Origin of the sequence: Nocardioides sp. URHA0020, assembly GCF_000620705.1 — a bacterium.
Taxonomy (GTDB): Bacteria; Actinomycetota; Actinomycetes; order Propionibacteriales; family Nocardioidaceae; genus Nocardioides.
Genome location: NZ_KK211170.1, coordinates 132,836 through 247,264, shown reverse-complemented (window position 1 = coordinate 247,264; position 114,429 = coordinate 132,836). Strand labels below are relative to the sequence as shown.

The following is a 114,429-nucleotide window of genomic DNA, read 5'->3' as shown; positions in this document are numbered from 1 at the left end:
CGGGCGATCAGGACGTCCTCGTAGTGGGACCGGTCGAAGACGCCGAGGTAGCCGGGTGCCGGTGTCACGTTGCGGATGCGCCACAGGAAGTCGTGGGCGAGCTCGTCCTCGGTCGGTGCCTTGAACGACGAGATGCGGACGCCCTGCGGGTCGACCAGCCCCACCGTGTGCTTGAGCACGCCGCCCTTGCCCGAGGTGTCCATGCCCTGCAGCACCAGCAGCACCCGTCGTCGGGAGCCGGTGGCGCGGCCTTCGGCGAACAGCCGCTCCTGGAGGTCGGCGAGGTCGGGTCCGAGCGCGGACAGCGCCGCCCTGCCCTTCTTCTTCCCCCCGTCGAAGCCCGGCGTCGCATCGGTGGGGAGCGCGTCGAGGTCGACGGGGCCGGACGGGAGGCGGAGCAGGTGGGTGGTCACCTGGTGATCATCCCAGGACGCGGGCCACATCGAGGGAGCAGCCGACGACCGTGTCGACGCTGCCGTCCTCCTGCACCTCGTCGAACCACAGGCCGGAGGTGAAGCCGGCCTTGGCCAGCATCCGCAGCGACGCGACGTTGCGGTGGTCGGGCGCCGCGAAGTACGTCGTCGCCTCGGGGAACCGGTGCCGGGTCCGGACCATCCACGTCCACAGCACGCGTGCGCCCAGACCGCGGCCGCTCCACTCCTCGGCCAGGGCGTAGTCGACCCCGATCGCCTCCGGGTCGGGAGCCAGCAGCGCGTAGTCGGGGTAGTCGGCGATCCGGTAGTCCTGCAGGAAGCCCACCGAGCGTCCGTTGACCTCCGCGACCCACATCCGGGTGGGGCTCATCCCGTCGATGCGCGGGCCGTAGCGGGCGCCGAGCCCATCGGCCGTCGGCTCGCCCTCGGCGGCCCACCACCGGCGTACGTGCTCGGACCGGCGCCAGCGCAGCACGTCGGCCAGGTCACCCCGCGTCATCGCCCGCACGGTGAGGCGCTCGTCGTGGTCGACGTCGAACTCCTTGACCTCGCCGGAGAGGTCGCGCGGCACCGGCTCGGCGTGCACGCTGGCGCAGGTGCGACGAGCAGCGACCGCCCACGCCTCCCCGGGGCGGACGACGCCGGACAGGTCGCGACCTCGGTCGTGGACGACCACCCGGACCGCCTCGTCGCTCACGACCCCGGCTTCGCCCGCTGCACCAGCGGCGGCGCCGCCGACCACGGGAAGTCGATCCACGCCTCGGTGTGCCGCCAGACGTACTCCGGGCGGATCACCGTCCACGGCTTCTCGTAGATCACCGCGCTGCGTGCTTCCGCCACCTGGTCGGCCACGAAGCTCTGCACGACCTCGAGCGTCTTGCCGGTGTCGGCCACGTCGTCGGCGATCAGGATCCGCAGCCCCGCCAGGTCGACCGCGGCCGGCGTCGGCGGCAGCATGATCGGCACGTCGAGGCGCTGCTCGACGCCGGTGTAGAACTCGACGTTGACCGCCGACAGGTTCTTCACGTCCAGCGCGTAGCCCAGGCCCATGCCCAGCCCGAGACCACCGCGCGCGATCGACAGGATCAGGTCGGGCTCGTAGCCGGAGTCGACCACCTGCTGCGCCAGGTCGAGCACCGCGGTGCCGAACAGCTCGTACGTCAGGATCTCGCGCTCAGTCGCCACCAGAGCATTGTGGCCGGTCGGAGCCCTCGATTTCGAGACGGTCGCCGGGCAACCTCCTCAGTCCCCGGGAATCTCGGCGCGACCTGCGGCGGCGAGCTCGTCGTTGACGACCGCGAACGCGAGCCCGGCGCCGTAGCCCTTGCGGGCGAGCATCCCGACCAGGCGACGCGTGGCCTTGACGTCGTCGACGCGCGCCACCGACGACAGCTTGGCGCGCACCAGCGACCGCGCCGCGGCCTCCTCGTCGGCCGGGTCGATCTCGTCGAGCGCCTCCCGGGCGACCTCGCGGTCGATGCCCTTGCGGTGCAGCTCCTGCGCGAGCGCCCGCTTGGCGAGCCGACGCCCCGACCCGGAGCCAGCGGATCCGCGGGACGCGATCCAGGCCCGCGCGAACGCATCGTCGTCGATCAGGCCGACCTCCTCGAACCGGTCGAGGAGCTGGGTCGCCACGTCGTCCGGCACGAGCTTGGCCGCGAGCTTGTCGGCCAGCTCCTGGCGGCTGCGGGCCTGACCGGTCAACTGGTCGAGCAGGATCTTGCGGGCCACCGCCTCGGGGTCGGCGTCGGGGACCTGGGCCGCCCGGTCCGGTGGTGGTGGGCTCGATCGTCGCCTCGCTCGCGCTCGAGGCTCCGGCGCCGGCTCCGCCGTGGTGGGCTCCGCCGTGGGTGTGTCCGGCGCGCTGGAGCGCCGGGTCCAGGCGTCCACCCCGTCCGAGACGTCACCGAGCCAGTCGGGCGGTGGCCGGTCTTCGTGCAGAGTCATGATCACGCCTCCGGTGACGGTGGGGTGGTCTCGCGGCCGGGGCTCGTCGGTCGTCGCACCTCGACCACCGACCGCGGTGGTCGAGGTGGCGACGACCGGAGCCTGGCCACCGGCGGGCCCTAGAAGGAGTCCACGCCGATCGGCTCGTCGGAGAGCGGAGCCTCCTGGTCGACCTGCGGGCCGACGCCGAGCTTCTCGAGGATCTTCTTCTCCAGCTCGTTGGCCAGGTCCGGGTTGTCCTTGAGGAACTTGCGGGAGTTCTCCTTGCCCTGGCCGAGCTGGTCGCCCTCGTAGGTGTACCAAGCACCGGCCTTGCGGACCAGGCCGGCCTCGACGCCGACGTCGATCAGGCCACCCTCGCGGCTGATGCCCTTGCCGTACATGATGTCGAACTCCGCCTGCTTGAACGGCGGGGCCACCTTGTTCTTCACGACCTTGACGCGGGTGCGGTTGCCGACCATGTCGGTGCCGTCCTTGAGCGTCTCGATGCGGCGCACGTCGAGGCGGACCGAGGAGTAGAACTTCAGCGCCCGGCCACCGGTGGTGGTCTCGGGCGAGCCGAACATGACGCCGATCTTCTCGCGCAGTTGGTTGATGAAGATCGCGGTGGTGCCGGAGTTGCTGAGCGCACCGGTCATCTTGCGCAGCGCCTGGCTCATCAGCCGGGCCTGCAGGCCGACGTGGCTGTCACCCATCTCGCCCTCGATCTCGGCGCGCGGCACCAGCGCGGCCACCGAGTCGATGACGATCAGGTCGAGGGCGCCGGAGCGGACCAGCATGTCGGCGATCTCGAGCGCCTGCTCACCGGAGTCGGGCTGCGAGACCAGCAGGGCGTCGGTGTCGACGCCCAGGGCCGCGGCGTAGTCGGGGTCGAGCGCGTGCTCGGCGTCGATGAAGGCCACGATGCCGCCGGCCGCCTGGGCGTTGGCCACGGCGTGCAGGGCGACCGTCGTCTTGCCCGAGGACTCCGGGCCGTAGATCTCGACCACCCGACCGCGAGGCAGGCCACCGAGGCCCAGCGCGACGTCGAGGGCGATCGACCCGGTCGGGATGATCTCCATCGGGGCGCGGGTCTCGTCGCCGAGGCGCATCACGGAGCCCTTGCCGAACTGACGCTCGATGTTGGCGAGTGCGGCGTCCAACGCCTTGTCGCGGTCTCCACCAGCCATGGTGTGTGTCCTTTTCTCTCGTCGGGTGAGGCACGTCGACGACGCTAGAGCGAGCCACCGACAGCGCCTGGTCAGCGCCGTCACGACCTGTGGACTACCTCGTCCGCGTCATGCCTGTGGACACAACCTAGCCCGAACACCTGTTCGATCACCGCAGCGACGTACGGCGTGTCGCTCCTCGCCCGCTCCGCGCCGCGTCAGACCGGCAGGCGCACCAGGAAGCGGCAGCCCGCCGGGGTCGGGTCACCGACGTTCTCGACCCGGACGTTGCCGTGGTGCGCCTCGACGATGCCCTTGACGATGGCCAGCCCGAGGCCGGCTCCGCGCGCCTCACCCAGGTCCGGGCCGAGGGCCGGCGGCGGCGTACGCGCCGACTCTCCGCGCCAGGCCAGGTCGAAGACCCGGCCCATGTCCTCCTCCGAGAGCCCTCCGCACTCGTCGCTCACGCTGAGCTCGACCCCGTCGCGCAGCGCGCGCCCCCGGATCTCGACGACGCCGTCGGCCGGGGTGTGCCGGATCGCGTTCATGATCAGGTTGGTCATCACGCGCGACATCCCGGCGGCGTCGGCGGTCAGCACGATCCCGTCCTCGACGCTCCCGCCGAGCCGCACGCTGCGCGCACGAGCCACCGGGTCGGCACCTGCGATCGCCTCGCTGACCAGGTCGCGCAGCATCACCGGCTCCGGCGTGATCCGGAGCACGCCGGCGTGGATCCGGGAGAGCTCGAAGAGGTCGTCGACCATCCGCACCATCCGGTCGACCTCCGCGCGGATCTGCCGGTGGTAGCGCTCGGGGTCCACGGCCATGCCGTCCTCGAGCGCCTCGGTCATCGCGCGCATGCCGGCCAACGGGGTGCGCAGGTCGTGCGACACCCAGGAGACGAGCTCGCGCCGCGACTCCTCCAGCCGCGACTCGCGCAGCCGGGACTCCTCGAGCCGCTCGCTGGTGCGCGCCAACTCCTCCGACAGGGCCTGGAGCTCGCTCGGACCGCGGCGCCCGGCGACGTACGTGCCGTGGGCGTCCAGCAACCGGGCGTCCTGGCGCAGCGCCTCGGACCAGCGGGAGATCGCGACGCCGACGGCGATCGCGACCACCAGCGACACCGCACCGGCGGCACCCGCGACCAGCGCGACCACGCCCCAGTCGTGCGGCGAGATGAACATCATCCGGGCGGCCGCCACGACGCCGGCCAGCACGGAGCCGATCGCCACCACGACGACCAGGCTCAGCTGCCACCGGATCGAGCGGCGCCGCAGCAGCCAGGCGGCGCCGAGCCCGAGCACCCCGACACCGACCGCGCACACCGCGGCCACCAGCACGATCTGCACCTGGTCGCTCGTCACGTCGCCGTCTCCCACCGGTAGCCCACGCCCCACACCGTCTGCAGCCGCTCCGGACGGGTCGGGTCGCGCTCGACCTTCTCCCGGAGTCGACGGACGTGCACGGTCACGGTCGAGTGGTCGCCGATCGACCAGCCCCACACCTCCCGCAGGAGCTCCTCGCGGGAGTACGCCGTGCCCGGGTGCGCGAGCAGGAAGCGCAGCAGGTCGAACTCGCGGCCGGTGAGGGCCAGGGCCTCGCCGTCCCGGGTCGCCACGTGGGCGCCCTCGTCGACGACCAGGTCACCGTCGACGAGCCGCTGGGGCGTCGGAGCGGCGCCGGTCCGCCGGAGCACCGAGTCGACGCGGAGCACCAGCTCACGGGGGCTGAAGGGCTTGCTGACGTAGTCGTCCGCGCCGGTCTCGAGACCCACCACCCGGTCGGTCTCCTCCCCCAGCGCCGTCAGCATGATCACGGGGACGTCGCTGGTCGTCCGCAGGCGCCGGCACACCTCGAGCCCGTCGATGCCGGGCAGCATCAGGTCGAGCACCACGAGGTCGGCGGGCGCCTCGCGCATCGTGCTCAGCGCGGTCTCGCCGTCGGCCGCCTCGACCACGTCGTACTCGTGGGCGCGCAGGTAGGAGACGACCACCTCACGCACGGTGTGGTCGTCGTCGACCACCAGGACGCGGGCCACGGGTACCTCCTGCCCGCGAGCGTAGGACCGACGCGACCACGACCGCCACCAGGGTGATCGCGGCGAGCACCAGCCAGCCGGCGACGTAGTTGCGGTCGAGCAGCGTGTCGTTGTCCGGCCGGGCGCCGAACCTCCCGAGCACGGGTACGGCGAGCAGCGTCGTCGCCCCCAGGACGACGAGGCCAACGACGGCCGGTGCCCGAGCCGCACGCGGCAGCAGGGGCAGCACGAAGGCCGCGACCAGCAACGTCGCGAACGCGAGCACGCCGTCGTGCAGGATCACGCCGGCGGCGAGCCAGACCGCCGCGTTGCCCAGCTGGTCGAGGTCCTGACGGCTGAGCAGCAGCCAGGCCCCGAACCCGCCGACGACGACACCGAGTGCGGCGACGACTACTTGCAGCCACCTCATGCCGACACCTCCAACCGGGTGACCCACTTGGTCTGGAGGACGCCGGGCCGGTTGGGGGCGATCAGCCGGGCGGGGTAGCCGTGGTCCAGGGCGAGCGGCTCGCCCTCGAGCTCGAGCGCGAGGAGGGTGCGGTCGTCGTCGGCGAAGCCGTCCTGCAGCACGGTGCGCTTGTAGGGTCCCGCCTGCTGCAGCGAGACCACGTGCACCTCGCTGCCCCTCGGCGCGTCGACGAGGTCGAGCAGGGTCCGCACCCGGACCCCGGTCCAGGTGCCGCTCGCGCTCCAGCCCTCTACGCAGGCGATGGGCAGCCGCTCGCTGGTCTGCTCCATCGCGCGCAGCTCGTCGCGGGTCATCGAGACCTCGCGGTCGCCGTACGCCACGGTGAGTCGGTAGCCGGAGCTGGTCGCTGCGGGAGCGACCTTCGCCGCGGCTGCCGACTTGTTGATCGGGATGCCGGCCGGGCCGTCACCGGAGCGGACGCCGAGCACCGAGACCCTGCGCAGGATCGGCACGGTGCTGCCGGCGGTGGCCAGGACGGCCACCCCGGCGGCCACCCACGTCGTGCGCAGGAGCCCGCGTCGCGACAGCGCGCCCGGCTCCGTCGCGGTCGGCCGGTCGTACGTCGTGTCCTCGACATCGGAGGTCAGCGCGCCGCGGATGATCGGCAGCTTGACCGCGATGTGCACGAGCAGCGCGCCGATCGTGATCCAGGCGATCGCGTAATGGGTGGTGCGGAAGGAGAAGCTCCACGGGTACCACTGCGCTGAGTTGGCCAGGCCCGACGCCAGCTGGAAGATCGCACCGGCGACCAGGACCGCGATCGAGCCGCGCTCGAGGACCTCCAGCACGAGCTTGCGCGCGTCGCGCGAGGGTCGCGCGAAGAGCTTGGGGTAGACGGTCCAGAGCTTGACGAGCAGCAGCGGCACCGACGCCGTACCGGTGATGACGTGCAGCCCCTGGGTCACCCGGTAGCCCCAGGACGGGCTGGTCGGGAACGGGATCGGCTGGGACACGTTCTGGGCGTAGTGGCTGATCAGGCCGGTGACGAAGCAGATGGTGAAGCAGATCCCCAGCCAGGTGCCGACCCGGGCGGTGACGGCCGCACTGCGCAGCTGCGATCGGAAGGCGGTGTCCTCCGGGACCTTCACGCCGCTTCCTCGAGGACGGCGAACCACCGCTCCCCGGATCGGAGGCGCTCCACGACGGCCAGACCGGCCTCGTGCGCGATGCGGTCGACGTCCTCGATCCCGACGACGGACCAGCGGATGACGTGGCGCTCGTCGTCGCACTCCAGCGTCGCCCAGTCGACCGTGTGCGGGGTGCCGGGCGGCGCGACCTCGGCCACCACCCGTCCGCGGGGGTCCAGCACCTCGCGGAGCCGGCGGAGCAGCGCGACCGGGTCGCCCCCGATGCCGACGTTGCCGTCGGCGAGCAGGGCGGTCTCCCAGCGACCCTCGCCCGGGAGGGTCTCGAAGACGTCGCGTCGCAGCGCGGCACCGCCACGCTCGCGGGTCCGGCCCACCGCACCGCTGACGACGTCGATCCCGAGCACGACCAGGCCCTGACCGGCGAGGGCCACGGTGAGCCGGCCCGGACCACAGCCCACGTCGAGCGTCGGCCCCGTACATCGCGACAGCATCGTCTCGTCGTCCTCGTCGGCCGGCCGGTCCCACTGATCGAGCAGCAGCCGGTGCAGCGGCAGGTCGATGCTCATGACCGCACCCCCCGCCAGGCCCGGGCGAACTCGCCGTCACGCGCCTCGGCGGCGACCGCGGTGGCGTCGGCGACCGTGTCGACGTCCCGCAGCGTCGGCGCGGTCACGACGTCGAGACCCTCGCCCACCAGGGCGCGCCGGGTGTCGTCGTACGTCGTCGGCGTGGACATCGGCACGTCGTGCAGGGACCGTGCGCCCGTGGGTCGCCGCAGGGCGAGCACCCACCAGCCGCCGTCCTCGGCGGGCCCGAGCACGGCGTCGTGCTCGTCGACCGCGGCGGCGACCTCGACGAGCAGCTCCGGGGTGAGCTGCGGGGTGTCCATGCCCACCTGGACGACCGGCCCCCCGTACGGGACGTCCAGGTGGGCATTGGCGAGGCGCTCGGCGAAGGTGACACCGCGCTGCGGGGCGATCGACCACCCCTCGGCGGCGCGAGCGAGCTCGTCGCCGCGGACGGCGTCGGCGAAGTCGCCGGCCAGCGAGAGCAGGCAGCCGTCCGGGCCGAAGGCCGCCGTGCAGGCAGCCATCGTGTCCAGGAGCGCCGCCGCCGCCACGTCGGCGGCCGCGGCCATGCCGATCTCGGCTCCGAGCCGGGTCTTCACCTGACCGGCGACCGGAGCCTTGGCCACCACCAGCACCCGGGCGCTCATGCCAGCACCCGCCAGAAGTCGCGCGCGGCCCGCACCGTGCCGCGGACCGAGCCGGACACCTTGGAGCGCGTGCCGACCGCGCGCGGGCGGTAGGTCACGTCGCGCTCCGCGAGGCGCCAATCGGCGAGCGTCGCCTTCTGCAGCAGTTCCACGGGATAGCCGAACCTCCGGTCGCGTACGTCGAGTGCGAGTAGTTCGTCGCGACGGCTGATCCGGATGGGAGCGATGTCGTGGGTGGTCATCCCGATCCGCCGCCGGAGCCACCACACGATGAGGCCGTTGCCGAGGCGCGCGTGCCACGGCCACACCCCACGCGACACCGGCCGGCGACGGCCGACGGCGAGGTCGGCGCGCCCGGAGCGCACGTCCTCGAGCATCGGGAGCAGCTCGGCGGGGTCGAAGGAGTCGTCGCCGTCCATGAACGCGACGTACTCGCGCGTCGCCGCGACCAGCCCCGCGTGCACCGCCGAGCCGTACCCGGGCGTGGACTCGGAGATCACGGTGGCGCCGAGCCCGCGGGCGACCTCCGCCGTACCGTCGCTCGAGCCGTTGTCCACGACGATGACGGCGAACTCCGCGGGGACCGCCGGGAGCAGCGTCCGGAGCGCGGCGGCCTCGTCCCGGCACGGGAGGATCAGGTCGCACACAGGGTCCATGTTGTGAAGGTTGACACCCCGAAGCCCTGACAAACGCGCTGAGAACTTACGAACCAGTGACGGCCTACTGTCTGACCATGCCGACGACCCGAGCTCGCGCGCCGTGGATCGGCCTGCTCGTCTCGCTGGCGCTGGTCGCCGCGGCCTTCGCCGTGCCGCCGGTCCTCGACTGGCAGGTCTGGCCGCGGGCGCCCCGGAGCCTGGCGGCCGGCGAGCTCGCCCCGATGCACGGCTACTGGCAGCCGAAGCTCCTCGGTCCCGGCACCCTGCCGGCGATCGCGCTGGCGGTGCTGGGGTGGCGCTACGCCGTCGACCTCGCCGAACGGCTGTCGTGGCGGCGGCTCCTGCTCACGTCGTACGTCGTGGGCCTGGCCTGGCTGCTCGCGCTGGCGTTCGTCGACGGGACGTCGGGGATCTCGCGGGTGCTGGGCGACGACTACGAGTACCTGCGCTCGGCGCGCGCCGTCACCGACGTGCACGCGCTGCTCCAGACGTACGTCGAGCGGATCCCCTACTCCGCGCCGGACAACTGGCCGACCCATCCCGCCGGCCACCCGCCGGGGGCGCTGCTCTTCTTCGTCGGGCTGGTGCGGCTCGGGCTGGGTGGCGACTTCGCGGCCGGGCTCGTGGTGACCGTGATCGCCGCGACCACCGCGCTCGCCGTGATGACCACGCTGCGCGCGCTCGGCTCCGAGACGATGGCCCGGCGGGCGGCGCCGTTCCTGGTGCTGACCCCGGCCGCGGTCTTCATGGCCGTGTCGGCGGACGCGCTCTTCGCGGCCGTGGCCGCGTGGGGCTTGGCCTGCCTGGCGCTCGGCGCCCGCTCCGCCGCCCGTGGCCGACTGGTGGCGTGGTCGGTGCTGGCCGGGCTGCTGCTCGGCTGCGGCGTGATGATGTCGTACGGCCTGCCGCTCGTCGGTCTGCTGGCCGTGGCCGTGCTGGTGCTCGCACGCTCGTGGCTGCCCCTGCCGGTGGCCGCGCTGTCGGCGCTGGCGGTGGTTCTGGCCTTCGCCGTCGGCGGCTTCACGTGGTGGTCGGCGTACCCGGTGCTCAACGACCGCTACTGGGACGGGATCGCTGCGGACCGCCCCGCGTCGTACTGGATGTGGGGCAACCTGGCCGCGCTCCTCGTCTGCGCCGGCCCGCTGCTCGGCGCCGGTCTCGCGCAGGCGGTGGCGCTGCGGCGGCGCGCCGACCGGGTGGTGCTGCTGCTCGTCGGCGCCGCCGCGGGCGCGATCGTGCTCGCCGACCTGTCCCGGATGAGCAAGGCCGAGGTGGAGCGGATCTGGCTGCCGTTCGTGCCGTGGCTGATGATCTCCACCGCGCTGCTGCCCGAGCGCTGGCGGCGGGCGGGGGTGGCGGCACAGGTCGTGAGTGCGCTGCTCGTGCAGCAGCTGCTGTACACCAGCTGGTGAGGGGGTGGCGGTGGGCAGTCCACCGAACCTTGCGCTCCGAACGGTGGACCACTCACCGCCGGCCGGCGGCTGGGGTGGTTGGCGGTGGGGAATCCACCTAATCCGGCTCGAGAAACGTGGAGCATGCACCGCCGCCCGACCGCCCGCACCTTGGCGGTGGGCAATCCACCGAATCCGGCTCGAGAAACGTGGAGCACCCACCGCCGCCCGACCGCCCGCACGCTGGCGGTGGCCAATCCACCGAATCCGACTCAAGAAACGTGGAAGACCCACCGCCGCCCGCCGGCCCGCACGCTGGCGGTGGCCAATCCACCGAATCCGGCTTGAGAACGGTGGAAGACCCACCGCCGCCCGACCGGCCCACAGGCCGGCGGTGGCCAATCCACCGAAACCAGGCCCGGCAACGGTGGAGGACCCACCGCTACCCCACCGACTCTCAGGCCCGCAACGGAGCGGTGGCGAACTCCCGCAGCCCGTCGGCGGGCCGGATCGAGGCCCGGAAGCCGAGCTCAGCGGCCGCTCGCTCCGGCGAGGCGACGATGTGCCGCACGTCGCCGACGCGGTAGCCGCCGGTGACCTCCGGCGCGATGCCGGCCGCCGTGCCCGCGCCGACCATCTCGGCGACGGCGAGGATCGGCACCGGCTCGCCGGAGGCGACGTTGTAGGCGTCGTACCGTCCGGCGTCGGACGCGACGACCGACTCGAGCGCCGCGACGTTGGCCCGGGCGACGTCGGCGACGTGCACGAAGTCGCGCATCTGGCCGCCGTCCTCGTAGACCTGCGGCGCCTCGCCACGCTCCAGCGAGGAGCGGAACATCGCCGCCACCCCGGAGTACGGCGTGTCGCGCGGCATCCCCGGGCCGTAGACGTTGTGGTACCTCAGCGCGACCGCCGCCGCATCCGCCTGCCGGACCCACGCGGAGGTGTAGTGCTCCTGGGCGAGCTTGCTGGCGGCGTACGACGAGCGCGGGTCGAGGTGGGCGTCCTCGTCGACGAGCGCCCAGCCGAGGACCGCACCGCAGACCGGGCAGTGGTTCTCGAAGTCGCCGGCGTCGAGGGCGGCCCGTGCCCGCGGCGGCGGCGACTGGTCGCCGTGCTCGGCGCAGGTGTAGCGGCCCTCGCCGTAGACGACCATCGAGGAGGCGAGCACCAGTCGGCGTACGTCGGCCTCGTGCATCGCGGCGAGCAGCACCGCGGTCCCGAGGTCGTTGTGGCCGGCGTACTCGGGCAGGTCGGCCACCTTCACCCCGGCCCCGACGACCGCGGCCTGGTGGCACACCGCGTCGACCCCGTCGAGCAGGTGGGCCCACTGGTCGGCACGGCGTACGTCGAGCTGGTGGGTGCCGGCGGGCGGTGAGGAGGAGCCGTGCGCCATCGGCAGCATCAGGTCGACGCGGACGACCTCGTGCCCGTCGCCCTCCAGGGCCGCGCCGATCGCGGTGCCGATGAAGCCGGCCGAGCCGGTGAGGAGGACCCTCATGGGATGTCGTAGGTCAGGTCGATGCCGTCGGCCCAGGTCGAGCACGAGCAGCCGTCGGGGTCGGGGATCGTCGCGATGGTCCGGGACAGGATCCCGGTCAGCCGCTCGAGATTGGCCTTGAAGAGCGCGAACACCTCGTCCTGGCCGACCCCCTCCCCGCTCTCCGCACCGGCGTCCATGTCGGTGACCAGCGCGATCGCGGAGTAGCACTGCCGCATCTCGCGGGCCAGCGCCGCCTCCGGGTGGCCGGTCATGTTGATCAGCGTCCAGCCCTCGCCGGCATAGCTGCGCGACTCGGCACGCGTCGAGAACCGCGGACCCTCGACGATCACCATCGCTCCCCCGGACTTGATGCCCGGCTCGGAGGCGGCGACGGCCGCGGAGAGCCGGTCGCAGTAGGGGTCGCCGAAGGGCAGGTGCACCGCCCCGGTCTCGACGTACGACGGGATCCGCCGGTAGGTCCGGTCGACGAGCTGGTCGGGGACGACGATGTCGCCGGGCGCGACCTCGGGGCGCAGGCCGCCGACGGCGCACGGTGCGAGCACCTGGCGCACACCGAGGGAGCGCAGCGCCCACAGGTTGGCGCGGTAGGGGATCGCGTGCGGCGGGTGCTCGTGGTGGGCGCCGTGCCGCGGCAGGAACGCGACCTGCCGTCCGGCGACCGTCCCGACGGCGATCGGCGCCGAGGGAGCGCCGTACGGCGTCTCGACCGTGCGCTCCTCGTAGTCCTCGAGGAACGAGTAGAACCCCGTCCCGCCGATCACGGCGATGTCGGCGACGCTCATCCGCCGACTCGTCCCGCTCCGGACGCGCACGAGGCGCGAGGCGGACTGCTGGGAGGGACTCGCACGGTTCGCTGGCTCATGGGCTCACCCTGCCAGTCACGGCCAACCGGGTGGTGGCGCGGGCGCCGAACCCGGCGATCGCGACCAGCGCGACCAGACCGACCGCACAGACCGCGAGCTCCGGGTAGCCCCAGGCGTCGACGACCAGCCCGGCCAGCCCTCCGGCGGCGGCGGCGGTCAGACCCATGACCAGGTCGGTGGCGCCCTGGACGTCGGTGCGCGCGTCGAGCGGCGCGTGCTGCGCGATCAGCGTGGAGGCCGACACCGTCGCGAACGACCAGCCCAGGCCGAGCAGGAAGAGACCGACGAAGATCTGCCACGAGCTGCCCTCGGGCGAGCGCGCACAGAGGACCATCGCCGCGAGCAGCAGCACGGCACCGCTCACCAGCGTGGCCGGGCGTCCGTAGCGGTCGGCCAGGATGCCGACCACCGGCGCGAACGCGAACATCCCGAGCACGTGCAGGCTGATCACCAGCCCGATCACCTCGAGCTCGGCGTGCCCGTGCTCCATGTGCAGCGGGGTCATGATCATGATCCCGACCATCGCGGCGTGGGCGCACGCCATGCCCAGCGTCGCGAAGAACAGCACCGGGCGCTCGCGGCCTGCGGCGATGGCGCGAGCCCAGGCGGTGCCGGTCGGCGGCGTCTCCTCGACGCCGGCGACCTCGCGGGCGAGCAGCAGCGGATCGGGTCGCAGCTGCACCCCGACGACGACCGCGGCCACCACCATGCCGATGGCGCCGAGCGCGAAGGGCCCGGTCAGCTCAGGGATCCCGAGCACGTCGGCGAGGGCACCGGCCGGACCGGTGAGGTTGGGCCCGACGACCGCGCCGATGGTGGTGGCCCACACGACCGTGGACAGGGCCCTGCCCTTGTGGGCGTCCTCGGCAAGGTCGGTCGCGGCGTACCGCGCACTGTTGTTGGCGGCGCTGGTCGACCCGAGCAGCAGCGCACCGACGAGCAGCAGCGCCATCGAGCCGACCACCCCGGCGAGGACCGCGAGCACCGCTCCGGCCGCGCCGAGCAGGTAGCCGGTGACCAGCCCGATGCGACGGCCGCGGTGCGACATCAGCCGGGCGAGCAGGTACGCCGCGAACGCCGTCCCCAGCACCTGGGCGGTCTGCGCGAAGCCGGCCTGGCTCTCGGACCCGGACAGGTCGCGGGCCAGGAGGGAGGCGGTGGCGATCCCGATCGTGATGCCGACGGCGCCGACGGCCTGCACGACCACCAGGGTCCGGACCGTGTGGCGCTGGACCGTGGCGAGGTCGTCGTTCATTTCTGGCTGAGCGGCAGGTCGAGCGTGCGCCAGACCGCTTCCCAGACCTCCTTGGGCGGGACCCCGGCGTCGATCGCCTCGGCCGCGGTGCGACCGCCCAGCTCACGCATCACGAACATGCTCGCCCACGAGCGCGCGTACGACGCCCCCAGCGCCTGCTCCATCCGCGCCCAGAACTCGGTGTGCCGCACCTCAGCCCCGCCTCGCTGCCCGGACGTCGAGCCACGGCTGACCGGTGCGCTGACCGCGCACGTGCAGCACCTGCTCCGGCACCCAGCCGGCCGTCTCGAGCACCGCCCGCAGCGGCTCCTCGCGCCAGTAGACGACGTGCCGCGGCGCCTCGATGCTGCCGTGCACCGAGGCCGCCTCGCCGTCGCCCTCCTTGAGGGAGAGGTGCAGCAGCCCGCCGGGACGGGTCGCCGCGGCCAGGCGCGCGAGCACGATCGGCAGGTCGGCGCGGGCCACGTGCAGCAGGCAGGCGCTCGCCCACACCCCGTCGTACGGCGTGCCCGGGCGCGCGGGGTCGTCGAGGTCGTCGGTGAGCGGGTCGAGGCGGTCGGCCTCGTGACCGTCGGCGCGCATCAGCTCGACGAACGCGGGCGTGATGTCGGTGCGGCGCACGCTCAACCCGGCCTCCTCGAGCGAGCGTGCGTCCCGCCCCGGTCCGCTGCCGATCTCGAGCACCCGCGCGCCCGGGCCGAGCGCGGCGACGTACGCCGCCAGCTCGTCCACGACCATGGCGGGCAGGCTCGCGGTGCCGTCGCGGTACGCCGTCGCGTGGGCGTCGTACGCCTCGACGGTGGCGCGACCGACCGCTGCCCGCACGTCCCAGGCGTGGTGGACCAGGTCGTGGAGGTGGTAGACCCCGATGCTCTCGATCGTGAACGCGCTGCCGTTGCTGCGGAAGCCACGCCGGCCCCAGGCGCCGGGCGGCACCGACTCGTAGCGCTCGGCGACCGTCTCGGCGGCGTCGAGCAGCTCGGTGGCGACCGTCGCCGGGTCCTGCTCGGCGTACCTGTCTGCCAGGGCGGTCTCGTCCTGGTCCCAGTTCGGGAAGGTCGGGTCGTCCTGGTCGAGCATCAGCCCGACGCGGAGGTCGAAGATGCGGTGGACGTCGCGCACGTGCGCGGCGTACTCCAGCGGCGACCAGGTGCTCGGCTCCGGTCGGACGCCGGCGTCGTCGAGGGTCAGGACCGCCTCCCAGGCGGTGGCGTTGTCGCGGATCACCTCGGGGATGCGGTCGACGGTGGTCGTGGTCGCGTCGAAGCCGCACTCGGGGCACGGCCGCTCGAGGACCCAGGTCCAGTCCTTGGTGTCCGGGTCGATGGTCGCCTCGCTCATGGCGCCATTCTCCCAGGGCCGTCCGCCAGCCCGCACTCGACTTCCGGCCAGGGTCCGCGAAGATGGCGCCATGGTGCTCGTCCGACCCGTCCTGGAGACCGACCTGCCCGCCCTCGCCGCGATCTACGACGAGGAGGTGCGGCACGGGATCTCGACCTTCGCGACCGAGCCGCCCGGCGTCGAGCACTGGCGACCCCGACTCGAGCTGACCCGGCCGGGCGACCACCTGCTCGTCGCGGAGCGCGACGGCGTCCCGGTCGGCTACGCCTTCTCGGGCGACTACCGGCCGCGGGCGGCCTACCGCCACACCCGCGAGACCTCGATCTACCTCGCGCCCGAGGCGCGCGGGGCGGGCGTCGGACGGGCGCTGTACGACGCGCTGCTGCCGCTGCTGCGCGCCGACGGGGTGCGGCTCGTCGTCGCCGTCATCGCGCTCCCCAACCCCGGCAGCCAGGGCCTGCACCGCGCCTGCGGCTTCGAGCGCGTGGGCGTGCTGCACGACGTCGGCCGGAAGTTCGACACCTGGATCGACACCGAGCTCTGGGCGCTGCGGCTCGCTACGTGAGCAGCAGCTTGTCGAGCCGTCGGCGTACGACGACCAGCCCGATCAGCCCCATCGCCACCAGGTAGACGACCGAGACGGCGCTCCCCCACGACAGCGCGCCGGTGGTCAGCTCGCGGCAGAGGACGACGCCGCGGTAGAGCGGCGTGCACTCGACCACCCAGCGCAGCCCGACGGGGAAGGCGGTGACGGGGAAGAAGGTCGCCGAGAAGAGGAACATCGGCATCGTCGCCAGGGTGATGTACTCGAAGTCCTGCCAGGACCGCATGAAGGTGGTGAGCGCCATGCAGACGCCCCCGAACGCGAGACCGATCAGCAGCGACGCCGGCACGACGAGCAGCGCCCACCACGACGACACCAGGTCCATCGCGACCATGATCACCAGGAAGGCGGTGGCGTAGATCCCGCCGCGCAGCAGCGACCAGCTCAGCTCGCCGCGGGCGATGTCCATCGTGCTCAGCGGGGTCGCCAGCATCTGGTCGAAGAGCCGGTTGTACTTGAGCTTGAAGAAGAAGTTGAACGTCGCGTCCATGATCGTGCCGTTCATCGCGGACGCGGCGAGCATGCCGGGCGCGACGAACTCGGCGTACGGGATGGTCTCCCCGTTGAACTCGAAGCCGGTGATCAGCGCACCGACGCCGACGCCGATCGAGAAGAGGTAGAGCACCGGCTCGAGGAAGCCGCTCAGGAAGATGTACCAGGCACGGCGGTAGGCGAGGTAGTTGCGGTAGAGCAGCAGGCCGGTGGCCTGGCGGGGCGAGATCGGCGTACGCGCGGCGCGGCCGACGGCGGCGTTGAGCATGACCACGTCAGCTCACCATCCGCTTCGTCAGCCGGCGTACGGCCCAGAACCAGCCGAGCACGGCGAGCACGGCGAGGTAGAGCACGTGGATCGCCGCGAGCGGCCAGTCGACGTCGCCGAGCGTGAGCATCCGGGTCAGGTCGACGCCGTGCCACAGGGGGGTCGCCTTCGCGACCACCTGCAGCCACCCGTCGAGGTTGGCGATCGGGAAGAAGGCCCCGGAGAAGAGGAAGAGCGGCATCATGCCGAGCCGGAAGACCAGCGCGAACGGGCTCTCGTCCTTCAGTCCCGCCGACAGCGCGTAGATCGGGGTGGCGAAGGCGAGGCCGACGAGCAGGGAGACCAGGAACGCGCCGAGCGCCCCGGCGACCGACGCGAACACGCCGAAGGGCGCCATCACGACCACGAACACCGCGCACGAGATCGCGACCCGGAAGAGCGCGAAGCCGAGGTGCGCGACGATCACGTCCGGTACGCCGAGCGGCGTGGCGGTCATGCCGAAGTAGGTCTTGTGCCACTTCACCATGCCCATCACCGGGTAGGTCACCTCGCCGAAGACGATCGTCATCGCCTGCGCCGCCAGCAGCCCGGGTGCCACGAAGTCGAGGTACGACGTCGCGCCCTCCAGCGTGCTCGGGTCGCCCTCGATGAAGCCGCCGAGCAGCACGCCCATCGCGAGCACGTAGAGCAGCGGCGACACGAAGGACGTGATGACGCTGCCCTTCCAGGTCCGCTTGTAGGCGATCGCCCAGTAGTCGAACATCCGGGCGGCACCGGACAGCACCCCGCTCGGGGCCGTGGACGTCTCGATCTCCGCCATCAGTCGACCAGCGTCCGACCGGTGAGCCGCAGGAAGACGTCCTCGAGGGTCGAGCGGCGGACGAGCGTGACGATCGGCTCGAGGCCGCGCTCGTGCACCTTGGCGACCGTCTCCTCGCCGTCGACGGTGTAGAGCAGCAGGCGGTCGGGCAGCACCTCGACCCGGTCGGCGAGGTCCTCGACCTTGGCGGCGATCGCCTCGTGCTCGCCGACCCCGAACCGGAGCTCGGCGACCTCGCGGGTGGAGTGCTCGGCGATCAGCGACAGCGGGGAGCCCTCGGCCACGATCAGGCCCTTGTCCATCACGACCAGCCGGTCGGACAGCTGCTCGGCCTCGTCCATGTAGTGCGTCGTCAGGACGATGGTCACGCCCTGCTGCTTGAGCCGGAAGAGCCGGTCCCAGACGACGTGGCGGGCCTGCGGGTCGAGGCCGGTGGTCGGCTCGTCGAGCAGCAGGATCTCCGGGCGGTTGATCAGGCTGCGCGCGATCGTGAGCCGCCGCTTCATGCCGCCCGAGAGGTCCTCGACCATCGCATCGGCCTTCTCGGTGAGCTGGACGAACTCGAGCAGCTCGTCCACCCGCTCCCGCACCACCTTGCGGCCCAGGCCGAAGTAGCGGCCGTAGACGAACAGGTTGTCGCGGACAGTCAGCTCGGTGTCGAGCGTGTCCTCCTGCGGGCACACGCCGATGCGCGAGCGGATCTCGGGGCCGTCGGTGTCCGGGTCGAGCCCGAGGATCCGCAGGGTGCCCCCGCTGACCGGGGAGACCGCGGCCACCATCCGCATCGTGCTCGACTTGCCGGCACCGTTGGGGCCGAGGAACCCGAACGACTCCCCCCGGCGTACGTCGACGTCGATGCCCTTCACCGCCTCGAAGGCGCCGAACGACTTGCGCAGGCCCTGGGCAAGGATCATGGAGTCGGTCTCAGCCACAGAGCGACCCTAGACGCGATCACCGACAGCAACCATCCGGATATCGGGGTCACAGGAGTCACTCCTGTTGCGCGGGTGCGTCGATTGGTGACCAAACCGCAGAAATCCGGGCGCCCGATCTGCGGTTAGTGACCAAACGTCGCCGCTGGGACGCCCGGGACGGGCGCCATCGCGCCCGGACCTTGGACCCGCACGGACCCCGAACACAACCCCCACGAATGGTCACGAACCGCACCTGGGGCGCCTCGAAACCTGCGGTTGGTGACCAAACCGCGTGCCCTACGCTGCCGATGTGGACCGACAGCACGCCAGCTCAGGATCGCCGTTCGAGGCCTCGATCGGCTTCAGCCGCGCCGTCCGGGTGGGCGGCACGATCGCCGTCAGCGGTACGGCGCCGGTCTGGCCCGACGGCTCCGTCGACCCCGACGCCGCCGTCCAGGCGCGCCGCTGCTGGGAGATCATGCTGGCCGCGCTCGAGGAGCTCGGGGGCTCGGTCCCCGATGTGGTCCGGACCCGGCAGTACGTCGTGGACGCCGCCGACGCTGACGCCGTCGGGGCCGTCCACGGTGAGGTCTTCGGCGACGTCCGCCCGGCCAGCACCATGGTCGTCGTCGCCGCGCTGCTCGATCCGCGCTGGAAGGTCGAGATGGAGCTCGACGCCGTCGTCGCAGGCTGAGGTGAGCGCCGCCGCCCTCCTGCTCACGCTGCTCGCCGCGGTGGTCCACGCCGGCTGGAACCAGCTGCTCGCCGGGTCCCGCGACCCGCAGGCCCGCATCGGCATCGCGATGCTGGTCGGTGCGGTCGCGACCGTGCCGTTCGCGGTGGTCGGGCTGCGGTGGGACAGCGATGTGTGGCCGTACGTCGTGCTCTCGGTCGCCTTCGAGCTGGCGTACGTCCTCGGGCTCTCGGCGGCCTACCGGCACGCCCCGATGTCGGTCGTCTATCCCGTCGCCCGCGGCACCGCACCGGTCCTGGTGCTCCTCGTCGCCGCGGTGGCGCTGGGCGAGCGGGTCGGCGCGTGGGCCGCCCTCGGCGCGCTGGTGGTCGTCGCCGGCATCCTCCTGGTCCGCGGCCTGCCGCGCGGGTCGACCGACCCGGCGGCGCGCCGCGGGGTGGCCCTGGCGCTGCCCGTCGGCGCGTGCATCGCGGGCTACACCCTCGTCGACGCCCGCGGGATCGAGCACGCCTCCGTCGCGGCGTACCTCCTGGTCACGCTCGGCCTCACCGCCGCGGCCCAGGTCCTCCTGGCGTCACGGCAGGGTGGCCTGCGCCCGCTCGTGGCCGACGCCTTCGCACCCGACGAGTGGTGGCGTACGACGCTGGCCGGTCTCGGGTTCTTCCTCGCCTACGGCCTGGTCCTGCTCGCGCTCCGCGAGGCGCCCGCCGGGCTGGTCGCGGCGGTGCGCGAGACCAGCGTCGTGATCGCCGTGCTGGCGCTCGCCGCGACCGGCCAGGAGCCGCTGCGAGCGCGCACGCTCGCCGGCGCCGTGCTCGTCACCGGTGGCGTGGCGCTCGTGGTGCTCGCCTAGCGGCCGGCCGGCGAGAGGTACGAGCGCGTCAGGCCGGCTGCCAGAGCTCGATCCGGTTACCGGCGGGATCGGTGACCCAGCCGAACCGGCCCACCCCCGCCATGTCCTGGACCTCCGCGTCGACGTCGGCACCCAGCGAGCGCAGCTGGGCGAGCATCGCGTCCAGGTCGCGGACCCGGAAGTTCAGCATCGTCTGCTGCGAGCGGGAGCCGAAGTAGTCGGTGTCGGCACCGAACGCGGCGAAGACGGTCGGTCCGGCGTCCGGCTGCCACAGGCCGTGCGCGTCGACGTCCAGCCCGAGGCACTCGCGGTACCAGGCGCTCAACCCGTCCGGGTCGGCCGCTCGCAGGAAGTACCCGCCGATCCCCAGCACTCGCTCCATGCCGCCAGCGTGCCACGAGCACGACCGGACCGACAGGCGTGAGGATGCGGGATCCGCCGCCCGACCGGTCACCATGTCGGGGTGCACCGACGTACGCCGCCCCTCCTCCTCGCCCTCCTGATGGCGCTCGGCTGCCTGGTGGCCGTGGTCCCGGCGGCCGCCGCCCGGCCAGTCGAGGTCCACGTCCGGCTGCGGACGGCGGTCAAGCAGCTGCCGGTCGCGCGCGAACGACCGGCGGGCTACCGCCGCGACCGGTTCAAGCTCTGGGTCGACGCCGACGGCGACTGCCACAGCACGCGCGACGAGGTGCTCGCCGCCGAGTCCACGAAGCCGGTCAACGCCGGCTGCCACGTCCGCACCGGGAGCTGGCTCTCCTACTACGACCGGCTGCGGTGGCGGAAGGCGTCCGACGTCGACATCGACCACCTCGTGCCGCTGAAGGAGGCCTGGGACTCCGGGGCCCGCGGCTGGGACGCACCGACCCGCGAGCGCTACGCCAACGACCTCGGCGACCCGCGCACGCTGGTCGCGGTCACCGACAACGTCAACCAGTCCAAGTCGGACCGCGACCCGGCCGAGTGGCTGCCGACCCACGGCCGGTGCCGCTACGTGCGGGAGTGGACCGCGGTGAAGATCCGCTGGCGGCTGCGGGTCGACGCCGCGGAGAAGCGGAGGCTGACCCGGCTCGCGAAGCACTGCCCGAACTCCCGGCTCACCGTCACGCGGGCCAGGATCGGCCGGGCCGCCAAGCCCAGCGGCCATCACGACAGCGGCCTGGACCCCCGGTTCAGCTCCTGCTCGCGGGCGGTGGCGGCCGGCTACGGCCCCTACTACCGCGGCCGGGACGCGGAGTACGACTGGTACCGCGACGCCGACGGCGACGGCGTCGTCTGCGAGTAGGTCAGGTCGTCGCGATCACCCGGGCGACGACCCGCCCGAGCTCGGCGCCGGCGTCTTCCTGGAGGAAGTGACCGGCGCCGGCGATCGTGACGTGCTCCCGGCCGCGCGCACCCGGCACCCGCTCCTGGAACACCTCGTCCCACCCGCGGGTCGCCGGGTCACCGTCGGAGTACGCCGTGACGAACGGCCGGTGGAACTCCTCCAAGGCCCGCATCGTGCGGCGACCGATCCGGGCGCCGACGTCGTTGCGGGTCAGGGGCAGCAGCGCCGTCATCTGCCGCAGCCCGGCCGTGTGCCCCGCTGAGGGGTACGGCGCGTCGTACGCCGCCAGCACCTCGGGGCTGAGCGGCGTGGTGGTGGCGGCGCCGACGAAGTCGCTCGCGCGCAGCTCGGGCGCGCGCTGGGTGTGGAGCAGGTAGTCGACGAGCGCCTGCTCGAGCACGACTCGCGACTCCCCCTCGCCGTGCACCGCCCACGTGAGCCGGCCGGCCAGCGCGGGGTCGGCGGTGTGCAGGATCGTGTTGGCCGCGACGACGCGCGCGAACCGGTCCGGCTCGGCCGCCAGCACGCTGAGCCCGATCGGGCCGCCCCAGTCCTGGGCGACCAGCGTGACGTCACGCAGGTCGAGCGAGGTGACCAGGCTGCGGGTCCACCCGATGTGGCGGGCGAAGGTGTAGTCGGTCGCCACCGCCGGCTTGTCCGAGCGACCGAACCCGATGTTGTCGGGCGCGATCACCCGGACGCCTGCGGCCACCAGGACCGGGACGACCGTGCGGTAGAGGTAGGACCACGTGGGCTGGCCGTGCAGCAGCAGGGCCACCGGTCCGTCGGCGGGCCCCTCGTCCAGGTAGTGCATCCGCAGCGGGTCGACCCCGTCGGCCACGACCTCGGCGTAGTGCGGCTCGAAGTCGTAGCCGGGCAGCCCGTCGAAACGGTCGTCGGGAGTTCGCCGTACGTCGCTCACGCGGGTCAGTGTGGCGCAGACCCCTCGCTCCCGCCGTACGGCGAGCTGCGTCACGGGATCTCGTGCTCCTCGGTCGACCGGGAGTCGGTGAGGGTCAGCGCGCCGTACCCGGCGACGAGACCGACGACGACCGCCAGCAGGGCGTAGGTGATGCGCTCGCCGTGGAAGAAGGACTCGACGAGGTCGCTGCTCCACACCCCGGCGGGCAGCCGGGTGGTGACCAGCGCGGCGATCATCGTGCCGACCACGGCGGTGCCGACGCTGGTGCCGACCTCCTGGGCCGTGTCGTTGAGCGCCGCACCGATGGAGGTGCGGTTGCTGGGCATCGCGTCGATCAGGGCGACCGCGCAGATCGTCATGACGGTGCGCAGGCCGATGGTCATCAGCACCATGCAGACCGCGATGGCGAGGTAGCCGCGGTCGATGCCCCACGCCAGACCCGCCAGCGAACCGGCGAGGAAGCCGGCGCCGACCAGGCAGGCGATCCGGTGGCCGAACCGCTTCGCGAGCCACTCGGAGAACGGCGTCGCCGCGATCATCGTCACGATCATCGGCAGGTTCGCCAGGCCGGCCTTGACCGGGCTCCAGCCGTAGGCGTACTGGAAGTGCAGGATCAGCCCGAACATCACGCTGGCCATCGCGATCGACGTGCCGATCTGGGCGATGCTCGCGCCGCGGACGGTGCCGCTCGTGAAGAGGCCCAGGTCCAGCATGGGTGCTGCGGTCCGGCGCTCGTGCCACACGAAGGCGATCGCGGCCACTACGGCGCCGAGGATCGAGGCGAGCGTGATCGCGGAGAGCCAACCGTGCTCGACGCCGCTGGTCAGCGACCAGCAGGCGAGGCCGATGGCGCTGATGCTGAGCGCCGCGCCGGGCAGGTCCAGCCGGTCGTCCGTGAGGTCCTCGCGCCGGTCGGCCGAGACCCCGAGGCGTACGCCGATGCAGGCGATGAGGGCGATCGGCGCATTGACGACCAGCAGCCACTCCCAGCGGACGTGGGCCAGGGCGGTCCCGCCGAGCAGCGGTCCGAGGATGAAGCCCGACATGCCGACGACCATCATCAGGGTGATGGCGCGCATCCGCAGCGCCCGGTCGTCGAAGAGACGGAAGACCAGCGAGTTGGTGATCGGGGCCATCGCCGCGGCGGCGACGCCGAGGGCGGCGCGCAGGCCGATCAGCTCGCCGGCCGACGACACGAAGACGACGCACAGGCTCAGCAGCCCGAAGACGGCGAGGCCGACCAGCAGGACCCGACGGCGCCCGAAGCGGTCGGCGATCGATCCCGCCGTGAGCAGCAGGCCCCCGAAGGTCAGCGAGTAGGCGCCGGTGACCCACTGCAGGGCCGTCGTACCGCTGCCGAGGTCGCGGCCGATCGTCGGCAGCGCGATCGAGAGCAGCGTGTTGTCGACCATCTCGACGAAGAAGGCGAGGCAGAGGGCGGCCAGCGGGATCCAGGCGGCCTTCAGGGACGGGTAGGTGCGCGGCCCCGCCGGAGTGAGTGTGGTGGTGGTCATGATGGCCTCCTGTCGTACGGCGCCCGGGTGTCGGGCGACGCCTGACGGACAGTAGGCAGCCGCGCTTTCAGGGGGGTTTCACGCTGCCTTCACGGCCGCCCGAGAGTGAATCCGCTGGGTCGCCGGCACCGCTCCGGGCACGATGGCACCCATGCCCCGGTCCTTGACCACGCCCACCCTGCGCACCGCCCGCCTCCGGCTGCGGCCCTTCACCGGCGCGGACGCCGACGACGTCTTCGCGTTGCAGAGTGATTCCCACGTGCTGCGCTTCTGGGACGCGCCGCCGTGGACCGATCGGGTGCGCGCGGAGCGCTTCCTCACGGCCAGCCGTGAGTTGGCGGAGCACGGGGGCGGCGCGCGAGTGGCCGTCGAGCGCGCCGAGGACGCCGTCTTCCTCGGCTGGTGCAGCCTGAGCCGCTGGAACCCCACCTACCGCAGCGCGGCGCTGGGCTACTGCCTCGGCCAGGCGGCGTGGGGCCACGGGTACGCGACGGAGGCCGCGGGTGCCCTGCTGGCGTGGGTGTACGACGAGCTGGACCTCAACCGGGTGCAGGCCGAGACCGACACCCGCAACGCCGCCTCGGCCAGGGTCCTGGAGAAGCTCGGGTTCCTGCGGGAGGGGACGCTGCGCGAGGACTGCGTCGTCGGCGGCGAGGTGTCGGACTCGTGGGTCTACGGGCTGCTCCGGAGGGACTGGCGACCCGACCCGGGAGCACTGTCGGTGCCGTGAGCAAGGATGGTGCGGTGACCGATCCTCTCGCTCGTTTCAGCGAGGCGACGCGCACCTGGTTCGGTGCGGCGTTCGCCGAGCCGACGCCTGCGCAGGCGGGCGCGTGGGACGCGATCGGCGCGGGGCGACACGCGCTGGTGGTCGCGCCGACCGGCTCGGGCAAGACGCTCAGCGCCTTCCTCTGGTCGCTCGACCGGCTGCTGACGACCCCGCCGCCCGAGGACAAGCGGCACCGCTGCCGGGTCCTCTACATCTCCCCGCTCAAGGCCCTCGGCGTCGACGTGGAGCGCAACCTGCGCGCCCCGCTGACCGGCATCCGGCACACCGCCGACCGGCTCGGCGCGCCGGTGCCGGAGGTGAGCGTCGGCGTACGCTCCGGCGACACCCCGGCCGCAGACCGGCGTCGGCTGACGACCGCGCCGCCGGACATCCTGATCACGACGCCCGAGTCCCTCTTCCTGATGCTCACCAGCCAGGCGGCCGAGTCCCTGCGCGGCGTCGAGACGGTGATCGTCGACGAGGTGCACGCCGTCGCGGGCACCAAGCGCGGCGCCCACCTCGCGGTCAGCCTCGAGCGGCTCGACGCCCTGCTGGAGCGCCCGGCCCAGCGGATCGGGCTCTCGGCCACAGTGCGTCCGCTCGACGAGGTCGCGCGGTTCCTCGGTGGGACGGCCCCGGTCGAGATCGTCGCGCCGCCCTCCGCCAAGGAGTGGGACCTGACCGTCGTGGTGCCCGTCGAGGACATGACCGCGCCGGGCGAGTACGACGAGGACAGCGAGGACCCGTCGCGCGCGCAGAGCATCTGGCCGCACGTCGAGGAGCGCGTCGTCGACCTGATCGAGCAGCACCAGTCGACGATCGTCTTCGCCAACTCGAGACGGCTCGCCGAGCGGCTGACCGCGCGGTTCAACGAGATCGCCGCCGACCGGGCCGGCGTCGCGCTCGAGACCGCAGGCGCAGCGCCCGCGCAGGTGATGGCGCAGTCGGGTCAGTCGGACGGCGCACCGGCACTGATCGCGAAGGCGCACCACGGCTCGGTCTCCAAGGAGCAGCGGGCGCTGATCGAGGACGACCTCAAGCGTGGCCGCCTGCCCTGCGTGGTCGCGACCAGCAGCCTCGAGCTCGGCATCGACATGGGCGCGGTCGACCTGGTCATCCAGATCGAGTCGCCGCCGTCGGTGGCCAGCGCCCTGCAGCGCGTCGGCCGCGCCGGCCACCAGGTGGGCGAGGTGTCGCGCGGCGTCCTCTTCCCCAAGCACCGCGGCGACCTCGCGCAGACCGCCGTCGCGGTCGAGCGGATGCGCACCGGCGCCATCGAGTCACTGCGGGTGCCGACCAACCCCCTCGACGTGCTGGCCCAGCAGGTCGTCGCCACCACCGCCCTCGAGGCCTGGCAGGTCGACGACCTCTTCGAGCTGATGAAGCGCAGCGCGCCCTTCGCCCAGCTCCCGCGCAGCGCGTACGACGCGACGCTCGACCTGCTCAGCGGCCGCTACCCCTCCGACGAGTTCGCCGAGCTCCGCCCGCGGATCGTGTGGGACCGCGTCACCGGCATCCTGACCGGCCGGCCCGGGTCGCAGCGGCTGGCGGTCACCAGTGGCGGCACCATCCCCGACCGCGGTCTCTTCGGGGTCTTCCTGGTCGGCGGCGAGGGGCCGGGGCGCAGGGTTGGCGAGCTCGACGAGGAGATGGTCTACGAGTCCCGCGTCGGCGACATCTTCGCGCTCGGCGCCACCAGCTGGCGGATCGAGGACATCACCCACGACCGGGTGCTGGTGACCCCCGCGCCCGGCATCCCCGGACGACTGCCCTTCTGGAAGGGCGACACCCTGGGCCGCCCGGCCGAGCTGGGACGGGCGATCGGCGCCTTCACCCGCGAGCTCGGCGCGCTGCCGCGCGAACGGGCCGAGGAGCGGGCCCGCGTGGACGGGCTCGACGAGTACGCCGCGGCCAACCTGGTCGGCTACCTGCACGAGCAGCTCGAGGCGACCAACCTGCTGCCCACCGACCAGACGCTCCTGGTCGAGCGCTTCCGCGACGAGCTGGGCGACTGGCGACTGGTCGTGCACTCGCCGTACGGCGTCCCGGTGCACGCGCCCTGGGCGCTCGCCATCAACGCCCGGCTGCGCGAGAGGTACGGCGTCGACGGCCAGGCGGTGGCCTCCGACGACGGCATCGTGATCCGCATCCCCGACACCGATGCCGAGCCACCGGCGGGCGACGTGATCGTCTTCGAGCCCGACGAGATCGACGCGCTGGTGACCCAGGAGGTCGGCGGCTCGTCGCTCTTCGCCTCCCGCTTCCGCGAGTGCGCCGCCCGGGCGCTGCTGCTCCCGCGGCGCGACCCCGGCCGCCGCTCGCCGCTGTGGCAGCAGCGCCAGCGCTCGGCGGCGCTGCTCGAGGTCGCCGTCCAGTACCCCTCCTTCCCGATCGTCCTCGAGGCCGTCCGCGAGTGCCTCCAGGACGTCTACGACCTGCCGTCGTTGACGGCCCTGATGCGCGGCATCGACCGCCGCGAGGTGCAGGTCGTCGACGTGGCGACCCACCAGCCGTCGCCGTTCGCCCGCACGCTGCTCTTCGGGTACGTCGCCCAGTTCATGTACGAGGGCGACTCCCCCATCGCCGAGCGCCGGGCCGCCGCGCTCGCCCTCGACCAGGGCCTGCTGGCCGAGCTGCTCGGCCGCGCCGAGCTGCGCGAGCTGCTCGATCCCGACGTGCTCGCCGAGGTGGAGGCCGAGCTCCAACGGCTGGCGCCCGACCGACGCGCCCGCGACGCCGAGGGCGTCGCCGACCTGCTGCGCCTGCTCGGCCCGCTCACCACCGCCGAGGTCGTGGCGCGCTCGGTCGACGGTGCCGACACGTCGGGCTGGCTCGCCGCGCTGACCCAGAGCCGACGCATCGTCGAGACCCGGATGGCCGGCGAGCCGCGGTGGGTCGCCGTCGAGGACGTCGGCCGACTGCGCGACGGGCTGGGGGTCCCCGTCCCACCCGGCACCCCCGACGTCTTCGCCGAGCCGGTGGAGGACCCGCTGGCCGACCTGGTGGCCCGCCACGCCCGCACCCACGGACCGTTTACGACCGACGAGGTCGCCAGCCGGCTGGGCCTCGGTGCCGCCGTCGTGCGCCACACCCTGCAGCGGCTCGCGGCTCAGGGCCGGGTGCTCGACGGCGAGTTCCGCCCGTCCGGCTCCGGCACGGAGTGGTGCGACGCCGAGGTGCTGCGCAAGCTGCGCCGGCGCTCGCTGGCCAAGCTGCGGCACGAGATCGAGCCGGTGCAGCCCGAGGCGCTCGGGCGCTTCCTGGCCGGGTGGCAGCACATCGGGGGCCGCCTGCGCGGGGTCGACGGCGTGCTGAGCGTCATCGACCAGCTCGCCGGCTGCGCCGTACCCGCCTCCGCCCTCGAGCCCCTGGTCCTGGGCGCCCGGGTGCGCGACTACGAGTCGTCGTACCTCGACGAGCTGACCGCCTCCGGCGAGGTGATCTGGGCCGGCCACGCCGCCCTGCCCGGCGCCGACGGCTGGGTGTCGCTGCACCTCGCCGACCAGGCGCCGCTCACGCTGCCCGACCACCAGCCCTTCGAGCACGCGGAGCTGCACCAGGCCGTCCTGGACGCGCTGGCGCCCGGCGGCGCGTGGTTCTTCCGCCAGCTCTCCGACGCCGTCGGGTCGACCGACGACGCTGCGCTCTCGGCCGCGCTGTGGGAGCTGGTGTGGGCCGGCCGGATCAGCAACGACACCCTGACGCCGCTGCGGGCCCTGACCCGGGGCGGCACGCCCGCCCACCGCAGCCGCCGGCCGCCGCCGCGGGTGCGGATGTCGAGCACCACCGGCGGCCGCGGCCGGATGCCCGCACGCACAGGCCCGCCCGAGACGGCCGGCCGGTGGGCGCTGCTGCCCGAGCTCGACACCGACCCCACCCGGCGCGCGCACGCCACGGCCGAGCGCCTGCTCGACCGCCACGGCGTCGTGATCCGCGGCGCCGTCGTGAGCGAGCGCGTCGCCGGCGGGTTCGCCGCGGTCTACAAGGTGCTGTCCGCGTTCGAGGACTCCGGTCGCTGCCGGCGCGGCTACTTCGTCGACGGGCTCGGCGCGGCCCAGTTCGGCACGGCCGGTGCGGTCGACCGGCTGCGCACCTTCAGCGAGCTCCCGGCCGACGCCAAGCCGGTCGCCGTCGCCCTCGCGGCCACCGACCCCGCCAACCCGTACGGCGCCGCCCTCCCCTGGCCGCAGAACGCCGACGGCGGCGGTCACCGCCCCGGCCGCAAGGCGGGCGCGATCGTGGTGCTCGTCGACGGCGTGCTGACCCTGTACGTCGAGCGCGGCGGTCGGACCCTGCTGACCTGGAGCGACGACGTCGACCTGCTGACGCCCGCGGCGGCCGCCCTCGCGGACGCCGTACGCCGCGGCTCGCTCGGCCGGCTCACCGTCGAGAAGGTCGACGGCGAGCAGCTGCTCGGCTCCGGGTCGACCCCGCTGCGCAACGCCCTCCAGGCTGCCGGCTTCGTGGCCACCCCCAAGGGGCTGCGGCTGAGGTCGGCCGGTGCCTGAGGGCGACGCGGTCTGGCGCACGGCGCAACGTCTGCACCGCGGCCTGTCGGGTCGGCGGCTGACCCGCACCGACTTCCGGGTGCCGGCCATCGCCACCGTCGACCTGACCGGCGCGACGGTCGTCGAGACGGTGTCGCGGGGCAAGCACCTGCTGACCCGCATCGACGCCGCCGATGCCGGCTCCTGGACGCTGCACACCCACCTCAAGATGGAGGGCTCCTGGCGGGTCTTCGGACCGGCGGAGCGCTGGGGCAAGCCCGAGCACCTGGTGCGCGTCGTGCTCGGCACCTCCGAGCGGACAGCGGTGGGCTTCCAGCTCGGTCTGGTCGAGCTGGTCGCCCGCGAGCGCGAGGACGACGTGGTCGGCCACCTCGGCCCCGACCTGCTCGGGCCCGACTGGGACGAGCAGGAGGCCGTACGCCGTCTCCTCGCCGACCCGGACCGGCCGCTCGGCGAGGCGCTGCTGGACCAGCGCAACCTGGCCGGCATCGGCACGATCTACCGCACCGAGCTGTGCTTCCTCACCGGCTACGACCCGCGGACGCCGGTCGGGAGGGTCGCCGACCCGCTCCGGATGGTCCGGCTGGCCCGCTCCATGCTCGACCAGAACCGCCAGCAGCCGCAGATCTGCACCACCGGCGACAAGCGCCGCGGCCGCAGCCTCTGGGTCTACGGGCGCCTGCACCAGCGCTGCCTGCGCTGCCAGACCCCGATCGAGCACGCCGAGCTGGGCGAGCCGGGGCGAGCCCGGGTCGCCTACTGGTGCCCGCGCTGCCAGCCGCCGCGCTGAGCGCCGAGCCGGCCCGCTACTGCGGACGGCCCCCGCGCAGGAGCGCCCCGAGGGAGACCCGACGCAGCCGGGTCCACTCGACGTGGGCGAGCACCAGCACGGCCGCGACGAGGACGACCCCGCTGAGCAACGCCCACCACGGCACGCTGACGTCGGGCGGGCTCACCTGACCGGTGATCCGTTCCAGCGACAGGTGGCCGAACATCGCCCACGCGGCCCCCGCACCGAGGAGCAGGCCCCCGAGCCCCCCGACCAGGACCGGTGCCACGAGCTCACCCGCCAGGACGCGCCACAGCTGGTCGTCACGCAGGCCCAGGGATCGCAGGCGGCCCAGCGACACCCCCCGCGCGACGGCTTCCGCCGAGGCCCCCATCGCCACTCCCAGCACCGCGAAGAGCAGCAGGAGCGTCGACGACGCCAGGGCGAGCCGCACCAGGCCGGAGGCGAGTGGCGCGTCGCGGCGCGCAGCCACCGCATCGGAGTAGAGCAGCACCTCGCCGGCCGGACCCGCCGAGGCGCGGACGGCTGCGGCGGCGCCGGGCCCGACCGCCCAGATCGTGTTGGGGGTCGTCACTCCCCCGGCGCGGGCGTACGTGCGCGCGTCGACCACGAGCACCGGGTCGACGGTGTCCTGCACGCGCGGAGCGGTGCCCACGACGCTCAGCGACACCGACTGGTCGTCGGCGACCTGGATCGACAGACCGTCCCGCAGGCCGCGGGCCCCACCGAGCAGCAGGACCGGTACGCCGTCGCCCCGGCCGGCCAGCCGATCGAGCTGTGGTGCGTCGGGCAGTGCGCTGCGCGCCAGCAGCCGCTCGTAGGCGACGGCGTCGACCACCACCAGCTGCACCTCGTCCGCGGTCGCTAACGAGGAGACCTGCACGCCGTCGTCCACCCGGGCCGCCACCGCGGACCGGACCCCCGGCGCTGCCGCCACCCTGCGCGCCAGCTCGGTCGCGGGGACCCCGGAGGGGACCGTCGCCCGGGCATCGCCACCCACGCTGAGGAGGGCGCCGGCGGCCTGACCGCGCTGCTCGGTGCTCGTCAGCGCGACGGCGAAGGTGAGCTGCGCGACCGTCACTGTCACGACGAGCAGCGGGAGCGCCCGGGCGCCCGTCTCGCGCACCCGGGACGCGGCGAAGAACGCGACGCCGCCGGAGGCCCGGCGGGTCGAGCCGAGGAGCAGGTCGGCCACCGTCGGGAAGGCGGCGACGACGAGCAGGGCACCCGCGACGGCCCACCACACGGGCGCGCTGGCGGCCGTCGGGTCGCCACCTCCGCCAGCCGCATCGAGCACCCCCCGCTGGCGCAGCGCGACGAGGGAGAGCACGGCGCCGCCCACCACGGCGCCCACGTAGGCGACGCGGCGCAGCCGTCGCAGCCTGGCCTCGACACGTCGAGCGGTGCGGTTGGCCGGCGACCGGCGAGGGTCGGTGGAGCGCGACGCGAGGGCCGCCCCGTGGACCGCTGCCACCACCGCGGCGAGCAGCGGGACCAGCGCCCACCAGCCCCACGCGGCGTGGCCCAGCGCGAGCCGGGTGGCGAGCAGTCCCAGGGCGGATCCGGCCAGCACCCACCCGGCGGACTCGACGAGGAGCTCGGCGGCGATCTCGAGCAGCGTTCCCCCGCGCTCGCGGGTCAGCACCAGCGAGTGCGCCCGACGACGTACGAGCAGGTCGGCCGCCTGCCAGAGGACCAGCAGGGCGCAGACGAGCACGGACAGCAGCAGCACGTCGGCCTGGCCGCGAGCAGCGGCCACCTGGGTGCGCGCGTCCTCCACGACCCGGTCCAGGGTGCTGTCCCAGACGGGCCCACCGGCGGGCGCCGGAGAGGTCTTCAGCGACACGACGGCCCGGATGAGCTGCCGGGAGTCCGACCACGTCAGGGCCGTCGCCCGGGGGGTCGCACGCACGCGGGTGGTCAGGTCCGTGGCGGGCACGGCGAGCTGGAGGTCGGGCAGCGCCGCGGAGGAGACGAGAGCGGCGGCCGCCGCGGTGCGCGCACCCGCGGCGACGGACCGGGCCGGGTGCAGCAGGAGGGGGCTCGTGCGCCAGGCACGGTCGTCGGTGTCGCGCGCCCGGAAGACCCCGCTCACGCGGGCCTCGACCGGGCGGCCCTGCTCGTCCTTCGCCGAGATCCGGTCACCGGGCGCCAGTCCGAGTGCCGCGGCCGCCGCCTCCGAGAGGGCCACCTGCACCGGCCACGGCGGCGCGTCGGGGGCCAGCTCGATCGCCGCGCGATCGACACCCACCGTGGCCCGGGGCGGCCCGCCAGCGGTGTAGCTCACGCGGGGCTCGCCCGATGGTCCCTCCAGGTGGATCAGCGTCACGTAGCGACCCGGCCCGGCCCCGAGCACCTGCAGGGCCGAGGTCGAGACGCTCGCGATGCCCGGCTGCACCACGGCGGCGATCCGCTCGGGCAGCAGCAGCTGCGCCCCGTTGACGGCCGCCTGCAGGTGGTCGACCGCCCGCGGGTCCCGCGTGCGCGTGCCGTGGTCGTTCTCGGCGCGCGGGAAGGTGCCGACCACGGCGCTCTGCTCGCCGGTCCGGCGTACGGCGTCGGCGAGCGCCCGGTCCGAGGTGCGCGTCAGCAGCGGGTTCGCTGCCGAGAGGAGTGCCGTCGTCACCGCCACGACCAGGGCCGTCAGGAGCAGGGGCCCCGGGTCGGCCCGCGTCCGGCCCACGATGCTCGGCGCGTGCAGCCTGGGTCGCGTCCGCATCGTCACTCACTCTCCCGCAGCTGCGCCGTGTCGGAGGCGCCGACCTGCGAGACCGCGGCCAGCGCGGCGACCAGCAGGCAGGCGACGACCAGACCGCCCACCAGCAGGAGCTCCGCACGCCAGGGCCACGCCAGGACCGCTGCCGGCACCGGGGCCGTGCCCTGGTCGGAGCGCACGAGGAGGCGGTCGAGCGCGACCGCGGCCGCGCCACCGATGAGCGCGCCGACCAGCACCAGGGTGGCGAGGAGGACGCCGTGCTGCGCGAAGACGAGTCGTCGAGCGCCCCGACGAGTGAGCCCGAGGGCGCGCAGGCGCGACACCTCGGCGGCCCGGCTCTGCCGGTCAGCTCCCACCACGAGCGCGGCACCCGCGAGGAGCAGCAGCACGGCGGACCCGGCCACGGTTGCGTACGCCACCGGAAGGGTCACCTGCATCGGACCCCGGAGGAGGTCGGAGCGGACGTCCTCACGGGTGGTCACGCCACCCAGGTCGAGGTCGCTCAGCGCGGTCGTCGTCCGAGCCGACGGGCTCGAGACCCAGAACGCGTCGACGGAGGGCTCGAGATGCCCGGTGCCGACCAGGGCCCGGGAGACGGTGTCGACGTCGGCCAGCACGGCGAGCCGTCCCGGCGACGACGGCACCGTCGGGACGATCTCGACGACGTGGAGCAGCAGCGCACTGTCGCTGACGGTCGCGGCGAGGTCGCCCCCGGTCCGCACGCCAGTGGCGTCGGCCAACGCCTCGGAGACCGCCACCGGCACCGCCGCCGGCGGGTCGAAGGCGGTCGCGAGCACCGTCCCGTCCTCGTACTGGAGGAAGGAGAGGTCCAGCTGGGCGCTGGTGGTCAGGACGGTCGCTCCGCCGTCTCGGCGCACCGAGACCGACGCGTCCTTGACGGTCCCCGCCGTCCCGAGCGGACGCGCCCGCCAGTCGGCGTCGGCGCCACCCCGGCCGGGGACTCGGAGCGTCACGGACAGCGCTGCCGCCGAGACCTGGTCGACGCCGCCCCCGCTGCCGGTGAGCGTGAGCTGCACCGCGACGATGCGCTGACCCGCGGTCGGCAGCGACGACCATCGCAGGAGGTGTGACCGCCCGTCGACCGGGAGCGGCCCGGCCTCCAACGTGCTCCGGAACCCGGCGGCGTCCTGCACGACCACCCGCGGGATCGCCGACACGTCCGCTCCCGGCCGCACGCTTCCCACCAGCGTGATCCCGGCTCCGCGCGGTGGCAGCGGGACGCCGGTGACCGGCGGCCCCGGATCGAGCCGGTTGCCCACGCGGGCCCACGTCGTGCCGTCGAGGCGTCCTCGGAGCAGGGGGTCGGCGTGCCTCATGTCGAGCGCCACCAGCGCGGGCGGCGCGTCTCGTCCGTTGAGGTAGCGACCCAGGACCAGCGGGCGTGCGGTCACCAGTGACACCAACGAGCCGGGAGCGTCCGGACCGGCCTCGACCGCGGTCCGCACGACGGTCGCCGCGTCCTCGGCCGTGGGTGGCGCGGCCAGCTCGAGCGACAGGTCCGCCCCGACCCGCAGGTCGGCCTGGTCGACCTGCGAGCGGTGCCAGGTCGAGCCCGCGGCGATGCCGAAGGTCGCGGCGGCCGACGCCAGGGCCAGCAGCACCAGCGCGGTGCCGGCGCCGAGCCGCAGCGCCGGTGGGTCGAGGGCCAGGGGAAGGAGCGACCGGGACCGGGCTCCGGCACCTGCGGCCAGCGCGAAGAGCGGTGGGAAGCCGCGCACCGCGACCGCCGTGACGGCCGCCAGGCACAGGGCGGGCGCCAGCACGAGCACGGCGTCCCCGGGCACGGCCGTGGCGGCCCCGGCACGCAGCTGCCACCACGCGAGCACCGCGAGCAGGAGCAGCAGCACGTCGATGCCGGAGCGGGTCCACCGGCGTCGCTTCGCCGAGAGCCGACCGCCCTCCTGGCCGACCAGCGGCGACCCGACGAGCACCAGGGTGAGGGCCGCGCACCCGACGAGCACCGTGGCGACGAGACCCCAGGTGACGGTCGGTCCCTGAGCCAGCTGCGCGGTCCTCAGGCTCGGCAGGTGCGTGGTGGCGGCGTACGCCAGCGCGGCGGCGGGCACCGCCAGGATCGCCGACGCGGTCGCCAGCAGCGCGGACTCCGCCAGGGCTGCCCGCAGCTGCTGTCCGCGGCCGAGGCCGAGGGCGACCAGGAGCTCCCGCTCGCTGGTCCGGGTGTCGGCGAGGAGCCGACCGGCCAGCACGAGCGCGGCGAGGCCGAGGATGGTGTCCAGCAGCAGGGCGACGAGCACCGCCGAGCGGGTGGTGGCCTGCTGGGTGTGCAGCCGGTCGAGCGTCTCGGGCAGGTCCGAGCCGACGCGCGTGATGTCGGCCGCGGCGCCCACCCGCTTCGAGAGCAGCCCGTAGGCGCCGTCCAACGACGTCACCGCCTCCCGCATCGAGCGGTCGTCCGCGGAGCTCAGGTCCGGGTGACCGTCCACCCGTAGTCCGGCGACGTCGAAGCCGGTGGTCACGAACGCGGCACCGTCGACCAGGAACGGGCCGTACGTCGCCGCCGTGGTCCCGCCGGTGCTGAAGGCCGGGTCGGCTCCCGCCCCGGAGAGGGGGTCGCTCTCCGCGGCCGCTCGGGGCAGGCCCCGGAAGGTGCCGACGATGACGACCGTCGCCGTACGCCGGCTCTCGCCCAGCCCGGGGCCGGGACCCAACGTGACCCGGTCGCCGGGGCGCAGGTCCAGCGTGCGGGCTGCGACGTCGGGCGCGACCGCCTCGATGACGGCCCCGCCACGGTCGCGCGGCCAGCGACCGGACACCAACCTGCCGGCGCCGCCGGGGGCGTCGGTGGTGGCGAGGTAGCCGAGCCGGCCGGACTCGCCGATCTGCCGCATCTGGGAGGTCGCGGTGCTGACCAGGGAGGGATGCAGGGGTGCCAGGACGTGCCCGACCACGCCGCCGGCCGCGTCGCGGGCGGCCGGCAGGTCGCTGGCCTCGACGCCCACGACGTACGCGGTCACGTCGAGGTCACCGGGCTGGGAGTGCTGGACCTGCTCGGAGAAGGCTCGGGGGCCGGCCACGCCGACGAGCAGCACGTAGAAGCCCATCAGGCTCGTGGCCACCGCGACCAGGACGACGACCGCCGCCAGCAGCCGGCGCTGGACCCAGGCGCGGCGTACGACGAACCTCAGCACGGGCCGGTCGTCCCCGGCGTGGACCGCGCCGTGCGGCGCCGGGACCGCTGTGGCCCCCGGACGCGGGGAGCCCGCTCACCGTGGCCCACGCCGCAGACTGTACCCATCCGCGGACGCGGCCGAGCACGAACGGGGCACCACTCCCGGCGATCGAACACATGTTCTAACCTGAGCGCGTGAGGGCGAACGACGGCACCGGGCAGCGCGGGCACACGGCGCCGCGCCACGTGTGGGTCAACGTCACCCAGAACCCGGCCTACCGCTACGCCGGTGTCCTCATGGACTGGCGCGTCGACCACCGCGGCAACTGGGAGGCGCTGGTGGTGTGGGTCGACGGTGGCGGCAACCTCAAGGCGCACGCCCACATGGGCTGGGTGGCCGCCTCGCACGTGCGACCGACCGACTGAGCGAGGTCAGGCGGCGGAGTTGACGACCTGGCGGGCGCGTGCGGCCACGGGGATCCGGGTCAGCGCGGCGGCGGCCTCCTCGACCGCGACGAGGTGCGAGACCTCGCGCAGCACGTCGGAGAGCGGCATGTCGAGAGCGGCGCACAGCGAGGCGAGGAGCTCCGAGGACGCTTCCTTCTGACCGCGCTCGATCTCGGAGATGTAACCAAGGCTGACGCGGGCACCGGCGGAGACCTCGCGCAGCGTCAGACCGCGCTGCATCCGGGCGTCGCGAAGCACGTCGCCGAGGAACCGACGAAACAGCACCATGCTCACACCTCCTAGTGCCACTATCGGCCGGCGTCGAGCCGACCTGTGGGGCAACGCTACCGGAGGGGTGTTTCTTCCCGTCGCAAGACCTGCTCGAACGCGGCGAGGGCTTCTCGGCAGGTCCGGTCCTGGATCTGTCCGCGCCGCCCCCGCAGCTCCAGCGCGACCGCCGTCGCCACGTCGGGTCCGGCGATCCCGACGAAGACCGTGCCCGGTGCCTTGCCCTCCTGCGTCGAGGGCCCGGCCACGCCGGTCGTCGCCACGCCGTACGTCGCGCCGGTCAGCAGCCGCACGCCCGTGGCCATCGCCTGGGCGCACTGGGAGGAGACCACGCCGTGCTCGGCGATGAGCTGCTCGGAGACTCCCAGGAGCGAGGCCTTGAGCTCGGTGGCGTAGGTGACCACTCCCCCGACGTACACGTCCGACGCGCCCGCCACCCCGGTGAGCTCCGCGGCGAGCCGACCGCCGGTCAGCGACTCCGCCGTCGCGAGCGTGTCCCCGGCGGCGCGGAGCAGGCCGTGGACGCGTTCGACCGGGTTCGTCACGGTCCCAAGGCTAGTGTCCGAGCATGGCGTTGCCGATCGAGGACTATGCGCTGGTCGGTGACCGGCGCGGCGGAGCGCTGATCGGGCTCAACGGCTCGGTCGACTGGCTGTGCCTGCCCCGCTTCGACTCCGGCGCCTGCTTCGCCGGCCTGCTCGGCACCGACGAGCACGGGCACTGGCAGCTCTGCCCGGTCGGCGAGTACGACGTGCGCCGCCGCTACGTCGAGGCCTCGGCGGTGCTGGAGACCACCTTCACGACGGCCACCGGCGAGGTGACGCTGATCGATGCGATGCCTCGCGGCGACGGCCGGTCCGACCTGGTGCGCCGGGTGACCGGGGTGCGCGGCACCGTGCGGATGCACCACGAGTGGATGGTGCGCCTGGACTACGGGGCGATCGTGCCGTGGGTCCGCCGCCAGACCCTCCACGGCGAGGCCGTGATCACCGCGATCGGCGGGCCCGACCGGCTGGTGCTGCGCGGACCGCGGCTCCCCCGCGCGCACGACCACCGGCACGTCGACGACTTCGACGTCGCTGCGGGAGACGTGCTGACCTTCTCGACGACCTGGCTGCCGTCGTACGCCCCGCTCGAGGGCATCGGCCCGCCCGACGAGGGGATCGAAGAGTCGGTGCGCGACGACGTCCGCTGGTCGGAGAGGTGCCGCGACGACGTGCCGCAGTCCGACCTCGTACGCCGTTCGCTGCTGACCCTGCGGCTGCTCACCGACTCCGACACCGGCGGCATCGTCGCCGCGCCGACCACCTCGCTGCCCGAGGATCCGGGCGGCGAGCGCAACTGGGACTACCGGTTCTGCTGGCTGCGCGACGCCGCCCTCACGATCAGCGCACTCATCCGGGCCGGGCACGTCGACGAGGCCGGGCTGTGGCGGGGATGGCTGCTCCGCGCGGTCGCGGGCGACCCCGACGACCTGCAGATCATGTACGCCGTCGACGGCGGCCGCCGGCTGACCGAGCAGACCCTGCCGCACCTGCCCGGGTACGCCGGGTCGACCCCGGTGCGGATCGGCAACGGCGCGGCCCTGCAGCGGCAGCTCGACGTGCTCGGCGAGGTGATGATCGCGCTCGAGCGCACCCGCCAGGCGACCGGCCACGCCGACCGCGACGCCTGGGCGGTCCAGCGGGCGCTGGTGGACCACCTCGCCGACACGTGGCGCCGCAAGGACCACGGGCTCTGGGAGATCCGCGGTCCCCAGCAGCGGTTCACGCACTCCCAGGCGATGGTGTGGGCGGCCTTCGACCGGGCGGTGCGTGCGGTCGAGGACTTCGACCTCGACGGCGACGTCGACCGCTGGCGCACGCTGCGCGACCGGGTCCGCGCCGAGGTCCTCGAGCAGGGCTACGACGCCGAGCGCAACACCTTCGTCCAGTACTACGGCAGCACCGAGGTGGACGCCGCCCTCCTGGTGCTCGGGCAGATCGGGATCGTCGCGGGCGACGACCCACGGATGCTCGGGACGATCGAGGCGGTCGAGCGCGACCTGCTGCGCGACGGGCTGCTGCTGCGCTACCGCACGCAGAGCGGGGTCGACGGCCTGTCCGGCGACGAGCACCCGTTCCTGGCGTGCTCCTTCTGGCTGGTCTCGGCGTACGCCGGGGCCGGGCGCCTCGAGGACGCCGAGGCGCTGTTCGCCCGCCTCTGCGCGCTGACCAACGACGTCGGGCTGCTCTCCGAGGAGTACGACGCGGGCGGCCGCCGGATGGTCGGCAACTTCCCGCAGGCCTTCAGCCACCTCACGCTCGTGCACGCGGCCATCGACCTCGCGGAGGCCCGGACATGACGTCGGCCCGCCCTGTGGTCGAGACAGGGCGGGCCGACGTGCGTGCTGCTACTTCTTGACGACCCTGATGACCTTGGTCCTCGAGCTCGCCTTGAGGTAGGCGCTCCCGGTGTAGGTGACCCGGACCGTCTTGCTGCCGGTGCTCTTGAACGTCGCCAGCCGCAGCGTCGCCCTTCCGGCCCGCAGGGTCACCGTCCTGGTGCCCTGGCCGGGCACCTGCACCGTCACCTTGCCCGTCGGGACGACGCCGGCCGGGGCGGTGACCCGGATCCGCAGCGTGACCCGGGTCTTCGTGGCCTTGACCCTCGTCGGGCTGGCGGTGACGGTCGTGACCGAGGCCGCCTTCGCCACCGAGGCCGTGAAGGTGTCGGAGCGGGCCGCGAGCTGGCTGTCACCGGAGTACGTCGCCGTCAGGGTGCGCGACCCCGGAGCGAGCGAGCGCGCCGGCAGCGTGACCTTGGCGACCCCGTTCGTGACGGTCGCCGTGCCGAGGACCTTCGAGCCGTACAGGACCTTGACCGTGCCGGTGGCACCGCTGGGCCCGACCTTGACGGTCACGGTGGCGGCCTTGCCGTAGGTGAGCGAGACGTTGCCCGCGCTCACCGTGGACGTCGCCTTCGCCACCGTGACCACGACCTCGGCGGACGCGTCGGGGTAGTTGCCGTCGGTGTACCTCACCTGCAGCGTGTGCGCGCCCGGCTCCAGCGAGCGGGCCGGCGCCGTGAGCGTGGCCGCGCCGTCGACGAGCGTCGCCGGCTCACCGACCGCCGTGTCACCGTCGAAGAGCTGCACGGTGCCGGTCGCGGCACCGGCACTGCCGGTGACGGTCACCGGGATCGAGGCGGCCTGGCCCCAGGTGACGGCGACGTCGTCGCCCGAGACCGTCGCGGTCGCGGCGGCCTCCACCTCGATCGGCACCCAGGTCTCCGTGCCGGTCTGGTTGCCGACGATCCGCAGCCTCGTGGTGCCCGCCGGAGTGCCCGCGGGTAGCGTGAACGTGACCGCCGCGGTGCCGTACTCGTCGGTCACCGCATCCCCGATCGTGCTGTCGACCGGGAAGGTGCGGACCGGCGTGTTGCCGACGTACAGCGTGACGTTGACGTCCTTGGTGTCGGCCGCGGTCGAGAACGCCAGCGACGAGAGCGCGAACGACACGTCGTCACCCGGTGCGTAGGACGCCGGGGCGTCTGCGGGGAACTTTACCCCGACGGAGCGCTGGGTGAAGTCCACCGGCAGCGGGTCGCTCGCCGCGAACTCGTTCAGGTAGTCGACCATCGCCTGCAGGTCGACCTTGCCGGTGTCGCGCTTCCCGGTCCCGTTGTTGAAGCCCCGGAAGTTGTCACCACCCGACGCCAGGAACGAGTTGACGGTGACGGAGTACGTCGCCGCCGGGTCGATCTCGGTGCCGTTGAGCCACATGCCGGTGATCCGGGCGCCCTCGGGCTTGCTCGGGTCGTAGGTGTACTTGAACCCGTCCGAGATGCCCAGCCGCAGGAAGGGACGCGACGGGATGTTGTTGCTGGCGTCGCGCTGCCACTGCTGCTCGAGCACCAGCTTGATGTTCGCGCCGGTGAGGTTCATGTTCACCAACGTGTTGGCGAACGGCTGGACCACCGCGGCCTGCTTGTAGGTCAGGTCGCGGGCGTCGCCGTTGACCGTGCCGACCATGTCGGCCCGCAGCCCACCGGGGTTCATGAACGCGATGTCGGCGGACCCGGCCTCCGGGGTCTCCGTGGCCCAGCGCTGGACCTCGGCCACCAGGTTGCCCAGGGTGGACTCGCCGCCCCGGTTCTCCGTGGTGCCGTTGGCCAGCTTGGCCCGGTTGAAGCCGCCGCCGATCTTGCCGAGCACGGCGGCGCCGAGGACGTCGGCCTGTGCCTTGGCGTCGGCGACGGTGGCCGCCACCTCGGCGTTCGGCGCGTAACCGGTGCCGACCAGGCCGAGCACGTCCTGCGACGTGGCGACCAGGTCACCGCTGGCGTTGTCGAAGCTGAAGACCAGCCGGTTGAGGAACGTGCCGTACTGGCCCGCCGAGACGACCGGCCGCTTGGTCACGTCGCGGTCCGCCCAGCCCGCGACCGGGAAGGAGCAGTTGTAGGCGAGGTGGGTGTGGCCCGAGACGATCGCGTCGACGTCGTCGTCGACGCCGTTGACGATGTGACCCCACGTGGTGGCGGGGTTGGTCATCGTCGCGCAGTCGGTGCTCGGCGCGCCCTCGTGGACCAGCAGGATCACGAGATCTGCGCCGCCCGCCTTCAGGGTGGCCGCCTCCGCGTTGGTCGCGTCGACGATGTCGGTGACGGTGACGCCCTGCATCCCGGCCGGTGCGACCAGGGACGGAAGGTCCTCCGTCACCGCGCCGACGTAGCCGACCTTGATCGGGCCGGCGTCCGTGTCGAACGTCTGCGTCCAGGACGGGGCCAGGTCGTCGCGACCGGTCGGCTCCACGACGTTGGCGGCGATGTACTTCCACTTCGCCAGACCCTGCACGCGGCCCACGAGGTCCTCGTAGCCCTGGTCGAACTCGTGGTTGCCCGCCGCCGACACGTCGAGGCCGGCCTCGTTGAGCGCCTCGATGGTCGGCTTGTCCTGCTGGATGAAGGACTCGAACGTGGACGCCCCGATCAGGTCGCCTGCGGCCACGAAGCCAGTGTCCGGGTTGTCGGCCCGCAGCTCGTCGACGGCTCCGGCGAGGACCGCGGCCCCCGCGGCGTTGGCACCGTCCGCGAGCAGTCGACCGTGGAAGTCGTTGGTGCCGACGATCTGGATCTCGGAGTGGTCCGTGCTGAAGGCCGGCAGGTTGATGCCGACGATCTCCGGATTGTGGTCCGACGCCGCGAACGGGTTCGTGGCGTCGAACAGCTGGGTGAGGTTGTAGTTGTAACGGCTGTACTGGTACGCGACCGACTCGGCCGCGTTGATATCCCAGATGTCAGCACCGGAGACCATCGCGATCGCCGCCGCGTTGCCGAGGACGTGATCCAGGGAGCCGGAGAGGCCGCCGAAGGAGTAGCTCTCCTCGTTCGCGGTGTCGGACTCGATCGCCTCGAACCCGGCGTCCTCGAGGACCTTGATCGGGTCCTCCTGCGAGTACGAGTTGAAGTCTCCGGTCAGGAACACGGCATCGATGCCGCGGGCCTGGGCGAAGTCGTCCGCGAACTGGGCCAGCCGGGTCGCCTGGCGGGTCCGGTCGCCGTTGAAGGCGCCGGTGTCCGGGCTGTTGGCGTTGTCGCCCGTCGCCGGCGTCGCACTGTCCCCCTTCGACTTGAAGTGGTTGACGATCACGCCGAACGCCTGCGAGTCGAGCGCACCGGCGGGCTTGAACTCCTGGGCCAACGGCTCGCGGGCGTTCGCGAACTCCGTCGTACCGAAGAGGATGTCGGAGACGCCGACGGGCTCGACCTTGGCCGGCTTGTAGATGAATGCGGGCCGGATCACGTCCTGCTCGCTGACCGCAGCCGCGTCGAGCGCCTCAGCGGGCGAGTGCACGAACTTCCAGGTGCCGGCGCCGGCATCGTCGTTCAGCGCGGCGACCAGGTAGGCGAGCGCGTCGTCGCGGTTGGTCTCGCCGACCAGCTTCATCGAGTTCTCGATCTCCTCGAGGCTGACGATGTCAGCGTCGAGGGTGTTGATCGCCGTGACGATCTTGTCGCGCTGGCGGTCCAGGCTGACCTGGGTCGCCGCACCTCGCGGACCGTTGCCCGCGTTGGTGCCGTTGGTGACGACACCACAGGTGTTGTTGCCGATCTTGTTGCCCTCACGGTCGGTGTAGTACGTGCACGCCGTGTTGACCGGCGGGCTCTGCGCCGCGCCGTTGGCGACGTACTGCTCACCTGTGGTGTTGAAGAAGTTGAGGACGTTGAACGTCGCGAGCTTCAGGTCCCCGCCGACCGGCTGCGGTGCGGCGTTGGGGGTCCGGGTGTCCTCGAACGTCGCCACGTCGGCGCCGTCGTCGGTCACCTGCGCGGTGGGCTGGAACTTCCAGGCGCTGTTGCGCCAGTCCAGGACGACCGGCTCGTGGATCGTCGCCCGGGCACCGACCCGGACTGCCTGGGTGGGCGTCAGCCACGGGAGCGGCTGGTTCTTGGCCGTGGCGTTGGTCAGGTAGTTCAGTGACGCCCCGTCGTCGAGCGCGACCGCACGCGCGGCGTTCTCGTCCTTGATGGCAGCGAGACCGGCGGTGTCGTCGTCGCGGACGAACTCGGTCGGCTGCTTCAGCGGCGTCGCGCCCGTGGCCAGGCCGATCTCGGCAAAGTTGTTCATGTTGAAGGTGTTGGTGACCGTGAACCGGTCGGTCGGAGCGATCAGCTCGCCCTCGCGGGCCTCACGTCCGGCCTCGGTCGTCGGGTACGGGATCTCCCGGGCGGCCACGGCGCCGAGCGAGGTCTCGAGCTCGGTCACGTCCGTGGCGGAGGCCGGGCTGATCTGGGTCGACCCGCTGAACTCCGAGACCGCGCCGGTCACCTGGACCGAGTCGCCGACAGCGACCGTGGCGGGGATGTTGGCGAAGGTGCTGCCGCCGTAGACGAACAGGCCGTCCGAGGAGCCGTCGGTGTCGGGACCCGGCGTCTGGATGAACATGCCGTTGAATCCGCCGGCCGGGTAGAGCGCCGTGACCACACCGCGCGTGGTCTGGGTGGTCCCGGCGTCCGGCGAGGCTGCGCCGTCGCCCTGGATCTCGGCGATCGTCTTCAGGGACGGCGCCGCGGTGACGGTGATCGTGAAGGAGACGTCGTCGGTCGCCGGGGTCGAGGCGGAGTCCGTCACGGTGGCGACGACGTTGTAGGTGTCGGCAGCCGTCGGGGTCCCCGAGACAGCGCCGTTCGCGGCGACCTCGACGCCGGAGGGCAGGCCGGTGGCCTCCCACGTGTACGGCGCGGTGCCGCCCTTCGCAGCGAGCGTGAAGCCGGCGATGGCCTGGCCGACGATGCCACTCTTGGCCCCGGGGCTCGTGGCCTCGAGGGCCGTCGACGTGGCGTTGCCCGAGGCGGTCGGCGACGGCGCGGCGACGGAGAGGTCCGCGGCGTTGCTGTCGGAGTCGGTGCCCGCTGCGACGCGGTTCGCCGAGGTCGTGCCGCCGAGGGCGGTGCCCTGCGGCGCACCCTCGAAGGTGTTGGCCGTGCCGTAGCCGACGGCGTCGACGACCCCGGTGGCGTTGGTGATGCTGCCGGTCGCCGGGGTGAGCGCGCCCTGCTGGTCACTGAGGATCACCAGGCCAGAGGCGCCCCCCAGCGAGAGCGAGCCAGTGACGTCGGGCGTGGGCAGCGCGGTGCCGTTGGCGGCGTTGCCGGCACCGGCGACGAGGTAGTGACCGTGCGCGGGGATGCTGCCGGTCAGGTTCGTCTTGTTCGAGATGTTGGCGCCCGAGTTCCGGGTCGCGCTGCCGTAGAAGACCGCCCAGCTGCTGAGGTCGACCGCCGAGTCCGTCGGGTTGTAGAGCTCGATGAAGTCGTTCGCGTACGACGACGCCGGGAGGTCACCGCTGGCGGCGAACCCACCCGCGCCGTACACCTCGCTGATGACCAAGCCGGTGCCTGCCGGGTTGGCGGAGGCGGGCGGCGGGCTGAGGACGAGACCACTGGCGGCCACGGCGAGCGCGACGGCTCCCGTGAGTCGCTTCCGAGAAGCAAGCATGAAGGACGGTTCTCCGGACGTAGGCGGAACAGGACGGGCGGCGCCATCGAGCCACAGACGTCGGAGACATCGCGAGCAGAACCGAGAAGGACAGCAAGAAACCCGAGATCTGCTCGGCGACGGCGGAAGCCCTCCGTTGCGGACCGAGATGTAGGGAACCTAACCCCGAAACGCCCGTCTCTCGCAAGGGCCTGGAGTGAACTCGTTGTTACAGCTTGGCACCGGGCAGGTGTCCGCCCGCCGGGGAGGTCACCTCCGGAGCGACGCGCGCTGCTTCCAGACGTCGCGGTAGAACTCCCAGCCCGACCAGAGCGTGAGGGCCACGGCGATCGCCAGGCACACCTGGGCCAGGTAGAAGATGACCTCGCCGGGGGTCTCGAGCCAGCCCGGGAGGTCGGCGTCGCGCAGCGGCAGGCACAGCGTCGCCAGCGCGATCGCCTGGAAGGTGGTCTTGATCTTGCCGAGGTCGGCGGCCGCGATGACGACCCGTTTGAGGATCGAGAGGCGGAGCAGCGTGACGCTCCACTCGCGGATCAGCACGAGGATCGTCACCGACCACCAGACGTCGCCGACGATCGAGAGCCCGATGAAGGCCATGCCGGTGACGGCCTTGTCGGCGATCGGGTCGGCGATCTTGCCGAAGTTGGTGACCAGGTTGTGCTTGCGGGCCAGGTCGCCGTCGATCTTGTCCGTGATCATCGCCAGCGTGAAGATCACGAACGACACGCAGCGCCAGGTGATCGACTCACCACCGTCGACGAGCAGGGCCCAGGCGAAGAACGGCACCGCCACGATCCGCGCCGTGGTCAGCACGTTGGGGACGTTCCAGTTGCTGGGCTGGGTCTGCGTCGCCTCGGCCATCACAGCACCTGAGCGTAGAGGTCGGCGCCCTCGGAATCGACGACGACCGCGCGGACCAGGTCTCCGACCTGGGCGGTGGAGTCGAGCAGGTACGTCGAGCCGTCGACCTCGGGGCCCTGGTGGGCCGACCGGCCCTCGACGCTGTCGTCGTCGACGCGCTCGACCAGGACCTCGACGACCTCGTCGATGCGGTCCGCCGCGCGCTGCGAGGTGAGCTCCTCGACCAGAGCACCGACGTGCTCGACGCGCGCGCGGACCTCGTCCTCGTCGAGCTTGCCGTCGTACGTCGCCGCCTCGGTGCCGTCCTCGTCGGAGTAGCCGAAGACGCCGGTGACGTCGAGGCGGGCGTCGACCAGGAAGTCGCAGAGGGTCTGCAGGTCCTCGTCGCTCTCGCCGGGGAACCCGACGATGACGTTGCTGCGGACGCCGGCCTCGGGCGCCAGGGTGCGGATCTGCTCCAGCAGCCCCAGGAAGCTCTCGGGGTCGCCGAAGCGGCGCATCCGGCGCAGGACGTCGGCGCTGGCGTGCTGGAAGGACAGGTCGAAGTACGGCGTGACGCCGGGCGTGCTCGCGATCGCCTGCACCAGGCCCGGACGGGTCTCGGCGGGCTGCAGGTAGGAGACCCGGACCCGCTCGACGCCGTCGACGGCGGCCAGCTCGGGCAGCAGCGTCTCGAGCAGCCGCAGGTCGCCGAGGTCCTTGCCGTACGACGTGGAGTTCTCGCTCACCAGGAAGAGCTCGCGCACCCCCTGCTCCCCCAGCCAGCGGGCCTCCTGCAGCACGTCGGAGGGGCGACGGCTCACGAACGAGCCGCGGAAGGACGGGATGGCGCAGAAGGAGCAGCGCCGGTCGCAGCCGCTCGCCAGCTTGAGCGACGCGGTCGGGCCGGCGTCGAGCCGGCGTCGCAGCGACGCGGGACCGGAGGCGTGCCCGGGCACGGCGGCGGTCGACAGCGCGCGCTCGACCGGGGTGATCGGCAGCAGCTTGCGGCGGTCCTGCGGCGTGTGGGCCTGGTGCGTCTCGCCGGCGACGATGGAGCGCAGCCGCGCGGCGATGTCGGGGTAGTCGTCGAAGCCGAGGACCGCGTCGGCCTCGGGCAGCGAGTCGGCGAGCTCCTTGCCGTACCGCTCGGCCATGCAGCCGACGGCGACGACCGCCTGGGTCTGGCCGGTCGTCTTGAGGTCGGCGGCGGCCAGCAGGGTGTCGACCGAGTCCTTCTTGGCCGACTCGACGAAGCCGCAGGTGTTGACCACGACGGTGTCGGCGTCGGCCGGATCCTCGACGAGGCGGAAGCCTCCGGCCTCGAGCCGTCCGGCGAGCTCCTCGGAGTCGACCTCGTTGCGGGCGCACCCGAGGGTCACCATGGCGACCGAGAGCAGGTCGGCGGTCGGGGCACTGATGTCAGTCGTCATGTCCCTCCGAGTATGGCAACCCAGGGGTGCCCGAGACGAACTCGCGGCCGATCAGGCGGGCTTGACCGCGAGCACCGGGCAGTGCGCGCCCAGCAGGATCCGCTGCGCCACGCTGCCCATGATGAGCTTGCCGACCGGCGTACGGCGGCGCAGGCCGAGCACGATCAGGTCCGCGCCGACCTCCTGCGCGACGGCCAGCACCTGGTCGCCCACGTCGGCGCCGACCGACTGCCGCACGTCGTACGGCAGGCCGGCCTCCTCGAGCCCGGTGCGTACGCCGTCCAGGTCGTCGTCGCTCGCGAACCGGTCGTCGACCAGGGCGTCGCCGCGGCTGGCGTTGACCACGACGACCCCGTGCCCGCGCATCCGGGCCTCGGCCACGGCGTGGGCGAGGGCGGCGCGCCCGAACTCGTCCGGCGACCATGCGACCACGATCTGGTTCATCGCTCGATCCTCTCCTCGTCCTGCTCGGCTCGTGCGTGGGCGACCTCGGCCGCCGGGCTGTCCAGGTCGGGGCGGACCCGCTTGACCACGATCGGCACGACGACGATCAGGGCGGTGAGCACGTAGACCACGACGGCGAGCGGCTCGCTCCACAGACCGGACAGGTCACCGTCGGAGATGGTGAGCGCCTCCCGCAGCTTGAGCTCCATGATCGGGCCCAGGATGACGCCGAGGATCAGCGGCAGCACCGGGAGGCCGAAGCGGCGCATCGCCAGGCCCAGCAGGCCGAAGGCCAGCAGCAGGAAGACGTCGAACGCGTCCTGGTTGGCCGCGAAGGCTCCGAGGCAGGCGAAGAAGAGGATGCCGGCGTAGAGCTGCGGGCGTGGGATCCGGAGGAGCTTGGCCCACAGCGGCGCCAGCGGCAGGTTGAGCACCAGCAGCAGCGTGTTGCCGATGAGCAGGCTGGCCAGCAGCGTCCACACCAGGTCGGACTGCTCGGTCATCAGCTGCGGCCCGGGCTGGATGCCGTAGCTGGTCAGCGCGGCCAGCATCACCGAGGCCGTGGCGGTCACCGGGATGCCCATGGCCAGCAGGGGCACGAACATGCCCGCCGCGGAGGCGTTGTTGGCCGCCTCGGGTCCGGCGACACCCTCGATGGCGCCCTTGCCGAACTCGTCCTGGTGGCGCGAGAGCCGGCGCTCGGTGATGTAGGACAGGAACGTCGGGATCTCCGCGCCACCGGCCGGGATCGCGCCGAACGGGAAGCCGAACGCGGTGCCCCGCAGCCACGGCTTCCAGGAGCGGCCCCAGTCCGCACGCCCCATCCACGGTCGACCGACCGGGATCACCTGCAGCGGCTTGCGCCGCAGGTGCGCCGCCACCCAGAAGGCCTCGCCGAGGGCGAAGATGCCGACGGCCACCGCCACGATCTCCAGCGGGTCGCGCAGCTGCGTCACTCCCAGGTCGAGCCGGGCCTGCCCGGTGTTGAGGTCGAGGCCGACGAGACCGATCGTCAGCCCGAGGAAGAGCGAGAGGAAGCCCCGCACCTTCGACGAGCCGAGCAGGGTCGTGGTCATGACCAGGGCGAAGAGCAGGATCGCGAAGTACGACGGGGAGCCGATCGTCACGGCGACCTCGGCCAGCGCCGGGGCGAAGAGGGCGACCAGCAGGGTGCCGATGGTGCCGGCGATGAAGGACCCGATGGCCGCGGTGGCGAGCGCCTGGGCCGCTCGCCCCGCCTTCGCCATCTTGTTGCCCTCGAGCGCGGTCATCACCGACGCCGACTCCCCCGGTGTGTTCAGCAGGATCGACGTGGTGGAGCCGCCGTACATGCCGCCGTAGTAGATCCCGGCGAACATGATGAACGCCGAGGTCGGCTCCAGGCTGTAGGTCACGGGCAGCAGCAGCGCCACCGCCATCGCCGGGCCGATGCCCGGCAGGACGCCGACGAAGGTGCCGAGCAGCACGCCGATCGCGGCGTACAGCAGGTTCTCGGGGGTGGCCGCGGACTGCAGGCCACCGAGCAGGAGGTCGAGGTTGCCCATCAGAGGATCCCGTCCAGGATGCCGGCGCTGAGCGGGATGCCGAGGCCGACGTAGAAGGCGTACCAGCTGCCGACAGACAGGACGCACCCGACGATGACGTCGCGGACCAGGGTCCGGCTGCCCAGCGCCCAGGTGGAGCCGGTGAAGAGGATCGCGCCGCTGATCGCCCAGCCGAGGAGGCCGACCGTCACGATCGTGATGCCGATGATGGCCACCAGCTTGCCCACCGTCGCCCAGTCGGCCCGGACGTCGAGGTCGACGTCCTCGCCGCCCTCGGCCTCGGGCACGTCCCCGCGCAGCGCGGCGAGCGCCAGCAGCGCGCTGGTGACCAGCAGGCCGGCGCCGATGACGTAGGGGAAGAGCCGGGGCCCGACCGGGTCCGCGAAGCCGACCTGGAGGGTGCTGGCGTCGTACATTGTGTAGGCGCCGACGACCGCGGTGACCGCGGCCAGACCGAGCTGGGCGAGGTCGCGGCGTGGCTGCTCGGCGGGCTCCGCGGGCGGCCGGCCGCCGGAGTGCGTGGTGGTGCTCATATGAGACCCAGCTCCTCGAGGGTCGACGAGACCCGGTCGTCCTGCTCCTGCAGGAAGGTGGCGAAGTCGTCGCCCGTGATGAACGCGTCGGTCCAGCCATACTTCTCGAGCGCCTGCTGCCACTCGGGGCTGTCGTGCATCTCCTGGAGGTAGGCGATGAGCTCGTCGCGGCGCTTGTCGGAGATCCCCGGCGGGGCCAGCACGCCGCGCCAGTTCGTGAAGACCAGGTCGATGTCCGACTCGGTCAGGGTCGGGATCTCGCTGAGCGTCTCGCGCTCGAGCCGCTCCTCCCCCGACACCGCGAGCGCCCGCAGCTCCCCCGACTCGAGCTGACCCTCGAACTCGCCGAGGCCGGAGAAGCCCACCTTGATCTTCTTGCCGACCAGGGCGCTGGTCAGCGGGCCGCCACCGTCGTACGGCACGTAGAGGACGTCCTTGGGATCGATCCCCACGGTCTCGGCCAGCTGCATCGGGAAGAGGTGGTCCGGGCCGCCGGGCGAGGAGCCGCCGCCGACCGCGATCGAGCGCGGGTCCTTCTTCCAGGCGGCCACGAAGTCGTCGATGGTCTGGTACGGCGAGTCGGCCGGCACCAGCACGCCCTCCTGGTCCTCGATCAGCTGGGCCAGCGGCGTGGCGTCGTGGACCCGGTCCTCGAGACCGAAGGAGTAGAGGGAGCCGACGACGCCGAGGCCGACGGTCATCATGGTGTGCTCGTCGCCCTGGGCGCCCATCAGCCGGGTCATCGCCACCGACCCGCCGGCGCCGAGGATGTTGGTCACCTCGAAGTTGCCGCCCGTGACGTCGTCCTGCTCCATCACCGCGACCGCGGCCCGGCCGGTCTGGTCGTAGCCGCCGCCGGCGCTGTTGGGGATCCACATCGCGATGTCCTTGTTGTCGTCACCGCGGGTCACGCCGCACGAGGAGGTCGCCGCGATCACGACGAGGGCGGTCAGGACAGCGCGGGCGCGACGACCGGGTCTGCGTCGCATGCGTGGTCGGGCGGCCATGGCAGGCTCCTCTCGGTGGATCTGGCGTCTCCCAGGCTGTACCCGGCCTGTGGCGGCCGTCACCCTTGGGGAAGCAAAGGAGGTTGCGGAACTTGTGGTCACTCGCGCGGGCACCGCGGCCACGGACGCTGGCCGGGCAGTTCCTCGCGCTCCAGGTGGTGCTGCTCCTGCTGGTGGTGGCGGTCACCAGCGTGGTGTCCTTCCGGCAGAGCGACGCCGACTTCCGTGACGCCCGCGGCGCCCGGCTCCGGGCGAGCGCCGAAAACCTCGCCAGCACCGCTGCCGTGCAGGTCGGCATGGACCAGCCGAGCCAGCGGCTGGCGCTGGCGTCGTACGCCCAGCAGCGCCAGGACGACAGCGGCGCCTCGGCGGTCTACCTGACCGACCCCACCGGGCGGGTGCTGGTGTCGACCGACCCCACCCGGGTCGGGGACCGGATCGACCTCGGGCCGGGTGTCAGCCGCCGGCGCGCGTGGAACGGCGACCTCGACGACCGCGGGGAGCAGGCGATCGCGGCGCAGGTGCCGGTCATCGGCATCCAGGAGGACGTCGACGCCGGCGAGCTGGTCGGGGTGGCGGTGGTCACCGAGCGCTACCCGTCCCTCGCGGAGCGGCTGCGCCAGACGCTGCCGGACCTGCTGTCCTTCTTGCTCGTCGGCCTGGCGCTCGGCCTGGCCGGTGCCTGGCTGCTGGCCCGCCTGATCAAGCGACGCACCCGCGGCCTGGAGCCCGCCGAGATCGCGGACCTGGCCGACCAGCGCGAAGCCCTGCTCACCTCGCTGCGCGAAGGCGTCATCGCCGTCAACGAGGCCGGGACGGTCACGGTGCTGAGCGAGAGCGCCCGGGGCCTGCTCGACCTGCCGCCCGACAGCCAGGGCCGGCTGCTGGTCGACCTCGACCTCCCCTTGCGGGTGCTCGAGCTCCTGCTCGGCAGCGACGACGTGCACGACGCCGTCGCCGTGGTGGCCGGGCGGGTGCTGGTGCTCAACAGCAACCACGTCGTCCAGGACGGTCGCCCGGCCGGCACCGTCACGACGCTGCGCGACCGCACCGAGCTGCTGGCGATGCAGAGCCAGCTCAGCGCGCGGGAGAGCGTCACCGAGACGCTGCGCGCCCAGACCCACGAGTTCGCCAACCAGCTGCACACGATCTCGGGCCTGCTCGAGCTCGAGGAGTACGACGAGGCGGGCCGGCTGATCGGCACCCTGACGCGCCGGCGCGCGGAGATCAGCGACTTCGTGCTCCAGCGCGTCGAGGACCCCGCGGTCGCGGCGCTCCTGGTGGCCAAGACGAGCCTCGCCGCGGAGCGGCGCGTGGAGCTCGCGCTCAGCGACGACAGCCGACTGCCCCGGCTCGACCCGGACCTGTCGGCCGACCTCGGCACGGTGCTCGGCAACCTGGTCGACAATGCCGTCGACGCTGCCGTCGACGCCGCTGCCGACGCCGACGCCGCGCGCGTCGACGTACGACTGACCTCCGACGGTGCCACCGCCGTCGTCCAGGTCGCCGACAGCGGACCGGGCATCCCTGCGGAGCGGGTCGGCGAGATCTTCGACCGTGGCTTCAGCACCAAGCCCAGCGACGCCAGCGGCCGGGGGGTCGGCCTCGCGCTCGTGCAGGTCGTCTGCGAGCGACGGGGCGGCTCGGTGTCGGTGCACAATGACCGCGGCGCGGTCTTCACCGCGCGGCTGCCCGTGACGACCGAGGATCCCGATGCCCGACCACCCCAGTGAGCTCACGGTCCTGGTGGTCGACGACGACTTCATGGTGGCGTCGATCCACACCCGCTTCGTGGAGCGCGCGCCGGGCTACCGCGTCGTCGGCACGGCCGCGACGGGCACCACGGCGCTGGCCGAGATCGACCGGCTGGCGCCGGACCTGGTGCTCCTCGACGTCCACCTCCCCGACATCAGCGGGATCGAGGTGCTGCGTCGGCTGCGGGGCGCCGGCAACGACGTCGGGGTGCTGGTGGTGACCGCGGCCCGCGAGGCCGACACGGTGCGCGCCGCTGCCGCCGCAGGTGCCGCGCACTACCTCGTGAAGCCGTTCGAGTACGACGACCTCGCGACCCGCCTCGACGCGTTCCGGCGGACCCACCTGGCGCTCACCGGGGTCGACCGCGCGGGCCAGGACGACATCGACGCCTTCTTCGCGCCGCTGGGCCGCGGGCGGGAGGTGCTGCCCAAGGGGCTCAGCGCCGAGACCGCGCAGGCCGTCCTGGCGACGCTCGCCGGCGGCCGCGAGATCTCGGCGACCGAGTGCGCCGAGGAGGTCGGGGTGTCCCGCGTCAGCGCCCGGCGCTACCTGGAGCACTTCGTCGCCCGCGACCAGGCCACGGTGCGCCTGCAGTACGGCGGCACCGGCCGTCCCGAGCGCCGCTACCGGCTCCGGGACGGCTGAGCGCGCCTACTTCGACGCGGCGAACGTGTTCTGCGCCGGCTGGCCCTCGGCCCCCAGGGGGCCACGCTTCTTGCCGTCGACGCTGACCTGCAGGGCGCCGTCGGACGACTGGATCCGCACGGGCGGCGAGGCCTTGACGGTCCGCTTCTCCCCGAAGGCGAGGTCTCCGTTGAAGACGGTCTCCCCGGCGCCGTCGCGCACGACGACGTGGGTGCCGCCGGCCGCCGCGTTGAGCAGGACCGGTACGGCGGGGCCGAGCTTGGCCTGCGAGGACGGCGAGCCGTTGAGCACCGGCTGGTTGGTGAGCTCGACCGGGCTGTCCATGATCAGCCGGGCGATCGACCACACCAGGACCAGCGCCATGACGGCGGCGATCAGCACCGACCAGTTCGGTCCGCCGCGCATGCTGCGGATCGGCCCCTCGGCCCCGGTCGCGAGCTCGGCCTCGAAGACGCGTCGCGCGTCGATCGGGGCGTCGGCGTAGCGGTCGTCGTACGACGCCAGCAGCGGCGTCGCGTCGACGCCGAGCACCCGCGCCAGCGTGCGCAGGTGGCCGCGGGCGTAGAAGTCGCCGCCGCACGGCACGAAGTCGTCGACCTCGATCGACTCGATGACGTGCGGGCGGATCCGGGTCCGGTCGGCGAGCTGGTCGACCGTGAGCCCCAGGCGCGTCCGGGCGGCCGCGAGCTCCGGGCCGATGACGGGGTCGGCGGCCGGCTCGACCGGGAGGTCGTCGATGACCAGCGGCTCGACCGCCTGGCCGGGACGCGAGATCGGGTGGACCCCGGGCGCCCAGACGACGGTCTCGTCGAAGTCGGCACCGCGTCGCAGCTCGCCGAGCTCGGGCAGGCCCGAGGTCGCCGTGTCGTCGACGTCGGCGGTGTCCAGCTTGAGCGCCGCGGCGCCCTCGAAGCGCGCCTCGACGCGCGCGCCGCTCACGGGGTCGCGCAGGGGCAGCGGCGTCGCGCTGGCGACCATCGGGAGGGCGACGGTGTGCTCGGGAGCCTCGGCCGCCACCTCGTGATCGGCCTCGGCGCCGGTCGCGGTCCCGACGTCGGCGGGACGACGCAGCCGCAGCCGGTCGGCCAGGTAGTCCAGGCCACGGGCCACGGTCAGCCGCGGGTCGGGCAGCACCGGGTGGGCGTCGTCCTCCCACGCGGCCTCGGGCGCGTCCTCGGTCCACTCGTCCTCGTCGACACCCGCGTCGTCACCCTCGTCGTCACCTACGTCGTCACCTACGTCGTCACCTACGTCGTCGACCAGGGTGTCGCCGAGCTCGACGATGCGCTCCGGGTCACCGGAGAGCTGCTCGAGGGCGATGGTCAGGTCGTCGTGGGCACCGGAGACCCAGGTGGACAGCGACAGCGGGACCGACATCTCGGCCTCGGCGTCGTGGGCGAGGACCGACAGCCGGCCGTCGCGCAGCCCGCGTCGTGGCAGGTGGGCCACCTCGTCGACGGCCGCCCAGAGGAAGCCGTGCCAGCGGCGACCCTTGCGGATCCGGATGCCCTGGTCGTCGGCGACCAGGAGCGGCGTACGCGCGTCGGCGAAGGCGGAGAGGTACGTCGCGGCGACGCCTCCCATCACCAGGGCGAGCAGCCAGTCGAACCAGGAGCCGCCCCCGATCGCGCGGGACAGGTAGGCGAGGGCGACGACGGCCGCGACCGCCCCGATGCCGCCCGAGAGCGCGCCGTTGCGGCGCACCTCGATCGGCTCGGGGGAGCGGGCGGTCTCGTCGGCGCCGTCGTCGGCGTGCTCGAGCTCGGGTGCGCTGAGGTTGCTCACATCTCCCCCTGGAGGGTCATGATCACGGCGTCGATCTCATCGGGCTTGACCAGGACGTCGCGGGCCTTCGAGCCCTCGCTCGGCCCGACCACTCCCCGGCTCTCCATGATGTCCATCAGCCGGCCCGCCTTCGCGAAGCCGACGCGCAGCTTGCGCTGCAGCATCGACGTGGAGCCGAACTGGGTCGACACGACGAGCTCGATGGCCTGGATGACCAGGTCCATGTCGTCGCCGATGTCGTCGTCGATCTCGCGCTTGCTCGCCGCCGGCGCCGTGACGTCGTCGCGGTACGTCGGCTCGAGCTGGCTCTTGCAGTGCTTGACCACCTGGGCGATCTCGGCCTCGGTGACCCAGGAGCCCTGCACGCGCACGGCCTTGGACGAGCCCATCGGCAGGAAGAGCCCGTCGCCCTGGCCGACCAGCTTCTCCGCGCCCGGCTGGTCGAGGATGACCCGGCTGTCGGTGACCGAGGAGGTGGCGAACGCCAGGCGCGAGGGCACGTTGGCCTTGATCAGCCCGGTGACGACGTCGACCGAGGGGCGCTGGGTCGCCAGCACCAGGTGGATGCCGGCGGCCCGGGCCAGCTGGGTGATCCGGACGATCGCGTCCTCGACGTCGCGCGGGGCGACCATCATCAGGTCGGCGAGCTCGTCGACGATCACCAGCAGGTAGGGGTACGGCGTGAGCACCCGCTCGCTCCCGGGCGGCACCTGCACCTTGCCCGCACGGACGGCCTTGTTGAAGTCGTCGATGTGCCGGAAGCCGAAGTTGGCGAGGTCGTCGTACCGCATGTCCATCTCGCGGACGACCCACGCCAGCGCCTCGGCGGCCTTCTTGGGGTTGGTGATGATCGGGGTGATCAGGTGCGGGACGCCCTCGTAGGCGTTCAGCTCGACCCGCTTGGGGTCGACCATGATCATCCGGATCTCGTCGGGCGTGGCCCGCATCAGGATCGAGGTGATCATCGAGTTGATGAAGCTTGACTTGCCGGAGCCGGTGGCGCCGGCGACGAGCAGGTGCGGCATCTTGGCCAGGTTGGCCACCACGAAGCCGCCCTCGACGTCCTTGCCGAGCCCGACCACCATCGGGTGGTGGTCGGTGCGCGCCGTGTTGGAGCGCAGGACGTCGCCGAGGGAGACGACCTCCTTGTCGGTGTTGGGGATCTCGATGCCGATCGCGGACTTGCCGGGGATCGGGCTGAGGATGCGGACGTCGGCCGATGCGACGGCGTACGCGATGTTCTTGGACAGCGCGGTGACCTTCTCGACCTTGACCGCGGGGCCGACCTCGACCTCGTAGCGGGTGACGGTGGGGCCGCGGGTGTAGCCCGTGACCTGGGCGTCGATCGCGAACTCCTCGAGCACCTGCGTGAGCCGGTCGACCACGGCGTCGCTCGCCTGCGAGCGGGCCTTGTGGACCGAGCCCGGCTTGAGGACCTCGTTGGCCGGCAGGGAGTAGACGATGTCGCCGGACAGCGCGAGCTGCTCGACGCGCGGGGGCAGCGGCGTGTGCGGCGGCGGCTGCAGGTCGGCCTTCGGCTCCTCGACCTCGACCTCGGGCACCACGGCCGGGGCCGGGCCGATCAGGTCGGGCGCGAAGATGTCGAGACCGTCGTCGGTGGTCTCCAGGCGCTTCTTGCGCTTGCGCAGCTCGCGATCGGCGAGGACCGGGCTGTCGTACGCCGGGTCGCCCATGTCGGGGTCGACCTCGGCGTCGTCGGTGCCCTTCTTGCGCCGGCTGCGGGTGGCCGGGATCGCCTGGGTGGCGTCCGGGTCCTCCTCGGCGTACGCCTCGTGACCCAGCAGCCGGTCGCGGGCCTCGGCGAGCCGCGCCGGGACCTGGTAGAGCGGGGTCGAGGTGATGATCAGGACGCCGAAGAAGGCGAGCAGCGCGAGCAGGGGCACGACGACGTACGCCGAGCGCAGCAGGTCGAGCAGCAGGCTGGCGACGACGTAGCCGATGGCGCCGCCGGCGCCCTGCAGGTCGCTGGTGTCGCCGAGGTCGGGCTGTGGGTTGCCCTCCGCGATCTGGACGATGCCCAGGACGCCGAAGGCCAACGAGGTCCAGCCGACGACCTGACGACCGGCGGGGCCGGCGTCCTCGGGGTCGCGCATGGTGCGCCACCCGACGTAGAGGAGCGCGAGCGGGACCAGGAAGCCGACCTTGCCGACGGAGCCCTGGACGATGGTGCGCGCGAGGTCCATGACGGAGCCCGGGAGCTGCCACCACACCGAGGCGGCGACCACGACGGCGGCGCCGAAGAGGAAGAGGCCGAGACCGTCGCGGCGGTGCTCGGGCTCGAGGTCGCGGGCGGTGTGCCCGACGCCGCGCGCGACGGCGCCGAGGCCGTGGGCGACGGCGAGCCAGACCGCGGCGACGCCGCGGAAGACCAGGGCGAAGAAGCGGGCGATCGGCCCGGGCCCGTTGCGTACGGCGCGCGGGGCGGGCCGCTTGGCGGCCGGCCGCTTGGGCGCCGGACGGCGGGAGGCGGGCTGGCGCTTGCTCACCGCCTTCTTCGGGGCAGGCTTGCGCTGGGGGCTGGTACTCCGGGATCGGGCGCTCGAGGTCGTCTTGCCCGGACTACGGGTGGTGCTCGCAGCTCGGGCGGTGGACGTGCTCTTGCTCCGCGACCCCGGCGGGGAAGACGTACGGGTCGCCATAGTCCCCACCCTACGCAGGGGTCACTCCAGTCACAGGGACCACAGGAGTGCGTGTCTTGGGGCGGTGCTGGTGGTCGATGGGGGTCGGGCGCGCCCGCCGGCGGGTGGGTCGTCCCCCGTCGGTCGCACCAGCCCCGGGAATCACCGGTGAACCGGGGATCGCCGCACTTCTCGGGCGTTGCAACGCCCGAGAAGTGCAGGAAGAGCCTGGGAAGTGCCGGGCGCGGCTGCGTGCCGACGGTCCCCCGCCCGTGCGCCCGGGCGTCTCCGCTCAGGCCTCGATCACGACCGGGATGATCATCGGGCGGCGGCGGTGGGTGTTGCTCACCCAGCGGCCGATGACGCGCCGTACGGTCTGCTGGAGCTGGTGGGCGTCGGTGTTGCCCTCCGCGATCGCGCGGTCCAGGGCCTCGATGATCGGCTGCTTGATCTCGTCGAAGGACGCCCCGTCGAGCGCGTTGCCGCGGGCGTGGATCTCCGGGCCGGCGGCCACCTTGCCGCTGACCGAGTCGATCACCACGATCACGGAGATGAACCCCTCCTCGCCGAGGATCCGGCGGTCCTTGAGGTCGGACTCGGTCACGTCGCCGACCGAGGAGCCGTCGACGAAGACGTAGCCGCACTCGACCTTGCCGGCGACCGTGGCGACGCCCTTGATCAGGTCGACGACGACGCCGTCCTCGGCGATCACGACGTGCTCCACCCCGGTGGCGCGGGCGAGCTCGGCGTTGGCGAGCAGGTGCCGGATCTCGCCGTGCACGGGCATCACGTTGCGCGGCTTGACGATGTTGTAGCAGTAGAGGAGCTCACCGGCGCTGGCGTGGCCTGAGACGTGGACGTGGGCGTTGCCCTTGTGCACGACGTTGGCGCCCCAGCGGGCCAGGCCGTTGATGACCCGGTAGACGGCGTTCTCGTTGCCCGGGATCAGGCTGGAGGCGAGCAGGACGGTGTCGCCCTCCTCGATGTGCACGAAGCTGTGGTTGCGCTGGGCGATCCGGCTCAGGGCGCTCATCGGCTCGCCCTGCGAGCCGGTCGAGATCAGCACCTGGCGCTCGGGGGCGAGGTCGGCGAGCTCTTTGGCGTCGACGAGCACGCCTGGAGGGACGGTCAGGTAGCCCAGGTCGCGCGCGATCGCCATGTTGCGCACCATCGAGCGGCCGACATAGGCGACCTTCCGCTTGTTGGCGACCGCGGCGTCGAGCACCTGCTGGACCCGGTGCACGTGCGAGGCGAAGCACGCGACGATGATCCGCTGCTCGGAGTCGCGGAAGACCTGGTCGATCACCGGGGTGATCGACTTCTCCGAGGGCGTGAACCCGGGCGTCTCGGCGTTGGTCGAGTCGGTGAGGAAGAGGTCGACGCCCTCCTCCCCCAGCCGGCCGAAGGCCCGCAGGTCGGTGATCCGGCCGTCGAGGGGCAGCTGGTCCATCTTGAAGTCGCCGGTGTGCAGGACCATGCCGGCGCCGGTGCGGATCGCGACCGCGAGCGCGTCCGGGATGGAGTGGTTGACCGCGACGAACTCGAGCTCGAAGGGGCCGAACGTGAGCCGGTCCCCCTCCTTGACGATGTGGTGCACGGTCTCGCGGAGCCGGTGCTCGCGCAGCTTGCTGTCCAGCAGCGCCAGCGTGAGCTGGGAGCCGACGAGCGGGATGTCGCGGCGCTCGCGGAGCAGGTACGGCGTCGCGCCGATGTGGTCCTCGTGACCGTGGGTCAGCACCAGCGCCTCGATGTCCTCGAGGCGGTCGCGGATCGAGGACCAGTCCGGGAGGATCAGGTCGATGCCGGGCTGGTGGTCCTCCGGGAAGAGCACGCCGCAGTCGACGATCAGCAGGCGGCCGTCGTACTCGAAGGCGGTCATGTTGCGGCCCACCTCGCCGAGGCCGCCGAACGCGGTGACCCGGAGGCCACCCTTCGCCAGCTTGCGCGGTGTGGACAGCTCGGGGTGGGAGTGGCTCAAGTCGGGTCCGTTCTAGAGGAGACCGGAGGCGACGAGGCCGGCGCGCAGCGCGGTCACCTCGTCGTCGGTCAGCGGCACCAGGGGTGCGCGGACGTTCCGGTTGTCGAGGACGCCGAGCAGCTGGAGCGCTGCCTTGGCGGTGGTGGCTCCGTAGTTGGCGACGCCCATGACGGCGTCGATCGCGGGGAGCAGCCGCGTGAAGATCGTGAGGGCCTCGGCGTGGTCGCCGGCCCAGAAGGCCTCCGCCATCGCCTTGGTCTGCGGGCCGGCCGCGTGGCCGACCACCGAGACGACGCCGACCGCGCCGTGGGCGAGCCAGCCGAGGTTGCTGATGTCGTCGCCGGAGTAGACGGCGTACCCGAGCCGGGTCAGCTGCACCCCGCGGGCGAAGTCACCGACGGCGTCCTTGACCGCGACGACGGTGTCGAGCTGCTTGGCGGCCTCGAAGGTCTCGAGCGAGATCTGGGTGCCGGTGCGCCCGGGGACGTCGTAGAGCATCACCGGCACATCGGAGGCCCGGCAGACCTCGGTGAAGTGGTGCAGGACGCCGGCCTGGCCGGGCTTGTTGTAGTACGGCGTCACGAGCAGCAGGCCGTCGGCGCCGATCTTGGCCGCCTGCTCGGCGAGCTCGACCGAGTGGGCCGTGGAGTTGGTGCCGACGCCGGCGATCACCGTCGCCCGGTCGCCCACCGCGTCCTTGACGGCGGCGAGGATCGCGCCGTCCTCGGCCGTGGAGGTGGTCGGCGACTCCCCCGTCGTGCCGGAGACCACGACGCCGTCGTGCCCGTTGTCGACGAGATGGACGGCGATCCGCGCGGTGCCGTCGAGGTCGACCGAGCCGTCGGCGTGGAAGGCGGTGGCCATCGCCGTGAGGACGTGGCCGAACGGAGCGGCGGGCACGGACGTCATGCCCTACAGGCTATCGGCTCCCGACCCGACTCAGACGTGCGGCATCACGTCGCGAGCCACCAGGCGCAGGTGGTCGAGGTCGGCGAGGTCCAGGACCTGGAGGTAGAGCCGCTCGGCACCGAGGGCGGCGTACCGCCCGATCTTGTCGACCACCTCCTGCGGCGTGCCGGCCAGGCCGTTCTCGCGCAGCTCGTCCTTGTCGCGGCCGATCGCTCCCGCGCGGCGCTCGACCTCGGCCTCGTCGGCGCCCACGCAGAGCACCAGCGCGTTGGACCAGCGCATGGTGGCGGGGTCGCGGTCCCGGGCCTCGCACGCCTCGCGCACCCGCCGGAACTGGCTCTCCGTGGTGGCCTCGTCGACGAACGGCAGGTTGAACTCGTCGGCGTAGCGGGCTGCCAGCTCGGGCGTCCGCTTCTTGCCCACGCCACCGATCAGCACCGGCGGCTTCGGCTGCGTCGGCTTGGGCAGCCCCGGCGAGTCGGTCATCTGGTAGTGCTCGCCGTCGTGGGTGAAGCCGCCCTCGGTCGCCCAGAGCCCGGTGATGATGGCCAGCTGCTCCTCGAAGCGGTCGAAGCGCTCCTTGGTGCCCGGGAAGGGGATGCCGTACTTCGTGTGCTCCTGCTCGAACCAGCCGGCCCCGATGCCGAGCTCGACCCGGCCACCGCTCATCTGGTCGACGTTCGCGACGCTGATCGCGAGCGGGCCCGGGAGCCGGAAGGTCGCGCTGGTCATCATCGTGCCGAGCCGGATCGTGCTGGTCTCCCGCGCGATCCCGGCCAGCGTGATCCACGCGTCGCTGGGCCCGGGCAGGCCGTCGGTGCCCATCCCGAGGTAGTGGTCGGAGCGGAAGAACGCCCCGAAGCCGAGTCGCTCGGCCTCCTGGGCGACCGCGACCAGGTCGTCGTACGTCGCGCCCTGCTGGGGTTCGGTGAAGATGCGCAGCTCCATGCGGACCACCCTGTCAGGCGGCCCCAACCGGCGCTACAGCCGGTCGGCCGCGCGCACGAGCCGCACCCGCTCGTACCCCTCGAACACCTCACGGGAGGCCTCGAGCCAGTCCGAGGCGTCGTACGCCGGGTAGTGCACGTCGCCCTCGGGCGAGAGCGGCACCTCGCTGATGACCTGCTCGGTGGCCACCGGCAGCGCGGCGGCGTAGACCTGCGCTCCCCCGACCACCATCACGTCACCCGGCAGCGTCGCTGCCAGCGCGAGGGCGTCGTCGAGCGAGCCGGCGACCAGCACCCCCTCGGCGGACCAGCCCGGGTCGCGCGTCAGGACGATGGTGGTGCGACCGGGCAGCGGGCGGCCGATCGACTCGTACGTCGTGCGGCCCATCAGCAGCACGTGGCCCATGGTCAGCCGCTTGAACTCGGCCTGCTCGCCGGGGATCCGCCACGGGATGTCGGGACCGTTGCCGATCACGCCGTTGCGGGCGACGGCGGCCACCAGCGCGATCCTCATACGGCGATGGGCGCCTTGATCGCCGGGTGCGGGTCGTAGCCCTCGACGCTGATGTGCTCGAGGTCGAAGGCGTCGAGCGAGGTGACCGAGGGGTCGAGGACCAGTCGCGGCAGCGCCCGGGGCTCGCGGGTCAGCTGCAGCCGCGCCTGCTCGAGGTGGTTGGAGTAGAGGTGCGCGTCGCCCAGCGTGTGCACGAAGTCGCCGACCTCCAGGCCCGCCACCTGCGCGACCATGTGGGTCAGCAGCGCGTACGACGCGATGTTGAAGGGCACGCCGAGGAAGACGTCGGCCGAGCGCTGGTAGAGCTGGCAGGACAGCCGGCCCTCGGCCACGTAGAACTGGAACATCGTGTGGCACGGCGCCAGCGCCATGTCGGGGATGTCGGCGACGTTCCACGCCGAGACGATGTGGCGGCGCGAGTCGGGGTTGGCGCGGATCTGCTCCACGACCTGGGCGATCTGGTCGACGTGGCGACCATCGGGCGTCGGCCACGAGCGCCACTGGTAGCCGTAGATCGGGCCGAGGTCGCCGTGGTCGTCGGCCCACTCGTCCCAGATCGAGATGCCGCGGTCCTGGAGCCACTTCACGTTGGTGTCGCCGCGCAGGAACCACAGCAGCTCACCGAAGACCGAGCGGGTGTGCACCTTCTTCGTGGTGACCAGCGGGAAGCCCGCCGTCAGGTCGAAGCGCATCTGGTGCCCGAAGACCGAGCGGGTGCCGGTGCCGGTGCGGTCGCTCTTCTCCGCGCCCTCGTCGAGGATCCGCTGGAGGAGGTCGAGGTAGGTCTGCACGGGGGCGAGCCTAGTCGAGCGCGACGCTGCCGGTGATGGTCGTCGTCGTGTCGCCGCCGACCCACACGACGCCGTCGACGAGGTCCACCTGCACCCGGCCGGCGCGCTGCAGGACGGTCCCCTGGGAGGCGACGTACGACGTGGGCAGCACGCCTCCCGCGAGCCACTGGCCGATCCCGGCGTTGAGCGAGCCGGTCACCGGGTCCTCCGGCATCCCGTAGCCGGGGCAGAAGGCGCGCACCTCGACGGCCAGCGGGCCCTCGTCGTACGGCCCGACGACGCCGATCTTGAGGTCGCCGAAGGCGGCCCAGTCCGGGTCGAGCGCGAGCACCGCCGACGCGTCGCGCAGCCGCACGCCCACCCAGCCCGGGCCGTTGTCGATCCAGGTCGTCTCCACGATGTCGGTCGCCGGGACCCGCAGGGCCCGGCAGATGCCCTCGACGTCCGCACTGTCGACCGGCCCCGAGCGCGTCAGCGGCGGGGCGGCGAAGGCGAGGGTCGCGCCACGGCGGATCGTGACCAGCCCGGCCCCGCACTCCTGCACGACGTCGCCGCCGACCGGCATGCCGCCGGCCTCGAGCCAGGCGTGCGCGCTGCCCAGGGTGGGGTGGCCGGCGAACGGCAGCTCGCCGCCCGGCGTCCAGATCCGCAGCCGGTAGTCGGCACCAGGGTCGGTCGGGGCGAGCAGGAAGGTCGTCTCGGACAGGTTGGTCCAGCGGGCGAACGCCGCCATCTGCTCGTCGGTGAGGTCGTCGGCGGCGTGCACGACGGCGACCGGGTTGCCGCGCAGCGGCTCGGTGGAGAAGACGTCGACCTGGCTGAAGCGCATGGACCGGACGCTACTGCGACCGGCTACTGGGCCAGCACGGGCGGGTCGGTGCCCGCCTCGACCGGCGCGACGTCGGTGCATCGCCCGTCGGTCAGGTCGCAGCTGCGCAGCGCCAGCAGGTGGTCGCCGCCGCTGTCGAGGTCGGCGACCTGGGCGACGAGGTAGACCGCCGTGTTGTTGGAGCCGAAGGCCGCGGCGACGGCGCGCTCGTCGGCGCGCACGCCGGTCGGCTTCCGCGAGCCCGAGCGGGCGTCGTACAGCAGCGGCCGGAAGGGCGCACCCGTCGCGACCCCCGGCCCCGGCACCCTGCTGAGCACCAGGACGCCGCCCGGGGAGATCAGCGCATCGGTGCCGGGCCGGACGAAGGAGACGTTGAAGAAGCCCTGCTCCATCTCGATCGAGCCGTCGAGCTGGTAGACGAGGTTCGCCGACTCGACGTCGACCAGGCCGTCGCGATCCATGCGCCGCGGCGACCCGCGCGCGGGCTCCCAGGAGTACGTGCCGTCCGGGGCCGCGAAGTACAGGTGCCCCTGGTCGATGGCGATGGGGCGTACGTCGCCCGTCCGCAGGTCCTGCGTCGCGACGTTGGCCCCTGTGGCCACGTCGTACACCTCGAGCGTCGCGTCGCTGCCGCCGTCTCCGGGGTCGACCCAGGCCACCCAGCCCTCGCCGGTCGAGGCCACCAGCCGTCCGTCCGGGTCCTGGTGCCCGATCCGGCGGCGCTGGCCGTCGGCGGCCACGAACGCGATCGTGCCCTTGCGGTCGCCGTACACCGCTCCCCCGTCGAGCTCGACCAGGGCGGTGATCGCCGGCACCTTCACCGACACCTTGTCCAGGTGGAGCCGGCCGTCGGCGTACCACGCCACCGTGACGGGGTTGCGCTCCAGCCGGACCGCCACCGGCGCCAGGTCGCGCTCGCCTGGGTCGTCGGGCCCGCGGTCGGCGGCCCAGGCCAGCCCGCCCACCACCACCGCGGCCGCCGCCACCCCGGCGACCCCGAGGCGCAGCCGCCGGCGACGGCGCGCGCGGGCCTCGGCGACCACGTCGTCGACCGGCACCGCCGGCACCTCGACCGCCTCGCTCGCCCGCCGGAACGCCTCGCGCGGACTGAGGACGTCGAGCCGGCCGAGCCCGTGGGTGATCCTGGCCTGCGCGGACTCCAGCGGGACGTCGAGGACGTCCGCGACCTGCGACTCGGAGAGCTCCGCGACCAGGTGCAGCACCACCGCCTCCCGCTCGTCGGTGTCCAGGCGCTCGAGCTGGAGCATGAGCGCGTGCAGCAGGAGCTCGTCGGCGGTCGGCTCCTCGCCCGACGACCCCGACGACCCCGACCACGCCGGGGCCACCGCGGGCACCGCGGGCGCAGGGACCTGGCGGCGGTGCTGGTGCAGGCAGCCGAGCACGGTCGCGTAGGTGTACACGTCCACGTCGTCGGCGCGGCGGACCCGGTCCCAGCCCTGGTCGCACCGCGCCAGCCCGGTCCGCGCGAGCGTCACCGCCTCCGGGCGACCACAGCCGAGCAGCACCAGGGTGCGCACCAGCGACGGCCAGCGCGCCGTCAGGTAGGCCGCGAAGTCGGCGTGGTCACCGGGCACGGCTGCATCCCGGCTAGGCGTGCAGGGACATCGGCCCGTAGACCTGCCGGTCGTGCTCGAAGAGCACGACGGCGTCCACGCCCTCGGCGGCCAGGTCCGACCAGATCTCACCGACCCACGACTCGGCGTCGGCCTGGCTCGCGAAGCGCTGGTCGGCGAGGTCACCGGCGACGGTGACCTCGACGCCGGCGCTGTTCTCGAGGCGCCACCACCACGGGCGCTCGGCGGGCGACGGCGGACGGAAGGTCGGTGGCTGCTCGGGCAGGTTCACGCTCAGGACTCTCGCACGGACGGGTCGAGGAAGGGCGGCTTCACGATCTGGAAGATCTCGCGTCGCCCACGGATGTCGACGCCGACCTCGGCGTCCGGGTCGACGAAGGCCGGCAGCAGCGCCAGCCCTACCCCCTTGCGCAGGGTCGGCGAGAACGTGCCGGAGGTGACCTCGCCGAGGGGGACGTCGGCGGTCAGGCTGACGGTCATGTGCGGGCGCGGGATGCCGCGCCCGGTGGCCACCAGGCCGCGCAGGATCCGGGCGGGGCCGGCCGCGCGCTCGGCGCTCAGCACCTCGCGACCCCAGAACGCGTCCTTCTTCCAGCCGACCGCCCACCCGAGCCGCGCCTGGTTGGGGGTGACGTCGAGGGAGATGTCCTGCCCGTGCAGCGGGTAGCCCATCTCGGTGCGCAGCGTGTCGCGCGCGCCCAGCCCGCAGGGCAGGATGCCGTACGCCGCGCCGGCGGCCATGATCGCATCCCACAGCGCAACGGCGACGTCGTTGGGCGCGATCAGCTCGTAGCCTCGCTCGCCGGTGTAGCCGGTACGGCAGACCACGACGTCGGCCCCCTCGAAGGGCGCGACGACGAACGACATGTAGTCGTGGCCGACCGGCAGCCCGATCGCCGCCAGCACCTCGTCGGAGCTCGTGCCCTGGACGGCCAGCACGGCGTGGTCGCGGTGCTCGTCGGTGACGGCGATCCCCTCCGGGGCGGCCGCCGCGAGCCGGCGCACGACCTCGGCGGTGTTGGCCGCGTTGGGGACCAGCAGCACACGGTCCTCGGCGTGCACGTAGGCGATCAGGTCGTCGACGACGCCGCCGGTCGCCTCGTCGCAGCACAGCGTGTACTGCGCCTGGCCCGGACCGATGCGGCGCAGGTCGTTGGTGAGCGTGCTGTTGACGAAGTCGACGGCGCCCGGGCCGACGACCGTCGCCTTGCCCAGGTGGCTCACGTCGAAGATCCCGACGGCCTCCCGCACGGCGGTGTGCTCCTTGACGACGCCCGAGGGGTACTCCAACGGCATCGACCAGCCACCGAAGGCGGAGAACTTCGCGCCGAGCGCGACGTGGCGGTCATGGAGCGGAGAGCGGAGCAGGTCGGACATGGGCGTGAGCCTAGCGAGGACGCGCCAGCGGACTCGCTGATGGTGGTCGAGCGAGCGGCGCGACCGAGCTCGCGAGGCCGCGACCCGCGTGTCGAGACCCCGGACTATCCTGCGTCGGTGACGACCTACACCCTGCGCAGTGCCAACCCCGCGAAGACCCGATGCGACGCCGTCGTCGTGGGTGTCGTGCAGACGCCCAAGGGGCCCGAGCTGGCCGACGGTGCGAGCGAGGTCGCCAGCGCCTACGGCCGCAAGCTGCGCGCACTCCTCTCGACCCTCGGCGTGACCGGCAAGGCGGGCGAGACCGTCAAGGTCCCGACCTCCGGCACCCTCTCCTCGCCGTTGCTGGTGCTGGTCGGCCTGGGCAAGAAGGCCGACGTGGTCGCCGTACGACGCGCCGCCGGCGTCGCCGCCCGGACGGTGAGCAACGCAGCCTCGGTCGCCGTCGCACTGCCGGCGGGCACCCCCGAGCTGGTGCGGGCCGTGACCGAGGGCTACGTCCTGGGCGGCTACACGTTCACGACGTACAAGTCCGAGAAGAAGGACGCGCAGAGCACCGCCCCGGCCGACGTCGTCGTGCTCAGCGAGGGCGCCCGCCGCAAGGACGTCACCACCGCCTTCGAGGAGGCCCAGCTGGTCGCCGGCGCCGTGGCCGTCACCCGGGACTGGGTCAACACGCCGCCCGGCGACCTGACCCCGCCGGCGTTCGCCGACGCCGTCGCCGCGGCCACCAAAGAGCTGACCAAGGGCCGCGGAGCGCCCAAGGTCGCGATCACCGTCCACGACGAGACCTCCCTGGCCGCACTCGGCTGCGGCGGCATCCTCGGGGTCGGCGCCGGTTCGGACGCCCCGCCGCGACTGGTCGAGCTCACCTACGCCCCCAAGGGCGCGAAGCACCACCTGGCGCTGGTCGGCAAGGGCATCACCTTCGACTCCGGCGGCCTCACCATCAAGCCCGCCGCGAGCATGAACGAGATGAAATCCGACATGGCCGGTGCTGCTGCCGTCGTGCAGGCGACGTTCGTGATCGCCTCGCTCGGGCTGCCGATCAAGGTCAGCACGTTCGTCCCGATGGCAGAGAACATGATCAACGGGTCCGCGACCCGGCCCGGCGACGTGCTCAAGATCTACGGCGGCACCACGGTCGAGGTCACCAACACCGACGCCGAGGGCCGGCTCGTCCTCGCCGACGCCCTGGTGCGGGCGACCGAGCAGAAGCCCGACGTGATCCTCGACGTCGCGACCCTGACCGGCCACATGGTCGTCGCCCTCGGCGACAAGGTCGCGGGCGTGATGGGCTCGGAGGAGGTCGTCTCGGACGTCCTCACCGCCGCCGGCGTCGCCGGCGAGGAGATGTGGCCGATGCCGATCCCCGAGGGGATGACCGAGCGCATCCACAGCAGCAAGATCGCCGACCTGGCCCAGCACGACTGGGTGCGCTGGGGCGGCGGCCTCTTCGCGGCGGCCTTCCTGCGGGAGTTCACCGCCGGCATCCCGTGGGCACACCTCGACATCGCCGGACCGTCCTTCAACTCCGGCGGCGCGTCGGGTCACGTCACCCCCGGCGGCACCGGCGTCGCGGTCGGCACCCTCGTCGACTTCGCCCGGACGCTGGCCGCATCGGAGTAGGCGGCGCCGGTCCCTACAGGCCGCCCTGCAGCTTCTTGCGGCGGTTGTAGTCGCGCATCCGCTGCGGGATGCCGACCACCGCGGCGTCGTACGACGGGATCTGCTGCTTGTTGCAGAAGTCGTGCGCCCACTTCGCGGACGGGACACGGCGTCGCGTCCACTCACCGTCGTGCGCGACCAGCAGCAACGTCACGTCGCTGACCGCCGTGCGCGGCTCGACGAAGCCCTCGACCCCGCGGCGGTCGGCCGCCCAGGTGAAGAGGTGGTCGAGATCCATCGAGTCCGAGGCCCGCACCCTCGTTGAACCGGTGCGGGTTGCGTTGCGGGCCGGCCCGCTCATCTTGACCTTCGACCCGCGTCGGAAGCGGTCCATCCATGACATGGGGACCAGTGTGCCAAGCCGAGCCACGCGGCGTGGCGATAGTGACCGGCCGGTAGCCGGAGGGCGGTGTGGACCGACGGGTCGGAAGTGCAAAGATGGGCGCGTGGCTGACACCTTCGACGTACTGATCCTCGGTGCGGGCTCGGGTGGTTACGCCTGTGCCCTCCGGGCCGCCCAGCTCGGCCTGTCCGTGGGCCTGGTCGAGAAGGGCCCGCTCGGTGGCACCTGCCTCCACGTCGGTTGCATCCCGACCAAGGCCCTCCTGCACGCCGCCGAGGTCGCCGACCAGACCCGCGAGGCCGAGACGTTCGGCATCCGCGCGACGCTCGAGGGCGTCGACATGGCCGGCGTCAACGCCTACAAGGACGGCGTGGTCTCGCGGCTCCACAAGGGCCTGGGCGGGCTCATCAAGAGCCGCGGCATCACGGTCATCGAGGGCGCCGGGCGACTGACCGGGCCGCGGGAGGTGACGGTCGGCGACACGGCGTACGCCGGCAAGCACGTCGTGCTCGCCTCCGGCTCCTACGCCCGCAGCCTCCCCGGCCTCGACATCGACGGCGAGCGGGTGATCACCTCCGAGCACGCGCTCCGCCTCGACCGCGTGCCGGCGTCGGTCGTCGTCCTCGGCGGCGGCGTCATCGGCTGCGAGTTCGCGAGCGTGTGGCGCAGCTTCGGCGCCGAGGTGACGATCGTCGAGGCCCTCCCCCGGCTGCTCGCGGTCGAGGACGAGGCGTCGTCGAAGGCCCTCGAGCGCGCCTTCCGCAAGCGCAAGATCGCCTTCCGCACCGGCACCCCCTTCCAGAGCGTCAAGCACACGGAGACCGGCGTGGCGGTGACCGTCGAGGGCGGCGACGTCATCGAGGCCGACCTGCTCCTCGTCGCGGTCGGCCGCGGTCCGGTGACCGAGGGCCTCGGGTACGACGAGCAGGGCGTCGCCATGGACCGCGGCTTCGTGCTCGCCGACGAGCGCTGCCGCACCAACGTCGAGGGCGTCTACGCCGTCGGCGACATCGTGCCCGGCCTGCAGCTGGCGCACCGCGGCTTCCAGCAGGGCATCTTCGTCGCCGAGGAGATCGCCGGGCTCGACCCGCAGCCGATCGACGAGACCGGCATCCCGCGGGTCACCTACTCGCACCCCGAGGTCGCCTCGGTCGGCCTCGACGAGGCGACCGCTGCATCGACGTACGGCGTGGACGGCATCGAGACCCTCACCTACGACCTCGGCGGCAACGGCAAGAGCCAGATCCTGAAGACCCAGGGCTTCGTGAAGCTGATCCGTCGCAAGGACGGTCCGGTCATCGGCGTCCACCTCGTCGGCGACCGGGTCGGCGAGCTGATCGGCGAGGCCCAGCTCATCTACAACTGGGAGGCGTACGCCGACGACGTCGCCCCCCTGGTGCACGCCCACCCGACCCAGAACGAGGCGCTCGGCGAGGCGCACCTCGCGCTGGCCGGGAAGCCCCTGCACGCCCACGCCTGATAGACCAGACCTCAACTCCCCAGCACTCGAAACGAAGGAACTCCATGGCCACCGAAGTCACGCTCCCGGCACTCGGCGAGTCCGTCACCGAAGGCACCGTCACCCGCTGGCTCAAGCAGGTCGGTGACACGGTGGCGGTCGACGAGCCGCTGCTGGAGGTGTCCACCGACAAGGTCGACACCGAGATCCCCTCCCCGGTGGCCGGCACGCTCCTGGAGATCAAGGCCAACGAGGACGACACCGTCGAGGTCGGCGCCGTGCTGGCCGTCATCGGTGCCGAGGGCGAGGGCGGCGGCGACTCCGCCCAGGCCGAGCCCGAGCCCACCCCCGAGCCGGAGCCGGAGCCCGAGCCGCAGGAGGACAAGGCCCAGGAGCCCGAGGCCGCGATCGAGCCCGCTCCTGCCGGCGAGGAGGTCGAGAAGCCGGCGGCCGAGGCGAAGCCGTCCGGTGGCGGCGGCACGACGATCACGCTGCCCGCCCTGGGCGAGTCGGTGACCGAGGGCACCGTCACCCGCTGGCTGAAGTCGGTCGGCGACGAGGTCGCGGTCGACGAGGCGCTGCTGGAGGTGTCCACCGACAAGGTCGACACCGAGATCCCCTCCCCGGTCGCGGGCACGCTGCTCGAGATCAAGGTCCAGGAGGACGAGACCGTCGAGGTCGGTGCCGAGCTGGCCGTGGTCGGTGCCGCCGGCGCCGCGCCCGCCGAGGAGAAGCAGCCGGAGCCGACTCCCGAGCCCGAGCCCACCCCGGAGCCCGAGCCCGAGCCCGAGCCCACCCCGGAGCCCGAGCCCACCCCGGAGCCGGAGCCCGCACCGAAGGCCGAGCAGCGCCAGCCCGAGCCGATCAAGGCCGACCCGGTCCCGGCGCCGAGCTCGCAGTCGCCGACCACGACGGACCCCCAGCAGTCGAGCGGCAGCGGGGACGGTGCCGGCTACGTCACCCCGCTGGTGCGCAAGCTCGCGACCCAGCACGGCGTCGACCTGGCCTCGGTGAGCGGCACCGGCGTCGGTGGCCGCATCCGCAAGCAGGACGTCCTGGACGCGGCCGCGAAGGCGCAGCAGCCCGCTGCTGCCGCACCGGCCCCGGCCGCCGCGCCGGCGGCCGCCGCCGGCGCACCGGTCTCCCCGTCACCGCTGCGTGGCAAGACCGAGAAGATCTCGCGCCTGCGCAAGATCATCGCGAGCCGGATGGTCGAGTCGCTGCAGACCTCGGCCCAGCTCACCCAGGTCGTCGAGGTCGACGTCACCAACATCGCGCGGCTGCGCGAGAGCGCGAAGGCCGAGTTCCTGGCCCGCGAGGGCGCGAAGCTGACCTACCTGCCGTTCTTCGCCAAGGCGGCGATCGACGCACTCAAGGAGCACCCGGCGCTCAACGCCACGATCGACACCGAGGCGGGCGAGGTCACGTACTTCGACCGCGAGCACGTCGCCTTCGCCGTGGACACCGAGAAGGGTCTGCTGACCCCGGTGATCAAGGACGCCGGTGACCTGTCGATCGCCGGTCTCGCGAAGAAGATCGCGGACGTCGCGCAGCGCACCCGCACCAACAAGATCACCCCGGACGAGCTGTCCGGCGGCACCTTCACGATCACCAACCTGGGCAGCTTCGGGGCGCTCTTCGACACCCCGATCATCAACAAGCCGCAGGTCGCGATCCTCGGGCCCGGCGCGGTGGTCAAGCGCCCGGTGGTCATCGACGACCCGAACCTCGGCGAGACGATCGCCGTACGCCACATGGTCTACCTGGCCCTGACGTACGACCACCAGCTCGTCGACGGTGCCGACGCCGGCCGCTTCCTGCGCGACGTCAAGCAGCGCCTGGAGGCCGGCCAGTTCGAGGTCTGACACACCGGGTCGTCCGCCTCAGGCCTGTCTAGGCACCGGCCTCAGGCGGACGACCCGGGTCCAGCACGCCTCAGCGCAGCCAGTCGCTCGCTTCGGTGAGATCGGCGACGGCCTCGGCGACGGCGGCGCGGAGGTCGCCCACCTCCTCCGGCGACGGCACGCCGCCCTCGTGCGCCCGCAGCTCGATCTCGAGGCACCGGGCCCCGAGGCTGCGCAGCCCGATGTTGTCGGCGCTGCCGCGCAGGCGGTGCGCGCGGTCGGCGGTGGTGACCGCGTCCCCGGCGCTCGCGGCGGCGGCGAGCTCGGTCAGCGTCTGGTGGGCGCCGGAGTCGAAGCGGTCGACGATCCGGAGCACCAGCTCGGCGTCGAAGCCGTCCTCCACGAGCTCCCGGATCCGGGCGTCGGCCGCGGACGGGGCGCCGAGAAGCGTGGGGGCCCGGGCCGGAGTGCCCTGCCGGCCGGGGAGCCACTTGTCGAGGGTGCTGGCCAGGAGCTCGGCGTCGACCGGCTTCGGCAGGAAGTCGTCCATGCCCGCCTCGCGGCACCGCTCCCGCTCCTCGGCGGTCGCCGAGGCGGTCATCGCGATGATGGGCACCTCCCCCGGCGGCCCGCCCATCGCGCGGATCGCCCGGGTGGCGTCGAAGCCGTCCATCACCGGCATCTGGCAGTCCATCAGCACGGCGTCGAAGCCGGCCGGCGCGTCGGCGATGGCCGCGACGGCCTGGGCGCCGTCCTCGGCGATCACCACCGCACAGCCGAGGTGGTGCAGCATCCCGGTGGCGACGAGCTGGTTGACGGCGTTGTCCTCGACGACGAGCACCCGGCCGCGTACGCCGTCGGGCGGCGGCACCGGGACCGTCGGCCGCGCCGGCCGGCTGGCGTCGAACCGACCGCCGAGCACCGCCAGCTCGTCGAGCAGCCGCGACGCGAGCACCGGCTTGGAGACGTAGGTGTCGATGCCCGCGCTCTCCAGCCAGCCCGGTGCCGGCTCGAGCGCCGATGAGAGCAGCGCGAGGCGCAGCTCGCGCAGCCGCTCGTCGGAGCGGATGGCGCGGGCCAGCTGCTCCCCGTCGATCCCCGGCATCATGTAGTCGAGCAGCACGACGTCGTACCCGTCGGGTCGGCGCAGCGACCCGTCGAGCTCGCCGAGCGCCTCGTGCGCCGACGCGGCGACGGTGACGTCGACGTCCCACGCCCGCAGCTGCTCGGCGAGGATGAAGCGGTTGGTGGCGTTGTCGTCGACGACCAGCACCCGCAGACCCGCGACCGCCCCCTCGCGCATCGCGGGGGTGCCCGCCCCGGCCGCCGGCTTGAACGGGGCGGTGAACCAGAAGGTGCTGCCCTCACCGGCGGTGCTCTCGACGCCGATCTCGCCGCCCATGGCGGTGACGATCCGCTCGCTGATCGCCAGGCCGAGCCCGGTGCCGCCGAAGCGTCTGGTCGTCGAGCTGTCGGCCTGCGAGAAGGCGGTGAAGAGCCGCCCCAGCACCTCCGGCGCGATGCCGATGCCGGTGTCGCTGACCTCGATGCGTACGCCGGAGCCCCCGGTGCCACTCGCACGGACGACGACCTCGCCGTTGTCGGTGAACTTCACCGCGTTCGACACCAGGTTGGTGATCACCTGACCGAACCGCACCGGGTCGCCGCGGACCAGCGCCGGCATCTGGTCGACGCTCGAGATGGCCAGCTCCAGGTCCTTGCCCGAGGCGCTGTCCGAGACCAGCTCGACGCTGCGCTCGATCACGTCGCGCGGGTCGAAGTCGACCTCCTCGAGGTCGAGCTTGCCGGCCTCCACCTTGGACAGGTCGAGGATGTCGTTGACCAGGCCGAGCAACGTCCGGCCCGCCTGGTCGATGCCGTCGGCGAACCGGCGCTGGTGGGTGGTGAGCTCGGTGCGGCTGAGCAGCTCGGAGAGGCCGATGACGCCGTTGAGCGGGGTCCGGATCTCGTGGCTCATGGTGGCCAGGAACTCCGACTTCGCCCGCGAGGCGGCCAGCGCCTCGTCGCGGGCGGTGGCCAGCTCGGCGGACACCTCCTCGCGCTGGGCCACGGTCGCCAGCAGCGCGAGCATCTGCATGAAGATCGCGCGCTCGTAGGCGCGGGGCGCGTCCACCGCCCGGCTGTCGGAGACCACCACGCACGCCATCCGGTCACGCACCAGGGCGGGTCCGGCCACCAGCACGGTGCCGGAGGGACCGACCCGCTCGATCATCTCGCGGCGGACGGCCACCTCCTCGGCCATCGTGCGGGCGAAGGCCAGGTCCTCGGGGCCGTAGTCGCGCCAGCCGGCGTCGAAGTGCACCAGGACGTCGGGGTCCTCGGGGTCGGGGGCGGAGACGATGATCGCCGGCCACTGGGTGAACGGCCGCACGATGGTGTCGGCGGCGAGCAGCGCCTCACTCAGCGTCGGTGCCTCGTTGGCCGCGGCCGCCATCGCGCTCAGGAAGGCCAGTCCCTGCTCGGCCTCCTTGCTCTCGGTGATGTCCTGCACCGTGCCGGCCGCCCGGAGCATCTCCCCCGAGGCCGTCATCACGGCACGGCCCCGCACCCGCACCCACCGGGTCGGCTGGCCCTCCACGGGACGCAGGCGTGCGTCGAAGGCCATCGGCGCGCCGTCACCGGCCATCGCGGCGTACGCCGCCTCGACGATCTCGCGGTCGTCGGGGTGGAGCCGCTCGAAGAGCGAGTCCGCGGTCGGCTGGACGGTGCCCGGCTCGAGGTCGAGGAGCCGGAAGAGCTCGTCGGACCAGCGCAGCACCCGGTCGGAGCTGGAGAACTCCCAGCTGCCGATCTTCGCGATGGACTGCGCCTCGGCGAGCTCCCGGGTGCGCCGTTCGAGCTCGTCGACGAGGGCCTCACGGGAGCGGTCGTCACCGTGCCCGCGTCGCCCCATGCGCCGATGCTGCCTCATCGGGCGGCCATTCGCACGCAGCCCACCCGTTGGGAGGGGGTGGTTGGGTGGGGCCATGGACGCGCAGACGATCGTGATCGCCGGGGCCTCGGGCTTCCTCGGCCGGCATCTCAGCACCGAGCTGGTCAGCCGCGGCCACGCCGTCGTCGCGCTGACCCGGCGACCGACCTCGGCGCCGGACGAGTCGAGCTGGGACCCGTACGCCGGGGTCTACGACCGCGAGGTCATCGAGAGCGCCGACGTGGTGGTCAACCTGGCCGGTACGCCGACCCTCGGCAACGTGCACTCCCGCTCCTGGGCCCGCAACCTGCGCGAGAGCCGCGTGACGACCACCCGGGTGCTCGCCCGCGCCGTCGCCGACAGCGAGCGACGCCCGGCGTACCTCGCCGGCAACGCGATCGCCTGGTACGGCGACCACGGCCAGGAGCTGGTCACCGAGGCGTCCGACAGCCGGGGTGACAGCCTGATGACGAGCGTGTGCCGGGAGTGGCAGGAGGCGGCCGACCCCGCGGTGGAGGCGGGCGCGCGCGTCGCCTTCCTGCGGACCGCTCCGGTCATGGACGGCTCCGGGGCGCCCTTCAAGCAGCTGCGGCTGCTGACCAAGCTCGGCCTGGGCGCCCGCCTGGCTGACGGCCGCCAGCGGATGGCGATGATCTCGCTGCGCGACTGGGTCGGTGGCGCGGTCCACGTCGTCGAGCACGACGACGTGTCGGGGCCGGTCAACCTCTGCTGCCCGACCACGCCGACCAACGCCGAGTTCACCGACGCCCTGGCGCGTGCCCTCGACCGCAGGGCCCTGCTCGTCGCGCCCGGCTTCGCGGTCAGGGCCGGAGCCGGTCCGGTGGCCGGCGAGGTGCTCGGCTCGATCAACCTGCGTCCGACGGCGCTGGAGGACAGCGGCTACTCGTTCCGCGACTCCACCGTCCACGAGGTCGTCCGCACCGCGCTCGCCTGAGCCACCCGCCAGCCGTCCGAGGACCGGACGAGGACGATCCGTCGGGTGGTCGCGCCGTCACGTGGCAGCGGGAGCCGTACGCCGGGCCCGACCGCCTCGGCCCCGGTCAGCCGGTCGGTGACGACCAGGTCGAGCCGGTCGGCCGTCGCTCGTCGTACGTCGAGGTCGAGCAGCTGCATCCGCATCCCCTGCACCCGCAGCCCGCGCCGCTGCCAGGCGCGCAGCATCGCGGCGTCGACCCGACCGGCGGCCGACCCGGGCACGTAGAGGTCCCGCAGCCCGGCCGGCTCCCCCGCCGCCCACGCCGCGGACCGGCGGTCGTCCCAGCCGTGCAGCACGGCGGCCGCATCGGCCGGCGCGCCCCGAGCCAGGCAGCAGCAGACGCACAGGGACAACCCATCGGGAATCATCGGCGTCTCCTACCCGTGTCGCCACCGCTCGAGCAGGTTGTCCACAGGAGACTGCTCCCGTGGTGAGTCGCCGTACCTTCCTGCTCGGCGGTGCCGCCGTCACCGGCGTGGTCGCCGCCGGTGCCGTCGGGGTCGAGCAGGGCGTGCTCCCGGGCCGGCCGACGATCCAGTCCCGGCTGGGCCTCAACGGGGCCGCCGGCACGCCGCCCGACGTGGCTCCGGCTCGCGTGGAGCGGGGCAGCTTCGCCTCCGCCCACCGTCCCGGCGTGGACACCCGCTGGGTGATCCTGCGACCGCCGGGGGCGCCCCGGGACCTCCCGGTCGTCGTCGCCCTGCACGGGCTGCACCAGAGCGCCGAGACGATCGTCGGCGCCTCGCTCTACGTCGATCGCTACCTCGCCGCCGCCGTCGCCGACGGCGTCCCGCCCTTCGCGGTCGCGGCGGTCGACGGCGGTACGTCGTACTGGCACCCCCGCCCCGACGGGGAGGACACCGGCGCGATGGTCGTCGACGAGCTCCTGCCGCTCCTCGAGCAGCAGGGCCTCGACGTCTCCCGGGTCGGGCTGCTGGGCTGGTCCATGGGCGGGTACGGCGCGCTGCGGCTCGGCGGTCTGCTGGGACCCGACCGGGTCGGCGCCGTGGTCGCGTCGAGCCCGGCCATCTGGCTCGACGACGACAGCGCCTCGCGCTCGGGCTTCGCCGACGCCGCGGAGTACGCGCAGTTCACCGTCGTCGGCCACCAGCAGGACCTGGCCGGCGTCCCGGTCCGCGTCGACGTGGGCACCGGCGACCCGTTCTACCGCGACGTGCAGGACTACGTGCACGGCTTCCCCCACGACGCCGACGTGGTCAGCACCTTCCGGCCGGGGGCGCACGACCCGGCGTACTGGCGACGGATGCTGCCCGCGCAGCTGCGGTTCCTCGGCCGCGGCGTAGGCTCCGGAGCGTGAAGTTCGAGGACGTCGGGACGCTCGACTACCTGGCCGCGTGGGACCTCCAGCGCGAGGTCCACCAGCGCGTCGCCGACGGGGAGCAGGCCGGCACCACGCTGCTGCTCGAGCACCCCGCCGTGTTCACCGCCGGCAAGCGCACCCAGCCGCACGACCGACCGCTCGACCCCCACGGCGCCCGCGTCATCGACGTCGACCGCGGCGGCACGATCACGTTCCACGGCCCCGGCCAGCTGGTCGGCTACCCGATCGTGGCGCTGCCCGACCACGTCAAGGTCGTCGACTACGTCCGTCGGGTCGAGGAGGCGCTCATCCACGTGTGCACCGACCTCGGCGTGACGACCGCCCGGGTCCCGGGCCGCAGCGGCGTCTGGCTCCGCGCGGACGACCGGGGGCCCGAGCGCAAGATCGCCGCCCTCGGCATCCGGGTCAGCCGCGGCGTCACCATGCACGGCTTCTCGCTGAACTGCGACGTCGACCTCACGTGGTTCGACCGGTTCGTGCCGTGCAGCATCGAGGACGCGGGGGTGACCTCGCTCAGCAAGGAGCTCGGCCGCGACGTCGCGGTCGCCGAGGTGACGCCGTACGTCGAGCGCCACCTGGGCACCTACCTCGCGTGGGAGCCGTACGACGCCACCCCCGACTACGACCCGCGGCCCGATCCCGCGAAGCACCCCCGGATCGAGCTGCTCACTCCCTGACGCAGCCGCCGACCGGCTGGCCCGCACGCGTACAGTTGGCCGATGTGACGCAAGCTCCCGCCCCAGAAGGACGCAAGCTGCTCCGACTCGAAGTGCGCAACGCGGAGACCCCGATCGAGCGCAAGCCGGAGTGGATCAAGACGAGGGCCAAGATGGGCCCCGAGTACAAGCACCTCCAGAGCCTGGTGAAGTCCGAAGGACTGCACACGGTGTGCCAGGAGGCCGGCTGTCCCAACATCTTCGAGTGCTGGGAGGACCGCGAGGCGACCTTCCTCATCGGCGGTGACCAGTGCACCCGCCGCTGCGACTTCTGCCAGATCGACACCGGCAAGCCGCAGCCGCTCGACCGCGACGAGCCGCGCCGGGTCGCGGAGTCGGTGCAGAAGATGGAGCTGCGCTACGCCACCATCACCGGTGTCGCCCGCGACGACCTCGAGGACGGCGGTGCCTGGCTGTACGCCGAGACGGTGCGGGCCATCCACGAGATGAACCCGGGCACCGGTGTCGAGAACCTGATCCCCGACTTCAACGGCAAGCCCGACCTGCTGCGCGAGGTCTTCGAGTCGCGCCCCGAGGTGCTGGCCCACAACGTCGAGACCGTGCCGCGGATCTTCAAGCGGATCCGTCCGGCGTTCCGCTACGAGCGATCCCTCGACGTGATCACCCAGGCGCGCGACTTCGGGCTGGTGACCAAGTCCAACCTGATCCTCGGCATGGGTGAGACCCGCGAGGAGGTCTCGCAGGCGCTCCAGGACCTGTACGACGCCGGCTGCGAGCTGATCACCATCACGCAGTACCTCCGGCCGTCGGTGCGGCACCACCCGGTGGAGCGCTGGGTCAAGCCGCACGAGTTCGTCGAGCTCCGCGACGAGGCCGAGGACATCGGTTTCGCGGGGGTGCTCTCCGGTCCGCTGGTGCGTTCGTCGTACCGTGCCGGTCGCCTGTACCGTCAGGCGATGGATGCCCGCGCGGGCGTCGTCACCGCCTGACCCCCACCAGCACACCTAGAACGAGGCGCACCAGAGATGGCCAAGGAACCGAAGCCGGTCGACCCGGACAAGACGAGCCGCACCCAGCAGTTCGTCGAGACCTACCGGATGGCCAAGAAGTCCGACCCGCGCCTCGGCCTGTGGATCCTCGGCTCGTTCGTGCTCGGTGCTGCGGTCGGCGCGGCCGTCTTCTCGTTCCTGCCCGGCAGCGGCATCCTGCACATCGTCATCACGGTCGTCGGTGCGCTGCTGCTCGGCGTGCTCTTGGCGATGATCATCTTCGGTCGCCGCGCCCAGAACGCGGCGTACAGCCAGATGGAGGGCCAGCCCGGAGCCGCGGCGGCCGCCCTGCGGATGCTGCGCGGTCGCAGCTGGAAGACCGACCCGGTCATCGCCTTCACCCGGCAGCAGGACGTCGTGCACCGCGTCGTCGGCCCTCCCGGCATCATCCTGGTCGGCGAGGGCAATCCCACGCGGGTCAAGCAGCTGATGCTCAGCGAGCGCCGCAAGCACGAGCGGGTGGCGGCCGAGGTGCCGATCCACGAGGTCGTCAGCGGCAACGGCGAGGGCCAGGTCCCGCTGCCCAAGCTGGTGCGCCACGTGCAGAAGCTGGGCCGCCAGGTGAAGCCCGCGGAGATGACCGACGTGCTCTACCGGCTCAAGGCGCTCGACGCCAACCGCTCCGCGATCCCGATGCCCAAGGGCCCGGTCCCGACGAGCATGAAGGGCATGCGCGGCCAGATGAAGGGTCGCTGACGCGCAAGCGCGGGCGCCTAGGCGCTCAGGCCAATTCTCGGCTCACCGGGTCTCACCGAGGTCCGGCATCTCGGTGACCTTGTCGGCGGGCGGTGCCTCGATCGTGACGTCCTTGCCCCAGTCCGAGGCCGTGAGCTCGACCGACGCCGTCGACCCCATCACCGGGTAGTCCATCTCCATCTGGGCGAACCGGTTGTCGCCGTCGAGCCACAGGTCGTAGGTGACCGAGGTCGGGATGGAGTCCCGGGCCTTGTCGGGCAGCTGCGCACCCAGCTCGTCGGCCGCCGCGGCGAGGTCGACCGTCAGCTCGTAGTGGTGGAGGTCGCGCCCCTCGACGTCCTCGTCGCCGACGTACGTCACCTGGTCGATGGCGGGCTCCAGCTTCTCGATGGCGCCGATCGGGTCGGTCTGGTCGAGCATCGAGCCGAGCCCGAGGCGCGACATCGACTCGTCCGACGGGTCGATCTTCCAGAACGTGCCGCCCCCCAGCTGCCCCAAGGAGACGTAGACGAGCCCGTCGACGATCCGCACGTCGGTGTCGACAGACTGACCGAGCACCTTCATCTTCAGCTTGAAGGCGGCCTCGGGCTTGGTCGAGGTGTAGTCGACGACGCCGTCGCCCGAGATGTCACCCCGCTTCCCCAGCGACATCCTCAGCGTGGTGTGGGCACTGGTCGACGACTTCACGCCGTCGGCGATCACGTCGACCAGTTCCCCCGGCGCGACGGTGTCGCCCTTCCCCAACCCCGTGAGGGCGGCGGCCCGCACGGTGGTGGCGCCCGTCGCCTGACCTCCCTGGTCGTCGCCGCACGCGGCGAGACCGAGTCCGAGGAGGGGCGCCAGGGCGGCGACGGCGAGCGTACGGCGGAGCGGGTGCGGGCGGGTCATGGCACCAGCATCCCTCGCCGGTGGGCACCAGAGAAGCCGGAGCCTCAGGGCTGGGGAGAAGCGACCTGCAGCGTGACCGTCGCCGTACCGGCGGCGATGTCGTGCAGGCCGCGCCGGTCGGGTCGGAAGACCAGCGGCGGGATCACCAGGGCGACCAGGATCGAGCGGGCCAGGGACCGCAGCGGGTCGAGCCGACCCCCGGTGTCCACGCGTACGACGCGCAGCCGGGTCGCCAGCTTGCCGAACGACCCCCCGGCGGTGCAGGTCAGCAGCGCGGACTCCAGGACGAAGAGCAGCAGCGTGTAGGTGCTGCCCGGCCCGCCCGTCGTACCGAAGACGGGCGTGAAGAGGCTGACCACCGCCAGGCAGGCGAACCAGTCGACGACCAGCGCGATCACCCGACGTCCCCAGGAGGCGGTCTCGTACGGCAGGGTCGCGGGATCGGGCACGCGCCCAGGGTAGGTCCCGGCCTGCGGCCGCCCGCCCGGTGGGCGGCTGTTACATCAGAGAAATAAAACGGATACGGTCAGGAAACGACCCGTACGTAATTTCGAGGTGCCCCGGCGCAGCGCCGCACCGGGCTGCCGATCCGCACGCACGTCGGCCGGCGCCTATGCGCGGCCAAGGAGGACGAATGTTCCAGAACAGCGACGAGCTGCTCAAGTACATCAAGGACGAAGGCGTCGAGATGGTCGACGTGCGCTTCGTCGACCTGCCCGGCATCGAGCAGCACTTCACCGTCCCGGTCTCGTCGTTCGACCAGTCGGTCTTCGACGACGGCCTGGCGTTCGACGGCTCCTCGATCCGCGGCTTCCAGGCGATCAACGAGTCGGACATGGCGCTGTTCCCGGACCCGTCGACGGCGTACCTGGACCCGTTCCGCACGGCCAAGACGCTGAACCTGAGCTTCTTCATCCACGACCCGATCACGGGCGAGGCCTACTCGCGCGACCCGCGCAACATCGCGCGCAAGGCGCTGGCCTACCTCGAGACCACGGGCATCGCGGACACCGCCTTCTTCGCGCCCGAGGCCGAGTTCTACATCTTCGACAGCGTGCGCTACTCCACCTCCGCCAACGAGGGGTACTACCACATCGACTCCGTCGAGGGCTGGTGGAACTCCGGCAAGGAGGGCGACAACCTCGGCTACAAGACGCGCTTCAAGGGCGGCTACTTCCCCGTCGCGCCGTACGACCACTACGGCGACCTGCGCGACGAGATGGTGAAGAACCTCGAGGCCTCCGGTCTCCTCGTCGAGCGCGCGCACCACGAGGTCGGCACCGCCGGCCAGGCGGAGATCAACTACCGCTTCGACACGCTGCTCAAGGCCGCGGACGACGTGATGAAGTTCAAGTACCTCATCAAGAACACCGCGTGGAACAACGGCAAGTCGGTCACCTTCATGCCGAAGCCGATCTTCGGTGACAACGGCTCGGGCATGCACGTGCACCAGTCGCTGTGGACGGCCGGCGAGCCGCTCTTCTACGACGAGACCGGGTACGGCGGCCTGTCCGACATGGCCCGCTGGTACATCGGCGGCATCCTGAAGCACGCCCCGGCGCTGCTGGCCTTCACCAACCCGACGGTGAACTCCTACCACCGGCTGGTGCCGGGCTTCGAGGCCCCGATCTCGCTGGTCTACTCCTCGCGCAACCGCTCCGCGTCGGTCCGGATCCCGATCACCGGCTCGAACCCCAAGGCCAAGCGCATCGAGACCCGCTTCCCCGACCCGTCGGCGAACCCGTACCTCGCCTTCTCCGCGCTGCTCCTGGCCGGTGTCGACGGCATCAAGAACAAGATCGAGCCCCCCGCGCCGATTGACAAGGACATCTACGAGCTGCCGCCGGACGAGATGGCCGAGATCGACCAGGTGCCGACCTCGCTCGGCGCCGTCCTCGAGGCTCTCGAGGCTGACCACGACTTCCTCACCGTCGGCAACGTCTTCACGCCCGACCTGATCGAGACGTGGGTCGACTACAAGCGCACCCACGAGATCGCGCCCGTGCAGCTGCGCCCGCACCCGCACGAGTTCGAGCTCTATTACGACATCTAACCGGGCCTCCGGCTGCGGTCATTCAGCAACGCCGAACGACCGCAAAGAACAGCCGCTGACCTGCACAAACGCCGCCGAGCGACCTTTTGGTCGTTCGGCGGCGTTTGCTGTTGGTAGCCGCTCGTCTGTTACAAATCCGGTACAAATTTGGGTAGCGCCATCTCCTGCCACACGGTCCTCAGGGGACTCTTCGGGTAGGTCGCGGCACGGGTCGGTTGCCCGAGCCACCAGCCTGGCATCGCACAGTTGGGCAACCACCGCCGCGATGCCCGAGTCATCTTGCTGCCACATCGTTTCCGCCGACGTGATCGCTCCCATGCCGCCGTCGGACATAGGTGCCCGTAGACCAACTGTCCGTCAACGCCGCGAGGAGGGGCTGGATGATGGCAACGAACTCGAACGTGCCGGCTATGGAACCGGGAATCTTTGGGCCGCGGCGGCGCGGAGACCGCGGAAGCCGGGCACCCAGGCTGGTCGAGGCCCAAGAACTGTGGGACATCGACGATGTCGCTTCCTACCTTTGGCGTGACAAAGCAGACCATCTACTCCTGGCGGACGACAGGTTACGGCCCGGCCGGCTTCCGTGTCGGCAAGCACCTGCGCTGGCGGGCAGCAACCGTGATCAATTGGACGGTGCGACTCGAGGAGAATCAGTGATCCCGACAGGCCATCAGCCTGACCCGGAATCGACTCCATCGCCACCAGCGAGCAGATGCTCATCAGCATGTTTGGTCACCCGGTCCGACGCTGCCGAGGGCTGCCATGGCAAGCATTAGCTCTGGGAGACCATCCGACGACGGCAGCCCTCGCTACGTCGTCAACTACCGAGATCCCGAGGGTCGGCAGCGTCGTAAGACCTTCCGACGCAAGGCCGAGGCGGTTGCGTTCCGCAACACGGTCGAGGCGGACAAACTTCGTGGAACCTACCTTGATGTCGACGCAGGCAGGATCTCATTTCGCGCCTATGCCGAGGAGTGGCTCGACAGTCGGACCTTCAGTCCGCTGACCTACGAGGCGACCGAATTGCGACTCAGGCTCCATGTGTTCCCGACGCTAGGACACCTCGAGCTGCGACAGATCAAGCCGTCGACCATCCAGAAGCTCCTACGGTCGATGGAGATGGCCGAGACCTACCGGCGCGTCATCTTCTCTAACGTGTCTGCCATCTTCTCGGCTGCGGTCGACGACGACATGATTGCCAAGAATCCGTGCAAAGCGAGTTCAGTGACAAGGCCCGCAACGTCGCGCCGCAAGGTGGTGCCTTGGCCGACCGCGTGGGTCTCCTCCATGCACGACGCGCTTCCGCCGCAGTACAGGATCGCAGTCACGTTGGGATCGGGGTTGGGACTACGCCAAGGCGAGGTATTTGGGCTCGCGGTCGAGGATGTCGACTTCCTCCGCGGAGTTGTGGAGGTCAGGCGGCAAGTCAAGGTGTTCGGAGGCAACCGCCTGGTCTTTGGCCTGCCGAAGGGCGACAAGACCCGAACCGTCCCCTTGCCCGAGAGCGTCGCGACGGAACTCAGCAACCACCTCGCTACCTTCCCGCGACGGAGCATTACGCTTCCGTGGGGAACGCCCCAGGCGGACAAGAAGTCGAGCGCAGGGCTCATACTCACCACACGCGAGCGTTCTGCCCTCAATCGCAACTACTTCAACACACGGCTCTGGAAGCCCGGCCAAGCCCATGTGGGCATCGAGCAATCGCGTGACAACGGCATGCACGCTCTACGCCACTGGTACGCCTCCGTGCTGCTAGACGCCGGCGAATCGATTCGCGCCGTGTCCGAATACCTCGGCCACAGCGACCCCGGGTTCACCTTGCGCACCTACACCCATCTCATGCCCAGCAGCACGGAGCGAACCCGTGCAGCAGTGGATGCGGCCTTTGCAGCCGGGCGCCACGCGGGCAAAGAGGCTGACACAGAACTCGAGCAACCCTCTCGGGGCTAGCGGGCGCCAGTCCAGCAACGCAAGTTGACTGACTACCGCAGCGACAGAGGTCGACCCGCTCATGGTCTGCGGGAATGGGCCCTCTCGATGTCTAACACTAGGAGGTCTTGGCACGGTCGAACGCCGTCACTAGCTGTCGAGGAAGTCCCATTCGGCCCCGAGAACCCAGCGGATCGCAGAGATCTTCCCGGAGAGCATCCCCCAGTCGAACTGAGTCTCGGTGTCCTTGCGGAGCAGGTCGACTCCGTACTGTTCCTCAGTTCGGCGGGCGGCCGCCTGTGCTGTCGCCCAGATCTCCGCCGAATAGCCCTCGGGGCGCTCGTCACCAATCGAAGCCTCCGAGCGCCCGTACCAGAGCCGATCGAACAGCTCGTGTTCGACCGCCATGATTTCGGAGACACGACGCAGCGCAGACGTCTCAACCTGATGCCTGAACGCGAGATCCATCCGGTCAGCCAGCAGCCTCCGCAGTTGCGGCATTGGTCGTCGACGGGGACCGAGGGGCGTGGTGCGTAGCGAACGCAGTGAGCCTTCGGCGGGCTCTGCATGAGCTGCTCAGGAACGCTCTCACGTTCGCGCCGGATCGGTCGACGGTGCGGGTAGTGGCGGTCGATACGGCCTGCGGGGTACGGATCATGGTCAACGACGAAGGAGAAGGTATCGACGCAGCCGACCAAGAGCGGCTCGTCAGGCCCTTCGAACGAGGGACGCACCCGCGCCAGCCGACCGCTGGACTGGGAATGGGCCTGGCGGTGGCGTCCGCGGTCGCGGACTCGCTCGGCGGGCGTCTGCTGCTGTCGGGCTCGGCGAGTGGATTCCAGGCTTGTCTGGAACTGCCTCGTGAACGGCACGCGCAAGCCCGACGCGAACGGTCCGGAGCCAGGGTCACAGGGTCTGTGACGAGACCGGTGTGACCCTGGCGCATGGGCGACTCGTCACCACGGCCCTGCGCTTGCCTCAAGTGCTCGGCGAGGGAAACGAGGACGACGTAGCGACACGTCTCACGTGTTCCGCGGCTAGACGCCGCGAGTTGCAACCAAAGCGTGCACCTCAGCGCAGAACCCGGCGCGCCAGCGACACGGCCGCCCATCCGGCCAGCACCCAAGGCCCCAGCACTATCACGGGGTCCATCGGGTGGTGCTTCCAGTCGGTGCGATTCTGACCGAACCGGGAGGCGATCGGATGACCCTTGAGCTCCGCCATGATGCCGGTCTCGGCGATCAGGTTGTCAGGTCGGCTGCTGGCGAACGACCTGAGCGTGCTGCCGAAGGTGTCCACACGGTCACCGGCGATGAGCAGTAGCCAGTGCGCCATGCGCCCTTCGCTGTAGCGGGCGTAGGCCAGTCGCCGGATCGACCCGGACAGACCGCGGAGCGGCTGGGCCGTGCCGAACACGGGCGTGAGGAACCGGTGCTCGATCGACCTCTCCCGCTGGCCGGGGTCCGGCTGACGCTCGGGGAAGCGCCAGTGGGCCCCAGTCAGGTCGGGCCGGAAGTCGAGTTTCGGGTATGACGGCCGGTCGGCCGGGTCAAGGTCGGCGCCCCAGCCGGGGATGCGGCTGCGGAGGTCGTCCGACGAGGGCCGGGGGATGTCGTCCGGTGTGTACGCCGGGATGTGGTCCTCGGACGAAGGTGCGAAGTCGGTGGTCATCTCGTCGCCTCCTAGGCGGCCGCGCCGACGGTGATGACGGGCTTGATCATCCCGTCGAGCTTGGCCGACATCATGTGGTAGCCCTCGGCGATGTGCTCGAGGGGGATCCGGTGCGTGACGATGTCGCTCGGCCTCAGGTAGCCGTTGTGGATGTGCTCGAACAGCCGCGGCCACTGCCGCTTCACCGGGCACTGGTTCATCCGCAGGGTGAGTCCCTTGTTCATCGCGTCCCCGAACTTCACGGAGTTCGGGACCGGCCCGTAGGCGCCGATCACCGAGACCGTCGCGCCCTTGCGGACGCTGTCGATGGCCCAGTTGAGGGCAACCGGAGACCCGCCCTGCAGCTTGAGCTTCGCCGCGGTCACGTGCATGAGCAGGTTGCCGTCGGCCTCGGCTCCCACGGCGTCGATCGCGACGTCGGCGCCGAGGTGCTCGGTCTGCTTCTTCATCTCCACGACGATGTCGTCGTACTGGGAGAAGTTGAAGGTCTCGGCGTGAGCGAACTCCTGGGCCTTCTGGAGACGGTGGTCGAGGTGGTCGATGACGAGGACCCGGCCGGCTCCCATCAGCCACGCGGACTTGGCAGCGAAGAGGCCGACCGGTCCCGCGCCGAAGACGATCACGGTGTCACCCTCGGCGATGTCACCGATCTGCGCGCCGAAGTAGCCGGTCGCGAGGGCATCGGTGCACAGGAGAGCGTCCTCGGCCTCCATCCAGTCGGGGATCTTGCTTGGTCCCACGTCGGCGAACGGCACCCGGACGAACTCGGCCTGGCCGCCGTCGTACCCCCCTGTGGTGTGGGAGTAGCCGTAGATGCCGCCGACTGCGGTGGCGTTGGGGTTGACGTTGTGACAGTTCGAGTACAGGCCGCGCGCGCAGAACCAGCACGTCCCGCAGAAGACGTTGAACGGCACCATCACCCGGTCACCCACCTCGAGGTGCTGCACGGACGGCCCGACCTCGTCGACGACCCCGATGAACTCGTGGCCGAAGGTGTGGCCGACCCGGGTGTCCGGCATCATCCCGTGATAGAGGTGCAGGTCCGAGCCGCAGATCGCCGCGAGCTCGACCCGGACGATCGCGTCGTTGGGGTGCTCGATCCGTGGACGGTCCTTCTCCTCGACGCGGACCCGGTATGGGCCGCGGTAGGCCATTGCTCGCATGGACGGTCTCCTGTTCAGTGTTTGGGGTGTGACGGACTCGGACAACGGCGGTTGGAGCGATGAATGTGCGCCCTTGACGCTGACCTGAGACACGGTCCCTGAAACACCGCTGCCTTCACGTTGCCTCCTTGCGTCGAGGTCTTGGGAGACCTTCTCTTTGCAGGACCTTCATTGCACCCGACGCGGCTGGACGCCGCTATCGGTAAAACTGCCGACGCCGGTCGGAAGCTTCGTCTGCGCCGTGCGAATGCGACACGCCGATGACAGCTGTCCCGGTTGACCCCTCAGTCCGCTCCTCCTTGGGCAGTCCGACGTCTTGTCGCCTCAACCAGGTCCAGCTCGTGACCGAAGTGGGGTTTCACCGTGACGTCGGCGCCCGACCCGATGCCTTCGGTGTCCTGCGTGAGGGCTGCGACGACGTCCTCTTCGTCCTCGTGGCAGCGTCGGACAGCGGCGCTGAGCAGCCGGAGCTGGCGGTCCAGCGGACCCTGTCGGTCGGGCGGCGCGACGGACTTGAGGTCGGCCAGTGCCGCAGACATCTTTCGGGTGACCTGCGGCGCGGACGCCCCGGCCAGCCGGATCTCGTCGAAGGCCAGCTGCACGTAGCCGTCCCAGCTGACGGTCCGCTCGACCAGGCGCACCACGCCCTCCTCGTCGCGGTGCTCACCGCTCGGCAAGGGCCGGACGGAAAGTTGACGCAGCAGGTCGTGAAGGCGGTGCAGTGCCTGGACCGCCGTCGTGGGGTCGTCGAATGGCTGTGCGATCGACCGCACCGCAATGTCGACCAGCTTGCGGAAGCCGTAGGCCAGGTCGTCGGTGTGCACGCGCTCCGCGGCGAGCAGGACGTGGCGGGTGACGTCACTGCGGAGCCGATTGGCGAGGTCCCCGGTCGTCTCTCCTGTCGACCGGCTGCTCGGATGCACGCGGAACAGAGGTGCGCCGCCGACCACGAAGTCCCCGACGACGGGGACCAGCTCCAGCACGCAGTCCGACTGTCGGGCCGCGGCGACGAGGGCGGGGCGGTCGATCCGGATCACGTTGCCGGGCTCCTCGGCGACGATGGTGTCCCGGCCGCCCGCCTGGACGGGCTCCTCTCCGTGCCGACGGACAATCAGTTCTCGGCTGCGGTCGCCGACAAGGTCGATCAGTCCAGCGGCCCGCAGGCCCTGGCCGGCATGGTGCACGAACAGGATGAGCACGACGAGGCTGGCGGCCATGAGCCCGTAGGACACAAGCATCGACAGCCCGGGCACCCGGCCAGTGTTCGATCCCCGGATCTCGCGGAGGGTGAGGATCACGACTACGAAACTTGCGCCGAACAACCCGACCGCCAACTGGCTGAATCGGTCGGCGAGCAGCGCCCCCACGATCCGGGGCGAGAACTGGCCCATCGCCAGCTGGACCGCGACCAGGGTGACTGTCAGGACCAGGCTTGTCAGCGACACCAGTGCAGTGGCGAACGAGGACAAGATCGTCTGGGCGTCCGTCGGCGTCCCGGTCACGCTCTGCGGAACCAACCCGTAGTCCGTTGCCCGGTCGAGTGCCAGCGTTCCGAGACCGATGAGCGCGCCCGCAATGAGGCACAGCATGGGCAGTGGCCACATGCTCGAGCGAACAAAGTGCTGGAGCCGAAGCCTGTTCACGGTCTCCCCTTCCTTACGCAGGGATGCGGACGCCCCACCCGGAGGTCCGTCGCACATCGCCCGGGTCTCCTCATGGAACCGATGCCAATGCGGTTGCACCATCGGCAGAACTCCCGATTCGTAATGAGTGGGCGGTGGGTGCTGAGGACAGTTGGGCGCCCTCGCACGGCGGCGATCTTCGTGCACAGCTGGTCCAATACCGGGCGGGCCCGGGTCGCGCTCGCAGCTGCCCCGCTGTGATGAGACTCCGTCATGCGACTTCCTTGGCTAGCTGCCGTCGCAACTGTCGTAGAGAAGAGCCGCCGCACGCCTCGAGCGGGCTGCGTGAGCCCACGTGGGCTGTGGTGCGGCGGCTCCCTCCGCTCGGGGGTCGTGGTTGGGTGGGTCTGTTGATGGTTGCTCCTACGCAGCTGGTACGAACACGGCGCGAACGCAGCCGTCCTCCTTCTCCTTGAACATCTGGTAGCCCTTCGGACCCTCCTCGAGGGACATCACGTGGGTGGCGAGGTGCTCGGTGCGCACCTCGTCCCGGCTCATCCGTTCGAGGATCTCGGGGATGTAGCGGTGTCCGTGCTGCTGGGCGCCGCGGAGGGTCAGTGCTTTGTTCATCACCGCGCCTAGCGGGAACTTGTCCACGAGCCCGCCGAACACGCCGAGGGTGAACACGGTCCCGCCCTTGCGGCAGGCGTAGATCGCCTCACGTACGGCGGTGGGCCGGTCGGTCTGCAGCCGCAGCTGCTGCTTGACCTGGTCGTAGAGGTACTGCGGGCCCGGACTGTGCGCCTCCATGCCCACTGCCTCGATGCAGACGTCCGGTCCCCGGCCGCCGGTCATCTCGCGCAGCTCGGCGGGCACCTCGACCTCCTCGTAATTGAGGGTCTCCGCGCCGATGTGGGTGCGGACCTGGTCGAGCCGGTTGTCGAACCGGTCGATCACGACGACCCGTTCGGCACCCATGAGCATGGCCGCTCGGGCGGCCATCTGACCCACGCCCCCGGCGCCCCAGACCGCGACGGTGTCGCCGGCCTGCACCCCGGCTTGGTGGGCGCCGGTCCAGCCGGTGGGGGCGGCGTCCGAGGCGAACAGGGCGCGTTGGTCCGAGACGCCGTCGGGGATGGCGAAGGCTCCTTGGTCGGGGTACGGCACCCGGATGTAGCGCGCGTGGCTGCCTGCCCAACCGCCCATGGCGTGGGAGTAGCCGTAGCAGCCTCCGATGGCCTGGCCCCACAAGCCCTCGGTGATCCCGGGGTTGGGGTTCCCGTTGTCGCACAGGGAGAACAGTCCCTGCTGGCAGTACCAGCACTTGCCACAGCTGGTGAACGACACCACGACCACTCGGTCGCCGATCTGGTGCTTGGTCACGGCGCGACCTACGTCCACGACCTTGCCCATGAACTCGTGGCCCAGCACGTCGCCCGCACGCATCGCGGGGATGTAGCCGCCGACCAGGTGGAGGTCGGAGCCGCAGGTCGCGCTCAGCCCTACCTCGAGGATCAGGTCGTGGTCGTTGAGGATCTGGGGCTCAGGGACGTCCTCGACGCCGATCTCGTTGACTCCTCGCCACGTCACTGCTCTCATCGCTCACCTGCCTCGGGGGCCGCCTTGGTCCAGGACTCCAGGAGGACACCACCGGGAGTGGGCGTCCTCTTGCCGTGCGGTGCCGGGTCGACCGCCAGCACCTCTCCGACCTCGATGACCTGCTTGGCCTGACGAAGGGCCGACCGGAGCTCGGAGTGAGCGTCGTTGCCGCTCAGGCGTCGCGGCGCGCCGGCCGCGGGCGGCTGGTCACGCAGGCGGGCGCCCAGTTCGGTGCCCTTGTCGCCGGCGGCCGGACGGACGCGGACCTCGATCCGGTCCGCGAGCTCCGACAGCGGTGCGGGCAGGGCGTCGGTGTCGATGTCGGACGATTGGCAGAGCACCGTCACCACCAACCACCCGGACGTCGGCTGGTTGCCGCCGGCCGGTCGGGCGGCCGAGGGGTCGATCACGGACCGGACCTGGCGGACCAGGCTGCCGCCCACGCGGGCTGCACGGGTTGCGACGTTGGTCGTGGAGTGGCTCATGAGCGTCCTCCTGCTCCAGCGGGCTGCGGCGCGCCAGCGAACTCCTGCACGATGCGTTCGCAGAACGGCGGCAGGTCGTCCGGGGAACGGCTCGTGGTGATGTTCCCGTCGGTGACGACCTCCTCGTCGACCACCTCTGCGCCGGCGTTGCGCAGGTCGGTGCGGATGCTGGGCCAGGACGTCAAGGTGCGGCCACGCGCGACGTCTGCCTCGACGAGGCTCCACGGGCCGTGGCAGATGGAGGCCACCGGCTTCCCCGACTCGACGAAGTCGCGGACGAAGGCGACCGCGGCGGACTCCATCCGCAGCTTGTCCGGGTTGACGGTTCCGCCGGGGAGCAACAAGGCGTCGTAGTCGTCGACCGAGGTCTCGCTCACCTGCCGATCCACCGGGAAGGTCCCGGCGTCCTCGAGGTCCTGATTGCGCGCGGCGATCTCGCCGCCCTTGATCGAGATGATGTCGGTGGTGGCGCCAGCGTCACGGAGAGCGCGCTGCGGCTCCTCCAGCTCGACCCGCTCCACGCCGTCGGCCGCCAGGATGGCGACGCGTCGCCCTTCCAGTGTCGTGCTCATGTCACGCTCCTGCCATCGCCGGGTGGAGGACGACTTTGGTCCAGCCGTCCTCGCGGTTGTCAAAGCGCTCGTAGGCCTCGGGGGCCTGGTCGAGTGGGAGCTCGTGGCTCACGATGAACGAAGGCTCCACCTTCCCCGCGGCGATCAGGTCGCGCAGCTGGCGGTTGTACTTCTTGACCGGCGCCTGGCCGCTGCCGACGTGCTGGCCCTTGAACCAGAACATGCCGTAGTCGAAGGCGAGCTTGCCCTGCTTGGCCAGCTCGTCGCTGGCACCCGGGTCCTCGGGCACGAAGACCCCTACGCAGCCGATGGTCCCGGTGAACCGCACGGAGGCGACCAGACGGTTCATCGTGAGGTTGGCCTGCTCGTCGCCACTGGGCTCGTGCGCCTGATAACCGACGCACTCGCAGCCGTTGTCCGCGCCGAGCCCCATCGTCTGTTCCAGCACCGCCTCCACCGGGTCGACCTGGGAGTCGTCGATGGCGATCGCGCCGATCGACTCGGCCAGGGCCAGCCGGTCAGGATGACGGTCGACGACCATGACCTTGCTCGCGCCCTTGACCGTCGCCGATAGGGCTGCCATGAGTCCCACCGGCCCGGCGCCGTAGATGACGGTCTGGTCACCGGGCTTCACCCCGGCCATCTCCGTGGCGTGGTAGCCGGTCGGGAAGATGTCGGCGAGCATGACGTAGTCGGTCTGCCGCTCCTCGGCGTCCTCGCCCAGCCGCAGACAGTTGAAGTCGCCCCACGGCACCCGCAGCAGCTCGGCCTGACCGCCGCCGTACGGCCCCATGTCGGCGAACCCGTAGGCGGCACCGGCCATCTTCGGCTCCGGCTGCGCCGTCAGGCAGTAGTTCGTGAGCTGGCGCTCGCAGTTCTTGCAGTGGCCGCACGCGATGTTGAACGGCAGGACGACGTAGTCGCCGACCCGCACCTTGTCGACGCCGTCGCCGACCTCGACCACCTCGCCAAGGTTCTCGTGACCGAACCAGCGTCCCGGCTCGAAGTCGGTGCGTCCCTCGTACATGTGCAGGTCCGAACCGCAGATGTTCGTCGACGTGATCCGGACCAGTACGTCTGTTGCCCGCTCGATCCGCGCGTCGGGCACATCCTTGACGCTGACCCGTCGAGGTCCCTCGTAGACCACTGCCTTCATGATTGCCTCCTCGTCGCGAATGCGTCCCGAAACCCGCTGCTTCGGCTCATCCGAGTAGACCTCGCATGACGCCCGGCTGGTATCGGCACAAATGCCGAGGCCCTCGTCGAACCGTCCCCGGCTCCAGCGTGGGGTCTGCTCGAGCTCAGCGCGATGAACTCGGCGTGTGTGGGTACTAGGAGCCATCTTCAGTCGGCGCCCCCTTGCGCGCCTGTGAGAGGAGCGCCGTGCGCGTCGATGTGCCCATAGTCGAGGTTGCCGAGATCGCCGCCTCCGCCGCCTCACTGCCGGAGCGCGCTCAGGAACTGCTCCGGACGCTGAGTCGATGTCTCCCTGTCGAGGCGTCGTACATCGCACTGGCAGATCAGCGGTCGACCAGCTACGCGACAGTGAGCAGCAGCGGGCTCGATGCGTCGGTCGTGGACTTCCTGGACCGGCCGTCGGTCGCGCAGGAGCTCGAGCTGACCGGATGCAACCGCAACCGGCCCCCTGTCAGCCTGGGCGATCTGCCGCTCGGCACGGACGAGCTGCCCACCTGGGCGGAGTGCTTGGTCCCGGCCGGCTTCCGCGAGGGTCTAGGAGTACCACTCTTCGAACCCGGGGGACCTCACCTGGGGTTCTCGGCCTCCTGTTCTCCAGCGGACAGCCGCCGTCGGTCGCGGTGCGCACCATAGTCATGCAGCTCTCGCCGGTCATCGCCCGAGCCGTGTCCCCCACCCGTTCCCTGCTTGCGAGCGCGCGCCTGGTGTGCGGCGCCAAGGCCGGTGCTGTGTTGCTGCGGGACGGCACCACGTGTCCGCTCCCAGGTCTGGAGGGGCACGCACTTCTTGATCGCGCGTCGCCGGCTGTGCAGGTCGCCAGGCGCGGCATCAGGAACGGACAGGTCTACCGGTCATTCATGTGGCCGTGGGGTGAAGCGCCATGCGGTCACGTGCGCCTGACGGTGCTCGCGCCGAGCGACCTGCCGGCGTTCGTGTCGGGCGCTGTCCTGCTCACCCCCGACGTTGACTGCCGCGCCCTCACGGCCCGAGAACTCGAGGTGCTGGGCCTGGTCGTCGAGGGGTTCTCAAACCAGCAGGTCGCGAAAAGGTTGGCCATCGCGCAACGGACAGTGGCCACGCACCTCGAGCACATCCTCCACAAACTCGAGGCACCTTCGAGGACAGCGGCAGCCGTGCGCGCCGAGCGTGAAGGTTGCTACGTCCCAGCACACTTCGCCCTCTCGTAGACTCGTGGCTCACGCACCTGTTCAACGTCATGACAGCGCAGCGTCTCTCGGCAACTAGTCGTCCAACGCACACCAGGTAACTAGCCGCGTGAAGGTCGCTAGGGCGTTCATCGCTGACCGCAGATGGCACACGCTCATCGGCTACTTGTTCCATTGCCTCATGACCGGTGCCTAGCGAGGCTCGGTCTAGGTGCCCGGGTCGTCGCTCTCATTTCGGCTGCCCTCGATTCGTCGTGTGGCTCTCATTTGGCCTGCGTGACCCGGGTGCCGACCTATGAGCGGGAGAGGCCCAAGAGGGGTTTGCTCGGCTCGAAGTGGCGGTGCCCTCCCGACTCGAGAACCCCATCGGATCGAGTGTCGGGAGCAGCAAATGGAACACGCAACGCAGCGGGTCGTGATCGGGATGGATCCGCACAAACGGTCAGTGACGATCGAGGTCATGACAGGCGACGAGACCGTTGTCGGTGGAGGTCGGTTCGGCACCGATGTCGCCGGCTACCGATCGATGCTCGAGGTAGCGCGACGCTGGTCGGACCGGGTCTGGGCGATCGAGGGATGCAGCGGCATCGGCCGGCACGTCGCCATGCGCCTGGTCGCCGACGGCGAAGAGGTCGTCGATGTCCCGCCGAAGCTGTCAGCCAGAACTCGGGTCTTCGCCACCGGACAAGGACATCTGAGCCAGGGCCCGAAGGGGCGTCTGACCTGCACGAACGCGCGGCCCCGCGGAGGATTCCCCCAGGTTTCCCCCAGCGGGGCCGCTGCGCGTGCACCGCGGCACAAGCGACACCTGAACTACCCGCCCGGCGACCGTGAGGTTGGGTGCCGATCACGGTGGTGTCGGCCGGTCGCGGCGGCGGCCAAATCGGGGTGGTTGCGGTGACCCGCCACGACCCGGTCGAGACCGTCGGCCAGGTCCGCACCTTCGCCCCGACCCCCCGGTGCCATGTTCAGCGCCCGTGCGGGGTGACGGAGAGCGAGCATTCGATCGGCGGCAGCGAGTAGGTCGGTGTCGGTGTCGGTGTGGCGAAGCGAGTACAAGACCGCTCGTCCAGCAGAACCCGGGCCGGGCCGTCCACCGGCGCAGATTCCGACACTGTCTGATCGTTCACCGGGGATCATTCCTGAGGGCTCTTTCGCAAAGAAGGTGAGCTCGGGGCCAGATGTGATCTAGCGTGCGCTTGGGGGCGGGCGTGGGGTCCTTCCTTCGCCTGTGCCAAGACCTTCCTCGGGGTGGTATTCGATGGGCGCAGAGAAGCTTGAGCGCGAGCCCGCCGCGCCAACGACGACCGGCGCGCCGGAGGCATCCGAGACCGGACCGGTGAATCCGGTGCCGCTGTCGACCCGGACCCCGGCGCTTCCCGTGGGCAATGCGGATGACCCGGTCGAGCGCGACGCTGACCGTCGGGCCGACGATGCGCTGGCCCGCCTCAAGTCAGCGACGGGAGCGCCTCACCCTCACGGGCCTGCCTGCGATCAACTCCGTCGATCTGTCGGCGCGGACGAGCGGCCCACGGTGGGGTACGAGGGGGGCGCGCTCTCGGGCGACATTGCCGGTCGGATCGACCGTCTCCGCGGCTCCGGTGACGCGTTGCCGACCGAGGTCCGCTCACGGATGGAGCGGGGTTTTGGAGCAGCGCTCTCCAACGTTCGGGTGCATACCGGCGCTGAGCCGGACAGGCTCAACCGCTTGGTTTCTGCGGAGGCATTCACGGTAGGCAGTGACATCTTCTTCGGTGAGGGGCGCTTCGCCCCGGACTCCGCCGCCGGGGAACGGTTGATCGCTCACGAGCTCGCCCACACGCTCCAGCCTGGCGGTGGGGGTGCTCGCCGGTCGACCGTTATCCGCCGCGCTCTCACCTCGGGGCAATCCGGCAAGAGGGTCAAGGGTCCTGGGGATCGGATCTTCCTGGCCTACGAGGTCGAACCGGGGAAGTACTCGTTGCAGCCGGTGGACGGAGAGGCGGCGCTGGACGTTGCTGTGGACAGCGAGGACGCAGCGAAGTACGAGCCGGTCGGTGAGGTGGCCAGTGCTCAGGAGGTCGTGGAGGCGGTGCGTCCGGCTGAACGCAAGGACGCCGCCTATGACGTCCTTGAATGGTTGGGGAAGATGCGGGGTCTGATCGGTGGTGGAGACTTCCGTGCCGCTGCCGTGCATCTTGAGCGGATGAAAGCGGTCGCCGGGGGGTTGCCGAAGCTTGAGCATCCGGCTCTGCCCGACGAAGCACTGTTGATGCGGCTGACGGCCTTGCCGTCCGGCGGCATCCTGCGCGCCAGGTACAAGAAAGGCCTGGTCACCGGGGCCGACTTGTTCAAAGCAGGGGTCATGGAGATGCCCAATCGCGCGCTCGGTGTCGCATCGGATGAGCAGAAGAAGGAGATCGCCGAGAAAGCTACGGCCGCGCTCAAGGCCGAGCTGCGGAAGGACGACATGCTTCCGACGGTCATCAGACTGATCGACGAGGAGTCGGCCACCGTCGACTCGATGATCCCGCCGGCGATCCTGGACGACCCAGAGACCAAGTCTGCCTACCTCGCGATGACCAGGGAGAAGTTTTCGAAGGACAAGGTCGGCACGAAGTACGACGAGGCGATCCGGGTGAGCGGGCTCGACCAAGAGGACGGCAAGGCGCGGGCGATCCTCCTGGACCACCTCGAGGGCTCCCTGGTGGCAAACCGGCAGGATTTCGACCCAGTGAGCAAGAAGAAGGAGCACGACGCTGAGGTGAAGCGACGTGCGGCCGAGCTCGAGAAGGTCGTCGCTCGGCTCAAGCTCGAAACAGTCGACGAGATCCTCAAACGCCACATCCACAAGAAGGCTGCACGCCTGGCTGCTCTCTTCGATGCCTATCCCAATCTGTCCGAGAAGGTCAGCGCGCTTGTCGAGAACGAGGAGATCCATGCCTCGCTCCTCGCTATGAGGACCGGCAGGCAGACGCACTCCATCAAGGACATCAACGACTACGTCGGTGACAAGCTGAACGACCCCCTGATCGACTGGGTGATCAAGAAACGCGTCGAAGTCGAGGTCCACGCCACGAGCGCGCTGGCGTCGTTCGGCAAGATGCACGCGGAGGGATTCACCGAGGTGTTGGAGGTGCCGAGCTCGCACGCCGGCACGAAGAAGTTCATCATCGGCAACCCGAAGACCGGGCTCGCCAAGGTCGTCTTCCAGACGCTGCCGGGCGCCAGCTATGCCATCCAGACGGTTGGCGCCTTCCTGTTCTACGAGCTGTACCGCGACGGCATCCTGAAGGAAGAACTTGACGCGGCCGTCGAGTCCGGGCCTTGGCAATACGGGGAATACAAAGCACGCAATGTCATCAGTCGCACGGCAAACATCGCCCGATACCTCCTGGTCGGTCCGGACAACTCCACGCTTTGCGCCGAGGTCCCCTTCATCGGCAAGCCCCCGGCAATCGACGACGAAGGCAAGATCGTCCTCGTCGGCGTCGGTGTCTCGGCCATCAGGGTCAACACCATCACGGTGGATCGGATCGACCTCGGGAAGGTGAAAGTCCACCAAGAAGACATCGACTACAAGGCGATGTACCTGGACATCATGCGCAGCAACGGGATCACCGACGTCGAGATTGCGTCCATCGGTCAGAAGAAGGAGCTGAAGTCGGTTCTGGAAAAGTTCAAAGTGACCAAGCCGACGGTCGATCTCGAGCTGCCCAACTTCAACTCGACCGTGTTCAGGTTGAAGAACAAGGAACGGAAGGAGGTCAATCTCGCACTCTTCCAGATCTCCCCCCACTTCTTCGGGGACCGGGCAGGCTTCCTGGCCGAGGCGCTGGAAGAGCTCGGGGTCAAGCACATCACCTTCGTCGGTACGGCCGGCGGACTGGGCCCGGGCATGAAGAAGGGCCAGACGATGGTGCCGGAGCAGGTCGCCCAGGTCGCTGATGTGACAGATTTCGAGACGGCGAAGATCGGCGAAGGAGACCGCCTGCCCAACAAGGCCTTCGCCGATCTGGACGACCTGACGGCGTCGGCCGGGCTGGGTGCCAGCCAGGTGGAGCGCGGCGGACTGCACGTGGGCGTGCACTCGCCGATCACCGAGAGCGAGTCGATGATCAAGTGGATGAAGGACGAGAGCGTCCGCAGTGTTGATTGCGAAGCTGGCTTCATCGCGGACGTCCTCAAGAACTCCGGGATCAATCTGTACGCCATCTACTACATCTCGGATGTGCCAGGGACCCATGAGTCGATCGGCCAAGGCGGAGTCGCGGCCGGCGAACACGAAAGCCCGGCACGGTCCGGAGCAAACCCCAGTGAGCTCCTCGTTCGAGAGATCATCAAGAAGGCCGTCGGCGGAGTGATTGAGGCAGCTGACGCACAGGTCGCCGCCGTGAAGCCGATGACCGACCGGGGTCGCATTCAGGTGGCCATCGCGAATAAGACGGGCGGATTTGACCCGTTTGACCTCGAGGTGAAGGTCGTCCAACCCGGACTTGTCGCTGGCCCGGATACAGTGGAACTCCTGCGCACCTTCGCCCGCGCCGTGATGGCGATGACGAAGGACCTTGTGAAGCAGGACGGTCGGCCCCAGCTGACCGTCCAGCTCATGAGCGACCTGAACCGGAAGGCCGATGAGTTCTCCACCTTGCACAAGGTCAAGCTCTTGTTGACGCCGGTCAAGCCATGAGTGCTCGCGCTGACTTCACCGAACTCGCCGCGACGCTGGACATCCTGGCGCCGCCGAATGTACGCGTCGCCGCGACCGAGGACGGTCTGCGAATCGCCCTGCTGGAGCCGCGGCAGATGGTGGCTGAACTTGTCGTCTTCGCGGTCACTCCGAAGTCGGACGTGTGGAAGGGGCACGTCGGTGACATCGCCTCCTCGTTCGACCATTTCGCCATCACGGCTACCGAGATATCCCAGCACGCCACGAGCACCGATCACGGGCTGGGGTTGGCCCAGGACGTCTACAACTCCGGGGTAGTCCTCAACCCGCACAACTGGTCGGACCTGTTCAGATTCGACTACGAGCACGTCGCCATGGACATCGGCTCGTGGCTCGGGCTTGAATGACCGCTGACAACGTCAGGCTCGGCATTCAGCTGGAAACTACCTGCGGACGGTAACGAACTGACCTGAATCGCTGAAGTTCAGAAGCCTTTGTCGAGCCGTCTGTCAGAACCGACGACATTCTCCTTGACGTTCGCTCCGAAAGTCGCACGGTTCCCTCAGATTTTCCCCAGCGCAGTGCCTACCGAGCACCTAGTAGACGCCTAGGCCGTCAGGGCGTAACGTCCCTACACCCCGTCTGACCTGCGGAAACGGGTCACCTTCGGAGCGAGTCGATGATGCCTCCGGTTGTACTACGACATCGGAGCCAGAGCCCGTACGGGCGGTCTGACCGGCACGAACGCGCGGCCCCGCCGAGGACTCCCCCAGGGTTTCCTCCCGCGGGGCCGCTGCGCGTTCCCGCGGGCGCAGCGCCGAGGACCCGCCGGGGCGCCGTCCGTCAGCTCGCGAAGGCGGCACGGCCCTGGGTCGCGGAGGTCCCGAGGTCGCTCTTGGGGATGACCGCACCGGCCGTGACGGCCGATGTCCAGGCCTCGGTCGTGGCGACGGCGGCGAAGTTGGAGTGCAGGAGCACCAGAAGGGTCTCGTGCAGCTGCTCAGCGGAGACCTTGCCGGCGTCGTTGGCCAGGTGGATGGCGCCACTGGCGTCCGACAGCACCTCGACGGCCAGGCCGAGCTCCTCTGCGCCGACGGCCGTGGCGAGGTCACAGTTGTTGGTCATGTAGCCGACGATCGTGATGGTGTCGACGCCCTGGTCGGCCAGCCACGCAGCCACGTCGGTGCCGGCGAAGACGCTGCCCTTGTCCTTCGTGACGCGCTTCCACCGGGCCTCCAGCCGCTGTTCGACCTCGGGGTGCAACGACCAGCTCTCGCTCCCTCTCGCGAACACGGGCGCCCCTTCGGGGAGCTCGTGCTGGACCACCACCACCGGCAGTCCCTCACGCTTCGCCACCTCGAGCGCGGTCACGATGTTCGTCAGCGTCTGCTCGGCCGGCGGAGCCTGGATCTGCAGGACTCCCGTGAAGTACTCCTGCTGGACGTCGACGACGATGAGCGCTCGGCGCGGGTCTGTCATGGCATCTCCCTGGTCTGGTGAACGTGTCGGCTCCACCTTCGCTCGGTCGGTGCGGCTACCGTGAGTGGCACGAAAGACGCTTCTCGATGAGATCGGGCCAACTGTGCGAATCGTGGTCTACGCCTTCCACGGCATGACGATGTTTCACCTCGCCGTTCCGCTGCTGGTCTTCGGCGAGGTCGGGCGACAGGGCATCGCCGAGGGCTGGGACCCCGCCGTCTGGACCGACGATGGTCGAGGCATCCGGACCGCCGAAGGACTGCGGGTCGAGGACGTCGCCGGCCCGACCGTGGTCGACGAGGCCGACCTCGTGGTCCTCCCGTCCTGGCCGGCCGACCTGCCGGCCCCCGACCCGGCCCTGATGAACGGTCTTCGCGCGGCCCGATCGCGTGGCACCAAGATCGCCGGCCTGTGCCTGGGTGCCTTCCCGGTGGCCGACAGCGGTGTGCTCGACGGACGCCAGGCGGTGACCCACTGGGGTGCCGCGGACCAGCTCGCTCTCCGCCGTCCGGAGGTGAAGGTCGACGCGGCCGCGCTCTACCTCGATCACGGTGACGTCCTCACCTCGGCGGGCACCGCATCCGCCATCGACGCCTGCCTGTCGATCGTCCGCAATGAGCTGGGAGCCTCGGCCGCAGCGACCGTCGCCCGCCACCTCGTCGTCGCGCCACACCGCGAGGGCGACCAGGCTCAGTACGTCCATCGCCCGATGCCCGACCCGGGCGGTGTCGGGCACCTCGGTCCGACCGTCGACTGGGCTCTGGCCCACCTCGACCAACGGCTATCGGTGGACGACCTCGCTGCCCATGCGCGCATGAGTCGACGAAACTTCACCCGCAGGTTCACCGAGGTGATCGGCAGCACCCCGTCGCGGTGGATCATGGCCCGGCGGCTCGACGAGGCCCGCCGCCTCCTGGAGGCGACCAGCTGGCCCATCAACCGGGTCGCCACCGCGTGTGGCTTCGGCAGCGTGGTGACCTTCCGCCAGAACTTCGTCGCTGCGTACGCGACCACCCCCACGTCCTACCGACAGCGGTTCTCGACCCCCTCCCCATGACGTCCGGGGCGGCGTCATGACCAGCCACCGACCGCGCGTAGTCGGCGTCCATCGTTCATCATGGAGGGATGCGTGGTCAGTGGCGCGGGAGGGTCAGACGTGAGCTGAGACGGCTTCGCACGGGGTGGCGCGGCGCGGTGCTGTGGTCGCTGCGCATCACGGTGGCAGCGGTGATCAGCTACGTCGTGGCGGTCCTGATCTTCCCGGGCACCCAGCCCTTGCTCGCGCCGCTGACGGCCATGCTCGTCGTCCAGGTCACGCCGGTGTCACTGCTGGCCAGCGGCCTGGATCGCGTCGTCGCCGTGGTGAGCGGAGTCTCGATGGCAGTCGCGTTCGCCGCCGTCGTACCGCTCGAGTGGTGGAGCCTCGGCATCCTCATCTTCCTCTCGATCACCTTGGGACAGGCGCTCCGGCTCCGTGACAACCTCATGGAGGTCGCGATCAGCGGGATGCTCGTGCTGGGCGTCGGCTCGCTTGCCGTCGAGGCCGCTGCCGGCCAGCGGATCGCGGAGACGCTGGTGGGCGCGGTCGTCGGCATCGCGGCCAACCTGCTGTTCCCGCCCCGGGTGCCCACCTCGGACGCCGGGTGGGAGATCGAGGGACTCTCCGACGCGATCAGCGACCTCCTGCGGCGTTCCGCCGATGCCGTCGAGCAGCTGGCCGACGACCCTCGCTCTCTGACAGCGGCCGCGGAGGCCTGGCTCGGGGACGCGCGCCTGATCACCCACCGCGACGTTCCCCGAGTCGGAGCCGCGCTGCTGCACGCCGAGCAGGGCCGCCGCCTCAACGTGCGAGCGGTGGGCACGCCGGACCTCGGCCCCGGTCTGCGGCACGGGCTGGAGTCACTCGAGCACACTGCGCTGAGCGTGCGATCGATGTACCGGGCGCTCGCCGATGCCACCGCAGGCGACGCCGGGTGGCTCGAGTCAGACGGGTCGGCCGATGTGTGCCTCGGTCTGGCCCAGACGTTCCGCGAGCTGGCCTCTGCCGTCGACGCCTTCGGTGAGCTGGTGCGGCTCGAGGCGGCACCAGCCGGGCAGGCTCAGTCGGCGGACTTCAAGGCGCTCCGGGAGGCGATGGAGGGACTGCCCGAAGCGCGCGCCCGCCTGGAGGACATGTCGACCGCGGTGGCCGACTCCGACCTCCGCGAGCTGCATGCGAGCCTGCTGTCCACCGTGAAGCGGGTCCAGCGCGAGCTCGACCTCGAGCAGCGCGTACGGCGCCAGCTCCAGCTGGGGCGTCCGGTCCGCACCTGGCCGGCGCCACTGCGCCCGCACCCCTCGCGGCGCCGGCCCACATCCCTCCCGCAGGCGCCGCCGGAGAGCGACCCCGACGCGCCGACCACGCCGATGCCACGGATCTCCGACGACGACCTCGATCAGCGCTGACCTCGCGTCGCGACTCGACCACTTCGGCCCCACGACATCCCGGATGGAGCGTTTCCACGCTCGCGACGTGGCCATTGATGTATGCCTCGTGGCTGTTCGCCGATGCTGCAAGCAGTGGCGGACGCCGAAGATGGTCAACGAACTGAAGCGCTGACATCCGGGTCCTGCGAACCGGCTCGCGGCATGAGCTATGGGCAGCAGCGTGCGTTGCGGCCACGCCGATAGCCGGCAGTACGACGCAGCAGGTCGAGCGCCGCCGAGACACTCACCGAGCAGGGTTCCGGAGCAACCCCTTGACCTCGCGTAATGGTGCTAGTACTACTAGCACTATGAAATGGACGATCGATCACTCGTCGACGCAGCGTCTGCAGGACCAGGTGGCCGCCTGCGTCGTGCGCGGTGTGCGCAGCGGGGAGCTCGCAGTTGGCGAACAGCTCCCACCCGCGGCCGAGCTGGCGGTGGGTCTGTCGGTGGACCGGAACACGGTCCTCGCCGCCTACCGACAGCTCCGCGAGGCGGGCATCCTCGAGTTTCGCCGCGGGCGCGGTGCCCGCATCGCGGGAACGGCGGAGACCGGCGACCTCGCCCCGATCCGTGAAGCCGTCCAGTCGGTCCTCGAGCTCGCTCGTCGGTACGGACTGGAGTCCGATGATGTCGTCACCCTCATCAAGGAGATGCGATGAACACCACTGTCTACACCGGGCGGGCGACCAACTGGTCGAGCGTCGTCATCAGCGGCCTCCTGCTGATCCCGCTGGTCGGTATGGGCCTCTCCTCCGGCTCGTCTCCGAGCACCGGTGCACTGATCGTGGTCGTGGCCCTCGTCGGCCTCCTCGCCGAGGTGATCACGGCCTCGGACGTCCGGGCCACGTGCGGCCCGCAAGGCGTGGCCCTCCACTGGGGGTCCGTCGGCTGGCCGCGAGCGCGGTACACACTCGACAGCATCCAGGACGTGCGGGTCGTCGATATTCCCTGGCACGCGGTGAGCTGCGGGTTCTGGTGGACCCCCACGCGGACCGTGTGCACCGTACGAAGCGGTCCCGCGCTGCGGCTCCGGCTGCTCAGTGGGCGCACCGTCACCATCACCGTTCCCGATCCATACGCAGCGGTTGCCGCCCTGCGCGCCAACAGCCTCGATCTCAGCTAGCGGCTGCCATGCGACGGCTGGCGACCGTCCACCCAGGCACGCGGACTGCTCTGGACGCACAGATCGATCGCGCACCGGCAAGGTGACGGTGGAGTCTCGGACCAGGACCGGCGCGGCCACCACGGATGATGCGGGGGTCTCTCAGTCGCCGAGGGTCAGCCCACGCGGAGCAACAAGGCCAGAGCGAGCAGTCCGAGGCCGAGAGCGAGGAGGGTCAGATGGATCACCTTCACCACGCGCACACCCCGAGCGGCTCGCTCCAATGCCGCGGCCGTCGCGGGATCCGTCAGGTCGGGTCCGGGACGATCCTCGTCGTCGTCCCAGCGGTGTCTGAGTCGCACTCCCCCAGTCTCGCCCAGGCTCCAAGGGTGTGCGCGAGCCGCCCATCGCGCCTTTCGTCACTACTGACGTGCGCCGGGTGAGCTCACTTCCGGGTGAGGCGGATCCGGAGGGCGTGACCGTCCTGGAAGACGACCGCGGTGCCCTTCCTGTCGACCGCGTTCCACCCGGCGTCCTTGGCGAGCTTGCCGTCGTTGGTCCGGGACACGACGACCGCACCACCGGTGCTGCGGTCGACGAGAAGCAGCTGCCGCGTCCGCACGGTCTTCCCGTAGGTCCGCACCACGACGTACCGCCCGGTCGTGCTGATCGCAGTGATGCTCCACCCGTTCTTGAGCAACGGGTTGTACCGCTTCGGGATGTGGAGCTTGGTGATCTTGCCGGTGGACCGGTGCCAGATGCCCGAGCTCTTCTTGGCGGTGTGAAGATTGACCGCGACGAGCTTCCCGTCACCGCTGATCCGCCCGCCTCGATCCCCGAGGCTGCGCGTCTTGTGAGTAACCCGGTCCCAGAGCACGGTCTCGCTGGTGTCACTCTCGTCGTACTTCAGGACGCCCAGGACGACCGTGCGACCGTCGTCGCTGAGGCTCCCCACCACGGTGGACGCAGCACCGGGACGGACGACGATGCTCGTGGTCACACCCGTGGACCGCCGCCAGATCTTGGCGACCTGGTCCGCCTTCGAGTTGTTCGCTGCGTATCCCACGAACGCGCCTCCGGCGCTGACCTTCGGCAGGTCGTAGTAGGCCAGGGGTGCCTTCGGTGCCACGACCCGCGTCTTCTTCGTGACCCGGTCCCACATCAGCACCGACGTCGAGTAGCCCTCCCCCTCCGGGGTCCGGGGCAGGTAGTCGCTGTCGCGCACGTAGACGACGTACCGGCCGTCCGGGCTGATCGAGGGTCGGTCGAACCCGACGCCCTGAGGCGAGTCCTTCGGCGTGACGAGCGTGCTCTTGCGGGTCTTGGCGTCCCACAGCAGGATCTTCGGCTCCGGGTCGGAGTCGTCCTGGCGTGTCCAGTCGCGGTCCTGGTAGACGACGAAGCGACCGCTCGCGCTGATCGACGGGGTGTAGTAGAGCTCGGCTGTCTTGGCCGCGATCCGAACCGTGTAGTCAGGTGTCGGCCTGGAAGCCTCCGCCGACGGTGCGGCAGCAGCGAGCAGGCCCGCGGTCAGAGCAAGCACGGACGTTGTCACCGAGAGTCGTCGCATGCGGAGACTGTACGTGGAGTCGCCGGATCCGCGGGCATCATCTGCGCCATCCGCCGGCTCGCGCCGCTGGTCGTGCGCCGTGACGCTGGTTTCGGGCGACCGCTTCGCGGGGACCCCCCGGACATGACCTCGACCGGCACGACGGGCCACCCACAGCTGCTGCAGACCGTCATCGACGCCGTCGACGTGCGCGCCGTGGCCGAGTTCTACCGCCAGCTGCTGGGCTATGCCTATCGCCCCGGTGACGAACCCGGCGCCGGGGACGATCCGGATGCCGACGACCCCCGGTGGTTGGTGCTGCGCGATGCCAACGGGACCAACCGGTTGGCGTTCCAGTTCGCGGAGCGCGTCGAGCCGACCACGTGGCCGGCACCGGACGTGCCGATGCAGATGCACCTCGACTGCACCGTCGCGGGTCGCGAGGAGCTCGAGCAGCAGCGTGCCTTCGCCGAGTCGCTCGGCGCCCGGCTCCTGGTCGACGACTCCCACGACGCCGACGAGCCGTTGTACGTGATGGCGGACCCTGCCGGGCACCCGTTCTGCCTCTTCGTCCCCGAGGGCGCCGGGTGACCCTCGCGCTCGTCATCGTCTGGCCGAACCCGTAGCGGAAGCGGGCGATCGCGGACGCGACGACGTGGCCGCGGCCGGCGGCCACGTCGTGGCGTGCGGTCAGCCGAGGATCCCGTCCACGATCAGCAGGACGCCGAAGATCGCGAACAGCGCGGCAGCGCCGTACTTGATGACCTTCTCGGGCAGTCTCTTGCCGAGCATCGCGCCGACGACGATGGCCAGCGCGTCCGCGGCGACCATGCCGAGGGTGCTGCCGAGCCAGGTGCCGAGCCAGCCCTCCTGGGTCGCCAGGGTGATCGTGGCGAGCATGGTCTTGTCGCCGAGCTCCGCGAGGAAGAACGCGACACCGACGGCGAGGATGGCCGCGCCGGTCGCGGTGCGAGCCTTGTCGGCCTCCTCCTCGGTCAGCTCGTCACCACGCAGCGTCCAGGCGGCGAACGCCAGGAACGCGACGCCGGCCACGATGCCGATCCAGTCCTGGTAGTCGGCGAACGCGTCGCCGATGAAGTAGCCGATGCCGACCGACGCCAGGTGCACCAGGGCGGTGGCGACCGTGATCCCGATGATCACGTCACGGACCCGGTAGCGGGCCGCGAAGGTCATCGCCATGAGCTGGCTCTTGTCGCCGAGCTCGGCGACGAAGATCACGGCCGTGCTGAGCAGGAAGGCGTACACAGGTGGTCCTCTCTCCGGCCCGGCCGGAGAGAGCTGCCCGTGTCGGGGAGGACCCTTCGACCAGGCGCAACATCACAGGGGTGTGCGATCTGGTCGAAAGTCTCGTCCGCCACCGCGTGCTCTCGCGCTGCGCTGGCCTGACGTGCCGGGCCCGGGGCCAGTGTGTCGACACGCCTGTTGGGGACTACTCCCTTTCGGCCTCGACCCTAGCGATCCGCGACCCGGCCTGCCGAATCGGGCGTCCGGGTCAGGTCTCCGGCCCCCGTGGGCGGGAAGGCCGCCCGCGAGAGCCAGGCGAGCACGGCCGAGGTCGCCACGATCGCGGCCGACGCGCCGGCGACCCAGGTCAGCCCCGAGGTCGCCATGACGAGTCCTCCCAGTGCTGCGCCGCCGGCGATGCCGGCGTTGCTGCTCGCGTTGATCCACGCGCCCGCTGTCTCCGGCGAGCTCGAGGCGGTCCGCACCGAGGCCGACTGGTAGAGCGAGGCCGCCGGCCCGAAGGCGGTCAGCCAGACCATGCCGGCCAGCACGACGAGGGCCAGCCGCGGGTAGGCCAGCGCTACAGCGGTGGAGCCCACCGCCATCGCCGCCGGGATCAGGATGGCGCTGCCGCGGGGGCGTCGGTCCAGCTGGGCGGCGGCGAGGCGAAGGCCGACCAGACCGCAGGCACCGAAGAGCAGCAGGGTCGGGGCGACCCAGCCCTCGGCCGCCCCGGAGTCGAGCAGCAGGATGCTGACGTAGGTGTAGAGCACGTAGGTGCCGAGGTAGCTCAGGCCGTTCGCCGTGACCACCGTGGCGAGGTCACGACGCCGTCCCGGGTGCCGGGGTGCGTCGTCGCGAGGACCGTCGACTCGGGGCAGCACCGCCGCTGCCATCCCCAGCACGACCAGGACCAGGGCGGCCATGATCCCGAAGGCGACCCGCCAGCCGAAGGCCTCTCCCATGGCCGTCGAGAGCGGCACCCCGAGGACCAGGCCGCCGGACACCCCGACCGAGGCCAGCGCCATCGCCCGGCCCGTCTGGCTCGCCGGGACCAGCCGCGCGGCGTAGCCGATGCACACCGAGAAGAAGAGCGCATGGGTGATGCCGCCGACCACCCGCCCGGCCGCGAGGACGCCGAAGGTCGGCGCGACGGCGGCGACCACGTTGCTGACGCCGTACCCGCTGATGGTGACGAGCAGGACCGGCTTGCGGGGCAGCCGCCTCGTCGCGAGCGCGAGCGGCACCGACAGCACGGCGACCATCACGGCGTACGCGCTCACCAGCAGTCCCGCGGTGCCGGTGCTCACCTCGAAGGCCGAGCTGATCTGCGGCAACAGGCCGACGGGAAGCAGCTCGGTCGTCACCGCGGCGCAGACGGCGGCGGCCAGGACCAGCAGGCCGGTGCGCGCGTGGCCCAGACCTCCGTCAGGATCCTGGCGGGACGAGCTCACCGCACCACCCTCTCACCGTCCTGGGCGCCCAGGGTCGTTGGTCCCACGTTCGGAGGCCTTCGCCGCTACCGGACGGCCTGCCACGGGAGGAGCGTCGAGGCATGAAGACATCCGCCGTCCCGTCCGGGACGATCGTCGTCGGGGTCGACGGCTCGGTGGGCGGTGACCGGGCTCTCTCGTGGGCCGTCGCCCAGGCGACCCTGGAGAGCCGGCCACTGACCCTGGCCCTCGGCCTTGCCGACCGGTGGACCGAGATGGAGCCCGCCGACCTGGCCCGCCTGACCGCCGCCGACGACATCGAGCGCGCCGACGCCCGCTCCGTGCTCCACGAGGCCCGGCGTCGCGTGACCGACCTCGCGCCCGAGCTGGCACTGCACGAGGTGATGTCGGTCGGACGACCGCAGGACTTCCTCGTGGAGCTGTCCGAGCGCGCCGTCCTGGTCGTCGTCGGCTCGCGCGGCCGGGGACCGGTGCGCAGCACCCTGCTGGGGTCGGTCGGAGTCGCGCTCTGCCACCGGGCGGCCTGCCCGGTGGTCGTCGTACGCCGGGGGCACCCGGGTCTCGTCCGGCACGGCGTGCTGGTCGGCACCGATGCGACCGGTGGCTCCGGCGCCACCGTCGAGCTCGCCTACCGCCAGGCGTCCGTGCACGGGCTGCCGCTGACGATCCTGCACTGCGGCGACCGGGTCCGATCGGCCGACGACGACGAGGCTCTCCGGCTGGCGCTCGCCGAGGTGGTCAGCGGTCTGGCGGAGAAGTTCCCGGACGTCCGGGCCACCACCGAGATCGCCGAGGGCCCCAGCGACAAGGTCCTCGCCGAGCGGTCGGACCGGATGAACCTGGTGGTCGTCGGAGCCGGCTCCGGCTCCGCAGCCGTGGTGGAGCACGCCGGCTGCCCGGTCGCGGTCGTCCCAGCCCGGACGGACCAGGGCGGGTGACGACCGTGGCCGTCGCCGAGCCCGTCGTCCGGGTCGCCGGCCTGATGTCGCGCCGGGTGGTGGGCATCAGGTCGGACTGCGACCTCACCATCGCCGCGCAGACCTTCGCCCGCACGGGCCTGCGTCACCTCGTGGTCACGGAGCCGGACCGCCGGGTCCTCGGGTTCGTCACGGCCGACCGGGTGCTGGTCGCGCTGAGCGCCGGTGGTGCCACCGTCCGTCTCCGCGACCTCGTCGAGGACGCGGGCGTCCGGATCCTGCCGCAGGACGACCTGCGCACCGCGGCCGGCGCGATGCTGGAGGCGCTGGTCGACGCCGTCCTCGTCACCGAGCGCTCGGGGCGGGTGGTCGGCGTGCTGACCTGGTCCGACGTGGTCGCCCACGTCGCCGGCTACAGCCGGCCGCGCCCCCGGTCACCGTCCGACGACGCCTCCCGGTCCTGACGGCCTCCGACTCACGGCGCGTTGGTGAACCAGTCCTCGAACCCCGTCGGGTGGTGCAGGCCGATCACGCCGTGCTCGTACAGGCCCCAGCCCACCCGGGGCTCCTGGCCCGCCTCGCGCCACGTGGCGCGGCCGACGTTGTCGGTCAGCCCGAAGGGGACCCGGCCCGCGACCTGCGGGTCCGTCATGTCGTAGGTGACCCGCTCGGACCAGCCCGCACCGCGCCACTGGCCGTGGGACCAGTCGGAGTCCCCGCCGTACCCGCCGCCGACGTGGATCGCCAGCGGCAGCATCGACTCCAGCTCCACCTCGACCCCGGTGCCGTCCGGGAGCCGGAGGCTGAGGGTGCCCGTGAGCGGCGTCCGCGTCCCGCTGCGGTACGTCGTCGTCACCACCGGCCAGCCGAGCTGCTCCATGCGGCCGTCGGGCCAGACGCGGTGACAGTCGTTGAGGATCCGGGTGCCGTCGGGCTCCTCCTGGATGATCACCACCATCGCGAAGTCGTCGAACGCGATCGGCACGTACAGCCACCACATGCCGTCGAACGGCGGGTCCGCGGGCTTGCCGGCCGGCTCGGCCTCGCCGATCGGTCGGGCGCCCCAGGAGCGGTCGCGGGTGCCGATCCACCGGTCCGGCGTCACGTCGTACGTCTGGCCGTCGATGACGATCGCGCCCTCCCACGACCCGACCTGCGCGAAGCGCTGCGCGTCGAGGATCGCCCGGTGGCCGCCGGCGCGCATGATGTGGCGCTGCTCGGGGATCGCCGGGAAGAGGCCGCGCCAGGTGATGTCGACGGAGATGCCCTCGGTCTCCTCGATCACGAGGCGCGAGGTCCGCAGCGGCTCGATGACCTCGATCCGGTAGTTGCCGACGTGCTGGTTGAGCCGGTCGCTGTCCAGCGTGTCGCCGAAGTGCAGCGCGGTCTGCTCCGCACCGCGGCGCACCAGCAGGAAGGCGTCCTTGGTGCCGAGGTTCGGGTAGTAGCCGATGCCCGTGATCAGGAAGATCTCGCCGCTGCGGTCGTGGGCGTTCCAGTACGACCGGTCGTAGAAGTTGCGGTCGGTGCCGACGTGCTCGATCGGTGCCGGGATCTGGTGGATCGGGTACTCGTCGAGCGGGAACACGCCAGGTACGTCGGGCACGGGTGACCTCCAGGTCGGGTGTGGGGCAGGGATGGGCAGGGCTCGGTCAGGACGGTCAGAGGATGGTGACGGTGCCGCGGTCGCCGTCGACGCGGACCCGGTCGCCGGTGCGCAGCACGCGGGTGGCGCCCTGCGTGTTGACCACGCACGGGAGCCCGTACTCGCGGGCCACGACGGCGCCGTGGGAGACCGAGCTGCCGATGTCGGTGACGAGCGCGGCGATCAGGGTGAAGTACGGCGTCCAGCCGACGTCGGTCACGGGCGCGACCAGGATCTCCCCCGGCTGCAGCGCCTGCGCCTCGGCGATCGTGGTGGCCACCCGGACCGCGCCCTCCACGACCCCGCTGCACGCGGGCCGGCCGACGATCACGCCGTCCTCGATGCCCTCGGGCGGTTGCGGCCGGAACGGGACGGGCTTGCCCACGGTGACGTCCGGGAACTCCAGCCGGGCCTGGAACGGCAACGCCGTACGGCGTGACTGGGCCGCGGCGACGAGCCCGGAGACGTCGCCGGAGCCGACGACGGCGGGCAGCTCGGAGCGGTCGAGGAAGAACACCAGGTCGGCGTCGGGCAGCCGGCCGATCGCGGCCAGCTGCTCGCCGAGCAAGCGGTAGCCGCGGCTCAGACGATGCGCGACGAGCACCATCCGCGACTTGGTCGCCTCCCGCCCGCGCGCTCCGGCGCGGGCCATCCGGGCGAGGCTGCGCAACGCTCGCGGGAGGTCGGCGTCATCGACGGCCTGGGTGGGCCGAGCCGCGTTGCCGGTCGCGATCCGGGCTCGCAGCATGGCCTGCATGATCGTGCCGAGGCCCTCGGGGTCGTCGCCCCAGGAGGGGTCGCGCACGCAGAGCTCGCGGTAGCCGCGGTGACCGTGGCGCTCCAGGAAGTCGTTGAACTTCTGCGTCGTCGTGCCGCTGCCGTCCGTGAGCGAGCCGACGGCGGCGGCGGCGTCCAGCTCGAGGAAGCGGCTGCCCGCCTGCTCATCGGCCGCGAGGTCGGCGACGACCTCGTCGAGCTGCGCCAGCATCACGGCGCTCTCGACGTCGGTGGCGCCGGCCATCAGCGCGGAGGCCCGAGCCCGGCCCTCGTCCTCGGTCCGTCCTGCCTTGACCGCCTCCTTCACCACGGTGTCCTCGAGCACGTTGGCCGCCACCGCCGAGCGGGAGGAGGAGCGGACATGGGTCAGCGTGGCCTCGTTGTAGAGCTCGATCGCGGCGTCGAGCTCGGCGAGCAGCGCCTCGGGCGTGGCAGCAGACGGCGCCTCGAAGGTCGCCAGCCGCCTGTCCAGCCGCCTGATGTGGGGACCGGCCGACAGCGCGAACGTGGTCAGCTTGACCGTGTTGACCAGACGCCGCGGGAACGGCTTCGGCGGCTTGGGCACCAGCTCGTCGACGACCCGGCCGGCGATCGAGATCGAGTACTGCTCCAGCGAGTTGCCCAGGATGCCGGAGCTGAGCGCGGTGCCCTCGGTCATGTTGAGGAAGAGGTGGCCGGAGAAGTAGCCCACCTGCAGCCACCGCGCCTCGTCGTACGCCCGCTGGAAGCCACCCTTCACCTGCACCATCTGCATGGCGTACTCGATCGCCCGGCCGCTGACCGACGCCGTGAGCGGGCAGAAGGCGCCGGGCATCATCTCGCCGATGTTGCAGCGGGTGTAGACGTCGTCGGGGATGCCGACGACCGAGTCCATGGCGCTCAGGTCGCCGGGCAGCGTGGTGATCGGACGCGCCTGCAGCCAGCGCAGGCGACCGTCGGCGTCGATCGCCCACTCGAGGTCGAGCGGTCGGCCCCACCGTGCCTCCGCCTCCCGGGCGCCGGCCGCGATCAGCGTGACCTCGTCGTCGGTGATCGCGGGCATGTCCGTCACCTGCCGGTCGGTGATCGTGCCCGCCCGGTCCACCTCGAAGTGGTCGGAGGTCGTCGAGCCGTCGACCAGCGCCTCCCCCAGGCCGGCGACCGCGTCGACGACCGCGAGGTCGCGTCGGGCGCTCGTGGGGTCCGCGGTGAAGACGACGCCCGCCGAGCGCGCGTCGACCATCTCCTGCACGACGAGATGCATCGTGCCGCTGACTCCGGACTCCGCCTGGTACGCCGTGGCGCGCTCCGAGCCGGTCGAGGCCACGCAGCGCCGTACGGCGTCGATCAGCTCGTCGTAGCTGCTGACCCCGAGCACGGTCTCGTACTGGCCGGCGAACGAGCTGTCGACGCCGTCCTCCCCCGCCGCCGACGACCGCACGGCGACGGTGGCGACGGTGCCGTCGGCCACCAGCCGGGCGAACCGCTCAGGCAGGTCGGCGGGGAGCGCGTCGGCGTCGGCGTTGGCGATGACGAAGGCGGCCGGTACGGCGAAGCCCGCCGCTGACAGCTCGGCCAGGCCGAGCGCCTTCCCGCCGTACCGCGCATCGACGACGTCGGACAGCTCGACGAGCTCGCACGTGAGTGAGGTCACATCGAGTTACGTTACACTTGTCACGGAGATGGCAAACGAAAACGGCAGACCTCGGGACACGCGCATCGACAGCGCGGTGCTCGACGCCGCCGCCGAGCTGCTCGCCGAGGTCGGGTACGCCGACCTGACGGTCGCCGCGATCGCCGACCGGGCGGGGACGTCGCGCCCGGCCGTCTACCGCCGGTGGCCGACCAAGGCCCACCTCGTGCACGAGGCGGCGTTCCGCGACAGCGTGACCGACGAGCCGCCGCGGACCGGGGTGCTCGACGCTGACATCCGCGAGCTCGTGCGGACCACGGCCGAGCTGCTGTCGACCCCGTTGGCGCGGCTCGCCGTACCGGGGCTGATCGCGGAGGCCGCCACCGACCCGACGCTGCACGCGCGACTGCTCGAGCGGTTCGCGGCGGAGGGCTGGAGCGGCACCGACGAGTACGTGCGGGCGGGCGTCGAGTCGGGTCAGATCCGGGCCGGCGTGGACGCCGTCGCCCTGATCGAGGTCGTCATCGGAGCGGCCCTGGTCGCGATGCTCGTGCGTGGCGCCGACGGGCTCACCGACGCCTGGGTCGACCGGACGACCGCGCTGGTCCTGGGCGGCATCCGCCGCTGAGCCCGCGTCAGGCGAGCTGCGCTGGGCTACGGTCGCGCCGGTGCACCCGGTGGGCCGCGCGCGGGGCGGCGAGCAGCACCGGGCAGGCGGACTCGCGGACCACGGAGCGGGCCACCGGTCCGAGGCTCGAGCCCGTGGGGAGCTGGGGGTCGTGACGCCCGAGGACCATCAGGGCAGCGTCGTGCGACGCCTCGATCAGCGCGTCCCCCGGTCGCGCGTTGCGCACGTGGACGTCGACCAGGACCTCGTCGTACGCCGCGAGCAGGTCGACCAGCGCCCGGTCGATCCCCTCCTGCAGCCGTTCGGGCCACGCCGGGTCGGAGATCTGGGCGAGCGCACGCTGGTCCGAGCCCGGCGGGCGCCACCAGGTGCTGATCACCGTCAGCTGCGCGTCCCTCTCCCAGGCGGCAGCGAACGCCTCCCGGAGCACCACCTCGCTGTCGTCCGGGTCGTCGACGCCGACGACGACGCGGTGAGGCGCGTCCCCTGCCATCCACGAGTCCGGGACCGAGACCACCGGTGCCCGCACGCGGGCCGCGACGCCACCGGTCACCGAGCGCACGTAGGGATGCGTGCGGCGCGACTCCGGACAGCGACCGACGACCACCAGGCCGGCGTCCACGGCCGCCTCGACGACGGCCGCGACCGGCGGGGCGTCCACCAGGGCGGAGGTCACCGTCACCAGCCCGCCGACCAGCGCCGAGACGCGGGCGACGGCCACCGCGAGCACCGCCTCCCCGTCTCCGTCGGGGCCGGCCGCGTGCACCAGGTGCAGGTCGCGGTGGTGCCGCATCGCCTCCTCGGCCCCGTGCTCGAGGGCGGTCGGGGAGCCGTGACGACCGACGGCGACGACGACGGGGGCGGGCAGCAGGTCCATGGCTCCACCGTCGGGCACGCCGCTGGTCCTCCCCAGAGACGGAGGTCCCGGACCTCCGGGACCGAAGCACCTTCCGGTGAGCGGCCGCGCGGCACACGATCGAGGTAGACGAAGAGCAACCCAAGGAGCTGGTCATGGCTACGACGGACACCACCCTCTGGACCAACGGCAGCCTGGTCGAGCTCCCGCGCGACGAGTGCGAGCGGCTCCTGGGCAGCCACGCCGTCGGCCGGGTCGCCTGGAACGGCGCGGCCTCACCGCACGTGCTGCCGGTCAACTTCGCCGTCGTCGACGACGAGATCTGGTTCCGGACCACCGCGCACTCCTCGCTGTCGAAGGAGATCGACGACCTGCCCGTCACCTTCCAGGTCGACGACGTCGACGAGTTCACGCGCTCCGGCTGGAGCGTGCTGGTCCGCGGCACCGCCCATGTCGTGTACGACGCGACGCGGGTCCCCCGCACCTGGCCGGGTCTCGAGACCTGGCCCGCCGGGGCGCACGCCCTGCACGTGGTGATCGAGCCGACGGCCATCACCGGCCGGCGCCTCCTCGCCAGCTAGTCGCACCGGAACAGCACCTGCCTCGCACCGGTCGTCGAGGTGCGAAGGCCGCCAGGACGAGCCTCCGGTGGTCGAGGTGCGAAGGCCGCCAGGCCTGAGCCTCGAGACCACCCCACACGTGACGATGGTTTCGAGGCTCGGCGCT

The 114,429-nt window shown here is 71.7% G+C and carries 101 protein-coding genes (1 of these 101 running past the window's edge); 35 read left to right on the top strand and 66 right to left on the bottom strand.

What is annotated here, in order from left to right:
- From N542_RS0118530 to N542_RS0118470, 12 genes are all read right to left on the bottom strand, one after another.
- A protein-coding gene (locus N542_RS0118530; protein ID WP_081795330.1) for a PPK2 family polyphosphate kinase crosses the window boundary here: on the bottom strand, positions 1 to 443 show its 5' portion. Its footprint begins 433 nt before the window's first position; 443 of the gene's 876 nt are visible here — the first part of the coding sequence; its start codon is at positions 441 to 443; its stop codon lies beyond the left edge, outside the window.
- Positions 421 to 1,131 carry a GNAT family N-acetyltransferase gene (locus tag N542_RS0118525; RefSeq protein WP_028645205.1) on the bottom strand — a complete coding sequence of 237 codons (711 nt, stop codon included), beginning with the start codon at positions 1,129 to 1,131 and terminating at the stop codon, positions 421 to 423. Before N542_RS0118525 ends, N542_RS0118530 begins: the two co-directional genes overlap by 23 nt.
- Positions 1,128 to 1,619, bottom strand: a complete 492-nt coding sequence (locus tag N542_RS0118520; RefSeq protein WP_028645204.1) for a phosphoribosyltransferase — start codon at positions 1,617 to 1,619, stop codon at positions 1,128 to 1,130. The genes N542_RS0118525 and N542_RS0118520 overlap by 4 nt, the downstream gene beginning before the upstream one ends.
- A gap of 57 nt (positions 1,620 to 1,676) precedes the next feature.
- Positions 1,677 to 2,381, bottom strand: coding sequence for a regulatory protein RecX (locus N542_RS0118515; protein ID WP_036508896.1), 705 nt, complete (start codon positions 2,379 to 2,381; stop codon positions 1,677 to 1,679).
- Positions 2,382 to 2,500: 119 nt separating this feature from the next.
- Positions 2,501 to 3,550: a recombinase RecA gene (gene recA / locus N542_RS0118505; protein WP_028645202.1), complete on the bottom strand. Its 1,050-nt coding sequence runs from the start codon at positions 3,548 to 3,550 to the stop codon at positions 2,501 to 2,503.
- A gap of 197 nt (positions 3,551 to 3,747) precedes the next feature.
- Complete coding sequence (locus tag N542_RS0118500) at positions 3,748 to 4,893, bottom strand: sensor histidine kinase (protein ID WP_036508893.1); 1,146 nt, start codon at positions 4,891 to 4,893, stop codon at positions 3,748 to 3,750.
- Positions 4,890 to 5,567 (bottom strand): response regulator transcription factor, encoded by a 678-nt coding sequence (locus tag N542_RS0118495; protein WP_028645200.1) that lies wholly within the window; start codon positions 5,565 to 5,567, stop codon positions 4,890 to 4,892. Before N542_RS0118495 ends, N542_RS0118500 begins: the two co-directional genes overlap by 4 nt.
- Positions 5,524 to 5,976 carry a hypothetical protein gene (locus N542_RS25585; RefSeq protein ID WP_051552030.1) on the bottom strand — a complete coding sequence of 151 codons (453 nt, stop codon included), beginning with the start codon at positions 5,974 to 5,976 and terminating at the stop codon, positions 5,524 to 5,526. The genes N542_RS0118495 and N542_RS25585 overlap by 44 nt, the downstream gene beginning before the upstream one ends.
- Positions 5,973 to 7,124 (bottom strand): molybdopterin-dependent oxidoreductase, encoded by a 1,152-nt coding sequence (locus N542_RS0118485; protein ID WP_028645199.1) that lies wholly within the window; start codon positions 7,122 to 7,124, stop codon positions 5,973 to 5,975. The genes N542_RS25585 and N542_RS0118485 overlap by 4 nt, the downstream gene beginning before the upstream one ends.
- On the bottom strand, positions 7,121 to 7,690 hold the full coding sequence (locus N542_RS25580) for a class I SAM-dependent methyltransferase (RefSeq protein WP_051552029.1): 570 nt from the start codon (positions 7,688 to 7,690) through the stop codon (positions 7,121 to 7,123). Before N542_RS25580 ends, N542_RS0118485 begins: the two co-directional genes overlap by 4 nt.
- Entirely contained in the window at positions 7,687 to 8,340 is a 654-nt protein-coding gene (locus N542_RS0118475; RefSeq protein WP_028645198.1) for a TIGR04282 family arsenosugar biosynthesis glycosyltransferase, read from the bottom strand. The genes N542_RS25580 and N542_RS0118475 overlap by 4 nt, the downstream gene beginning before the upstream one ends.
- Positions 8,337 to 8,996, bottom strand: a complete 660-nt coding sequence (locus N542_RS0118470; protein ID WP_028645197.1) for a glycosyltransferase family 2 protein — start codon at positions 8,994 to 8,996, stop codon at positions 8,337 to 8,339. Before N542_RS0118470 ends, N542_RS0118475 begins: the two co-directional genes overlap by 4 nt.
- Positions 8,997 to 9,073: 77 nt before the next feature.
- On the opposite strand from N542_RS0118470, the gene N542_RS0118465 reads away from it, so the two are divergent.
- A complete protein-coding gene (locus N542_RS0118465) occupies positions 9,074 to 10,411 on the top strand; it encodes a membrane protein (protein WP_028645196.1) in 1,338 nt (445 codons plus the stop codon).
- Positions 10,412 to 10,847: 436 nt separating this feature from the next.
- Here the strand turns inward: N542_RS0118465 and N542_RS0118460 are convergent, their stop codons facing one another.
- From N542_RS0118460 to N542_RS0118440, 5 genes are all read right to left on the bottom strand, one after another.
- Positions 10,848 to 11,891: an NAD-dependent epimerase/dehydratase family protein gene (locus N542_RS0118460; protein ID WP_028645195.1), complete on the bottom strand. Its 1,044-nt coding sequence runs from the start codon at positions 11,889 to 11,891 to the stop codon at positions 10,848 to 10,850.
- Positions 11,888 to 12,676 (bottom strand): S-methyl-5'-thioadenosine phosphorylase, encoded by a 789-nt coding sequence (locus tag N542_RS0118455; protein ID WP_028645194.1) that lies wholly within the window; start codon positions 12,674 to 12,676, stop codon positions 11,888 to 11,890. Before N542_RS0118455 ends, N542_RS0118460 begins: the two co-directional genes overlap by 4 nt.
- 76 nt (positions 12,677 to 12,752) lie before the next feature.
- Positions 12,753 to 14,012 (bottom strand): MFS transporter, encoded by a 1,260-nt coding sequence (locus N542_RS25575; protein WP_036508716.1) that lies wholly within the window; start codon positions 14,010 to 14,012, stop codon positions 12,753 to 12,755.
- A complete protein-coding gene (locus N542_RS0118445) occupies positions 14,009 to 14,203 on the bottom strand; it encodes a DUF3046 domain-containing protein (protein ID WP_028645193.1) in 195 nt (64 codons plus the stop codon). Before N542_RS0118445 ends, N542_RS25575 begins: the two co-directional genes overlap by 4 nt.
- A gap of 1 nt (position 14,204) precedes the next feature.
- Positions 14,205 to 15,353 (bottom strand): methyltransferase domain-containing protein, encoded by a 1,149-nt coding sequence (locus N542_RS0118440; protein ID WP_028645192.1) that lies wholly within the window; start codon positions 15,351 to 15,353, stop codon positions 14,205 to 14,207.
- Between the two features lie 70 nt (positions 15,354 to 15,423).
- Between N542_RS0118440 and N542_RS0118435 the strand changes: the two genes are divergently transcribed.
- Positions 15,424 to 15,918 (top strand): GNAT family N-acetyltransferase, encoded by a 495-nt coding sequence (locus N542_RS0118435; RefSeq protein ID WP_036508713.1) that lies wholly within the window; start codon positions 15,424 to 15,426, stop codon positions 15,916 to 15,918.
- Here the strand turns inward: N542_RS0118435 and N542_RS0118430 are convergent.
- The 3 genes from N542_RS0118430 to N542_RS0118420 are packed head-to-tail and all read right to left on the bottom strand — an operon-like array spanning position 15,911 to position 18,469.
- The gene (locus N542_RS0118430; RefSeq protein WP_081795366.1) at positions 15,911 to 16,717 is read right to left on the bottom strand and encodes an ABC transporter permease; all 807 of its coding nucleotides are present in this window, start codon (positions 16,715 to 16,717) and stop codon (positions 15,911 to 15,913) included. The genes N542_RS0118435 and N542_RS0118430 overlap by 8 nt on opposite strands.
- Before the next feature lie 7 nt (positions 16,718 to 16,724).
- Positions 16,725 to 17,537 carry an ABC transporter permease gene (locus N542_RS0118425; RefSeq protein ID WP_081795326.1) on the bottom strand — a complete coding sequence of 271 codons (813 nt, stop codon included), beginning with the start codon at positions 17,535 to 17,537 and terminating at the stop codon, positions 16,725 to 16,727.
- Complete coding sequence (locus N542_RS0118420) at positions 17,537 to 18,469, bottom strand: ABC transporter ATP-binding protein (protein WP_028645188.1); 933 nt, start codon at positions 18,467 to 18,469, stop codon at positions 17,537 to 17,539. The genes N542_RS0118425 and N542_RS0118420 overlap by 1 nt, the downstream gene beginning before the upstream one ends.
- Before the next feature lie 292 nt (positions 18,470 to 18,761).
- Here N542_RS0118420 and N542_RS0118415 point away from each other — a divergent pair, with 292 nt between their 5' ends.
- Positions 18,762 to 19,145, top strand: coding sequence for a RidA family protein (locus N542_RS0118415; RefSeq protein WP_028645187.1), 384 nt, complete (start codon positions 18,762 to 18,764; stop codon positions 19,143 to 19,145).
- Between the two features lies 1 nt (position 19,146).
- On the top strand, positions 19,147 to 19,998 hold the full coding sequence (locus N542_RS0118410) for a DMT family transporter (RefSeq protein WP_028645186.1): 852 nt from the start codon (positions 19,147 to 19,149) through the stop codon (positions 19,996 to 19,998).
- A 28-nt stretch (positions 19,999 to 20,026) separates the two neighbouring features.
- Here the strand turns inward: N542_RS0118410 and N542_RS0118405 are convergent, their stop codons facing one another.
- Positions 20,027 to 20,380, bottom strand: a complete 354-nt coding sequence (locus N542_RS0118405) for a VOC family protein (RefSeq protein WP_028645185.1) — start codon at positions 20,378 to 20,380, stop codon at positions 20,027 to 20,029.
- Between the two features lie 81 nt (positions 20,381 to 20,461).
- On the opposite strand from N542_RS0118405, the gene N542_RS25570 reads away from it, so the two are divergent.
- Positions 20,462 to 21,280: an excalibur calcium-binding domain-containing protein gene (locus tag N542_RS25570; RefSeq protein WP_155993207.1), complete on the top strand. Its 819-nt coding sequence runs from the start codon at positions 20,462 to 20,464 to the stop codon at positions 21,278 to 21,280.
- A 1-nt stretch (position 21,281) separates the two neighbouring features.
- Here N542_RS25570 and N542_RS0118395 read toward each other — a convergent pair whose 3' ends face one another.
- Positions 21,282 to 22,244: a haloalkane dehalogenase gene (locus tag N542_RS0118395; protein WP_036508876.1), complete on the bottom strand. Its 963-nt coding sequence runs from the start codon at positions 22,242 to 22,244 to the stop codon at positions 21,282 to 21,284.
- A gap of 50 nt (positions 22,245 to 22,294) precedes the next feature.
- The gene (locus N542_RS0118390) at positions 22,295 to 23,758 is read right to left on the bottom strand and encodes an MFS transporter (RefSeq protein WP_028645183.1); all 1,464 of its coding nucleotides are present in this window, start codon (positions 23,756 to 23,758) and stop codon (positions 22,295 to 22,297) included.
- A 151-nt stretch (positions 23,759 to 23,909) separates the two neighbouring features.
- Here N542_RS0118390 and N542_RS0118385 point away from each other — a divergent pair, with 151 nt between their 5' ends.
- From N542_RS0118385 to N542_RS0118375, 3 genes are read left to right on the top strand one after another with little or no spacing between them, the layout of a single operon-like run.
- Positions 23,910 to 24,488 carry a GNAT family N-acetyltransferase gene (locus N542_RS0118385; protein WP_028645182.1) on the top strand — a complete coding sequence of 193 codons (579 nt, stop codon included), beginning with the start codon at positions 23,910 to 23,912 and terminating at the stop codon, positions 24,486 to 24,488.
- Positions 24,489 to 24,502: 14 nt separating this feature from the next.
- Positions 24,503 to 29,035 carry an ATP-dependent helicase gene (locus N542_RS0118380; RefSeq protein WP_155993203.1) on the top strand — a complete coding sequence of 1,511 codons (4,533 nt, stop codon included), beginning with the start codon at positions 24,503 to 24,505 and terminating at the stop codon, positions 29,033 to 29,035.
- Positions 29,028 to 29,825, top strand: coding sequence for a DNA-formamidopyrimidine glycosylase family protein (locus tag N542_RS0118375; protein ID WP_028645180.1), 798 nt, complete (start codon positions 29,028 to 29,030; stop codon positions 29,823 to 29,825). Before N542_RS0118380 ends, N542_RS0118375 begins: the two co-directional genes overlap by 8 nt.
- Positions 29,826 to 29,841: 16 nt before the next feature.
- On the opposite strand, the gene N542_RS25565 is transcribed toward N542_RS0118375, so the two are convergent.
- A complete protein-coding gene (locus N542_RS25565; RefSeq protein ID WP_036508708.1) occupies positions 29,842 to 32,544 on the bottom strand; it encodes an FtsX-like permease family protein in 2,703 nt (900 codons plus the stop codon).
- A gap of 2 nt (positions 32,545 to 32,546) precedes the next feature.
- On the bottom strand, positions 32,547 to 35,711 hold the full coding sequence (locus N542_RS25560; protein ID WP_036508703.1) for a hypothetical protein: 3,165 nt from the start codon (positions 35,709 to 35,711) through the stop codon (positions 32,547 to 32,549).
- A gap of 176 nt (positions 35,712 to 35,887) precedes the next feature.
- On the opposite strand from N542_RS25560, the gene N542_RS0118360 reads away from it, so the two are divergent.
- The gene (locus N542_RS0118360) at positions 35,888 to 36,118 is read left to right on the top strand and encodes a hypothetical protein (protein WP_028645179.1); all 231 of its coding nucleotides are present in this window, start codon (positions 35,888 to 35,890) and stop codon (positions 36,116 to 36,118) included.
- Between the two features lie 6 nt (positions 36,119 to 36,124).
- Here the strand turns inward: N542_RS0118360 and N542_RS0118355 are convergent, their stop codons facing one another.
- Positions 36,125 to 36,433, bottom strand: coding sequence for a helix-turn-helix domain-containing protein (locus N542_RS0118355; protein WP_442937489.1), 309 nt, complete (start codon positions 36,431 to 36,433; stop codon positions 36,125 to 36,127).
- 50 nt (positions 36,434 to 36,483) lie between these two features.
- On the bottom strand, positions 36,484 to 36,972 hold the full coding sequence (locus N542_RS0118350; protein ID WP_028645177.1) for a CinA family protein: 489 nt from the start codon (positions 36,970 to 36,972) through the stop codon (positions 36,484 to 36,486).
- Between the two features lie 23 nt (positions 36,973 to 36,995).
- On the opposite strand from N542_RS0118350, the gene N542_RS0118345 reads away from it, so the two are divergent.
- Complete coding sequence (locus N542_RS0118345) at positions 36,996 to 38,771, top strand: glycoside hydrolase family 15 protein (RefSeq protein ID WP_028645176.1); 1,776 nt, start codon at positions 36,996 to 36,998, stop codon at positions 38,769 to 38,771.
- Between the two features lie 48 nt (positions 38,772 to 38,819).
- On the opposite strand, the gene N542_RS25555 is transcribed toward N542_RS0118345, so the two are convergent.
- The 7 genes from N542_RS25555 to N542_RS0118310 form a co-directional block, all read right to left on the bottom strand.
- Positions 38,820 to 44,405 (bottom strand): ExeM/NucH family extracellular endonuclease, encoded by a 5,586-nt coding sequence (locus N542_RS25555; protein WP_081795324.1) that lies wholly within the window; start codon positions 44,403 to 44,405, stop codon positions 38,820 to 38,822.
- Between the two features lie 249 nt (positions 44,406 to 44,654).
- A complete protein-coding gene (pgsA, locus tag N542_RS0118335; RefSeq protein WP_028645175.1) occupies positions 44,655 to 45,266 on the bottom strand; it encodes a CDP-diacylglycerol--glycerol-3-phosphate 3-phosphatidyltransferase in 612 nt (203 codons plus the stop codon).
- Positions 45,266 to 46,678, bottom strand: coding sequence for a 30S ribosomal protein S12 methylthiotransferase RimO (gene rimO, locus N542_RS0118330; RefSeq protein WP_051552025.1), 1,413 nt, complete (start codon positions 46,676 to 46,678; stop codon positions 45,266 to 45,268). Before rimO ends, pgsA begins: the two co-directional genes overlap by 1 nt.
- Before the next feature lie 51 nt (positions 46,679 to 46,729).
- The gene (locus tag N542_RS0118325) at positions 46,730 to 47,122 is read right to left on the bottom strand and encodes a universal stress protein (RefSeq protein ID WP_036508700.1); all 393 of its coding nucleotides are present in this window, start codon (positions 47,120 to 47,122) and stop codon (positions 46,730 to 46,732) included.
- Positions 47,119 to 48,666 (bottom strand): tripartite tricarboxylate transporter permease, encoded by a 1,548-nt coding sequence (locus N542_RS25550; RefSeq protein ID WP_081795322.1) that lies wholly within the window; start codon positions 48,664 to 48,666, stop codon positions 47,119 to 47,121. The genes N542_RS0118325 and N542_RS25550 overlap by 4 nt, the downstream gene beginning before the upstream one ends.
- A complete protein-coding gene (locus N542_RS0118315) occupies positions 48,666 to 49,199 on the bottom strand; it encodes a tripartite tricarboxylate transporter TctB family protein (RefSeq protein ID WP_028645172.1) in 534 nt (177 codons plus the stop codon). The genes N542_RS25550 and N542_RS0118315 overlap by 1 nt, the downstream gene beginning before the upstream one ends.
- Positions 49,196 to 50,206: a Bug family tripartite tricarboxylate transporter substrate binding protein gene (locus N542_RS0118310; RefSeq protein WP_231482758.1), complete on the bottom strand. Its 1,011-nt coding sequence runs from the start codon at positions 50,204 to 50,206 to the stop codon at positions 49,196 to 49,198. Before N542_RS0118310 ends, N542_RS0118315 begins: the two co-directional genes overlap by 4 nt.
- Positions 50,207 to 50,298: 92 nt before the next feature.
- Here N542_RS0118310 and N542_RS0118305 point away from each other — a divergent pair, with 92 nt between their 5' ends.
- Positions 50,299 to 51,939, top strand: a complete 1,641-nt coding sequence (locus N542_RS0118305; protein WP_028645170.1) for a sensor histidine kinase — start codon at positions 50,299 to 50,301, stop codon at positions 51,937 to 51,939.
- Positions 51,920 to 52,606: a response regulator gene (locus tag N542_RS0118300; protein ID WP_036508693.1), complete on the top strand. Its 687-nt coding sequence runs from the start codon at positions 51,920 to 51,922 to the stop codon at positions 52,604 to 52,606. Before N542_RS0118305 ends, N542_RS0118300 begins: the two co-directional genes overlap by 20 nt.
- Before the next feature lie 6 nt (positions 52,607 to 52,612).
- Here N542_RS0118300 and N542_RS26800 read toward each other — a convergent pair whose 3' ends face one another.
- The 11 genes from N542_RS26800 to gcvT all read right to left on the bottom strand — a co-directional run bounded on the left by N542_RS26800 (position 52,613) and on the right by gcvT (position 65,970).
- A complete protein-coding gene (locus tag N542_RS26800; protein ID WP_051552024.1) occupies positions 52,613 to 54,391 on the bottom strand; it encodes a helix-turn-helix domain-containing protein in 1,779 nt (592 codons plus the stop codon).
- Positions 54,388 to 57,051, bottom strand: coding sequence for an FtsK/SpoIIIE family DNA translocase (locus N542_RS0118290; RefSeq protein WP_028645168.1), 2,664 nt, complete (start codon positions 57,049 to 57,051; stop codon positions 54,388 to 54,390). The genes N542_RS26800 and N542_RS0118290 overlap by 4 nt, the downstream gene beginning before the upstream one ends.
- Positions 57,052 to 57,322: 271 nt before the next feature.
- Positions 57,323 to 59,008 carry a ribonuclease J gene (locus tag N542_RS0118285; RefSeq protein WP_028645167.1) on the bottom strand — a complete coding sequence of 562 codons (1,686 nt, stop codon included), beginning with the start codon at positions 59,006 to 59,008 and terminating at the stop codon, positions 57,323 to 57,325.
- A gap of 12 nt (positions 59,009 to 59,020) precedes the next feature.
- Positions 59,021 to 59,917, bottom strand: coding sequence for a 4-hydroxy-tetrahydrodipicolinate synthase (dapA, locus tag N542_RS0118280; RefSeq protein ID WP_028645166.1), 897 nt, complete (start codon positions 59,915 to 59,917; stop codon positions 59,021 to 59,023).
- A gap of 30 nt (positions 59,918 to 59,947) precedes the next feature.
- The gene (locus N542_RS0118275; protein WP_028645165.1) at positions 59,948 to 60,865 is read right to left on the bottom strand and encodes an LLM class F420-dependent oxidoreductase; all 918 of its coding nucleotides are present in this window, start codon (positions 60,863 to 60,865) and stop codon (positions 59,948 to 59,950) included.
- Positions 60,866 to 60,898: 33 nt separating this feature from the next.
- Positions 60,899 to 61,378, bottom strand: a complete 480-nt coding sequence (locus N542_RS0118270) for a dihydrofolate reductase (RefSeq protein WP_028645164.1) — start codon at positions 61,376 to 61,378, stop codon at positions 60,899 to 60,901.
- Positions 61,375 to 62,169: a thymidylate synthase gene (locus N542_RS0118265; RefSeq protein WP_028645163.1), complete on the bottom strand. Its 795-nt coding sequence runs from the start codon at positions 62,167 to 62,169 to the stop codon at positions 61,375 to 61,377. Before N542_RS0118265 ends, N542_RS0118270 begins: the two co-directional genes overlap by 4 nt.
- Before the next feature lie 10 nt (positions 62,170 to 62,179).
- The gene (locus tag N542_RS0118260) at positions 62,180 to 62,998 is read right to left on the bottom strand and encodes a PhzF family phenazine biosynthesis protein (protein WP_028645162.1); all 819 of its coding nucleotides are present in this window, start codon (positions 62,996 to 62,998) and stop codon (positions 62,180 to 62,182) included.
- A 23-nt stretch (positions 62,999 to 63,021) separates the two neighbouring features.
- Positions 63,022 to 64,593, bottom strand: a complete 1,572-nt coding sequence (locus N542_RS26795; protein ID WP_028645161.1) for a sigma factor-like helix-turn-helix DNA-binding protein — start codon at positions 64,591 to 64,593, stop codon at positions 63,022 to 63,024.
- Positions 64,594 to 64,606: 13 nt separating this feature from the next.
- Positions 64,607 to 64,864: a hypothetical protein gene (locus N542_RS25535; protein WP_081795320.1), complete on the bottom strand. Its 258-nt coding sequence runs from the start codon at positions 64,862 to 64,864 to the stop codon at positions 64,607 to 64,609.
- 2 nt (positions 64,865 to 64,866) lie between these two features.
- The gene (gcvT, locus tag N542_RS0118245) at positions 64,867 to 65,970 is read right to left on the bottom strand and encodes a glycine cleavage system aminomethyltransferase GcvT (protein ID WP_028645160.1); all 1,104 of its coding nucleotides are present in this window, start codon (positions 65,968 to 65,970) and stop codon (positions 64,867 to 64,869) included.
- A 117-nt stretch (positions 65,971 to 66,087) separates the two neighbouring features.
- Here gcvT and N542_RS0118240 point away from each other — a divergent pair, with 117 nt between their 5' ends.
- Positions 66,088 to 67,599 carry a leucyl aminopeptidase gene (locus tag N542_RS0118240; RefSeq protein ID WP_028645159.1) on the top strand — a complete coding sequence of 504 codons (1,512 nt, stop codon included), beginning with the start codon at positions 66,088 to 66,090 and terminating at the stop codon, positions 67,597 to 67,599.
- Positions 67,600 to 67,612: 13 nt separating this feature from the next.
- On the opposite strand, the gene N542_RS0118235 is transcribed toward N542_RS0118240, so the two are convergent.
- On the bottom strand, positions 67,613 to 67,981 hold the full coding sequence (locus N542_RS0118235) for a hypothetical protein (RefSeq protein WP_028645158.1): 369 nt from the start codon (positions 67,979 to 67,981) through the stop codon (positions 67,613 to 67,615).
- 103 nt (positions 67,982 to 68,084) lie between these two features.
- On the opposite strand from N542_RS0118235, the gene lpdA reads away from it, so the two are divergent.
- Together lpdA and sucB are read left to right on the top strand one after the other, a co-directional pair.
- Positions 68,085 to 69,461 carry a dihydrolipoyl dehydrogenase gene (gene lpdA / locus N542_RS0118230; RefSeq protein ID WP_028645157.1) on the top strand — a complete coding sequence of 459 codons (1,377 nt, stop codon included), beginning with the start codon at positions 68,085 to 68,087 and terminating at the stop codon, positions 69,459 to 69,461.
- A gap of 44 nt (positions 69,462 to 69,505) precedes the next feature.
- On the top strand, positions 69,506 to 71,305 hold the full coding sequence (gene sucB / locus N542_RS0118225) for a 2-oxoglutarate dehydrogenase, E2 component, dihydrolipoamide succinyltransferase (RefSeq protein ID WP_028645156.1): 1,800 nt from the start codon (positions 69,506 to 69,508) through the stop codon (positions 71,303 to 71,305).
- A gap of 70 nt (positions 71,306 to 71,375) precedes the next feature.
- Here the strand turns inward: sucB and N542_RS25530 are convergent, their stop codons facing one another.
- Positions 71,376 to 74,198: a hybrid sensor histidine kinase/response regulator gene (locus N542_RS25530; RefSeq protein ID WP_051552022.1), complete on the bottom strand. Its 2,823-nt coding sequence runs from the start codon at positions 74,196 to 74,198 to the stop codon at positions 71,376 to 71,378.
- Between the two features lie 73 nt (positions 74,199 to 74,271).
- Here N542_RS25530 and N542_RS0118215 point away from each other — a divergent pair, with 73 nt between their 5' ends.
- Complete coding sequence (locus N542_RS0118215) at positions 74,272 to 75,171, top strand: TIGR01777 family oxidoreductase (protein ID WP_036508688.1); 900 nt, start codon at positions 74,272 to 74,274, stop codon at positions 75,169 to 75,171.
- Here the strand turns inward: N542_RS0118215 and N542_RS0118210 are convergent.
- Positions 75,117 to 75,581: a hypothetical protein gene (locus tag N542_RS0118210; protein WP_155993201.1), complete on the bottom strand. Its 465-nt coding sequence runs from the start codon at positions 75,579 to 75,581 to the stop codon at positions 75,117 to 75,119. The two genes, N542_RS0118215 and N542_RS0118210, sit on opposite strands and share 55 nt — an antisense overlap.
- A 59-nt stretch (positions 75,582 to 75,640) precedes the next feature.
- Between N542_RS0118210 and N542_RS0118205 the strand changes: the two genes are divergently transcribed.
- From N542_RS0118205 to N542_RS0118190, 4 genes are read left to right on the top strand one after another with little or no spacing between them, the layout of a single operon-like run.
- Positions 75,641 to 76,531 (top strand): alpha/beta hydrolase, encoded by an 891-nt coding sequence (locus tag N542_RS0118205; RefSeq protein WP_028645153.1) that lies wholly within the window; start codon positions 75,641 to 75,643, stop codon positions 76,529 to 76,531.
- Complete coding sequence (gene lipB / locus N542_RS0118200) at positions 76,528 to 77,232, top strand: lipoyl(octanoyl) transferase LipB (protein ID WP_028645152.1); 705 nt, start codon at positions 76,528 to 76,530, stop codon at positions 77,230 to 77,232. Before N542_RS0118205 ends, lipB begins: the two co-directional genes overlap by 4 nt.
- 44 nt (positions 77,233 to 77,276) lie before the next feature.
- Positions 77,277 to 78,221 carry a lipoyl synthase gene (gene lipA / locus N542_RS0118195; RefSeq protein WP_028645151.1) on the top strand — a complete coding sequence of 315 codons (945 nt, stop codon included), beginning with the start codon at positions 77,277 to 77,279 and terminating at the stop codon, positions 78,219 to 78,221.
- Positions 78,222 to 78,257: 36 nt separating this feature from the next.
- Positions 78,258 to 78,977 carry a DUF4191 domain-containing protein gene (locus N542_RS0118190; protein WP_028645150.1) on the top strand — a complete coding sequence of 240 codons (720 nt, stop codon included), beginning with the start codon at positions 78,258 to 78,260 and terminating at the stop codon, positions 78,975 to 78,977.
- A 42-nt stretch (positions 78,978 to 79,019) separates the two neighbouring features.
- On the opposite strand, the gene N542_RS0118185 is transcribed toward N542_RS0118190, so the two are convergent.
- Positions 79,020 to 79,865, bottom strand: coding sequence for an LppX_LprAFG lipoprotein (locus N542_RS0118185; protein ID WP_028645149.1), 846 nt, complete (start codon positions 79,863 to 79,865; stop codon positions 79,020 to 79,022).
- Positions 79,866 to 79,909: 44 nt separating this feature from the next.
- Positions 79,910 to 80,314 carry an RDD family protein gene (locus tag N542_RS25525; RefSeq protein WP_036508685.1) on the bottom strand — a complete coding sequence of 135 codons (405 nt, stop codon included), beginning with the start codon at positions 80,312 to 80,314 and terminating at the stop codon, positions 79,910 to 79,912.
- Positions 80,315 to 80,499: 185 nt separating this feature from the next.
- Between N542_RS25525 and glnA the strand changes: the two genes are divergently transcribed.
- Positions 80,500 to 81,918: a type I glutamate--ammonia ligase gene (glnA, locus tag N542_RS0118175; protein ID WP_028645148.1), complete on the top strand. Its 1,419-nt coding sequence runs from the start codon at positions 80,500 to 80,502 to the stop codon at positions 81,916 to 81,918.
- Positions 81,919 to 81,936: 18 nt separating this feature from the next.
- Here the strand turns inward: glnA and N542_RS27650 are convergent, their stop codons facing one another.
- Positions 81,937 to 82,251, bottom strand: coding sequence for a hypothetical protein (locus N542_RS27650; protein ID WP_155993199.1), 315 nt, complete (start codon positions 82,249 to 82,251; stop codon positions 81,937 to 81,939).
- 429 nt (positions 82,252 to 82,680) lie between these two features.
- On the opposite strand from N542_RS27650, the gene N542_RS0118170 reads away from it, so the two are divergent.
- Positions 82,681 to 83,868 carry a site-specific integrase gene (locus N542_RS0118170; protein WP_028645147.1) on the top strand — a complete coding sequence of 396 codons (1,188 nt, stop codon included), beginning with the start codon at positions 82,681 to 82,683 and terminating at the stop codon, positions 83,866 to 83,868.
- A gap of 129 nt (positions 83,869 to 83,997) precedes the next feature.
- Here N542_RS0118170 and N542_RS25520 read toward each other — a convergent pair whose 3' ends face one another.
- Positions 83,998 to 84,315, bottom strand: coding sequence for a hypothetical protein (locus N542_RS25520; protein WP_155993197.1), 318 nt, complete (start codon positions 84,313 to 84,315; stop codon positions 83,998 to 84,000).
- Between the two features lie 77 nt (positions 84,316 to 84,392).
- Here N542_RS25520 and N542_RS28455 point away from each other — a divergent pair, with 77 nt between their 5' ends.
- Complete coding sequence (locus tag N542_RS28455; RefSeq protein WP_197026024.1) at positions 84,393 to 84,782, top strand: ATP-binding protein; 390 nt, start codon at positions 84,393 to 84,395, stop codon at positions 84,780 to 84,782.
- A gap of 136 nt (positions 84,783 to 84,918) precedes the next feature.
- Here the strand turns inward: N542_RS28455 and N542_RS0118160 are convergent, their stop codons facing one another.
- The 7 genes from N542_RS0118160 to N542_RS0118130 form a co-directional block, all read right to left on the bottom strand.
- Positions 84,919 to 85,518 (bottom strand): hypothetical protein, encoded by a 600-nt coding sequence (locus N542_RS0118160; RefSeq protein WP_051552019.1) that lies wholly within the window; start codon positions 85,516 to 85,518, stop codon positions 84,919 to 84,921.
- An 11-nt stretch (positions 85,519 to 85,529) separates the two neighbouring features.
- Complete coding sequence (locus N542_RS0118155) at positions 85,530 to 86,681, bottom strand: zinc-dependent alcohol dehydrogenase (RefSeq protein WP_028645145.1); 1,152 nt, start codon at positions 86,679 to 86,681, stop codon at positions 85,530 to 85,532.
- A 284-nt stretch (positions 86,682 to 86,965) separates the two neighbouring features.
- Complete coding sequence (locus N542_RS25515) at positions 86,966 to 88,285, bottom strand: DUF2254 domain-containing protein (RefSeq protein ID WP_081795358.1); 1,320 nt, start codon at positions 88,283 to 88,285, stop codon at positions 86,966 to 86,968.
- 441 nt (positions 88,286 to 88,726) lie between these two features.
- On the bottom strand, positions 88,727 to 89,902 hold the full coding sequence (locus tag N542_RS0118145) for a zinc-dependent alcohol dehydrogenase (protein WP_028645144.1): 1,176 nt from the start codon (positions 89,900 to 89,902) through the stop codon (positions 88,727 to 88,729).
- A complete protein-coding gene (locus N542_RS0118140) occupies positions 89,899 to 90,387 on the bottom strand; it encodes a hypothetical protein (RefSeq protein ID WP_028645143.1) in 489 nt (162 codons plus the stop codon). Before N542_RS0118140 ends, N542_RS0118145 begins: the two co-directional genes overlap by 4 nt.
- Positions 90,384 to 90,959, bottom strand: a complete 576-nt coding sequence (locus tag N542_RS0118135) for a type 1 glutamine amidotransferase domain-containing protein (RefSeq protein ID WP_028645142.1) — start codon at positions 90,957 to 90,959, stop codon at positions 90,384 to 90,386. The genes N542_RS0118140 and N542_RS0118135 overlap by 4 nt, the downstream gene beginning before the upstream one ends.
- 1 nt (position 90,960) lies before the next feature.
- Positions 90,961 to 92,115 (bottom strand): glutathione-independent formaldehyde dehydrogenase, encoded by a 1,155-nt coding sequence (locus tag N542_RS0118130; protein ID WP_028645141.1) that lies wholly within the window; start codon positions 92,113 to 92,115, stop codon positions 90,961 to 90,963.
- Between the two features lie 676 nt (positions 92,116 to 92,791).
- Between N542_RS0118130 and N542_RS27955 the strand changes: the two genes are divergently transcribed.
- From N542_RS27955 to N542_RS0118110, 3 genes are all read left to right on the top strand, one after another.
- On the top strand, positions 92,792 to 93,343 hold the full coding sequence (locus N542_RS27955) for a helix-turn-helix transcriptional regulator (protein WP_197026022.1): 552 nt from the start codon (positions 92,792 to 92,794) through the stop codon (positions 93,341 to 93,343).
- Between the two features lie 1,240 nt (positions 93,344 to 94,583).
- Positions 94,584 to 97,991 carry an eCIS core domain-containing protein gene (locus N542_RS26785; RefSeq protein WP_081795314.1) on the top strand — a complete coding sequence of 1,136 codons (3,408 nt, stop codon included), beginning with the start codon at positions 94,584 to 94,586 and terminating at the stop codon, positions 97,989 to 97,991.
- Entirely contained in the window at positions 97,988 to 98,377 is a 390-nt protein-coding gene (locus N542_RS0118110) for a hypothetical protein (protein WP_028645139.1), read from the top strand. The genes N542_RS26785 and N542_RS0118110 overlap by 4 nt, the downstream gene beginning before the upstream one ends.
- 436 nt (positions 98,378 to 98,813) lie before the next feature.
- Here N542_RS0118110 and N542_RS0118105 read toward each other — a convergent pair whose 3' ends face one another.
- Positions 98,814 to 99,449, bottom strand: coding sequence for an isochorismatase family protein (locus tag N542_RS0118105; RefSeq protein WP_028645138.1), 636 nt, complete (start codon positions 99,447 to 99,449; stop codon positions 98,814 to 98,816).
- 112 nt (positions 99,450 to 99,561) lie between these two features.
- Here N542_RS0118105 and N542_RS0118100 point away from each other — a divergent pair, with 112 nt between their 5' ends.
- From N542_RS0118100 to N542_RS0118085, 4 genes are all read left to right on the top strand, one after another.
- Complete coding sequence (locus N542_RS0118100; RefSeq protein ID WP_197026021.1) at positions 99,562 to 100,506, top strand: GlxA family transcriptional regulator; 945 nt, start codon at positions 99,562 to 99,564, stop codon at positions 100,504 to 100,506.
- Between the two features lie 137 nt (positions 100,507 to 100,643).
- The gene (locus tag N542_RS25495; RefSeq protein WP_051552016.1) at positions 100,644 to 101,894 is read left to right on the top strand and encodes an aromatic acid exporter family protein; all 1,251 of its coding nucleotides are present in this window, start codon (positions 100,644 to 100,646) and stop codon (positions 101,892 to 101,894) included.
- A 377-nt stretch (positions 101,895 to 102,271) separates the two neighbouring features.
- Entirely contained in the window at positions 102,272 to 102,577 is a 306-nt protein-coding gene (locus N542_RS25490) for a GntR family transcriptional regulator (protein WP_197026020.1), read from the top strand.
- Positions 102,574 to 103,041, top strand: coding sequence for a hypothetical protein (locus N542_RS0118085; protein ID WP_028645135.1), 468 nt, complete (start codon positions 102,574 to 102,576; stop codon positions 103,039 to 103,041). Before N542_RS25490 ends, N542_RS0118085 begins: the two co-directional genes overlap by 4 nt.
- A gap of 424 nt (positions 103,042 to 103,465) precedes the next feature.
- On the opposite strand, the gene N542_RS0118075 is transcribed toward N542_RS0118085, so the two are convergent.
- Complete coding sequence (locus tag N542_RS0118075; RefSeq protein WP_155993195.1) at positions 103,466 to 104,590, bottom strand: hypothetical protein; 1,125 nt, start codon at positions 104,588 to 104,590, stop codon at positions 103,466 to 103,468.
- Positions 104,591 to 104,713: 123 nt separating this feature from the next.
- Between N542_RS0118075 and N542_RS0118070 the strand changes: the two genes are divergently transcribed.
- Entirely contained in the window at positions 104,714 to 105,160 is a 447-nt protein-coding gene (locus tag N542_RS0118070; protein ID WP_028645133.1) for a VOC family protein, read from the top strand.
- 99 nt (positions 105,161 to 105,259) lie between these two features.
- Here N542_RS0118070 and N542_RS0118065 read toward each other — a convergent pair whose 3' ends face one another.
- Together N542_RS0118065 and N542_RS25485 are read right to left on the bottom strand one after the other, a co-directional pair.
- Complete coding sequence (locus N542_RS0118065; RefSeq protein ID WP_028645132.1) at positions 105,260 to 105,835, bottom strand: TMEM165/GDT1 family protein; 576 nt, start codon at positions 105,833 to 105,835, stop codon at positions 105,260 to 105,262.
- Positions 105,836 to 106,041: 206 nt separating this feature from the next.
- Positions 106,042 to 107,268, bottom strand: coding sequence for an MFS transporter (locus tag N542_RS25485; protein ID WP_081795310.1), 1,227 nt, complete (start codon positions 107,266 to 107,268; stop codon positions 106,042 to 106,044).
- A gap of 101 nt (positions 107,269 to 107,369) precedes the next feature.
- On the opposite strand from N542_RS25485, the gene N542_RS0118055 reads away from it, so the two are divergent.
- Together N542_RS0118055 and N542_RS0118050 are read left to right on the top strand one after the other, a co-directional pair.
- Entirely contained in the window at positions 107,370 to 108,206 is an 837-nt protein-coding gene (locus tag N542_RS0118055) for a universal stress protein (protein WP_028645131.1), read from the top strand.
- Positions 108,203 to 108,649, top strand: coding sequence for a CBS domain-containing protein (locus N542_RS0118050; protein ID WP_028645130.1), 447 nt, complete (start codon positions 108,203 to 108,205; stop codon positions 108,647 to 108,649). Before N542_RS0118055 ends, N542_RS0118050 begins: the two co-directional genes overlap by 4 nt.
- Positions 108,650 to 108,660: 11 nt before the next feature.
- On the opposite strand, the gene N542_RS0118045 is transcribed toward N542_RS0118050, so the two are convergent.
- A complete protein-coding gene (locus tag N542_RS0118045; protein ID WP_028645129.1) occupies positions 108,661 to 109,791 on the bottom strand; it encodes a hypothetical protein in 1,131 nt (376 codons plus the stop codon).
- Between the two features lie 55 nt (positions 109,792 to 109,846).
- A complete protein-coding gene (locus N542_RS0118040; protein WP_028645128.1) occupies positions 109,847 to 112,240 on the bottom strand; it encodes a PEP/pyruvate-binding domain-containing protein in 2,394 nt (797 codons plus the stop codon).
- A gap of 28 nt (positions 112,241 to 112,268) precedes the next feature.
- Between N542_RS0118040 and N542_RS0118035 the strand changes: the two genes are divergently transcribed.
- A complete protein-coding gene (locus N542_RS0118035) occupies positions 112,269 to 112,847 on the top strand; it encodes a TetR/AcrR family transcriptional regulator (RefSeq protein WP_028645127.1) in 579 nt (192 codons plus the stop codon).
- Positions 112,848 to 112,854: 7 nt separating this feature from the next.
- Here N542_RS0118035 and N542_RS0118030 read toward each other — a convergent pair whose 3' ends face one another.
- Positions 112,855 to 113,724, bottom strand: a complete 870-nt coding sequence (locus N542_RS0118030; RefSeq protein WP_028645126.1) for a universal stress protein — start codon at positions 113,722 to 113,724, stop codon at positions 112,855 to 112,857.
- A 134-nt stretch (positions 113,725 to 113,858) separates the two neighbouring features.
- Here N542_RS0118030 and N542_RS0118025 point away from each other — a divergent pair, with 134 nt between their 5' ends.
- Complete coding sequence (locus N542_RS0118025; protein WP_051552015.1) at positions 113,859 to 114,284, top strand: pyridoxamine 5'-phosphate oxidase family protein; 426 nt, start codon at positions 113,859 to 113,861, stop codon at positions 114,282 to 114,284.
- Positions 114,285 to 114,429 lie beyond the last annotated feature (145 nt).

Excerpts from the sequence above, each read along its gene's own strand:
- N542_RS0118515 (WP_036508896.1), bottom strand. The coding sequence starts at position 2,381 with ATGACTCTGCACGAAGACCGGCCACCGCCCGACTGGCTCGGTGACGTC.
- recA (WP_028645202.1), bottom strand. The coding sequence starts at position 3,550 with ATGGCTGGTGGAGACCGCGACAAGGCGTTGGACGCCGCACTCGCCAAC.
- N542_RS25585 (WP_051552030.1), bottom strand. The coding sequence starts at position 5,976 with ATGAGGTGGCTGCAAGTAGTCGTCGCCGCACTCGGTGTCGTCGTCGGC.
- N542_RS25580 (WP_051552029.1), bottom strand. The coding sequence starts at position 7,690 with ATGAGCATCGACCTGCCGCTGCACCGGCTGCTGCTCGATCAGTGGGAC.
- N542_RS0118475 (WP_028645198.1), bottom strand. The coding sequence starts at position 8,340 with ATGAGCGCCCGGGTGCTGGTGGTGGCCAAGGCTCCGGTCGCCGGTCAG.
- N542_RS0118470 (WP_028645197.1), bottom strand. The coding sequence starts at position 8,996 with ATGGACCCTGTGTGCGACCTGATCCTCCCGTGCCGGGACGAGGCCGCC.
- N542_RS0118465 (WP_028645196.1), top strand. The coding sequence starts at position 9,074 with ATGCCGACGACCCGAGCTCGCGCGCCGTGGATCGGCCTGCTCGTCTCG.
- N542_RS0118460 (WP_028645195.1), bottom strand. The coding sequence starts at position 11,891 with ATGAGGGTCCTCCTCACCGGCTCGGCCGGCTTCATCGGCACCGCGATC.
- N542_RS0118455 (WP_028645194.1), bottom strand. The coding sequence starts at position 12,676 with ATGAGCGTCGCCGACATCGCCGTGATCGGCGGGACGGGGTTCTACTCG.
- N542_RS25575 (WP_036508716.1), bottom strand. The coding sequence starts at position 14,012 with ATGAACGACGACCTCGCCACGGTCCAGCGCCACACGGTCCGGACCCTG.
- N542_RS0118440 (WP_028645192.1), bottom strand. The coding sequence starts at position 15,353 with ATGAGCGAGGCGACCATCGACCCGGACACCAAGGACTGGACCTGGGTC.
- N542_RS0118435 (WP_036508713.1), top strand. The coding sequence starts at position 15,424 with ATGGTGCTCGTCCGACCCGTCCTGGAGACCGACCTGCCCGCCCTCGCC.
- N542_RS0118430 (WP_081795366.1), bottom strand. The coding sequence starts at position 16,717 with ATGCTCAACGCCGCCGTCGGCCGCGCCGCGCGTACGCCGATCTCGCCC.
- N542_RS0118425 (WP_081795326.1), bottom strand. The coding sequence starts at position 17,537 with ATGGCGGAGATCGAGACGTCCACGGCCCCGAGCGGGGTGCTGTCCGGT.
- N542_RS0118405 (WP_028645185.1), bottom strand. The coding sequence starts at position 20,380 with ATGGAGCGAGTGCTGGGGATCGGCGGGTACTTCCTGCGAGCGGCCGAC.
- N542_RS0118390 (WP_028645183.1), bottom strand. The coding sequence starts at position 23,758 with ATGACCACCACCACACTCACTCCGGCGGGGCCGCGCACCTACCCGTCC.
- N542_RS0118385 (WP_028645182.1), top strand. The coding sequence starts at position 23,910 with ATGCCCCGGTCCTTGACCACGCCCACCCTGCGCACCGCCCGCCTCCGG.
- N542_RS25565 (WP_036508708.1), bottom strand. The coding sequence starts at position 32,544 with ATGCGGACGCGACCCAGGCTGCACGCGCCGAGCATCGTGGGCCGGACG.
- N542_RS0118345 (WP_028645176.1), top strand. The coding sequence starts at position 36,996 with ATGGCGTTGCCGATCGAGGACTATGCGCTGGTCGGTGACCGGCGCGGC.
- N542_RS25555 (WP_081795324.1), bottom strand. The coding sequence starts at position 44,405 with ATGCTTGCTTCTCGGAAGCGACTCACGGGAGCCGTCGCGCTCGCCGTG.
- pgsA (WP_028645175.1), bottom strand. The coding sequence starts at position 45,266 with ATGGCCGAGGCGACGCAGACCCAGCCCAGCAACTGGAACGTCCCCAAC.
- rimO (WP_051552025.1), bottom strand. The coding sequence starts at position 46,678 with ATGACGACTGACATCAGTGCCCCGACCGCCGACCTGCTCTCGGTCGCC.
- N542_RS0118325 (WP_036508700.1), bottom strand. The coding sequence starts at position 47,122 with ATGAACCAGATCGTGGTCGCATGGTCGCCGGACGAGTTCGGGCGCGCC.
- N542_RS25550 (WP_081795322.1), bottom strand. The coding sequence starts at position 48,666 with ATGGGCAACCTCGACCTCCTGCTCGGTGGCCTGCAGTCCGCGGCCACC.
- N542_RS0118315 (WP_028645172.1), bottom strand. The coding sequence starts at position 49,199 with ATGAGCACCACCACGCACTCCGGCGGCCGGCCGCCCGCGGAGCCCGCC.
- N542_RS0118310 (WP_231482758.1), bottom strand. The coding sequence starts at position 50,206 with ATGGCCGCCCGACCACGCATGCGACGCAGACCCGGTCGTCGCGCCCGC.
- N542_RS0118300 (WP_036508693.1), top strand. The coding sequence starts at position 51,920 with ATGCCCGACCACCCCAGTGAGCTCACGGTCCTGGTGGTCGACGACGAC.
- N542_RS0118290 (WP_028645168.1), bottom strand. The coding sequence starts at position 57,051 with ATGGCGACCCGTACGTCTTCCCCGCCGGGGTCGCGGAGCAAGAGCACG.
- dapA (WP_028645166.1), bottom strand. The coding sequence starts at position 59,917 with ATGACGTCCGTGCCCGCCGCTCCGTTCGGCCACGTCCTCACGGCGATG.
- N542_RS0118275 (WP_028645165.1), bottom strand. The coding sequence starts at position 60,865 with ATGGAGCTGCGCATCTTCACCGAACCCCAGCAGGGCGCGACGTACGAC.
- N542_RS0118270 (WP_028645164.1), bottom strand. The coding sequence starts at position 61,378 with ATGAGGATCGCGCTGGTGGCCGCCGTCGCCCGCAACGGCGTGATCGGC.
- N542_RS0118260 (WP_028645162.1), bottom strand. The coding sequence starts at position 62,998 with ATGCGCTTCAGCCAGGTCGACGTCTTCTCCACCGAGCCGCTGCGCGGC.
- gcvT (WP_028645160.1), bottom strand. The coding sequence starts at position 65,970 with ATGTCCGACCTGCTCCGCTCTCCGCTCCATGACCGCCACGTCGCGCTC.
- N542_RS0118235 (WP_028645158.1), bottom strand. The coding sequence starts at position 67,981 with ATGTCATGGATGGACCGCTTCCGACGCGGGTCGAAGGTCAAGATGAGC.
- sucB (WP_028645156.1), top strand. The coding sequence starts at position 69,506 with ATGGCCACCGAAGTCACGCTCCCGGCACTCGGCGAGTCCGTCACCGAA.
- N542_RS25530 (WP_051552022.1), bottom strand. The coding sequence starts at position 74,198 with ATGGGGCGACGCGGGCACGGTGACGACCGCTCCCGTGAGGCCCTCGTC.
- N542_RS0118215 (WP_036508688.1), top strand. The coding sequence starts at position 74,272 with ATGGACGCGCAGACGATCGTGATCGCCGGGGCCTCGGGCTTCCTCGGC.
- N542_RS0118210 (WP_155993201.1), bottom strand. The coding sequence starts at position 75,581 with ATGATTCCCGATGGGTTGTCCCTGTGCGTCTGCTGCTGCCTGGCTCGG.
- N542_RS0118190 (WP_028645150.1), top strand. The coding sequence starts at position 78,258 with ATGGCCAAGGAACCGAAGCCGGTCGACCCGGACAAGACGAGCCGCACC.
- N542_RS0118185 (WP_028645149.1), bottom strand. The coding sequence starts at position 79,865 with ATGACCCGCCCGCACCCGCTCCGCCGTACGCTCGCCGTCGCCGCCCTG.
- glnA (WP_028645148.1), top strand. The coding sequence starts at position 80,500 with ATGTTCCAGAACAGCGACGAGCTGCTCAAGTACATCAAGGACGAAGGC.
- N542_RS27650 (WP_155993199.1), bottom strand. The coding sequence starts at position 82,251 with ATGTCCGACGGCGGCATGGGAGCGATCACGTCGGCGGAAACGATGTGG.
- N542_RS0118170 (WP_028645147.1), top strand. The coding sequence starts at position 82,681 with ATGGCAAGCATTAGCTCTGGGAGACCATCCGACGACGGCAGCCCTCGC.
- N542_RS25520 (WP_155993197.1), bottom strand. The coding sequence starts at position 84,315 with ATGGATCTCGCGTTCAGGCATCAGGTTGAGACGTCTGCGCTGCGTCGT.
- N542_RS0118160 (WP_051552019.1), bottom strand. The coding sequence starts at position 85,518 with ATGACCACCGACTTCGCACCTTCGTCCGAGGACCACATCCCGGCGTAC.
- N542_RS0118155 (WP_028645145.1), bottom strand. The coding sequence starts at position 86,681 with ATGCGAGCAATGGCCTACCGCGGCCCATACCGGGTCCGCGTCGAGGAG.
- N542_RS25515 (WP_081795358.1), bottom strand. The coding sequence starts at position 88,285 with ATGTGGCCACTGCCCATGCTGTGCCTCATTGCGGGCGCGCTCATCGGT.
- N542_RS0118145 (WP_028645144.1), bottom strand. The coding sequence starts at position 89,902 with ATGAGAGCAGTGACGTGGCGAGGAGTCAACGAGATCGGCGTCGAGGAC.
- N542_RS0118140 (WP_028645143.1), bottom strand. The coding sequence starts at position 90,387 with ATGAGCCACTCCACGACCAACGTCGCAACCCGTGCAGCCCGCGTGGGC.
- N542_RS0118135 (WP_028645142.1), bottom strand. The coding sequence starts at position 90,959 with ATGAGCACGACACTGGAAGGGCGACGCGTCGCCATCCTGGCGGCCGAC.
- N542_RS0118130 (WP_028645141.1), bottom strand. The coding sequence starts at position 92,115 with ATGAAGGCAGTGGTCTACGAGGGACCTCGACGGGTCAGCGTCAAGGAT.
- N542_RS27955 (WP_197026022.1), top strand. The coding sequence starts at position 92,792 with ATGCAGCTCTCGCCGGTCATCGCCCGAGCCGTGTCCCCCACCCGTTCC.
- N542_RS26785 (WP_081795314.1), top strand. The coding sequence starts at position 94,584 with ATGGGCGCAGAGAAGCTTGAGCGCGAGCCCGCCGCGCCAACGACGACC.
- N542_RS0118110 (WP_028645139.1), top strand. The coding sequence starts at position 97,988 with ATGAGTGCTCGCGCTGACTTCACCGAACTCGCCGCGACGCTGGACATC.
- N542_RS0118105 (WP_028645138.1), bottom strand. The coding sequence starts at position 99,449 with ATGACAGACCCGCGCCGAGCGCTCATCGTCGTCGACGTCCAGCAGGAG.
- N542_RS0118085 (WP_028645135.1), top strand. The coding sequence starts at position 102,574 with ATGAACACCACTGTCTACACCGGGCGGGCGACCAACTGGTCGAGCGTC.
- N542_RS0118075 (WP_155993195.1), bottom strand. The coding sequence starts at position 104,590 with ATGCGACGACTCTCGGTGACAACGTCCGTGCTTGCTCTGACCGCGGGC.
- N542_RS0118070 (WP_028645133.1), top strand. The coding sequence starts at position 104,714 with ATGACCTCGACCGGCACGACGGGCCACCCACAGCTGCTGCAGACCGTC.
- N542_RS0118055 (WP_028645131.1), top strand. The coding sequence starts at position 107,370 with ATGAAGACATCCGCCGTCCCGTCCGGGACGATCGTCGTCGGGGTCGAC.
- N542_RS0118035 (WP_028645127.1), top strand. The coding sequence starts at position 112,269 with ATGGCAAACGAAAACGGCAGACCTCGGGACACGCGCATCGACAGCGCG.
- N542_RS0118030 (WP_028645126.1), bottom strand. The coding sequence starts at position 113,724 with ATGGACCTGCTGCCCGCCCCCGTCGTCGTCGCCGTCGGTCGTCACGGC.
- N542_RS0118025 (WP_051552015.1), top strand. The coding sequence starts at position 113,859 with ATGGCTACGACGGACACCACCCTCTGGACCAACGGCAGCCTGGTCGAG.